General features: G+C 47.1%; 97 protein-coding genes, 4 tRNA genes and 3 pseudogenes (1 of these 104 only partly in view). 63 read left to right on the top strand and 41 right to left on the bottom strand.

All coding sequences use genetic code 11. From position 1 onward, the window contains the following. Window positions 1-114: 114 nt before the first annotated feature. From XMA127_RS07835 to XMA127_RS07825, 3 genes are all read left to right on the top strand, one after another. On the top strand, window positions 115-1,317 hold the full coding sequence (locus XMA127_RS07835) for a hypothetical protein (protein WP_173499084.1): 1,203 nt from the start codon (window positions 115-117) through the stop codon (window positions 1,315-1,317). 72 nt (window positions 1,318-1,389) lie between these two features. Then, window positions 1,390-2,460 carry a hybrid sensor histidine kinase/response regulator gene (locus tag XMA127_RS07830; protein WP_173499083.1) on the top strand — a complete coding sequence of 357 codons (1,071 nt, stop codon included), beginning with the start codon at window positions 1,390-1,392 and terminating at the stop codon, window positions 2,458-2,460. 38 nt (window positions 2,461-2,498) lie between these two features. After that, window positions 2,499-2,762: a GIY-YIG nuclease family protein gene (locus XMA127_RS07825; protein ID WP_173482443.1), complete on the top strand. Its 264-nt coding sequence runs from the start codon at window positions 2,499-2,501 to the stop codon at window positions 2,760-2,762. A 218-nt stretch (window positions 2,763-2,980) separates the two neighbouring features. Here XMA127_RS07825 and nhaD read toward each other — a convergent pair whose 3' ends face one another. The 4 genes from nhaD to XMA127_RS07805 form a co-directional block, all read right to left on the bottom strand. Then, complete coding sequence (gene nhaD / locus XMA127_RS07820; RefSeq protein ID WP_173499082.1) at window positions 2,981-4,225, bottom strand: sodium:proton antiporter NhaD; 1,245 nt, start codon at window positions 4,223-4,225, stop codon at window positions 2,981-2,983. A 181-nt stretch (window positions 4,226-4,406) separates the two neighbouring features. Then, on the bottom strand, window positions 4,407-6,164 hold the full coding sequence (locus XMA127_RS07815) for a DEAD/DEAH box helicase (protein WP_173480864.1): 1,758 nt from the start codon (window positions 6,162-6,164) through the stop codon (window positions 4,407-4,409). A 162-nt stretch (window positions 6,165-6,326) separates the two neighbouring features. After that, complete coding sequence (locus XMA127_RS07810; protein WP_173480865.1) at window positions 6,327-6,947, bottom strand: glutathione S-transferase family protein; 621 nt, start codon at window positions 6,945-6,947, stop codon at window positions 6,327-6,329. Window positions 6,948-6,951: 4 nt separating this feature from the next. Next, window positions 6,952-7,818: a hypothetical protein gene (locus tag XMA127_RS07805; RefSeq protein WP_173499081.1), complete on the bottom strand. Its 867-nt coding sequence runs from the start codon at window positions 7,816-7,818 to the stop codon at window positions 6,952-6,954. Window positions 7,819-7,930: 112 nt separating this feature from the next. Here XMA127_RS07805 and smrA point away from each other — a divergent pair, with 112 nt between their 5' ends. Together smrA and XMA127_RS07795 are read left to right on the top strand one after the other, a co-directional pair. Next, window positions 7,931-8,512 (top strand): DNA endonuclease SmrA, encoded by a 582-nt coding sequence (smrA, locus tag XMA127_RS07800; protein WP_173480867.1) that lies wholly within the window; start codon window positions 7,931-7,933, stop codon window positions 8,510-8,512. Next, entirely contained in the window at window positions 8,512-10,440 is a 1,929-nt protein-coding gene (locus XMA127_RS07795) for a GNAT family N-acetyltransferase (protein ID WP_173484494.1), read from the top strand. The genes smrA and XMA127_RS07795 overlap by 1 nt, the downstream gene beginning before the upstream one ends. On the opposite strand, the gene XMA127_RS07790 is transcribed toward XMA127_RS07795, so the two are convergent. Both XMA127_RS07790 and XMA127_RS07785 read right to left on the bottom strand, forming a co-directional pair. Further along, window positions 10,408-11,211: an MOSC domain-containing protein gene (locus XMA127_RS07790; RefSeq protein WP_173484495.1), complete on the bottom strand. Its 804-nt coding sequence runs from the start codon at window positions 11,209-11,211 to the stop codon at window positions 10,408-10,410. The two genes, XMA127_RS07795 and XMA127_RS07790, sit on opposite strands and share 33 nt — an antisense overlap. Before the next feature lie 6 nt (window positions 11,212-11,217). Next, on the bottom strand, window positions 11,218-11,679 hold the full coding sequence (locus XMA127_RS07785) for a DnaJ domain-containing protein (RefSeq protein ID WP_173480870.1): 462 nt from the start codon (window positions 11,677-11,679) through the stop codon (window positions 11,218-11,220). 105 nt (window positions 11,680-11,784) lie between these two features. Between XMA127_RS07785 and XMA127_RS07780 the strand changes: the two genes are divergently transcribed. After that, on the top strand, window positions 11,785-12,096 hold the full coding sequence (locus XMA127_RS07780; RefSeq protein WP_173480871.1) for a DUF6482 family protein: 312 nt from the start codon (window positions 11,785-11,787) through the stop codon (window positions 12,094-12,096). A 43-nt stretch (window positions 12,097-12,139) separates the two neighbouring features. On the opposite strand, the gene XMA127_RS07775 is transcribed toward XMA127_RS07780, so the two are convergent. From XMA127_RS07775 to metG, 3 genes are all read right to left on the bottom strand, one after another. Next, window positions 12,140-13,534: an NAD(P)(+) transhydrogenase (Re/Si-specific) subunit beta gene (locus XMA127_RS07775; protein ID WP_173480872.1), complete on the bottom strand. Its 1,395-nt coding sequence runs from the start codon at window positions 13,532-13,534 to the stop codon at window positions 12,140-12,142. A gap of 11 nt (window positions 13,535-13,545) precedes the next feature. Then, a complete protein-coding gene (locus XMA127_RS07770) occupies window positions 13,546-15,111 on the bottom strand; it encodes a Re/Si-specific NAD(P)(+) transhydrogenase subunit alpha (RefSeq protein ID WP_173480873.1) in 1,566 nt (521 codons plus the stop codon). 310 nt (window positions 15,112-15,421) lie between these two features. Continuing rightward, window positions 15,422-17,446 carry a methionine--tRNA ligase gene (gene metG, locus XMA127_RS07765; protein ID WP_173482451.1) on the bottom strand — a complete coding sequence of 675 codons (2,025 nt, stop codon included), beginning with the start codon at window positions 17,444-17,446 and terminating at the stop codon, window positions 15,422-15,424. A gap of 151 nt (window positions 17,447-17,597) precedes the next feature. Here metG and trmA point away from each other — a divergent pair, with 151 nt between their 5' ends. The 5 genes from trmA to XMA127_RS07740 all read left to right on the top strand — a co-directional run bounded on the left by trmA (window position 17,598) and on the right by XMA127_RS07740 (window position 21,661). Continuing rightward, window positions 17,598-18,692, top strand: a complete 1,095-nt coding sequence (gene trmA / locus XMA127_RS07760; RefSeq protein ID WP_173480875.1) for a tRNA (uridine(54)-C5)-methyltransferase TrmA — start codon at window positions 17,598-17,600, stop codon at window positions 18,690-18,692. 64 nt (window positions 18,693-18,756) lie between these two features. Then, complete coding sequence (gene apbC / locus XMA127_RS07755) at window positions 18,757-19,584, top strand: iron-sulfur cluster carrier protein ApbC (protein ID WP_371731518.1); 828 nt, start codon at window positions 18,757-18,759, stop codon at window positions 19,582-19,584. Window positions 19,585-19,658: 74 nt separating this feature from the next. After that, window positions 19,659-20,225, top strand: coding sequence for a dCTP deaminase (dcd, locus tag XMA127_RS07750; RefSeq protein WP_173480876.1), 567 nt, complete (start codon window positions 19,659-19,661; stop codon window positions 20,223-20,225). A 1-nt stretch (window position 20,226) separates the two neighbouring features. Next, a complete protein-coding gene (locus tag XMA127_RS07745; RefSeq protein WP_173480877.1) occupies window positions 20,227-20,871 on the top strand; it encodes a hypothetical protein in 645 nt (214 codons plus the stop codon). A 1-nt stretch (window position 20,872) separates the two neighbouring features. Beyond that, window positions 20,873-21,661: a hypothetical protein gene (locus tag XMA127_RS07740; RefSeq protein ID WP_173499080.1), complete on the top strand. Its 789-nt coding sequence runs from the start codon at window positions 20,873-20,875 to the stop codon at window positions 21,659-21,661. A gap of 10 nt (window positions 21,662-21,671) precedes the next feature. Here XMA127_RS07740 and arsJ read toward each other — a convergent pair whose 3' ends face one another. From arsJ to XMA127_RS07725, 3 genes are all read right to left on the bottom strand, one after another. After that, entirely contained in the window at window positions 21,672-22,871 is a 1,200-nt protein-coding gene (arsJ, locus tag XMA127_RS07735) for an organoarsenical effux MFS transporter ArsJ (protein WP_173499079.1), read from the bottom strand. 4 nt (window positions 22,872-22,875) lie between these two features. After that, window positions 22,876-24,159, bottom strand: a complete 1,284-nt coding sequence (locus tag XMA127_RS07730; RefSeq protein WP_173499078.1) for a TolC family outer membrane protein — start codon at window positions 24,157-24,159, stop codon at window positions 22,876-22,878. Between the two features lie 129 nt (window positions 24,160-24,288). Beyond that, the gene (locus tag XMA127_RS07725) at window positions 24,289-25,473 is read right to left on the bottom strand and encodes a pyridoxal phosphate-dependent aminotransferase (protein ID WP_173484498.1); all 1,185 of its coding nucleotides are present in this window, start codon (window positions 25,471-25,473) and stop codon (window positions 24,289-24,291) included. A 134-nt stretch (window positions 25,474-25,607) separates the two neighbouring features. Here XMA127_RS07725 and uvrB point away from each other — a divergent pair, with 134 nt between their 5' ends. Next, window positions 25,608-27,638: an excinuclease ABC subunit UvrB gene (uvrB, locus tag XMA127_RS07720; RefSeq protein ID WP_173482455.1), complete on the top strand. Its 2,031-nt coding sequence runs from the start codon at window positions 25,608-25,610 to the stop codon at window positions 27,636-27,638. A gap of 135 nt (window positions 27,639-27,773) precedes the next feature. On the opposite strand, the gene XMA127_RS07715 is transcribed toward uvrB, so the two are convergent. Beyond that, the gene (locus tag XMA127_RS07715) at window positions 27,774-28,745 is read right to left on the bottom strand and encodes a TauD/TfdA family dioxygenase (RefSeq protein ID WP_173480883.1); all 972 of its coding nucleotides are present in this window, start codon (window positions 28,743-28,745) and stop codon (window positions 27,774-27,776) included. A gap of 245 nt (window positions 28,746-28,990) precedes the next feature. Continuing rightward, window positions 28,991-29,067: transfer RNA gene (locus XMA127_RS07710), tRNA-Val, on the bottom strand. 282 nt (window positions 29,068-29,349) lie between these two features. Here XMA127_RS07710 and XMA127_RS12085 point away from each other — a divergent pair. The 7 genes from XMA127_RS12085 to recD all read left to right on the top strand — a co-directional run bounded on the left by XMA127_RS12085 (window position 29,350) and on the right by recD (window position 43,457). After that, on the top strand, window positions 29,350-32,100 hold the full coding sequence (locus tag XMA127_RS12085; RefSeq protein ID WP_371731519.1) for a CheR family methyltransferase: 2,751 nt from the start codon (window positions 29,350-29,352) through the stop codon (window positions 32,098-32,100). Between the two features lie 88 nt (window positions 32,101-32,188). Further along, window positions 32,189-32,605: a DsrE family protein gene (locus XMA127_RS07700; RefSeq protein ID WP_173484500.1), complete on the top strand. Its 417-nt coding sequence runs from the start codon at window positions 32,189-32,191 to the stop codon at window positions 32,603-32,605. Between the two features lie 36 nt (window positions 32,606-32,641). Next, window positions 32,642-33,778, top strand: coding sequence for a sensor histidine kinase (locus XMA127_RS07695; protein WP_173484501.1), 1,137 nt, complete (start codon window positions 32,642-32,644; stop codon window positions 33,776-33,778). Then, the gene (locus XMA127_RS07690) at window positions 33,768-34,505 is read left to right on the top strand and encodes a spermidine synthase (RefSeq protein WP_173484502.1); all 738 of its coding nucleotides are present in this window, start codon (window positions 33,768-33,770) and stop codon (window positions 34,503-34,505) included. Before XMA127_RS07695 ends, XMA127_RS07690 begins: the two co-directional genes overlap by 11 nt. 57 nt (window positions 34,506-34,562) lie before the next feature. Continuing rightward, window positions 34,563-37,961: an exodeoxyribonuclease V subunit gamma gene (gene recC, locus XMA127_RS07685; RefSeq protein ID WP_173484503.1), complete on the top strand. Its 3,399-nt coding sequence runs from the start codon at window positions 34,563-34,565 to the stop codon at window positions 37,959-37,961. After that, complete coding sequence (gene recB / locus XMA127_RS07680) at window positions 37,958-41,626, top strand: exodeoxyribonuclease V subunit beta (protein ID WP_173499077.1); 3,669 nt, start codon at window positions 37,958-37,960, stop codon at window positions 41,624-41,626. The genes recC and recB overlap by 4 nt, the downstream gene beginning before the upstream one ends. After that, window positions 41,613-43,457, top strand: a complete 1,845-nt coding sequence (gene recD / locus XMA127_RS07675; protein WP_173484505.1) for an exodeoxyribonuclease V subunit alpha — start codon at window positions 41,613-41,615, stop codon at window positions 43,455-43,457. The genes recB and recD overlap by 14 nt, the downstream gene beginning before the upstream one ends. On the opposite strand, the gene XMA127_RS07670 is transcribed toward recD, so the two are convergent. Continuing rightward, window positions 43,454-44,320: a ribokinase gene (locus XMA127_RS07670; protein WP_173484506.1), complete on the bottom strand. Its 867-nt coding sequence runs from the start codon at window positions 44,318-44,320 to the stop codon at window positions 43,454-43,456. The genes recD and XMA127_RS07670 overlap by 4 nt on opposite strands. A gap of 41 nt (window positions 44,321-44,361) precedes the next feature. Continuing rightward, complete coding sequence (locus XMA127_RS07665; protein WP_173480892.1) at window positions 44,362-44,586, bottom strand: DUF2798 domain-containing protein; 225 nt, start codon at window positions 44,584-44,586, stop codon at window positions 44,362-44,364. Between the two features lie 183 nt (window positions 44,587-44,769). On the opposite strand from XMA127_RS07665, the gene XMA127_RS07660 reads away from it, so the two are divergent. Next, window positions 44,770-45,435, top strand: coding sequence for a GntR family transcriptional regulator (locus XMA127_RS07660; protein ID WP_173480893.1), 666 nt, complete (start codon window positions 44,770-44,772; stop codon window positions 45,433-45,435). A 180-nt stretch (window positions 45,436-45,615) separates the two neighbouring features. Here the strand turns inward: XMA127_RS07660 and XMA127_RS07655 are convergent, their stop codons facing one another. The 6 genes from XMA127_RS07655 to XMA127_RS07630 are packed head-to-tail and all read right to left on the bottom strand — an operon-like array spanning window position 45,616 to window position 50,451. Beyond that, entirely contained in the window at window positions 45,616-46,458 is an 843-nt protein-coding gene (locus tag XMA127_RS07655; RefSeq protein WP_173480894.1) for a class III extradiol dioxygenase family protein, read from the bottom strand. Further along, window positions 46,451-46,807: a protocatechuate 3,4-dioxygenase gene (locus XMA127_RS07650; RefSeq protein ID WP_173480895.1), complete on the bottom strand. Its 357-nt coding sequence runs from the start codon at window positions 46,805-46,807 to the stop codon at window positions 46,451-46,453. The genes XMA127_RS07655 and XMA127_RS07650 overlap by 8 nt, the downstream gene beginning before the upstream one ends. Window positions 46,808-46,816: 9 nt before the next feature. Beyond that, complete coding sequence (locus XMA127_RS07645; RefSeq protein WP_173480896.1) at window positions 46,817-47,689, bottom strand: amidohydrolase family protein; 873 nt, start codon at window positions 47,687-47,689, stop codon at window positions 46,817-46,819. A gap of 15 nt (window positions 47,690-47,704) precedes the next feature. Beyond that, window positions 47,705-48,763 (bottom strand): 4-oxalomesaconate tautomerase, encoded by a 1,059-nt coding sequence (locus XMA127_RS07640; protein WP_173480897.1) that lies wholly within the window; start codon window positions 48,761-48,763, stop codon window positions 47,705-47,707. Further along, a complete protein-coding gene (locus XMA127_RS07635) occupies window positions 48,756-49,433 on the bottom strand; it encodes a 4-carboxy-4-hydroxy-2-oxoadipate aldolase/oxaloacetate decarboxylase (protein WP_173480898.1) in 678 nt (225 codons plus the stop codon). Before XMA127_RS07635 ends, XMA127_RS07640 begins: the two co-directional genes overlap by 8 nt. Window positions 49,434-49,443: 10 nt before the next feature. Continuing rightward, window positions 49,444-50,451, bottom strand: coding sequence for an amidohydrolase family protein (locus XMA127_RS07630; RefSeq protein ID WP_173480899.1), 1,008 nt, complete (start codon window positions 50,449-50,451; stop codon window positions 49,444-49,446). Window positions 50,452-50,594: 143 nt separating this feature from the next. Between XMA127_RS07630 and XMA127_RS07625 the strand changes: the two genes are divergently transcribed. Together XMA127_RS07625 and XMA127_RS07620 are read left to right on the top strand one after the other, a co-directional pair. Beyond that, the gene (locus tag XMA127_RS07625) at window positions 50,595-51,806 is read left to right on the top strand and encodes a LysR family transcriptional regulator (protein WP_173480900.1); all 1,212 of its coding nucleotides are present in this window, start codon (window positions 50,595-50,597) and stop codon (window positions 51,804-51,806) included. Between the two features lie 126 nt (window positions 51,807-51,932). Further along, complete coding sequence (locus tag XMA127_RS07620; protein ID WP_173480901.1) at window positions 51,933-52,877, top strand: Gfo/Idh/MocA family oxidoreductase; 945 nt, start codon at window positions 51,933-51,935, stop codon at window positions 52,875-52,877. Window positions 52,878-53,050: 173 nt separating this feature from the next. Here the strand turns inward: XMA127_RS07620 and XMA127_RS07615 are convergent, their stop codons facing one another. Then, a complete protein-coding gene (locus XMA127_RS07615; RefSeq protein ID WP_173480902.1) occupies window positions 53,051-53,986 on the bottom strand; it encodes an AEC family transporter in 936 nt (311 codons plus the stop codon). Between the two features lie 110 nt (window positions 53,987-54,096). On the opposite strand from XMA127_RS07615, the gene XMA127_RS07610 reads away from it, so the two are divergent. Further along, a complete protein-coding gene (locus tag XMA127_RS07610) occupies window positions 54,097-55,902 on the top strand; it encodes an EAL domain-containing protein (protein ID WP_173480903.1) in 1,806 nt (601 codons plus the stop codon). Window positions 55,903-55,982: 80 nt separating this feature from the next. Then, on the top strand, window positions 55,983-57,608 hold the full coding sequence (locus tag XMA127_RS07605) for an alpha-D-glucose phosphate-specific phosphoglucomutase (protein ID WP_173480904.1): 1,626 nt from the start codon (window positions 55,983-55,985) through the stop codon (window positions 57,606-57,608). A gap of 110 nt (window positions 57,609-57,718) precedes the next feature. On the opposite strand, the gene XMA127_RS07600 is transcribed toward XMA127_RS07605, so the two are convergent. Together XMA127_RS07600 and XMA127_RS07595 are read right to left on the bottom strand one after the other, a co-directional pair. Beyond that, window positions 57,719-58,297 carry a 2-hydroxychromene-2-carboxylate isomerase gene (locus XMA127_RS07600; RefSeq protein ID WP_173494427.1) on the bottom strand — a complete coding sequence of 193 codons (579 nt, stop codon included), beginning with the start codon at window positions 58,295-58,297 and terminating at the stop codon, window positions 57,719-57,721. A 63-nt stretch (window positions 58,298-58,360) separates the two neighbouring features. Further along, entirely contained in the window at window positions 58,361-59,569 is a 1,209-nt protein-coding gene (locus XMA127_RS07595) for an MFS transporter (RefSeq protein ID WP_173483946.1), read from the bottom strand. 96 nt (window positions 59,570-59,665) lie between these two features. On the opposite strand from XMA127_RS07595, the gene XMA127_RS07590 reads away from it, so the two are divergent. From XMA127_RS07590 to purK, 3 genes are all read left to right on the top strand, one after another. Next, on the top strand, window positions 59,666-60,559 hold the full coding sequence (locus XMA127_RS07590) for an AEC family transporter (RefSeq protein WP_173480907.1): 894 nt from the start codon (window positions 59,666-59,668) through the stop codon (window positions 60,557-60,559). 103 nt (window positions 60,560-60,662) lie between these two features. Beyond that, window positions 60,663-61,151 (top strand): 5-(carboxyamino)imidazole ribonucleotide mutase, encoded by a 489-nt coding sequence (gene purE / locus XMA127_RS07585; RefSeq protein ID WP_173480908.1) that lies wholly within the window; start codon window positions 60,663-60,665, stop codon window positions 61,149-61,151. 2 nt (window positions 61,152-61,153) lie between these two features. Further along, window positions 61,154-62,224 (top strand): 5-(carboxyamino)imidazole ribonucleotide synthase, encoded by a 1,071-nt coding sequence (gene purK, locus XMA127_RS07580; RefSeq protein WP_217362058.1) that lies wholly within the window; start codon window positions 61,154-61,156, stop codon window positions 62,222-62,224. 75 nt (window positions 62,225-62,299) lie between these two features. Here purK and XMA127_RS07575 read toward each other — a convergent pair whose 3' ends face one another. Continuing rightward, window positions 62,300-62,797, bottom strand: a complete 498-nt coding sequence (locus XMA127_RS07575; protein WP_173480909.1) for a phasin family protein — start codon at window positions 62,795-62,797, stop codon at window positions 62,300-62,302. A gap of 189 nt (window positions 62,798-62,986) precedes the next feature. On the opposite strand from XMA127_RS07575, the gene murI reads away from it, so the two are divergent. Together murI and XMA127_RS07565 are read left to right on the top strand one after the other, a co-directional pair. Further along, the gene (murI, locus tag XMA127_RS07570) at window positions 62,987-63,799 is read left to right on the top strand and encodes a glutamate racemase (RefSeq protein WP_173480910.1); all 813 of its coding nucleotides are present in this window, start codon (window positions 62,987-62,989) and stop codon (window positions 63,797-63,799) included. Continuing rightward, window positions 63,796-64,089, top strand: coding sequence for an HlyU family transcriptional regulator (locus XMA127_RS07565; RefSeq protein ID WP_173480911.1), 294 nt, complete (start codon window positions 63,796-63,798; stop codon window positions 64,087-64,089). The genes murI and XMA127_RS07565 overlap by 4 nt, the downstream gene beginning before the upstream one ends. Here XMA127_RS07565 and XMA127_RS07560 read toward each other — a convergent pair. Further along, window positions 64,067-65,047, bottom strand: coding sequence for a diguanylate cyclase (locus XMA127_RS07560; RefSeq protein WP_173480912.1), 981 nt, complete (start codon window positions 65,045-65,047; stop codon window positions 64,067-64,069). The genes XMA127_RS07565 and XMA127_RS07560 overlap by 23 nt on opposite strands. 142 nt (window positions 65,048-65,189) lie before the next feature. Between XMA127_RS07560 and XMA127_RS07555 the strand changes: the two genes are divergently transcribed. The 6 genes from XMA127_RS07555 (at window position 65,190) to XMA127_RS07530 (ending at window position 75,184) form a co-directional block, all read left to right on the top strand. Continuing rightward, the gene (locus XMA127_RS07555; protein ID WP_173480913.1) at window positions 65,190-66,245 is read left to right on the top strand and encodes an efflux RND transporter periplasmic adaptor subunit; all 1,056 of its coding nucleotides are present in this window, start codon (window positions 65,190-65,192) and stop codon (window positions 66,243-66,245) included. Continuing rightward, on the top strand, window positions 66,235-69,450 hold the full coding sequence (locus XMA127_RS07550; protein WP_173480914.1) for an efflux RND transporter permease subunit: 3,216 nt from the start codon (window positions 66,235-66,237) through the stop codon (window positions 69,448-69,450). The genes XMA127_RS07555 and XMA127_RS07550 overlap by 11 nt, the downstream gene beginning before the upstream one ends. A gap of 110 nt (window positions 69,451-69,560) precedes the next feature. Further along, entirely contained in the window at window positions 69,561-69,809 is a 249-nt protein-coding gene (locus tag XMA127_RS07545; protein WP_173480915.1) for a hypothetical protein, read from the top strand. Between the two features lie 214 nt (window positions 69,810-70,023). Continuing rightward, entirely contained in the window at window positions 70,024-72,276 is a 2,253-nt protein-coding gene (locus XMA127_RS07540) for a HAMP domain-containing sensor histidine kinase (RefSeq protein WP_173483947.1), read from the top strand. Window positions 72,277-72,319: 43 nt separating this feature from the next. Then, window positions 72,320-72,814, top strand: coding sequence for a response regulator (locus tag XMA127_RS07535; protein ID WP_173499076.1), 495 nt, complete (start codon window positions 72,320-72,322; stop codon window positions 72,812-72,814). Between the two features lie 192 nt (window positions 72,815-73,006). Next, entirely contained in the window at window positions 73,007-75,184 is a 2,178-nt protein-coding gene (locus XMA127_RS07530) for a response regulator (RefSeq protein ID WP_173483949.1), read from the top strand. A gap of 103 nt (window positions 75,185-75,287) precedes the next feature. Here the strand turns inward: XMA127_RS07530 and XMA127_RS07525 are convergent, their stop codons facing one another. Continuing rightward, window positions 75,288-75,644, bottom strand: a complete 357-nt coding sequence (locus tag XMA127_RS07525; RefSeq protein WP_173480918.1) for a phasin family protein — start codon at window positions 75,642-75,644, stop codon at window positions 75,288-75,290. 167 nt (window positions 75,645-75,811) lie between these two features. Between XMA127_RS07525 and XMA127_RS07520 the strand changes: the two are divergent. Both XMA127_RS07520 and mtnN read left to right on the top strand, forming a co-directional pair. Next, window positions 75,812-76,543: pseudogene (locus tag XMA127_RS07520) on the top strand (RluA family pseudouridine synthase); the annotation flags it as partial. Between the two features lie 51 nt (window positions 76,544-76,594). Beyond that, window positions 76,595-77,383 carry a 5'-methylthioadenosine/S-adenosylhomocysteine nucleosidase gene (gene mtnN, locus XMA127_RS07515; RefSeq protein WP_173480920.1) on the top strand — a complete coding sequence of 263 codons (789 nt, stop codon included), beginning with the start codon at window positions 76,595-76,597 and terminating at the stop codon, window positions 77,381-77,383. 19 nt (window positions 77,384-77,402) lie between these two features. Here mtnN and XMA127_RS07510 read toward each other — a convergent pair whose 3' ends face one another. Further along, the gene (locus tag XMA127_RS07510) at window positions 77,403-77,894 is read right to left on the bottom strand and encodes a TlpA disulfide reductase family protein (RefSeq protein WP_173480921.1); all 492 of its coding nucleotides are present in this window, start codon (window positions 77,892-77,894) and stop codon (window positions 77,403-77,405) included. A gap of 40 nt (window positions 77,895-77,934) precedes the next feature. Here XMA127_RS07510 and XMA127_RS07505 point away from each other — a divergent pair, with 40 nt between their 5' ends. Together XMA127_RS07505 and XMA127_RS07500 are read left to right on the top strand one after the other, a co-directional pair. Continuing rightward, complete coding sequence (locus XMA127_RS07505; RefSeq protein ID WP_173480922.1) at window positions 77,935-78,810, top strand: NAD(P)-dependent oxidoreductase; 876 nt, start codon at window positions 77,935-77,937, stop codon at window positions 78,808-78,810. Between the two features lie 81 nt (window positions 78,811-78,891). Further along, window positions 78,892-79,032 carry a hypothetical protein gene (locus XMA127_RS07500; RefSeq protein ID WP_173480923.1) on the top strand — a complete coding sequence of 47 codons (141 nt, stop codon included), beginning with the start codon at window positions 78,892-78,894 and terminating at the stop codon, window positions 79,030-79,032. 39 nt (window positions 79,033-79,071) lie between these two features. On the opposite strand, the gene XMA127_RS07495 is transcribed toward XMA127_RS07500, so the two are convergent. After that, window positions 79,072-79,938: a DUF1853 family protein gene (locus tag XMA127_RS07495; RefSeq protein WP_173480924.1), complete on the bottom strand. Its 867-nt coding sequence runs from the start codon at window positions 79,936-79,938 to the stop codon at window positions 79,072-79,074. Between the two features lie 107 nt (window positions 79,939-80,045). Between XMA127_RS07495 and XMA127_RS07490 the strand changes: the two genes are divergently transcribed. The 7 genes from XMA127_RS07490 (at window position 80,046) to XMA127_RS07460 (ending at window position 83,628) form a co-directional block, all read left to right on the top strand. Beyond that, window positions 80,046-80,357 (top strand): excinuclease ABC subunit C, encoded by a 312-nt coding sequence (locus XMA127_RS07490; RefSeq protein ID WP_254449920.1) that lies wholly within the window; start codon window positions 80,046-80,048, stop codon window positions 80,355-80,357. Window positions 80,358-80,361: 4 nt separating this feature from the next. Further along, a complete protein-coding gene (uvrC, locus tag XMA127_RS07485) occupies window positions 80,362-82,185 on the top strand; it encodes an excinuclease ABC subunit UvrC (protein ID WP_173483950.1) in 1,824 nt (607 codons plus the stop codon). A 14-nt stretch (window positions 82,186-82,199) separates the two neighbouring features. Then, window positions 82,200-82,766: a CDP-diacylglycerol--glycerol-3-phosphate 3-phosphatidyltransferase gene (gene pgsA, locus XMA127_RS07480; protein ID WP_173480926.1), complete on the top strand. Its 567-nt coding sequence runs from the start codon at window positions 82,200-82,202 to the stop codon at window positions 82,764-82,766. 109 nt (window positions 82,767-82,875) lie between these two features. Beyond that, window positions 82,876-82,951 (top strand) — tRNA-Gly (locus XMA127_RS07475). Between the two features lie 4 nt (window positions 82,952-82,955). Further along, window positions 82,956-83,030: transfer RNA gene (locus XMA127_RS07470), tRNA-Cys, on the top strand. Between the two features lie 57 nt (window positions 83,031-83,087). Further along, window positions 83,088-83,174 (top strand) — tRNA-Leu (locus tag XMA127_RS07465). A gap of 82 nt (window positions 83,175-83,256) precedes the next feature. Continuing rightward, window positions 83,257-83,628, top strand: a complete 372-nt coding sequence (locus XMA127_RS07460; RefSeq protein WP_173480927.1) for a response regulator — start codon at window positions 83,257-83,259, stop codon at window positions 83,626-83,628. 22 nt (window positions 83,629-83,650) lie between these two features. Here the strand turns inward: XMA127_RS07460 and XMA127_RS07455 are convergent, their stop codons facing one another. The 4 genes and pseudogenes from XMA127_RS07455 to XMA127_RS07435 form a co-directional block, all read right to left on the bottom strand. After that, a complete protein-coding gene (locus tag XMA127_RS07455; protein ID WP_173499075.1) occupies window positions 83,651-85,372 on the bottom strand; it encodes a GGDEF domain-containing phosphodiesterase in 1,722 nt (573 codons plus the stop codon). Between the two features lie 66 nt (window positions 85,373-85,438). Beyond that, window positions 85,439-87,209 (bottom strand): annotated as a pseudogene (locus XMA127_RS07445) (EAL domain-containing protein). Then, window positions 87,210-87,554 (bottom strand): annotated as a pseudogene (locus XMA127_RS07440) (response regulator); the annotation flags it as partial. A 12-nt stretch (window positions 87,555-87,566) separates the two neighbouring features. Continuing rightward, entirely contained in the window at window positions 87,567-89,879 is a 2,313-nt protein-coding gene (locus XMA127_RS07435; RefSeq protein WP_173499072.1) for an ATP-binding protein, read from the bottom strand. Window positions 89,880-89,979: 100 nt separating this feature from the next. Between XMA127_RS07435 and XMA127_RS12080 the strand changes: the two genes are divergently transcribed. The 6 genes from XMA127_RS12080 (at window position 89,980) to XMA127_RS07405 (ending at window position 94,895) form a co-directional block, all read left to right on the top strand. Continuing rightward, window positions 89,980-90,873, top strand: a complete 894-nt coding sequence (locus XMA127_RS12080) for an NAD(P)-dependent oxidoreductase (protein WP_371731517.1) — start codon at window positions 89,980-89,982, stop codon at window positions 90,871-90,873. A gap of 30 nt (window positions 90,874-90,903) precedes the next feature. Continuing rightward, window positions 90,904-91,239: a hypothetical protein gene (locus tag XMA127_RS07425; RefSeq protein WP_173480932.1), complete on the top strand. Its 336-nt coding sequence runs from the start codon at window positions 90,904-90,906 to the stop codon at window positions 91,237-91,239. Between the two features lie 57 nt (window positions 91,240-91,296). Further along, window positions 91,297-92,787: a hybrid sensor histidine kinase/response regulator gene (locus XMA127_RS07420; protein ID WP_173483953.1), complete on the top strand. Its 1,491-nt coding sequence runs from the start codon at window positions 91,297-91,299 to the stop codon at window positions 92,785-92,787. 42 nt (window positions 92,788-92,829) lie between these two features. Further along, window positions 92,830-93,477 carry a DNA-binding protein gene (locus tag XMA127_RS07415; protein ID WP_173495570.1) on the top strand — a complete coding sequence of 216 codons (648 nt, stop codon included), beginning with the start codon at window positions 92,830-92,832 and terminating at the stop codon, window positions 93,475-93,477. Window positions 93,478-93,491: 14 nt separating this feature from the next. Beyond that, window positions 93,492-93,923 carry a response regulator gene (locus XMA127_RS07410; RefSeq protein WP_173480935.1) on the top strand — a complete coding sequence of 144 codons (432 nt, stop codon included), beginning with the start codon at window positions 93,492-93,494 and terminating at the stop codon, window positions 93,921-93,923. A gap of 648 nt (window positions 93,924-94,571) precedes the next feature. Continuing rightward, window positions 94,572-94,895: a zinc ribbon domain-containing protein YjdM gene (locus XMA127_RS07405; RefSeq protein ID WP_173480936.1), complete on the top strand. Its 324-nt coding sequence runs from the start codon at window positions 94,572-94,574 to the stop codon at window positions 94,893-94,895. A 46-nt stretch (window positions 94,896-94,941) separates the two neighbouring features. Here XMA127_RS07405 and XMA127_RS07400 read toward each other — a convergent pair whose 3' ends face one another. Next, window positions 94,942-95,793, bottom strand: a complete 852-nt coding sequence (locus tag XMA127_RS07400) for a sulfurtransferase (protein ID WP_173483954.1) — start codon at window positions 95,791-95,793, stop codon at window positions 94,942-94,944. A gap of 92 nt (window positions 95,794-95,885) precedes the next feature. Between XMA127_RS07400 and XMA127_RS07395 the strand changes: the two genes are divergently transcribed. Next, window positions 95,886-97,412: an FMN-binding glutamate synthase family protein gene (locus tag XMA127_RS07395; protein WP_173482495.1), complete on the top strand. Its 1,527-nt coding sequence runs from the start codon at window positions 95,886-95,888 to the stop codon at window positions 97,410-97,412. Between the two features lie 87 nt (window positions 97,413-97,499). Then, on the top strand, window positions 97,500-98,897 hold the full coding sequence (locus XMA127_RS07390) for a dihydrolipoyl dehydrogenase (protein ID WP_173480939.1): 1,398 nt from the start codon (window positions 97,500-97,502) through the stop codon (window positions 98,895-98,897). On the opposite strand, the gene XMA127_RS07385 is transcribed toward XMA127_RS07390, so the two are convergent. Next, the gene (locus XMA127_RS07385; RefSeq protein WP_173480940.1) at window positions 98,894-99,286 is read right to left on the bottom strand and encodes a hypothetical protein; all 393 of its coding nucleotides are present in this window, start codon (window positions 99,284-99,286) and stop codon (window positions 98,894-98,896) included. The two genes, XMA127_RS07390 and XMA127_RS07385, sit on opposite strands and share 4 nt — an antisense overlap. Before the next feature lie 157 nt (window positions 99,287-99,443). On the opposite strand from XMA127_RS07385, the gene XMA127_RS07380 reads away from it, so the two are divergent. The 5 genes from XMA127_RS07380 (at window position 99,444) to XMA127_RS07360 (ending at window position 102,659) form a co-directional block, all read left to right on the top strand. Further along, window positions 99,444-100,061, top strand: coding sequence for a TetR/AcrR family transcriptional regulator (locus tag XMA127_RS07380; RefSeq protein ID WP_173483957.1), 618 nt, complete (start codon window positions 99,444-99,446; stop codon window positions 100,059-100,061). Beyond that, window positions 100,042-101,019 carry an MDR family oxidoreductase gene (locus tag XMA127_RS07375; RefSeq protein WP_173483958.1) on the top strand — a complete coding sequence of 326 codons (978 nt, stop codon included), beginning with the start codon at window positions 100,042-100,044 and terminating at the stop codon, window positions 101,017-101,019. Before XMA127_RS07380 ends, XMA127_RS07375 begins: the two co-directional genes overlap by 20 nt. Before the next feature lie 3 nt (window positions 101,020-101,022). After that, window positions 101,023-101,637, top strand: coding sequence for a DsbA family protein (locus tag XMA127_RS07370; protein WP_173483959.1), 615 nt, complete (start codon window positions 101,023-101,025; stop codon window positions 101,635-101,637). Window positions 101,638-101,748: 111 nt separating this feature from the next. Beyond that, window positions 101,749-102,189, top strand: a complete 441-nt coding sequence (locus XMA127_RS07365) for a YeeE/YedE family protein (protein WP_173480944.1) — start codon at window positions 101,749-101,751, stop codon at window positions 102,187-102,189. Next, window positions 102,189-102,659: a YeeE/YedE family protein gene (locus XMA127_RS07360; RefSeq protein ID WP_173480945.1), complete on the top strand. Its 471-nt coding sequence runs from the start codon at window positions 102,189-102,191 to the stop codon at window positions 102,657-102,659. Before XMA127_RS07365 ends, XMA127_RS07360 begins: the two co-directional genes overlap by 1 nt. A 7-nt stretch (window positions 102,660-102,666) precedes the next feature. Here the strand turns inward: XMA127_RS07360 and XMA127_RS07355 are convergent, their stop codons facing one another. After that, a complete protein-coding gene (locus XMA127_RS07355) occupies window positions 102,667-104,496 on the bottom strand; it encodes an ABC transporter ATP-binding protein (protein WP_173483960.1) in 1,830 nt (609 codons plus the stop codon). Window positions 104,497-104,618: 122 nt separating this feature from the next. Between XMA127_RS07355 and XMA127_RS07350 the strand changes: the two genes are divergently transcribed. The 3 genes from XMA127_RS07350 (at window position 104,619) to XMA127_RS12075 (ending at window position 107,338) form a co-directional block, all read left to right on the top strand. Further along, window positions 104,619-105,245, top strand: coding sequence for a TetR family transcriptional regulator C-terminal domain-containing protein (locus XMA127_RS07350; protein ID WP_173482499.1), 627 nt, complete (start codon window positions 104,619-104,621; stop codon window positions 105,243-105,245). Between the two features lie 76 nt (window positions 105,246-105,321). Continuing rightward, the gene (locus tag XMA127_RS07345; RefSeq protein WP_173483961.1) at window positions 105,322-105,978 is read left to right on the top strand and encodes a response regulator transcription factor; all 657 of its coding nucleotides are present in this window, start codon (window positions 105,322-105,324) and stop codon (window positions 105,976-105,978) included. 1 nt (window position 105,979) lies between these two features. Continuing rightward, a complete protein-coding gene (locus XMA127_RS12075; RefSeq protein WP_173482500.1) occupies window positions 105,980-107,338 on the top strand; it encodes an ATP-binding protein in 1,359 nt (452 codons plus the stop codon). Between the two features lies 1 nt (window position 107,339). On the opposite strand, the gene guaD is transcribed toward XMA127_RS12075, so the two are convergent. Genes guaD through XMA127_RS07320 form a run of 4 tightly spaced genes read right to left on the bottom strand, consistent with a single transcriptional unit; the run spans window position 107,340 to window position 113,063 of the window. Continuing rightward, window positions 107,340-108,626 (bottom strand): guanine deaminase, encoded by a 1,287-nt coding sequence (gene guaD / locus XMA127_RS07335; protein ID WP_173499071.1) that lies wholly within the window; start codon window positions 108,624-108,626, stop codon window positions 107,340-107,342. Next, window positions 108,623-109,402: a xanthine dehydrogenase accessory protein XdhC gene (xdhC, locus tag XMA127_RS07330; protein ID WP_173483962.1), complete on the bottom strand. Its 780-nt coding sequence runs from the start codon at window positions 109,400-109,402 to the stop codon at window positions 108,623-108,625. The genes guaD and xdhC overlap by 4 nt, the downstream gene beginning before the upstream one ends. Next, window positions 109,399-111,675, bottom strand: a complete 2,277-nt coding sequence (gene xdhB / locus XMA127_RS07325; RefSeq protein ID WP_173483963.1) for a xanthine dehydrogenase molybdopterin binding subunit — start codon at window positions 111,673-111,675, stop codon at window positions 109,399-109,401. Before xdhB ends, xdhC begins: the two co-directional genes overlap by 4 nt. Then, window positions 111,672-113,063, bottom strand: a complete 1,392-nt coding sequence (locus tag XMA127_RS07320) for a xanthine dehydrogenase small subunit (RefSeq protein ID WP_173483964.1) — start codon at window positions 113,061-113,063, stop codon at window positions 111,672-111,674. Before XMA127_RS07320 ends, xdhB begins: the two co-directional genes overlap by 4 nt. A gap of 174 nt (window positions 113,064-113,237) precedes the next feature. Between XMA127_RS07320 and XMA127_RS07315 the strand changes: the two genes are divergently transcribed. Then, window positions 113,238-113,990, top strand: partial view of an 8-oxoguanine deaminase gene (locus XMA127_RS07315; RefSeq protein ID WP_173483965.1) — the 5' portion only. It continues 612 nt past the right edge of the window; the window shows 753 of its 1,365 coding nt (coding positions 1-753); its start codon is at window positions 113,238-113,240; its stop codon lies beyond the right edge, outside the window.

Genomic DNA, 113,990 nt, shown 5'->3' with positions numbered 1-113,990 from the left:
TGAAAGAGCGGTCAGGTTAGAATGAGTCATGGCGTATCACCTTCTGTTGGTTGAGATTCTTGCAGGAATCAATCAACAGGATACGCCATCCTTCTATCTCCCCGTACACCAGAAATGACCATAACTCGTGGTACTGGGTCGGTCTCTGAAGATGGTTTGCCGATACAGCTAACTAAACAGATTGTTGAACTTGATGTGGCCCCTTTTATATCGATGCAGAGCTCAACTCTTAAGGCTGGTGGTTTGGGCGGTTATATGACTCCTTCTAGAGAGTTGGGCCAAAAGATAGCACAGCTGGTTTACGGTCAATCTGAAGGGTTTGAACCACCTCAAAAGCGCTATATTTTGGATTATAACGAGCTAGAGCGTTGGAAGGCTGATACGTCTAATCTTAAGGGGCCAATCTCGATCATCAATGAGCCTCTCTCTATATTTACCGAGAGACAAGTTCAGACATACATCGGCCTACTTTTATTGATGGCTGCACTGTTGTCAGCTCTGTTTGCCTGGTGGAATTGGCATCAGTTAACCCTTCGAAATCGCCAGCTATCGAAGATAGAGTCTCTAGATAGACAGCTCCATTTAGCATTATCAACATCGAAGTTGGTGCTATTTGAGGAGAATGTTACTCATCAGACGGCTGAATGGATAGAAAAAGGTCCAAATGAGCCTGGATTGCCACTTGTAGGTGAGGCTAGATTAAATGCCACTGAACCTAGATATCGCGATCAAATCAGTGATGCGCTTGCTCAAACGGGTGTGGTCGTTGAGTACCCACTCTTTATAGAAGAATTGAATATGGAGAAATGGGTTAGAACTTCTTCAATTTCTGAATATACCAATAGTCAGGGTGAGCTGATTCGGATTCAGCTGTCACAGGATGTAACGGACATTAAAGAGAAAGAGTTGGCGCTTGCAGAGTCGGTAAAACGGACTGAAAAAGTACTGCAGCAGCTTAACGATGTTTCTGAATTTGGTGATATAGGACTCTTTCACAGTGATTTGATCAACGGTGTCGTCACGGCGAATGATGTCTTTAGATCCCTCTATGATCTCCCTAAAGATCAGTATCCGACGATTACTCAAGAGGATATCAGCACACGTATCGCTGCGGACAGTGGAGAGGATCAGCTTAAAAATCAACTCCACAATTGGCAATCAAATAATTTTCAAAAGATTCAGAGAGAGTTGTTACTCCCCTCTGGTGAGAGGCGTTACCTTGAGTTGAATGCTCGTCCTGAAGTGAAAGAGGGTGTATTGCAGGGGTTTAGCGGCGCAGTCATCAATCGTACAGATGATGTTCTGCTCAGGCATTAACTGGAGGTTACGCTTACTGAGCGCAGTCTGGCTGTCAAACGGTTAGAAGAGACGCTGCAAAAACAGAAACAGATGTTTGCTGTGATTGGTCATGAACTTCGAACACCGGCTGCGGCACTGAATATGATGTTGGAAGCGGACGATGCGGCGATTACAGAGTCGTTTGGTGATATTCGCTCAACCAGTCAGCACCTGTTAGCGGTATTGGATGATTTACGATCGGTGGTTGAACCAGAACTGATTCAAGAGAGAGCGCTCTCTAATGCTCGTCCAATAGAGATAATAGAGCGATCACTGACACCACTTAAAACGATGCTCGATAATAAACAGATTCGATGCTCGGTAAAATCGAATGATATGGCAGGTCACCAATTTAATCTCGATCAGCGGGGTATTCGACAGGTTTTAACCAACTTGGTTAAGAATGCCGTTGTGCACGGGCAAGGATCTACGATTCAAGTTCAGGTCGATGTGATGGCTCCTATATCAGCCAATGAGGAGACTATGCATCAGCTTCGTATCTCGGTTGAAGATGATGGTCGTGGAATTCCTACCTCTCAGTATGAGTCGATTTTTGAACCCTTCGAAAGAGGTGACACAGAAGCCGATGGAACCGGATTAGGGCTCTCAATCTGTCGTGAGATCATTCAAGCTAATGGCGGTACGCTCAATGTTAAAGAGAGTGAGGCGCTAGGAGGTGCTTGCTTCACAATCAATATGCCGGTTGAGCTTAAGCAGTCAGCAACCCCGGATGAAACGGCATCGATGGTTTCACTAGAGGGATTGAGTGTTTTGATGGCAGAAGACAATTTGATGCTCAGAAAGCTTAGTGAAAACTTACTGCAAAAATTGGGGGCTAACCCCGTTCTTGTGGAAAATGGCCAGCTGGCTCTAGATCTGTTTAATAAACAGAAATGGGATCTGATCATAACGGATATCTTTATGCCGGAGATGAACGGTTATGAGTTGGTCGAAGCGATACGTGCGACAGGAAGTGATGTGAAGGTGTTAGGAGTAACCGCCGCAACGGTCGGTAACGAACGAGATCTGTTGTTAAAAGCTGGTGCTGATGTCGTTATGGGTAAACCGATCACCTCTGAATCTTTGCAAAACGCTCTGTTGCAGTTGCAGCTAAGGGTGTGATTATATCTAGGCTTTAATCTTTATTAAGAGCGTTTGGCTTGTCTCACTGGTTTGTTTACGTCGTTCGTTGTTCCGATAAAACCCTCTATACAGGCGTTACCACGGATCCCACTAGACGACTCCGTCAACATAATGGTGAACTGGTTGGGGGCGCTAAATACACACGAGCTAGACGACCTGTGGAGCTTATCTGGCATGAGCAACATGCAGATCGTTCAAGTGCCACGCAGCGCGAGTGCGCAATTAAGCGGATGACTTTACAGCAAAAAACTCAATTAATAGGGTCGTGTCAGTTAGGATGATCTTAGCTTACTGAATGGAATTTTTTTCAGTTGAACTCCAGACCCATGGGTCTAAACTGAATAGTGAAAAGTCTGAAGCTGATATCCAGTGGTTGGCTTACCTGGCCCGGGTTTGAAGGGTATTACGAGTCGAAATATTGCTTTCGGCCAAGCGGGCGGCAACTCACTGTTTAGAAGTTATGGTTAACAGTAAGAGTGTCGCCCGTTTTCATTACGCGTTAGACGAAATAGCTACCTAAAAGATAACTGCTAAGGTAACCGACTAAAAACGCAATCGAGAGATAGACGACGTAGCGTGCATAGCTTCCGAAATTTAGGATATCCACTTTAGACATTGCAACGATGCCGGCTGCTGACCCAATTGCCAACAGCGACCCCCCAACACCCACAGAATAAGTTAAGGATAACCACTCGGCTTTAGACATCTCTACTCCAGATTTGAGCAGTGCCGCGGTCAAAGGTACGTTATCGACAAAGGCTGAGAAGACACCCATCGCAAAGTTTGCAACGGTGATGGGTAGGACCTGATAGATGCCTACTAAACTGTCTAGGGTTCCAATCTCTTTGAGCATCCCCACCAATAGCAAAATGCCCAAAAAGAACATCAATGTATCGAACTCGATGCGCCTAACGTAGTCCAATAGATTTTCTCGAGTATCCTCTTCATAGAGAAAACGGCCCAGCAGAAACATGGTGGACAGCCCGAAAAGGAAGGTCAAAACCGGTGGGATACCCGCAACAATATTGAGAATAATGGTCGAAATAATGGTTACAAGAAAAATAACCGCAATGACTTTGCCGACCTTGTCGTCCTTGCGAGGGGAAGGGGTAATAATCACCTGACCAACCAAGGGTCTAGAGAGCATGGCTGCTAACAGCATGGTGCTTACGAAAGCTGGTACTGAAAGTAGCAGTAGGTCAGTAATCTCTACCTTGCCGGCTAGAAATACCATTAATGTGGTGACATCACCGGTAATTAGGGATACACCACCGGAGTTGACTGCAAATACAACCAGTACAGAGAGTCTAAGGGTTTTACGTCTCTCTAAACCAAGCGATAGTACCAAGGCAATGGATACTAGGGTGGCTGTGATGTTGTCACAAAGACTTGAAAAGACAAAGGAGAAGATGCCGACCAGAAAGATGAGTTTTCGTTCACTGATTTGACTGGGTAGTAGACGATATATAAGCGTCTCAATCAGTCCTTGATGGTTTAAAAAGGCGACAAAGGTCATCGCGGACATTAAAAATAGCCAAAGCCCTGCGATATCTAAAAGGTTTTCATTGAGCATATCCCTGAGTTGCTCAGGCGTAACACCTTGTTCAGGAAACAGGAAGATCAATATCCAAGAGAGCGTGCCTAGAAACAGAGTCGATTTCGCTTTGTTCAGATGAATCAGCTCTTCAAACACAATGGCTAACAGTGCAATCAGAGCAAAAGCGATGAGTGTGTAGTGGAGCATAGATAATCCTTATCTGATATTGGCAAAGGTGTGCCTCTAAAGGATCGAAAGTTTACTACTTTAGTTGGATTTGATTATTAATAAATCAACGTATTAGGTGGGTTTTTAAGACTGGTTTTGCATAAGCTTATAGTTGGGTAAAGGAGGATACTCAGCCCCTTAGGCTGAGTATCGGATACCCTTAGGCTTTTTCTGCGCGTGGTTTGCGATTGCCTTTAGGTTTGCTGTTGCGATCGCGCGGTGGACCTTTACGACGCGTTGGTTTACCTGACATCTCATCTTGCCATGGGCGAATCGACAACTGTTTGCCGCAGACACGAGCATCAGCAATTTTCTTCAATTGTGCATGCTTAAGATCATTTGGAAGATCAATCGTTGAGAAGTTCTCACTGATGCTGATTCGTCCAATCAGATCGCTGCTGATATTCGCTTCGTTTGCGATCGCACCGACGATGTTACCCGGCTTAACGCCTTGTTGGTGGCCAACGCCGATCCAGTAACGGGTCTTACCTTCGTCTGCACCAGAGTCACGACGAGGTTTACGATCACCTCTTTCACCGCGCTCGCCACGATCAGAGCGTTCACGACGTGGGCGCTCTTTGAAGCTGGGCTCCTTCTCATCAAGATAGAAGGGCTTATCTTTGTAGATAAGCTGAAGTGCAGCAGCGGCTAGGGCAGAGGCTGTGATACCGCTCTCTGTCACTAGTTCAGTGATCAGGTTATGGAAGTCAGCCGTCTGTGGTTTATCAATCGCATTAACAAGACGCTCTTTTAGGCGCTGTGAACGCAATTGGTTCAGAGCTTTAGCATCGGGAAGTTCCAGTGTTTCAAGTGTTGAACGTGTGTGGCGTTCAATCGACTTAAGCAAACGGCGCTCACGATGAGTCACAAAAAGAACCGCATCACCTTGACGACCTGCACGTCCTGTACGACCAATACGGTGTACGTATGACTCAACATCGTAAGGAATATCGAAGTTAATAACGTGGCTAATACGCTCAACATCCAGACCGCGTGCAACAACATCGGTCGCCACGACAACATCAAGTTTGCCAGACTTTAGACGGCCCACAACGCGTTCACGTTGTGCTTGCTGAATGTCACCGTGCAGTGCAGCTGCATAGAAGCCTGCCTGAATAAGCTGTTCTGATAGCTCTTCAGTCGCTGTCTTAGTTCTAACAAAGATCAGCGCTGCATCGTGCTCGTGCATCTCGAGTAGGCGAGTTAACGCTTGGAACTTAGAGAGGCCACGAACTTCCCAAACGCGCTGGCGAATGGTGCTGGCTGTCTCAGTCTTGCTTTGAATCTTTACGTGCACAGGGTTTTGTAGGTAACGCTCAGTGATCGTTTTGATTTCACGTGGCATCGTCGCCGAGAACAGTGCGATCTGACGAGTAGGTGGCGTGTGCTCAAGCACCCACTCTACATCGTCAATAAAGCCCATGCGTAACATCTCATCCGCCTCATCCAGTACCAAACACTTTAGTTTGTCTAGGCTAAGAGTGCCGCGACGAACATGGTCCATGACACGGCCTGGTGTACCAATAATGACATGCACACCCTTACGTAGAGAGCGAAGTTGTGTGTCGTAACCCTGTCCACCATAGATTGATAGTGTACGTAGACCAGGGATGTACTTAGAGTACTTTTCGCAGGCTTCAGCTACCTGAATGGCGAGTTCGCGAGTTGGAGCAAGTACCAATACCTGTGGGTGGATCTTGCTAGTATCGACGTTCTGTAGAAGCGGCAGAGCGAAGGCGGCTGTTTTACCAGTACCCGTTTGCGCTTGCCCTAGAATATCACGGCCATCAAGAAGGGCTGGAATAGCGCCGGCTTGGATAGGAGAAGGTGTTTCATAGCCTACGTCAGAGAGTGCGTCGAGAATAGGCGTGCTTAAGCCAAGATCACTAAATGTGATCGGCTGATCAGTATCAGACATCAGATTTCCTGCTTTTAGGGGATCCCGTTACCCGCGGCCCATAAGTCAAAAGCAGGTGGAGGATCGTTGAAAGAGGCGCAAATTATACAGACTTTAGGCTAATAAGCCAGCTGTTTATTTTTTAAACAACAAAAAGGCCCGCCATGAAAGCGGGCCTGAACATTATGTGCTAGGCATCTCTAGCCCTTTAGAGACAAAGTCAAAGGACTTCATTCGCTCAATATAAGCGGCCACATTGGGGTATTGATCAGGTTCTATTTTTTGAAATTCAAAGCGATTTGCCCATGGAAAGATTGCGAAGTCAGCAATCGACAGTTGATCACAAACAAAGTCGCGTCCTTCCAATTGTTTATCCAGAACACCCCAAAGACGATGCGCCTCTTTGCAGTAGCGATCAACCGCGTAGGGGATAGGTTCCGGTGCAAATTTATTGAAGTGATGTGCCTGTCCAAGCATAGGTCCAAATCCACCCATCTGCCACATTAGCCACTGCATCACTTGCCAGTAGGCTTTAGGTTCTGTGGGCATAAACTGGCCACTTTTCTCGGCGAGATAGAGCAGGATAGCACCGGTTTCAAATAGGGAGATAGCCTCGCCATTAGGACCATCATGATCAACGATGGCGGGTATCTTATTGTTGGGACTGATGGCTAGAAATTCAGGTTTGAACTGTTCATCGTTAAGAATATCGACTCTATGGAGTTGATATTCGAAACCACAGGCTTCAAGCATGATTCGGATCTTATGGCCGTTTGGTGTGCCCCAGGTGTAGAAATCGATCATCTGATTAGCCTCGTGTGAAGTGTTGGTAAATTTTAATCAGCTCCTCTTCACTATAACTAACAATCACCAACTGTTGACCGGGTTTAATCAGGTCTGGATCCTGACCCAGCATTCCCTGTTGGTAGTTGTAAATGTAGATGTCGTTCACCTTAGAGTAGAGGAACTCGCCTAAGAAAGAGGAGCGTTGATTCTCAAGCACTTCGTCAGCAAGTTCTGGAATCTCTGCGATGAGCGTTTGTCCGTTCTCACCACTGAGCTTGATCCCTTCACGGAAGGTGTTGGTAAGGCCACGCTGCAATATGCCCCAGAGCCCTTGCATGTCGTTGGGGGTTACCGCATGAATGTAGAAGACACTGCCGGCAGCGATGTCGGGATTAGATAGAAGCTCTTTAATACGAATTTTGTCTCCGGGTGACAGTGTTTTGGTATTGATAACATTGTCTTCAGAGATGAGTTTCATCATCTGATCAGGCTTCACCGATTCATTGCTGACGAGTGGCTGCTTCACAACAAGGGTTGAGGTTTGTACACCCTGGGTTTGAGCCTCATCAGCGGCCTCCATAGCTGTCTGAATGGTCTCTACTTGAGCGGCCTCACTCTTCATGTTGGGTAGTTCTAGCAGTTGATCACCGGTAACAAAGTTATTCGCTTGTTTAATATCGAGCGCTTCATCTTTGGTCTCTTCGGTCAGTGTTTTAATGACCTTTTTGGCCGCTTTTTCTGTCTCTGCAAGGGGCTGTTGTGAGGGGGTGCTTTGTGGTTGCACACTTTCGCCGGTTTGGGAGTCAGTGGATATTTCCGGTTTGTTCAGGAAAAGGTAAGTCGATACTGCAATGATAATCAGAATAAGAGCGATAATGACGCGTTGCATTGTGGTGTGTCCTTAACAGGCGACTGATTCGAATCAGGGTTGTTATTCGTTATTACAGCAACAATAATCACTTTATTGACCGGTTTAAAGTCTTTCTGCCGGTTTTGAGGTAATGAGTGTGTCTGATCAAGAGATTACAAACGATTTCACATCGTTAATGCTAGGTGAAGGAGTTAAACCGATTAAGGCAGAGGCTAAGGTCTCTGCGCGCGAGCACTTAAGACGTGGTGATATGCAGGCTCTTGAACAGCGTCGACGTGAGGCCGAAGGGGTTGATGAGCGCTTTCGATTTACTGACAATCAACTGTTGAACCCCTTGGACCCTGTCGAGTGGAAACGCGATGGCGTTCAAGAGGGGGTCTATCGCAATCTCCGTTTGGGTAAATACACTGTCGATGCGCGCCTTGATTTGATTAACAGAACGCTCTCTGAGGCCTGTGAAGAGGTGCCTAATTTTGTAAAGGAGTGTTACCGATTGGGTCTACGCACAGTCATGATTACCCATGGACGTGGCAAGCATCTGCAGGCACCTCAGAACAAGATGAAAAGTGCACTGACACTCTGGCTGCCAAACATTGATGAGGTGTTAGCCTTTCATAGCTGTCAGCCCCAGCATGGGGGGCTTGCAGCGATCTATCTGTTGTTACGTAAGAATGAAGAGCAGCGCCTCGCCAATCTAGAGCGTCATCGATAGTGGCCATCAACGATCGAAAACTGGTTTGGCTTCAGTGTGAGTCAGAAGTAGAGGCAGGTCAGGCGATCAATCAGCTTAAGGATCAACTCCCTCTCAACTCTATGAAAGGGTTGTTAGTCGGTCAGTCGCAAGAGGGTTTTAGTTCGATTAGAGCCGATCGATTAGCGACAGAGCTTGGTCAATCCATTGACTACCTTATCTTCAATGCTTTTGACGGCTTCACACCTAATGCTCTTGCCCAAGGGGCGGGCCTTGTTCGGGCTCCTGGTGTACTGATTTTGATCACTCCTAAAGCGTCTGTTTGGCCCAATTATGCTGATCCGTTTTTACAAGCCTTGGGGCAGTCTGAAAGTTATTATTCAAACTACATACAATTATTAATCAATAGTTTAAATCATAGTAGTAATATTATTTGTGATATTGACGCCGTCGAGCTCAATAGTACTACTAGCACTCAATTATCTGAATCAATAGCCCTAACTGCTGACCAACAGGCTGTGGTGGATAAGCTGCTTGATGACTGGTCTCTATCGACCTCTACCAGAGTTATTACAGCAGACAGAGGTCGCGGCAAATCCTCAGCTTTGGGCCATGCGTTAAAACAGTCTGATTGGGAGTCCAATCAGGTCATTGTGACGGCACCGGATAAGCGCGCCGTTTACTCTCTCTATCAGCAGAGCGATGAGTTTCAGCCGCGCTTCCTCCATCCTGCTGAAGCCTTACAGGAGCTGCGTACCAACCCCGATATTCGACTGTTGGTGATTGATGAAGCCGCCGCGATTGCAACGCCTCTGCTTGATCAACTGGTTGAAAGTGCCAATCATCTAGCAGTCTCGACAACGGTTAATGGCTATGAAGGGTTTGGGCGTGGTTTCTCTCTTCGTTTTCTACAACGTTTGGGTCTACAGCGAGAGGGTGTTAACTACTCCCAGCTGGCTGAACCGGTTCGATGGTCTCAAGGGGATCAGCTTGAAGAGACGATCAATGAACTGCTGTTTCTGACCGAAGGCGAGCCGTCTAAGGCGTTTTTAGGCTTTGATGACGGTGTGCATGGTTTAGAACTTGATGGTCTTGTAAGCCAACCTGATCAATTACAGGCGATCTATCAGCTTCTACACCTAGCTCACTACCGAACCTCACCCAACGACCTTCGAGTTCTGCTCGACTCCCCAGGGCAATCTATTTTCGCTTCAGTGCAGGGCGGAGTGTTGGTTGGTGTTGCGTGGATTTCAGAGGAGGGTGAGCTGTCTGCTGAGCTCTCTGAGGCGATCGCTCTGGGTGTTCGACGGCCTAATGGCAATCTACTTCCGCAAACACTCATATTCTCTGAGGGTATGGTCACACTTGGTACCAAGCGCTTCTGGCGAATCGCACGTATTGCGGTCGCGCCAGATTTCAGAAGATCAGGGATTGCCGCGGCTATGCTCTGTTCTATTGAAGCGAAAGCGATTGCGTCCCAGATCGACTTCATGGGGGCTAGCTTTGCTGGATACCAAGAGGTTTGGCAGTTTTGGAAAGCTTCTGGCTACAGAGCGATTCGTATGGGCGATCGTATCGATCCTGTGGCGGGTGAGCCCGCATTGCTGGTTATGAAAGCGTTAAACGCCTGCGCCACAGACGATATTAAGTTTCTATGCGAGCAGGCGGTTTCTCGTTATCAATTTGAGATTGAGAGAGAGTTGAGGTCGGCAATGCCAGTTGGTTTTGAGGCTCTACCTAAAACGCTTGAGCAGAGAGCTTTATCGTCTCATCAGATTGAGTCTTTAAAGCGCTTTGCTCAGGGCAGTGCGCCACTCACACTAGTAAGACCTTGGATTGAGTTGTTAGATAAGGGGGTTGCGCATAACGAGGTTGGTCACCTTGAACTTAAACCGAACAAGCATCAACTCAAGGCTTTACGACATAGGGTGTCCCAGTTCATCGACTAGGGTCACTTTATCCCCAAGAGAGACCTTTCCAGGCTTTACCAAGCTAATATTTTGGCCAAAGTTGATCTCCCCATTCGGTCCAGAGTGAATTGCCTGCAGTGTGCGGAGCGGTTCCTGATGGCTATCTTTCAATCCAGTGATGGGATCGCGTGTGACTAAAACACAGCGTTCGCATGGCTTGCGACGTTCAAATATGGCCTCTCCGATTTGAAACCGACTCCAGCTATCTTCAATCCAGGGTATTGAACTGTCGATGACAAGGTTAGGTCTAAATCGAGCCATTTCAAACAGCCCGCCTGATGCATGGTTAAGTGCATCCAGTGAGGCGGTATTGGTCAGTAGAATAGGGTAACCATCACTGAGTATTGGGCCCCACTCATAGCGCTTTTCTGCAAGTTCTGTTGCATGACTGTCGTTAAACACTAGGCAGACTTTGCGTTCGAACAGGGAATCCAGCGTCTTATTATTGAGCCTGATTCGTTGTACTGAGGTAATCCGACTCCAAACAGTGACGCTGAGTCTCTCCGATGAGCTGAAATCACCCTTCGCAATCATCTTGTTTTTGTAGAGGATAGAGAGAGTCTGACCGTCTGACTCGATGTTCAGATCCAGCAGAATCGGATCTTTTCTAGCTGTTATAAACCGCCCATCCTCTTCCGCTAGCATGAAACGACGGTCGCCAACGATCCCTTTAGTTTCTATGTTCGCTTGCTCTAAATGCACGGCCTGACCCGACTTGATCGGGTAGCGGATGATGTCGACGAGTTTCATCTCTGGTTAGTCCTTTAGAAGCGTCTCTTTGGCCGAGTTAATGCGAGAGGCAAGCCAATCACTGCCACCGCGATCAGGGTGGGCTTTTTGCATCAATCGCTTATGCGCAGCAAGGATCTCCTCTTTTGATGCTCCCTCTTTAAGACCCAATATTTCATAGGCCTCCTGTTTGCTTGGGTTTCCGGAGGGTTTAGGGCTGTTCTTTTGTTGCTGGCGTCGAGCCCTTAGAAAAGGGAGTAGGCGCAGCAACCAGGGAAACGCACTTTTAACAAAGGGAAGTAGGCCGGCAATCAGAGCGCCTAGCCAGTGCATCCTGCCGGTAATGGCTAAAAAGAGCATCACCAGCGCTAGGGTGATGAGTCCGGCTTGAAGCCAAGCTCTGCGTCGATGCTCTTTGGGTTTAGATCTCACCCAGCCGAGTATCAGCAGAATCAGTATAACGACAGCAATAAAAGAGATTGGATTCACAAGGTCTTGTCTCTGTACTTATATTGGGTTTGAAGGTTTGGCATGAATGCTTGGTCCGAAAGAGTATAGCTGACGTAACCTGAAAAGTAGATTTAAGGAAGCCATATGAAAGTAACTATCGAGCAGCTCAATCGTGAGCGTCCGGTTATATCTGAATTGAGATTGAAGTCCTTTGAATGTGAACACTATCTGGTTCAATTAACGACTGAGACTGGGCAATCAACCCTAGTTGACGACACTGGGCGCCCTCAGGTGTTTCGATCTCAGCTAGCGGCCAAGATTCCGTTCAAAGGATTAAGGGTTGAAAGGGCGGTGCTAGAGCATCAATCCTATTATGACGAAATGATTGGGTTGCAGGGCGACAAGGTTGAACCTCTGCTGGTTGATATCAGCCTTCCTGATAATGATTACTCATAAAAAAAACGGCACCCGAGGGTGCCGTTTTAGTATCAACTCTGGATTAGCTAATCGCTTTAAGGATTTGATCCAAACGCTCTTTAGCATCACCGAATAGCATGCGTGTGTTCTCTTTGTAGAAGAGTGGGTTATCGACACCCGCATAACCAGTACCCATAGAACGTTTCATGACAATGGTCTGTTTACCGTTCCAAGGCTCAAGTACAGGCATACCTGCGATAGGGCTGTCTGGTACTTCCTGTGCTGCAGGGTTGACGATGTCGTTGGCACCGATAACGATAGATACGTCAACGTTAGGGAAGTCTTCGTTGATCTCTTCCATCTCGTAAACGATGTCATAAGGTACTTTCGCTTCAGCAAGCAGTACGTTCATGTGACCAGGCATACGACCCGCTACAGGGTGAATACCAAAGCGAACGTTGATGCCTTTGTCGCGAAGTTTCTTAGTGATCTCGAATACGGTGTGTTGAGCCTGAGCAACCGCCATACCGTAACCTGGTAGGATCATGACCTCTTTAGCGTTAAGAAGCATGTCTGCCGCTTCATCCGATTCAACCGAGCGAATGTCTTCAGCATTACCCGCAGGGCCTGCTGGACCACCGCTTGAAGCTTTCTGACCAATACCACCAAAGATTACGTTTAGGAACTTGCGGTTCATCGCCTTACACATGATGTAAGAGAGGATAGCACCACTTGAACCGACTAGAGCACCGACGACGATGAGTAGATCGTTACCTAGCATGAAGCCCATCGCTGCAGCAGCCCAACCTGAGTAGCTGTTCAGCATTGAGACTACAACAGGCATATCAGCACCACCGATCGCTGCCACCATGTGCACACCAAATACCAGTGCGATGATGGTCATAACCGTCAATTCAAAGACACCGCCAGTTGCCGCTGTATCCATGTACTGAATCATGAAGTATAAAGCGATCACACCGAGTGCAATGTTGAATAGGTGACGACCTGGTAGTTGAAGAGGGCGTCCGCCAATCTTCCCGCTTAGTTTCAAGTAAGCCATGACGGAACCAGAGAAGGTCATCGCACCGATCAGAATGCCAAGGTAGGTTTCAACGGCGTGAATCGACTGAGCAACACCGGTGAGTGGTGCATGCTCTAGAGCATTCGCCCAACCCACAAATACGGCTGCTAGGCCCACAAGGCTGTGAAGAATCGCCACTAGCTCAGGCATAGAGGTCATTTCTACACGTTGCGCCAGAATGTAGCCAATGATACCACCGACAACAATACCACCGACCAGAAGTCCGTAGTTGTTAGAGACTAGGCCAACGATGGTAACACCGACAGCAATCGCCATACCCAGCATGCCATAGAAGTTACCGCGACGTGCAGACTCCTGATGCGCAAGACCGCCTAGTGCCATGATAAACAGGGCGCTGGCTGCAATGTAGGAAGCTGTAATAATTCCTGAAGTCATCGATTATCTCCTTACTTCCTAAACATGCGAAGCATGCGTTGTGTTACGGCGAAACCGCCCACAATGTTGATGCTGGTAATGAACACAGCCAATCCGGCAAGCGCCATCACCACTGGATTGTCACTTGAGATCTGAATTAAAGCGCCAATCACAATAATGGAACTGATTGCGTTGGTGACAGACATCAATGGTGTGTGCAGTGAGTGCGATACGCCCCAGATAACCATGTATCCGATAAAACATGACAATACGAATACGGTTAGGTGGCCAATGAACTCAGGTGGAGCAACAGAACCCAATCCAAATAGAGCGCCACCGGCGATCAGTAGAGGGATCAGGAACGCAAGTGGGTGAGCCGGTTTTTCAACCTCTGGCTCAAGCTCTTGCTTCGCTTTAAGGCCGACGTCCTCTTTAGGTGCAAGCGAGATACGAGGCGCTGGTGGTGGCCAAGTGATGTTGCCCTCTTTGACAACCGTCGCACCACGAATCACCTCGTCTTCCATGTTGATGTCGATTTCGCCGTTTTTCTCTGGGCAAAGTTCAGTCAACAGGTTCAACATGTTAGTTGCATAGAGCTGAGAGGATTGCGCTGCAAGACGGCTCGGTAGGTTGGTGTAGCCGATGATAGTGACATCGTGCTTCTTAACCACTTCGTTAGCGACGGTAAGTTTACAGTTACCACCCGCTTCCGCTGCAAGGTCAACAATGACAGAGCCAGGCTTCATGTTAGCGACCATACGCTCAGTGATCAGCTCAGGTGCCTCTTTGCCAGGGATCAGTGCGGTAGTGATAATGATATCCACTTCTGCAGCCTGAGCCGCGAATAGATCCATCTCTGCTTTGATGAACTCAGGGCTCATGGTCTTAGCGTAACCGCCAGAACCGCTGCCATCTTCGTCATCTTCGAAATCGAGCATCAGGAATTCAGCATCCATCGACTCAACTTGCTCTTTAACCTCAGGGCGAGTATCAAATGCACGAACAATGGCACCCATGCCTTTCGCAGCACCGATAGCGGCAAGACCGGCAACACCGGCACCGATAACCAGTACTTTAGCTGGGTTGATTCGACCTGCTGCGGTGATCTGACCAGTGAAGAAGCGACCGAAATGCTGCGCTGCTTCAACAACAGCACGGTAACCCGCGATGTTAGCCATTGAAGATAGGGCGTCCATCTTCTGTGCACGTGAAATACGTGGTACAGAGTCCATAGCCAGTGCATTGATACCATGATCAGCCATCTCTTTGAGCATCTCAGGGTTCATCGCTGGGTATAGGAAGCTGATGATGGTTTGATCCTTCTTCATCAACTCTACGCCATTGAAACCAAGTTCAGGGTGGGCTTTAGGTGGGCGAACCTTCAGGATAATGTCTGAATTACCCCATAGCTCTTTAGGATCTTTAATGATCTCTACACCAGCTTTCTCATACTCTTCGTCCGCATAGCTAGCATCTGCGCCAGCGCCGCTTTCCATCGAGATGTCGAAACCCAGCTTTTGCATTTTAACTGCAACGTCTGGAGTGAGGGCGACGCGTTTTTCGCCTTCTTCGTTCTCGCGGGGTACACCGATTCTCATCGATTTCACCTCTCTTATAGTATCCACCCGAGGATGGCTGTTGATAACCCTGGCTCAGCATAGAAGCTAAGCCTATATAATATGGCCATTCCATAACTAAATAGAATTAACCTAAAACTAATCTTTATAATCTACTACGAAAGTTATTAATAACCAAACTGAATTAACTTATACGGATTATTAAAATTTTTCAGGATGCTTAAGATTTAGCTTAATTCTCTTCTTATTGGGATGTAATTTAATCAACAAGAGGTAATAAAAAAGGAGCCGAAGCTCCTTTTTAAAAAGACGCACTGTTCGAAAACAGGGCTTACATGATGCGCATTCCTGGCTGAGCGCCGGCATGGGGTTCTAATATCCAAAGATCCTTACCGCCAGGTCCAGCCGCTAGTACCATCCCCTCAGACATTCCAAACTTCATCTTACGCGGTGCAAGGTTAGCGACCATAACGGTCAGTTTGCCTTCCAAGTCTTCTGGAGCATAGGCCGATTTGATACCTGCAAAGACATTGCGTGTCTCATCGCCTAGATCAAGCGTCAATCGAAGGAGTTTGTCAGCACCTTCAACATGCTCAGCTTTAGCGATGCGAGCGACACGAAGATCGACTTTGGCAAAGTCTGGAAACTCGATGGTCTCAGCAATGGGCTCTTTACTAGGCTCAGCCTTTTTAACAGGCGCAGCGGCTTGTAGATTCTGTTTTGAATCTTCGATGACCGCCTCGATCTTTTCAGGCTCTACACGCTGCATAAGCGGCTTGAACTTGTTGATCTTTTGGTCCAGTAGAGGTGTTTGAATCTCATCCCAAGCAAAGCTTTCAATATTAAGGAAGCCTTTAGCTTGTTCAGATACCTCTGGAAGAACTGGAGTTAAGTAACTAATGATCACTCGGAATAGGTTAATGCCCATGGTACAGCAGGCTTGAACCTCAGCCTCTTTACCTTCCTGCTTAGCCAATACCCAAGGCTCAGCTGCATCAATATACTGGTTGGCTTTATCGGCTAATGCCATGATTTCGCGCATCGCTTTGGCGTACTCGCGCTTTTCATAAGCATTTGCAATCGAATCACCAGCGGCAACTGCTTCGTTATAGAGCTCTGGTTGAGCCAGTGTGCTATCCAGTTGGCCATCAAACTTCTTAGTGATAAATCCTGCACAACGGCTCGCAATGTTGATGACTTTGTTAACTAGATCGGCGTTAACACGAAGACGGAAGTCCTCTAAGCTTAAGTCGATGTCATCAATACCTGAGCCCAGTTTCGCTGCAAAGTAGTAGCGTAGATACTCTGGACGTAGGTGTTTCAGGTAGGTCTCGGCCATAATAAAGGTGCCACGAGACTTAGACATCTTCTGTCCATCGACTGTTAGGAAACCGTGACAGAAAACCCCTGTTGGTGTTCTAAATCCTGCACCATGCAGTTCAGCAGGCCAGAATAGGGTGTGGAAGTAGGCGATGTCTTTACCGATGAAGTGATAGAGTTCAGCGCTGCTATCTTCTGACCAGTACTCATTGAAATCGACGCCATTTTTATCCGCCCAATTTTTAAAGCTAGCCATGTAGCCGATGGGAGCGTCCAACCAAACGTAGAAGTATTTGCCAGGGGCGTCAGGAATCTCAAATCCCCAGTAGGGCGCATCACGTGAGATATCCCACTGTTGAAGACCGGATTCGAACCACTCATTCAGCTTGTGTTTCATCTGATCCTGAACGTGTGTGTCTACCCAGCCTTTAAGGAAGGATTCGAAATCTTCAAGCTTAAAGAAGTAGTGCTCAGACTCTTTCTCGATCGGTTTTGCACCTGATACAGCAGAGTAGGCATTTTTCAGTTCAGTCGGGGCATAGGTTGCACCACACTTTTCACACGAGTCGCCGTACTGATCTTCCGCACCACATTTTGGACAGTCACCTTTGATGAAACGATCCGGAAGGAACATCTCCTTTTCAGGATCGTACGCTTGAGTGATGGTGCGACGAGCAATGTGACCTTTATCTCGTAAACGCGTGTAGATCAGTTCAGCAAACTGCTTGTTCTCTTCCGAGTGCGTCGAGTAGTAGTTGTCGAAGTTGACCAAAAAACCTGAGAAGTCACGCTGGTGCTCTTCACTGACTTTGTCGATCAATGCTTGAGGTGAGATACCCATCTGATCCGCTTTCAGCATGATCGGTGTACCGTGAGCATCATCTGCACAGACGTATGTACATTGATGGCCGCGCTGCTTTTGGAAGCGAACCCAAATATCGGTTTGGATGTATTCAACTAGGTGGCCCAGGTGAATAGGTCCATTAGCGTAAGGCAGGGCACTGGTAACAAGAATCTTGCGATTAGAATCAGTCATCTAGGTTAATCACTATCTACTACGAAAAAATTGAGCGTCGATTTTACGCGTTTACTTCGATTGATTAAAGGTCTCAGGTTTGGTCACTACTCAATGCACTGTTACACTGCGCCCCAATTACTCTTTTTAGACGTTTAAAGGCACCCATTGCATGTCATCTTTACCGGTTATTGATCCTGCCCTCTACGAACAGCAACTTGCTGAAAAAGCAGAAACAATGCAGCAGTTATTCTCAGAGTTTGATCTTCCCGAGCTCGAGCTGTTTCGCTCCCCACCAGAGAACTACCGTATGCGAGCAGAGTTTCGAGTTTGGCATGATGGTGATGAGATCGACTACGTGATGTTTGAACCGGGAGATAAGCGCAAACCGGTCAAGGTGACAGAATGCAAAATGGTCGATACGCGCATTGAATCGATGATGTTCGATTTTCTCGAGCGTTTAAAAGGTGACGTTGAGCTGCGTAAACGTCTATTTCAAATAGATTTCCTAGCGACCTTAAAAGGGGAGCTGTTGGTCAGCATGCTCTACCACCGCGCGATCGGAGAAGAGTGGATTGAGGCGGCAAAACCCCTTCGTGAAGAGTTTGGCATTGATATTGTAGGCCGTTCACGTAAAAACAAGATTGTGTTGGATCGTGATTTTGTTATTGAAACGATTCAGATCAATGGTCAGCCCTTCACCTACAAACAGACCGAAAACAGTTTCACCCAACCCAACGCTAAGGTGTGTGAACAGATGATCGAGTGGGCGTTGGATGCAACTCAAGATGCTAGGGGCGACCTGGTGGAGTTCTACTGTGGTAACGGTAACTTCAGTCTGCCGCTAGCGCAGAACTTCGATCGAGTTGTCGGTACTGAGATCTCTAAAGAGTCGGTACGCAGTGCGCAGTACAACATTGAGGTAAATGGTGTTGAGAACGTCTCTATTTTGCGCCTCTCTTCAGAAGAGTTTACTGAGGTACTTCAAGGCACTCGTACTTCTCGTAGAACCGAAGGGTTGGATCTGACCAGCTTTGATTTTCAAACCGTACTGGTTGATCCGCCTCGTGCAGGTTTAGATGCAGAGACCGTTAAGCAAGTGCAGACCTACCCGGCGATTGTCTATATCTCCTGTAACCCTGAAACCTTAAAAGAGAATTTAGAGATACTGTCTCAGACTCACGACGTGCAGCGTTTTGCTCTGTTTGATCAGTTCCCATACACCCATCATGTCGAATGTGGCGTATACCTTACTAAGAAGGTCTAGTTAATCGATCCTCTTTTTGAAATAATCCTACTAAATTACTTGGTTATTATGTTTGGGTGGTACCGTGTCTCAGAAACTTGAAAATCTTGCGGGTGTTAAAAAAATTGTCGCGATCTCCTCTGGTAAAGGCGGAGTGGGTAAGTCGACGGTCACAGCTAACCTGGCAGCTGCTCTATCTGTACAGGGTCTTCGTGTCGGCGTGTTGGATGCTGATATTTACGGTCCCAGCCAAGCAATGATGTTTGGTGTACCTGCAGGTACTCGCCCGAAAACAGCTGAAGAGAAGTACTTTATTCCCGTCGTCGCGCACGACATTCAGACTATGTCGATCAGTTATTTGATCGATGAAGATACACCTATGGTGTGGCGTGGTCCCATGGTAAGTAGTGCGCTTCAGCAGCTGTTGATGCAGACACAATGGGATGATTTGGATCTTCTGCTGATCGATATGCCGCCTGGTACAGGTGACATTCAATTGACGCTGTCGCAAAAGGTACCGGTCGATGGTGCCATCGTCGTAACCACGCCTCAGGATATTGCGCTGCTTGATGCCAAGAAGGGCATTGAGATGTTCCGTAAGGTCGATATTCCAGTGCTAGGCATCATTGAAAACATGAGCGTGCACGTCTGTTCAAACTGCGGTCATGTTGACCCCATTTTTGGGGAAGGTGGCGGTGATAAGATGGCAGAGCAGTATCAAACCAAGCTCTTGGGTCAGTTACCTTTGGCAATGCCAATTCGCGTGCAGGCCGACTCGGGCACACCCATCGTCATTGCCGAACCTGAATCTGAGTATGCCAGCCTCTATCAAAGGGTTGCGGCTTCCGTCAGTGAAGTGCTTGCCAATCACACACAGGCTGAGGCGCCTTTCATCAACATCATGGATGATTGATGTGTAAAGAAAAGGCTCTATTTCTGGAGCCTTTTTTGCTATTATTTCGCGGTTTTCTTTTTAGGTGATAAGTAATGGGTATCAAAGCCGATAAGTGGATCCGTCGCATGGCGGAACAGCAACAGATGATTGATCCGTTTGAGCCGGGTCAGGTTCGTGAAGTGAATGGTGAAAAGATCGTCTCATACGGTACGTCTAGCTACGGCTATGATGTTCGTTGTGCTGACGAGTTTAAAATCTTCACCAACATCAACTCATCGGTTGTCGACCCTAAAGACTTCAACAGCGAGAGCTTTGTTAATGTGAAGTCGGATGTCTGTATCATCCCGCCAAACTCCTTTGCACTGGCTCGCACTGTTGAATACTTCAAGATCCCCCGTGATGTGCTAACAATCTGCTTGGGTAAAAGTACCTACGCACGTTGTGGCATCATTGTGAACGTCACACCGCTCGAACCAGAGTGGGAAGGTCACGTGACACTTGAGTTCTCTAATACCACGCCGCTGCCTGCTAAGATCTATGCTAACGAGGGTGTAGCTCAGATGCTCTTTATTGGCGGTGATGAAGTGTGTGAAGTCTCCTACGGTGATCGTGGTGGTAAATACCAGGGTCAAACGGGTGTGACCTTACCACGCACTTAATATGCAAGAACAAGTCGATAGTATTAAAGCCTTTTGGGATGATCTTGCGATTACCCTAGATGCCCTTCAACACGCCACGCTCGAGCAGCTCGCTGAGCAAGGTGAGCGTGTGCTTATGGATTACAGACCGACACTGAAAGAGATCGACTCTAACCTGACGTTCCATTTTGAGCGTAATCAAGAGGATGGTCCTGTTCAGTTGGTCTTTGGTTGTGATGGCTACCCAGAGTCGATTCACAGTGTGTTAACACTGGTCGGTGCTGCGCCTAAACTGAATGGCTTCCAAGTACGCGCCTTCAATGAGCGTCATGATCCTGTGCCACGCACCGTCGATCTGGGCGGAGAGCTCTGTGAGATCAACGACTACTGGTATTCACTGCGCACCATCAATGGCAAGTTAGAGCTCGCAATCTACATGGAAGATGCACCGACCGTGCTCGATATGGATCCGCGAGTTGAGGCAGTCATGATTCTACTGGATGCGCTGATTGGTGAGTACGAGATTATGGTGCGAATTTGGGCCTTGGATTGGTATGAACTTCCAGCCTGTCCACGTGATTTTGGGCTATCGCCGCTATCCCAGCTCAGATCTGAATTTGATCAGATTAAATCTGACATTAAACCCATTGGTATCAATCTGCACTAATATGAGTGACAAGTTGACCGAACTGCTTGATGACCTTCGCGAAGCCTATCTCAAAGAGATGGAGGCTAACGGCCACAGCTACCCCTTTAAAACGGCTCACCAGCTTGCTCATAGGCGTTTAGCCTTGCCAGCTGACGAGTTAGTAGAGCTCATTCTATCAGCGCCACGCCTGTTGGCTTCACGTGCCGGTGATCTGATCGAGAGTGAAGAGGAGGGTGCAAACCCGACCATCGGAGCGATCATCAGTGCCAATCTTGTGGCGGCGGGTATGGATGGTCTAATGATGGTTGCGACCAAGCGCGACTGGTTAGAGCGTGATGAGCATGGCGATCTGTTGGTTGATGCGCATGAACTGGACCTCTGCAAACCCGTTTTAGGTGTCGATTACACGAAAACCCCTAAAGAGTTCGTTCCGCAAAGTGGACGGAGTCAGCTCTATGATCTGTTCGCTGCGGCTGAAACAGCCTTCGAAAGTGCGCTGAGCAGTGAGACGATGGATGCCTATCAGCTCAGTCTTAAAATTGCGTCGGACTATGCTGTTTTTGCTCCAGATGATTTGGCACCGCTGTTGGCCGAAAACCCTTTAATGTTGGGGTTACGAAACGATGGATTGGTGGATCCCGAGATGTTCAATCAAGATCCACCCGCTGGCATGATTCTTAGTGCACATCTGACTGAGATGATGGTAGCTCAAATGGTGGATCATGCCATTGAAAAGGGCGCCATCGGAATGGATTCAGAAGGTCAGCCTCTATTTGTCGATGATGAAGAGCCACCGACACTGCATTAATAAGGTTGGGTTAGATTGGCAGTTTTCGGCTGAGCAGCGCCGCTGCTAAAACCATAATCGCAGATCCAGCAAGGCAAGCCACTAGCCCCGCAACGCCTAATCCAGTCCACTGAAACAGTGCACCCGATAGCAGGGTGCCGATCAAGCGCCCCATGGCATTAGCCATGTAATAGAACCCCACATCTAACGAGACACCGTCTGCTTTGGCATAGCTAACAATTAAATAGCTGTGAACGGCTGAGTTGAGGGCAAAGATCAGCGCAAACAGCGCTAAACCCACCATTATGACCCAGGTGGGCTCGACCTCTGCGAAGAGTAGAGCAGCAATCGCGGTTGGAACTAGGGTTAACAGGGCTGCTAGTGTGACGGCTCGGTCACGACTGGGTGGGTGCTCTCTGTTATTCAGCAGTTTTGGCGAGGATGCTTGAATAATACCGTAGCCAATAATCCACATTGCCATAAACGCCCCAGTTGCCTCTTCACCCCAGTTAAGGGTATCGGCAAGAAAGACGGGCAGTGCAATCACAAACCAGATATCTCGTGCACCGAATAGAAAGAACCGGGCAGCAGAAAGTCTATTAACGGAGTCACTTTTAGAGAAAATCTCTCTGAATTTAGGTTTGTAGCTCGCTTTACCTAACTCCTTTTTTAGCAGCAGTAGAGAGCTGATCCAGACAATCAGTAAGACCGTGGCCATCGCGGTAACCGCCCCTTGAAACCCTAGCCAGACTAGCAGGGCACCACCCATAAAGAAACCCACACCTTTTAGCGTGTTTTTCGATCCTGTAAGCAGTGCGACCCATTTAAACAGTGAGCTTTCGGCGTTTTCAGGAACCAGTTGCTTGATGGCACTTTTCGCACTCATTTTATTCAGATCTTTAGCAATGCCGGAAAGCGCTTGGGCGGCCATCACCCAGGGAATGGTGAGATAGGCTGAAGGAACTGCTAGCATGGCTAGTGCGCCAATCTGTAAGGCGAGCCCAATGTTCATGGTCCTATTCAGGCCAATACGAGCTCCGAGCCAACCACCAACTATATTGGTGACGACCCCAAAGAGTTCGTAGAAGAGGAATAGAAAGGCGATCTGAAGAGGAGAGTAACCGAGTTGGTGGAAATAGAGCACCACCAACATACGAAGGGCGCCATCCGTGAGGGTGAACGCCCAGTAATTACCCGTAATTAGCAGGTACTGACGGACAGCACCATTCATACACTTAACCTTCTAGCCAGCTATCAAGAGACTCAATGTCTGCAGGGCTAAGTGTACCTAGAGTAGATTTCATTTCTGTGACAAGCGCGATATGATCGATACGCGCTTCAGCGTAGTCTGTTTTAGCAGCGTAGAGTGCGGTTTCAGCGTTAAGTACATCAACGATGTTACGTGTGCCGACTTCAAACCCTTGTGAAGTTGCTTCTAGAGCTTTTTCACGAGATTCCAGTGCGACTTTGCGAGCTTCAACGGTTTTAACAATCGCTTCGATGTCACGCAGTAATTTGCGGGTGTCGGCTTTAACCGTTTTAACTTCACCTTCGTAAGCGAAAAGTGCTTCGGTGTGTTTGTAGGCGTACTTGTCTTGGTTCGCAGTCGTTTCAAAACCGCTAAAGATCGGAATGCTTAGCGTTAGTGATGTGTTGTAATCACCACGTGTTTCATAAGCAGTATCACCGCTCAGTGCGTTGTAACGGAATGATAGAGTTGGCAGGTGAGCAGATGCATAGGCTTCTGCTTCATAGCCGGCTGAAATCTCTGACAATTTCTTCAGACGAAGGGCGATATTACCCGCCAACGCTTTCTCTACCCACTCTGATTCTGACCCTTCAGTAATGCCCTCGATAGGGTAACTCGCTTTAATCTTCTTAAGATCGACACTGCTAACGCCCGTCATCTTCTCCAACGAATCGAGAGCACTTTCGACACCGCTCTGTGCTGTAAACAGGGATGCGCGCGCATCATCATAAGAGGCGCGAGCTTCTAGCACATCGGTAATCGCAATTAAGCCCACTTCGAACTGTGCGTTCACCTGATCTAGACGGCGTTTTAGTGCGCGCTCCTGCGCTTCAGCGACCTCTAGACCGTTTTTGGCTTTAAGAGCACCAAGATAGGTCGAGACAAGGCGGAACATCAAGCCCTGATCAGCAGCCTCTATAGAGAGCTGAGTGATCTCTGGCAGCTGATTGGCTGCTTTATAACCGTACCAAGCGGGCATACTGAAAAGAGTCTGATCGATCGTCAGAGTCATGCCTTTAGTCGTAGAAGAGTTGCCTGAAGGGTTCGATGTAGATCGAGTAGCGGTCATACCAACCGTTGGGTAGAGATTAGACAGTGCGATGTCATACCCAGTCTCTGTTGCTAGTGCAGATGCGCGACTCTCTTGGTAAGAGGCGTCATTTTTAAGGGCGCTGTTGTAAAGATCGGTCAAAACACCAGCCTGTGTTGACGCTGAAATCAGGGTGGCAATCGAAATCGCAAGTGACTGCTTTGCAAAGCGAGCGTTCATAAAAGATCCTGTTAAATTCGTTAAATGGTCATTGAAGGCTATATTAGCAACTTCTAAATTAATAACAAAGGTCTGTACATAAAAAAACCGGATACGAGATCCGGTTTAGTGTAGTTCAGTTAGACCTGATTAGGCGAGTGCTTTCGCGATTCGCTCAATCGCATCGGCCAGTATCTCTTTGCTAGTTGCAAAGGAGAGGCGCATATTGCCCGGCGCGCCGAATGCAGAACCAGGTACCAGTGCGACACCGGCTTCCTGAAGTAGGTATTCAGCCAGTTCAATATCATCGTTGATGTCTGAACGTGCATCGATGACACCTTGGAAGCTTGGGAATGCGTAGAAAGTGCCATCGGCAGGGATGCACTCAACACCCTCGATTTTGTTCAGTTCTGAAACGACAAATTCATGGCGCTCTTTGAAAGCAACAACCATCTCAGCAACACAACCCTGATCGCCTTCCAGTGCAGCACGGGCCGCTTCCTGTGCAATCGAACAAGGGTTAGATGTCGATTGCGACTGCACCTTTTTCATTGCACCGATAAGTTTAGCGGGACCTGCGGCATAACCGATACGCCAGCCAGTCATTGAGTAGGCCTTAGAGACACCGTTTAATACGATGGTGCGATCGTAAAGCTCTGGTGCTGCATTAAGAATGTTCACAAAAGGTTGGTCATTAAAACGAATGTGCTCATACATATCATCCGTCGCAATCAGAACCTCTGGGTACTCTTTCAGTACGTCAGCTAGTGCTTTCAGCTCATCAAGCGTGTAAGCAACGCCTGTTGGGTTTGAAGGGCTGTTAATAACAACAAGACGAGTTTTGTCCGTTAGAGCCGCTTTTAACTGCTCAGCAGTCATTTTAAAACGCTGTTCCTGAGTCGTTGGAACAATGACCGGCACACCGTCAGAGACCAGAACCATATCAGGGTAAGAGACCCAGTAGGGTGCTGGGATAACCACTTCATCACCTTCATTGATCAGTGCCAGTGATAGGTTGAAAAAGCTCTGTTTACCGCCTGATGAGACTAGAATCTGGTTTGGCTCGTAAGAGAGACCGTTGTCTTTTGAGAACTTCTCAATAATCGCTTTTTTAAGCGCTGGTGTACCATCGACAGCGGTGTATTTGGTCATACCCTTGTTAATGGCTGCAATAGCAGCGGCTTTGATGTGTTCAGGAGTATCAAAGTCAGGTTCACCTGCACCTAGGCCAATAATGTTTTGACCAGCAGCACGAAGCTCAGCAGCACGGTTAGTGACAGCCAGAGTAGGTGACGGCTTAATGTTGTTGACGCGGTTAGAGAGTCGAACGTCCAATCGAAATATCCTCAAAAAACGAAATGTTCGTGTGGCTTTTATAAAGCGTTGCACATTATATAGGAGTTTGAGTTCCGTTATAATCCCCTGAAACCCTTATAACTCCGCGTTTTTTAATATTTTAGGTCTGATGAATGAAAACTCCGTTTAAAGTCTCATCCAAATTTGAACCTGCAGGGGATCAGCCAACGGCGATTGCTGGCCTAGTGGATGGTTTGGAGTCGGGTCTTGCGTCGCAGACTCTATTGGGTGTGACCGGTTCGGGTAAGACCTTTACCGTTGCCAACGTCATTGCTGAAGTTCAACGACCTACGATCATATTGGCGCACAACAAAACCCTAGCGGCCCAGCTATACGGTGAATTTAAGGAGTTTTTTCCAAATAATTCGGTAGAGTATTTTGTCTCCTACTACGACTACTACCAACCTGAGGCCTATGTTCCATCGTCGGACACCTTCATCGAGAAAGATGCGTCGGTTAACGATCACATTGAGCAGATGCGACTCTCTGCAACCAAGGCTCTGTTAGAGCGAGACGATGCCATCATCGTGGCCACCGTCTCAGCCATTTACGGTTTGGGTGACCCTAAATCCTATTTGGCGATGATGCTCCATTTAGACCGGGGCGATCGAATTGATCAGCGCGGGTTACTGCGTCGACTGGCGGAGCTCCAATACACACGAAACGATATTGATTTGCACCGTGGTACCTATCGCGTCCGAGGGGATGTGATCGATATCTACCCAGCAGAATCGGATCGTGATGCGCTTCGCATTGAACTGTTTGACGATGAGATTGAGGAGCTCGCCTGGTTTGATCCGTTAACCGGTGAAGTATTGCGTCGCGTGCCGCGTGCAACGGTCTACCCTAAAACCCACTATGTTACTCCGCGCGAGACACTGCTTGAGGCGGTCGAGCATATCAAAGAGGAGTTGCGAGAGAGGCTCAAGCAGCTTCGCGACAACAACAAGTTGGTGGAGGCGCAGCGGTTAGAGCAACGCACGCTCTATGATATTGAGATGATCCTCGAGCTAGGTTACTGCTCAGGTATTGAAAACTACTCGCGTTACCTGTCAGGCAAGCCTGCCGGTGCACCGCCACCGACACTGTTCGAGTACCTTCCAGATAATGCGTTGTTGGTGATCGATGAGTCTCATGTCACCGTTCCGCAGTTGGGTGCTATGTATCGTGGTGACCGTTCACGAAAAGAGACGCTGGTTGAGTACGGTTTCCGCTTACCCTCAGCGCTAGATAACCGACCGCTTAAGTTTGAAGAGTGGGAGCATCTAGCGCCCCAAATGATTTTTGTCTCTGCCACGCCCAGCAAATATGAAGCGGCTAATGCTCAAGCGATTGTTGAGCAGGTGGTTAGACCGACGGGCTTAGTCGATCCAGTGGTTGAAGTGAGGCCGGCTCAAACGCAGGTCGATGACTTGCTTGGGGAGGTACGGAAAACCGTCGCTAAAGGTGAGCGAGTTATTGTAACTGTGCTGACTAAGCGGATGGCCGAGGATTTAACAGAGTATCTAGCGGAACATGATGTCAAAGTGCGCTATTTACACTCTGATATCGATACCGTGGAGCGTGTTGAGATCATACGAGATCTTCGAATAGGGGAGTTTGATGTACTTGTTGGTATCAACCTGCTGCGTGAGGGTATCGACATGCCGGAGGTCTCTCTAGTGACGATTCTTGATGCCGATAAAGAGGGCTTCTTACGATCGGATACCTCTATGATTCAGACCATTGGGCGGGCCGCGCGTAATGTAAATGGTCGTGCGATTCTCTATGCCGACCGAATTACCGGATCTATGCAGCGCGCGATGGATGAAACCGCACGCCGTCGTGAAAAGCAGATCGCATTCAACGAAGAGCACGGCATTACGCCAAAAGGTATTCAGAAGTCCGTTGCTGACATCATGGAAGGGGCAACCATTCCTGGTAAGAAGGTGGGTAAACAGTCAGCTCGTAAAGCGGCTGAACCAACGCCAGAGTACCAACTCTCTGCCAAAGCGATGTCGCCTAAAGAGCTCTCTAAAGCGTTGTCGACATTGGAAGATAAAATGTATGAAGCCGCTAAGAACTTGGAGTTTGAGAAGGCGGCTCAGTTGCGCGATCAGCTAGAGCAGTTGAAGCACTCGGCAATCGATACCGGACAAGACTAGCCTCTAAAATATTGGATCGGTCTGTTGGAGCGGTCTTGCAAAGGCCGCGATGGGTTAATCATCTCATCTTCGACAAGACTCCAACAACCAATAAAAAACCCCGCAAAAGCGAGGTTTTTATAACACAGAGACCGACTATCGCTTAGCGATACCCTCTTTACCAGGGAAGTCAGGTGCACACTCTCGTGCGTTCGGCATCTTCAGCCAAAGTCGTAGGAGATGACGCTTCTTATCTTCCTCTTCGTAATCTTCAAAGCCAGTACGAGAGTGGAAAATTGTATAGTTATTAGCAAACTGAATATCACCCGGTTCCATCATCATATCCAAGCGGATATCGGGGTCATTCAAGATCGAATCAACCAGATCAAAGGCTTCTACCTCTACTGGTGACAGTGGCAGTCCAGCTTTCTCTTGTGCAATTTCAATGTACTGGCGCAGATGCATCGCACTCAGTTTGCCTTTGTAGTAACTGAAAATTGGTACCGGGCCGGCATCACCATTATTGATGTGCTCCATTAGGAAATGGCGGTGCAACAGGCCAAGGTACTCGGTATGGTTTTCTTGAATCTCATTGAAAAGAGTAATGGCGCTAGACAAGCTGCTCATGCCGCCGGATTTGGCTTTGCGAAGACTTAATAGTCCGACAACGTCAGAGAGGTCTGCGTGGTAGGGTAGATACTCATTGGTTTCATAAACACGGACCGATTTAGGATCTTTTGCACCGATATCTTTCACGTGGCCGATCATATCGCCTTTGATGTTCTGTGATACAGGGATACCCATATGAAGGCCAAGGCCGTAGTAGATAATTGCGGTCTCTTCGTCAGTGTAACGCTCAATAGGTAGGCCGCGGATAAGTATGAAGCCTTTGCCATCCTCAAGCTCGGTATTGAAGTAGTTGATCTCTTCCGCAAGCTCGGTGATCGGGAAATCTTCTTTAGTGAAGTTAGGTGTAGTTAGGCCTTTCGCTTTGACTGCGGCAAGTCCTTTTTCAAGAATGGCGATTGACTCATCGGACCAGTGGTAGATCCAAGATCCATCATCTTTTATATCTTTGCCTTTCCAAGCTGATGGGCCTTCGAATTTCTCTTTAAGAATGACTGACACTCTAAATTCCTCTGTACGAAATAGTATTAATTATTGTGATAAAGCTAAGGCCAATAGATTAGGCCAAGTATTAGAAATAACTGCTGTTACAATTATGATTGTTTAAGTCTATAACAATATTCAACTTTTGTATGGGGTATAAGTTGGAGCGGTCTTGAAAAGGCCGCGATAGGGTATCGTCTCATCTTCGATAAGACTCCAACAGAAGAGCACAAAAAAGCCCCGCTGATGCGAGGCTTAATGTCTGGTACGACCGGGCAGATTCGAACTGCCGACCCCTACCATGTCAAGGTAGTGCTCTAACCAACTGAGCTACGGTCGTATTTGGCTGCGTATTTTATGGTGTGAAATTTATTCTGCAAGTAGTAAAGTGATGGATGCAGATTATTTTTTTATAACTTTCCCTTTTTTACATGATTCAACTATTCTGAATCTATAAACACTGATACTAGAGGTCTGTTTTGGATAATGTGAATGATTCTCGGCGACCTGCCGAGTTGTCTGATGGTTTAATTGTTGTAGCTTTGGGGGCATCTGCTGGTGGCCTTGAGGCGATTACAGCCCTTCTAAGAAGCTCCCAACCCAATAACATTTAGCCTTTGTTATTGCCCAGCATATGGCGCCTCAGCATCGCAGTCTGTTGGTTGAGTTGCTCTCTAAAAACTGTGATTACGAAGTGGTTGGCGCTGAAGATGGGGTCGAGATTAAACCCAGCACTGTCTACGTTAATACTCCCAATACCGATATCTCAGTGGTTGATGGTCGATTACATATCTCGTTACCTTCTGATGATGTGGGTGCTAAGCCCTCTATCGATAAGCTATTTAAATCGCTAGCTATCAACTACGGAAGCCGATCCATTGCCGTGGTTCTCTCGGGTACCGGCTCTGATGGTACGCAGGGATTCCGTGAAGTGCGTGATGCAGGTGGTATTACGATTGCTCAACAACCGGATACGGCTAAGTACAATGGCATGCCAAATTCAGCGATCCGTGCGCGTTTGGCTGATCTAATCCTTTCCCCAGAAGAGATTGCTAATTACCTATCCGACAGTCACCACCGTCCTGAGGTGTTGAAGTCTGTTGGTAAAGATGAAGAGACGGTTGTCTCAGTCGACACTCTTATTGAGCGTATTTTGACAGAGACTGGCCTGGATTTCCGTCAATACAAACGCGCAACGCTTGAGCGCCAACTTCAGCGCCGTATGTCAGCGTTAAGGCTCAACTCTATCGATGATTATTTTGCGCATGTAGACAAAGACCCTGATGAGTTGGAGGTAGTTCAGCGTAGCTTTCTGATCTCTGTCACCAGCTTCTTTCGTGATGAAGAGGCGTTTGAAGCACTTGGTAAAGTTCTTGATAACATCATTAAACAAGCAGAACAGAGTGGTTCCATTCGTATTTGGGTTCCTGCTTGTGCTACCGGTGAAGAGGTCTACACCATCGCCATTATGTTGGCGGAGCGTCTAGGGGCAACTCTAAGAGGATTTAACGTTAAAATCTTTGCTACTGATATCAACGAGCTCAATCTAGATGTCGCTAGGCAGGGTGTCTATGTCGATGCTGCGGTAGAAAACCTTACACCTGAAGTGTTAAGTACCTATTTTGATCTAGAGGCTAATAAGTATCGGATTAAAAAGTGGGTTAGAGACATGTGTATGTTTGCTAGGCATGATCTAGTAAAAGACCCCTCTTTCCTCAGAATGAATCTTGTAAGTTGCCGTAACTTAATGATTTATTTGAATAACCCTCTGCAGGATCAGTTGGTCAATAATTTCCACTACGCTCTTAACCCTGGTGGCTACCTATTCTTAGGAAAGTCTGAATCCATAGGTTCAACGGGTGACAAACTGTTCGATTTTGTAGATAAATCGAACAAGCTCTACAAGCGTAAACCAGGTGCCGTCTCTTATGGTCGCTTCTCTGGTGCATTGGTGAAAGGTATTAACAATACGGTTCAGTCATTAAAAAACACCAATAATCCAACGCCAGCTCACCGGATAGAGGAGAAGGTCTTTTCAGCACTGATCGACAGTTTTGCCCCTCCTAGTATCCAGTTGAGTGATCAGTTCCAACCAATTAAGTACTTTGGGGATATCTCTCCCTACCTAAAAATCAATCCAGGTAAAGCTAACTTTGACATAGTCAGTCTGTCACATCCTCAGATACAGACCGAGGTTCGCGCTTTGATCAATAGGGTCTCCCGTGGCGAGCAGGACAAAATTGATCACATCGTGCGATTTAAGTTTCCTGATGATGTTACCTCTACCGTTAATATTTCGGTTCAACGCGTGGTTGATAACATCAGTGAAACTCAGGCCTACCTCATGAGTTTCAACCGTATTGTAGAGACTCCTGCCGTCAGCACCGATAATCCACCTAAGGCTTCTGCGGATGCGGGAGTGGTTGAAGAGTTAGAAGAGGAGTTACAACGTACTCGCGATCACCTTCAGGCTGTTGTTGAAGAGCTTGAGACATCAAATGAAGAGCTTCAGGCTCTAAATGAAGAGCTGCAAGCGTCGACCGAGGAGCTGCAGGCTTCTAATGAAGAGTTGGAAACGACTAACGAGGAGTTGCAAGCCACCAACGAAGAGTTAACTACCGTTAACGACGAGTTACAGGCTAAATCGATTCTGTTGACTGACAGTAATGAAACCCTAGTGAATATTCAGCGTTCATTGGATATGGGTTTGATCGTGGTGGATACTGATCATCGCGTCGCTCGATTCACACCGCAAGCCGTTCGACTCTTCGGTATTTTGCCGGACGATGTAGGCCATAAGTTGACTAAGCTGCCTCGTCACATTGATGTTCCAGATTTTGAAAAGCTTCTGGATAATGTCATCCAGACAGGCTCTCCTGTGCGCCGGGAGTTGGAAAGTAAGGGTGAAAAATACCTTATGAACATCAGCCCATATCGCCGTGATCAAGGAATTATTTCGGGTGCTGTACTGACCTTTACCGAAACCACCAAATTGAGTGAATCGATTGATCATGCCTCTCTCGTAGATGCCATGTTAAATGAGGTCGGTAAAGTTATTTCAGAAGGCGTTATGATCCTAGCACCAGGCTTTGCAAAGATCCTGCATGTATCTCAGCGCTTAGAGCAGATCACAATGCGTAACTCTGATGTTCTCTTAAGAGATTCTGAAACCTTCCTAGATATCGTTGATCATGGTGATAGGGAGCGTGTCGCTAATCACTACAAGGACAGTGAGACGCAAGGCTGGGACATGACCTACAAGATCAAACGTCGAGATGGCTCAATCGTCAAAGTTCATGACGTTGCTAAACGTGAAGAGGTTGATGCCCATGAGCACGATATCATCACTTCAATCATTAGGGTTATTGACTAGTGCTTGACTAATTAACCCTATGATTCTAAAAATGAAAGCCTCGGCAGTGCCGGGGCTTTTTTATAACTAAAAAAAACAGGGTTTTACCATGAAAAAAACACTTCTACTCGCTGCAGCTTTAGTTTCAACTTCAGCGTTCGCTGACACTCAACGTCTCGCAATTCATGTTGATGAAAACGATCCTAAAGTAATGAACTTAGCACTAAACAATGCGCAAAATGTTAAAGCTTACTATTCAGCGAAAGGTGATGATGTGATTGTTGAACTGGTTGCCTATGGCCCTGGTTTAAACATGTATCTTGAAAATTCGCCGGTAAAAGAGCGTCTGGAAACTCTAGGTATGGATGAGAGTTTCAAGTTTTCGGCGTGTAATAACACTTATACAAAAATGAGCAAGAAAGCTGGCAAGGATTTGGTGTTGCTGAGTGAAGCCAAAAAAGTACCCTCTGGCGTCGTGCGTTTGATGGAGCTTCAGAAAGAGGGTTATGCTTACTTACGCCCTTAACGCTAAGGGGCTTCGGCCCCTCTATTGAGATTTCACATGCAGCTTCTGATTGCTGATGACAGCCCAACGTTTAGGGCGCAGCTTGAATTTGTAGCCAGACAAATTGGCCATAACCCTAGTGTTTTTGAAACCGGTGACCAGTTGTGGGAGCACATTCAATCACATGGGCTCACTCCCTCTCTACTACTACTCGATTGGGAGATGCCAGGTCTGTCAGGCCCAGACCTCTGTGAAAAGATACGCTTAGCTTATCCCCATCTAGCAAATCACATCATTCTTGTAACCAGTCGAGACGAGACAACCAGTCTTGTTGATGGTCTCTCTTCAGGGGCCGATGATTACGTAACCAAACCGATTAATCGTGATGAGCTAGCGGCTCGCTTGTCCGTTGGGCAGCGAAATATTCTGCTTAGACAGCAGTTGCTAACCATTAATGAGCAACGCATTGCCGCTGAAAAGCTTTCCTCTGTAGCACAGCTAGCCAGCGGGGCGGCACATGAGATCAATAACCCCTTAGCGTTTGTGCGATCTAATTTGGATTATGTTTCGAGTCAAACATCACTACTATCAACACTGAATGAGCTGCTTAACTCCTCTGAGACCAGCTTGCCTCAGTTAAGAGATTGGTTTAACAGGCACCACTTCTCTGAATTGATTGATGAACTCGAAGAGGTTTCCCGTGAGTCACTGCAGGGGGTAACCAGAATACAATCGATAGTCGAGGGGTTACTCAGATTCAACTCCGAACAGGGTTTGCAGCGACAGTCTGTTGATCTGAATAGTTTGCTGACTCAGCTTCTACCTAAAGGAGCTACATTGTCGCTTCCTGAAGCCTTGTTTGTTGTGGCCGATCCAAAACAGTTAGAGAAGATGTTTGCCGCTGTAATAGAGAATGCTGTGTTGGCGTCTCAAGAGGTGAGCACGATCAGGATACAAGGTCGCTTAGTGGGTGGTGAGATAGAGATATCGGTTAAAGACAGCGGTGTTGGCATGAGTGATGAGCAGAGAGCGAGAGCCTTTGATCCCTTCTATACCACGCGATCTATTGGATCTGGATTAGGGTTGGGGTTGAGTTTGGCGCAGGGTATTGCACGACAACACAATGCTGAATTAACGCTAGACAGTCAGTTGGGCATAGGTACTACCGTGATCTATCGTTGTCATGCTGCCTAAAGAGATCTATCGCGGCCATGATGAGTTTGGCACTGTCATTGTTTTGGATGATGGAAACTGTCGCTATTTGAGCTTTGGTGAAACCGATGAGCAGAGCTGTATCCTTAAACAGTCTCCAGAAGTGCCTCAATATGCCTTTATAAGGGCGATGATCTATCCTCTTCTATATCTTTCTCCTAACCGTGCTCTCTCGCTAGGTTTGGGAGCTGGCTCTCTGAATGGGGCGCTTCACTCCATTTTGCCAAATGTGAAACAGGAGATTGTTGAGATCAGTCCTGAGGTGGTTGAGGTTGCTCACAGCTACTTCTATCTGCCTCGGTCTAAACGAATCAACATTGAGGTGTCTGATGCCTATGAATATCTGCAAAGACCAGTAAAACGTAAGTTTGATCTGATCACTGCGGATTTATACACCTCTGAGGGATTAAATGAGATTCAAGTTGAAGCGGTGTTTATCGATGCGGCAGTGGCACGATTAAGTCAAAAGGGTTGGTTGGTGCTTAACTGTTGGAGTGATCATCGTGAAGTGGAGATTTTAGACAGGCTGCGTGAACGATTCGATACTCTTTTTAGTTGTACTACGGGCGATGGTAACTGGGTTCTTTTTGCGACGAACGGGCCCGTTGATGTTAGCAGCTCTCAGATGAAGAGTCGGATTAAAGAGCTGAGTTCACGTGCTGGCTTTGCTGTAAACACCATCGCTAAACGAGTCAGACAAATCGTCTAAATGCTTGTTTTTTCTATCCTGATTGAGACAATGGGAGATCTTAATCAGGGAGAGTGAATGGATCAGTCATACGCCAGTCAAAACCGACCAGAACCGGGTTTGGTTATGCTTCACTCAAACCGTCAAGAGACTCTGAAATCAGTCTTGGTTGAGTGGCTTGCCAATCATCCTCTGGATCTTTTCGATAAAGAGGAGATGCTGGTTCAAAGCAACGGTATTGGACAGTGGATTAAGTTTGCCCTAGCTGAAGATAGAGAGCAGGGCGGTGTGGGTATTGCCGCTAACATCCAATTCTCTCTACCCTCTATGTTTATCTGGCGCGCTTATCGAGCGGTACTGGGTGAAGAAGCCGTTCCTAAAGTCTCTCCATTTGATAAACCACGCTTAAGCTGGCGTCTATTCAGATTACTCAATCGCTTACCTCAAACCGCACCTTTCGAACCTCTCCTTCAGTTTCTGAAGGACGACTCTGATCAACAGAGGCGTTGGCAGTTGGCACAGCAGTTGGCGGATCTTTACGATCAATATCAGATCTATCGTGGCGATTGGCTGAACCATTGGGCAGAGGGTGGTGAGCAGGTTACTGACGCCCAAAATCGTTCATTACCCCTTGCGGCGGATGATTGCTGGCAGTCGCTTTTATGGCAATTCATCTGTGACGATTTGGGTTTAGAACAATCACTCTCTCGTCCTGTTGTACACCAACGCTTTTTGCAAATCTGCTCAGAAGGTCATGTTGATCGGACAAAACTGCCTAAACGATTGATCATATTTGGCGTCTCGTCGCTGCCTAAACAAGCCCTAGAGGCGATTGATGCCTTATCACAGCATATCCAGATTCTTTTCTGTGTTCTTAATCCTTGTAAGCACTACTGGGCCGATATCATTGATGGTCGCGACCTGTTAACGGCTAAGAATCGAAGACAGTTAGAAAAACCTGCAGAGGATCTATTCGCCATTGAGCATCCATCCCAGCCACTGCTAGCGGCCTGGGGTAAACAGGGGCGCGATTTTGTTCGTCTGTTGGATCTCTATGATGAGAGTCACTCTTTCCAGAGTCAGTTTGGTTTAAATCGAATCGATCTATTTGAAGATGAAGCCACACCTAACAGTTTGTTGCACCAAATACAGCATGACATACTCGAGCTAGAGTCACCTCAGTTCGAACCTAGGGTATTAGCCAGTGGTGATCAGAGTTTGCGTTTTTTTGAAGCTTACAGCGCACAACGTGAGGTAGATATCCTGCAAAATCAATTGATCGGCGCGTTGAGGGATGATCCAAGCTTGCGACCACGCGATATCTTGGTGATGGTACCGAATGTCGATGATTATCGTGCTCAGATCGAAAGCGTGTTTGGCCGACTTTCAACCAGTGATGAACGCTTCATCCCCTTTAGCATTAGTGATCAAAGTCGCTCTTCAACCCACTCCATGATTGGTGCGCTCGAGCGTCTATTGACACTAAACACCCAACGCATGGGCGTTACGGTCCTATTTGAGTTGTTAGATGTGCCCGCAATACGGCGTAAGTTCCAATTTGACACTGAGTCTTTAGCGACACTTCAAGAGTGGATCAATGATGCGGGTGTTCGATGGGGATTAAATGCACAACATCGATCCCTATTGGGTGTCACTACTGGAATAGAGCAGAACTCTTGGTTGTTTGGCCTGCGCCGATTGCTGACCGGTTACGCACTAGGCGAATCTGATGGGGTCAAAGGCGTGGTGCCTCTGACGTCAGTTAAAGGGGTCAGTGCCAATGCCGTAGGATCGCTGGCGCAACTCTTAAGGGTGTTCTCTGAGTGGGCCAGTTTTATCGAGAATCACCACACACTTGATCTGTGGGTGGAGCGAATCGAGCACCTGATGACGCAGATATTCGATTGCATCGAACCTGATGAGCAGATGATTGAGTCGTCGCTGTTGACTGAACTTAAGGCGATACAGGAGCGATCCGCCTCAGCTGAGGTTTCAGAACCTGTCCCGCTCCATCTGTTCAGTCAGCTTCTGCTTGATGCTTTGGATGCCCCCGATCTTAACCGTCGGTTTATGTCCGGCGGCGTCACTTTTGCGACCCTCATGCCAATGCGTGCGATTCCCTTTAAACGGATCTATCTACTGGGTATGCAGGACGGCGCTTACCCTCGACCCCAGGTTAGAAACGACTTTGATTTAATGGCTCGCTCGTCACTCTTTAGACCGGGTGATCGTTCTCGCAGGGACGATGATCGATACCTCTTTCTTGAAGCCTTGCTATCAGCGAGGGAGTCGCTTTCAATCAGTTGGGTAGGGCGCAGTGCGGTGGACAATAGTGAACGCCCCCCCTCGGTCTTGGTGGCTCAGCTACGTGATTTTATTGATGCGCATTGGGTCAATCCTGACAAGGCACTACCGGTATTAGACCTGTTAACCGACAAGCACCCTCTGCAGCCATTCGCACAGGACTATTTTGATCAAAACTCTGCCTTAAACACCTTTGCCCATGAGTGGCAGGCAGTGCATCAGCCTGATTCAGAGCTGAGCTCGGTTGCAGCATCGGTTGAGCTAGATCCGCAGCTGTCCATTGACGAGCTCAATCGTTTTTACAAAGCGCCTGCTCGATACTACTATCAATCACTGATTGGAACCTCACTGCCACTCCCGAAAGAGCAGTCACAGGAGAGTGAACCCTTCGTGATCTCTAAGCTTGATGATCATCTGCTCAAGTCGGCGGCATTAGAACTGCTCGGATACCCCAACAAAGAGGATCGTGAGGTCAAGATAGCATCTGTTGTCGATCGGTTAAAAGATCTGGGCACCTTGCCCTGGGGTGGTTACGCGGAAAAACCCGTTAGGGCCATAAAGAGCCACCTTGGATCGATCTGTCGACATCTTGATTGGCTCATCGATCGATACGACTGGCAGCAGCAGGACAGTCTTAAGCTTCATCTTGCGTTGAGTGGTGCGACTATTACCGGTGAAACTGGTGCTCTTTACCAGCTAGAAAAGCAGTGGGCCACTGTGGTTGAGCTTAGCGGAGCAGCCATTGAGAAAGGAGCGGTCAAACAGGATCGCATGTTGGGCAGTTGGCCAAAACACCTTCTCTTAAATGCCTGCTTAGGGCCTACGACCACTTATTTCATTGGTCCTGATGCTGTGACCTACCTTAGAGTAGTTGAGTCTCATGAAGCGATCCGGTTGCTTGAAGCCTTAGATCAAGCGCGTCGAGAGATGCTTGAAAGCCCCAAACCGATCGCGGCTAGAACCTCGCTGGCTCTGTTAAATAAGGGCGAGTCACAGGCTGCCACTCAGTTTGAGGGTGAGTTCACCTTTAATGAACGGCAACGTGAGCCTGAATTGGCTCAACTCTGGGAGAGTTTTGAACAGATCAAAGAGGCTGGATTAGCGGATTTTGCGGCGCGCCTCTACTCGCCACTGATTGATTACAGTGATATTTGGCGCGAGGGTAGCCGATGATTCCTATGCCACTGAACCCACTAGAGTTCCCATTCTCAGGCGCATCCTTGATCGAAGCGAGTGCGGGTACTGGTAAAACCTATACCTTGGCGGCCCTCTATGTTCGCTTGGTGCTTGGTCATGGCGGCGATCAGGCTTTCACAAGAGAGCTACTACCACCCGAAATTTTGGTCGTAACCTTTACCAATGCCGCGACTCTCGAATTGCGAGACCGTATTCGCAGTAACTTAAGCACGACAGCACGGGTGTTTAGGGAACTAGAGCAGAGTGACGATCACTTTACCTCTGCATTGATGCAGAGTTATCCCCCTGAGGAGTGGGAAGGCTGCGCATTGAAATTGGAACGCGCCGCTGACTGGATGGATGAAGCGGCAATTTTCACCATTCATGGTTGGGCGCAGCGCATGCTGACAGCACATGCGTTCGACTCTAATACTCTGTTTGATCTCCAACTGGGTGATGATGGCTTGTCCCAACTCGAAGAGGCGTGTCGAGATTACTGGCGTATTCACTGTTCAGTGTTAGAGCCCAGAGTGGCTGAACAGATAGGGATGCTCTTGAAGTCACCAGAGGCTCTCTACAGTTGGATCTATCGATCACTGTCAAGCGATGCCAAACTGCACTGGAAAGGGGAGCCTATTGATAAGAGTGTTGATCCTCGCACTGTCGCTCAGTCCATCAATGAGTGGCTTAACGACTTAGAGAGCTGTAGCACTAAACTGCTGACTATTTGGCGCGACAATATTGATCAGATTGAAGCATCACTGAGAGGCCAGTTTGAGGCTAAACACTTTAATGCTGGGCGAGTTAAAGAGCCTGGTTTCAGTGATCAGCTTCTGGCGATGCGACAGTGGGCCGTTGATGGAGAGGTGCCTGACAGTCCGGATTCATTGATTCAATATTTGACCTTTGAAGGCAAACTAAACAAAGGCAAGCCTCTGCCTGATCACCCAGCAGTGGATCTACTTTCTGCCTATACAGACCGTCTTCAGTGTCGCCCAAAACTCGAACCCATTTTACTGCACGCCTTAGACTGGGTATCAGAGCGTTTTACAACCCTCAAGGAGAGCACAGGTGCCCTCGATTTTGATGATCTTTTAGTCCTTCTAGAGAGGGGGCTTAAAGGGCCACTAGGGAGTAACTTAGCTTCCAGAGTGCGTGCACAGTATCCAGTTGCGTTGATTGATGAGTTTCAAGATACCGACCCATTGCAGTTCAGTATATTCAGTACGCTTTATCGAAATGTCGATGGTTGCGCGTGGATCATGATTGGAGATCCAAAACAGGCCATTTACAGTTTTAGGGGGGCTGATATTCATACCTATCTCGAGGCGAGAGAGGAGAGCCAAGATAAACTCTATACCCTTGGCACCAACTATCGTTCGAGTGAATCGGTCATTTCTGCGGTTAATGGACTCTTTGTCGATGCTGATCTCAAAGAGAAGGGGGCTTTTCTCTTCAGAGACGTCCATGGTGTGAATCATCTGCCGTTTTATCCGGTTAACGCCAACGGCTTAAAGAGCAGCCTAACCTCAAATAATCAGAGGCTCGATGGTCTACATCTGTTCTGCTTGGACGATGGCGAGTGCATTAATAAGCCTCGTTATCATCAAGCGCTGGCCACTCATACCGCAAGCAAAATCGCCTCGTTACTGAACCGGTCAGATGCTGGCGAACTATCAATGGGTGATGAGCCTATACAGCATGACGATATTGCCGTGCTAGTGAGAAATTTCACTGAAGCTAAAGTGGTAAGAACAGCACTCGATCAATCAGGTATCTCTTCAGTCTATCTGTCTGATAAAGAGAGTGTGTTTGAGTCACAAGAGGCGGAAGATCTTTGGCGAATTCTAAATGCTATAGCTCATCCACGGTCAAAATCGTTAATCATGGCTGCGTTAGCCTCGCCGGTTCTCTGCTTAACACGTGACCAACTCTTGCATCTGAATCAATCTGAGTCTGAGTGGGTCGATATTAGTCAGATCTTTGTTGAGCTCAATCAGATCTGGAAGCGAACTAATATTGCGGCCGTCATTCGAGCTCTGATCACCGAGTTTGATCTACCTCGTAAATTGAGAGCGACTCGAGGCAATAGGGTAGAGAGAAGTTTAACGAATCTATTGCACCTGGCTGAATTGCTTCAGAAACAGGTATCGGTTGTGGATGGTGAGCTGGGTATTATTCGTTACCTAGGCGAGCAGATCGTCAATCCGAGCGGTACAGGTGAGGAGCAGCTCATTCGCATGGAATCGGACTCCGGGCGAGTTCAAGTCATCACCATGCACAAATCCAAAGGGCTAGAGTATCCGATTGTATTTATCCCCTTTGGTGTCAGCAGCCAGTCCATAAAGGTGAGTGATAAGGGCTTAACCTATCGTCTTAATGGGCAAAAAGTTCAAGAACTGAATAAAGATACTCAGAAACACGAGAAGCCATTCAGTGAACGGGAGATGCTTGAAGAGGAGGTGCGGCTAATGTACGTCGCACTCACTCGAGCAAAATATGCCTGTTGGATAGGCTTGGGTGCCGTTGACGGTTTTGAGAAATCCGCAATGGCAAGCCTTCTTGGAATCAACGAGGCACTTCCTAAAAAACCGTCCAAAGAGGATCTCTACGACGCACTCAGTCAGGCCATTCTCAATGTGACCCAGCGAGATGGGGTTTTTCTGGAATCGGTCTCTGATCAAGTTGAACAAAGAGAGGTTAAAACGGATCGTCTGTTCTCACCCGAATGCCAACATTTATCTCTACCCGTTAATCGTGAATCTTGGTGGATGACCAGTTACTCTGCCATCGCAAGTCGCACTCAATCTCATGCAGTCGACTCTAAGATCGAAGAGAATTTGTTGGATCAATCGATTGCTGAAATGGAGCCGTTCGATCATTTAATTCGCTTTGATCAAGCCAAGACCGGAACCATTCACGCCTTTGAGCGTGGTGCGATTCCAGGTAATTTTTTGCATGAAGTATTAGAGCGAGCAGCAGAGCAGAGTTTTTCTCAAACCGCGACCCATTCCGAACTCATAAAGAGTGCCGTATGCATTGAGCAACAGCCAAGTCGATGGCATCAGAGTGGATTGATGATAGAGCAATGGCTTGAATCGATGCTAACCACACCCATTGTTCTTGGCTTTGAGCTGACACTTGCAGGCTTATCTCACTACCAAGCTGAGATGGAGTTTATCTTCAGTGCCCATCATCTCTCTGTCGCGGAACTGGATCAGCTCTGTATTGAGTCAATCTATCCTGAGTTAGAGCGGCCGAGATTGGAACAGCAGACGATCAATGGCCTGTTAAAAGGGTTCATTGATCTTACATTTGAAGTGAATGGGCAGTACTGGGTATGTGATTATAAATCCAACTGGCTAGGACCTGATGCCTCCTATTACACTGAGTCCAAGATGCAAGAGGCGTTGGTGGAGCATCGTTATGATCTGCAGTTGATGATCTACCTGCTCGCCCTGCATCGACAGCTGTTGGCCCGCGATGTTGAATATAGAGAGAATCCAGTCAAAGGATTTAATGAGAAAGTGGGCGGGGCACTCTACCTCTATCTTCGTGGCGTGCCAGAGGGAGAGGGGTGTTTAGTAATCAAGCCAAGCTATGAACAGATCGAGCGTTTGGATCAGTTGTTTAAACAGGGAGCAGACAGTGCAGCAAGTTGAATTATGGTCTGACTCAAACACTGATTTGAATCTAAATCAGATCTTAGAGCTTTGGTTGGAAGCAGGTTGGATTCGTTCTATTGATATGGAACTCGCACTTCACCTATCGGAACTGTATGACAATCAATCGGCATGGGCGGGTTTAGCCTTAGTCTTAGTCAGTCATCAGCTAGGGCGTGGGCACAGTTGTGTCGATGTTCACTCCCTCTATAAGGATCCTGATCGTTACCTGGCACTTCCACCGGAGTTTGCAAAATTAGCCGGTATACCTTTACCCAGTGAGCTGTTTAAGCAATTAACAAAGAGTGAGTGGCTTGACGCAGTTCATCAGAGTCCGTTGATGGGCCTGCCCGATGAGAATACCCCCCTAATATTTGATCATGAGCGTCTCTACTTAAGGCGCATGTGGCAGGTAGAGTCTCGCGTTGCAGAGCGGTTAAAACAGCGTCTATCGAAACCCTCCAGCAACACGGACTCGTTAGAAAAGTATCTGAACCAACTGTTTCCGAACGATGACGCCAGCATTGATTGGCAGCGAGAGGCCTGTGCAAAGTCTGCAATTAAGCGTTTTTCAGTTATTACCGGTGGTCCAGGTACCGGTAAAACGACGACAGTGGTTAAATTGCTGGCGCTACTTAAACGTCTAGCGGATGACCATGGTGATACCTTTGACATTGCACTTGCAGCGCCAACTGGCAAAGCGGCGGCACGTTTGTCATCCTCAATTGGGAGTGCACTTGAGCGCCTTCCAGAAGGTTTTGGAGAGGGGTTACACGCTCAAGTTGATACGGTCCACCGACTCATTGGTGTCTCTTCGGCTGGTCGAAGAAATCGTTATCATAAGGGGCATACTTTGGCGGTTGATCTGTTGATTGTAGATGAAGCATCCATGTTGGATATTGAGCTATTCGATGCGCTGCTTGATGCATTGAGTGATCGCACACAGCTTATTCTATTAGGCGATAAGGATCAGTTAGCCTCAGTTGAGGCAGGCTCTGTCTTGGCAGACCTCTGCCGTGTTGAGAGTGATACAAACCCAGAAGGCTTTGTTAGCCAACTTAAAATCAGTCACCGCTTCAACAGTGAGTCTGGCATTGGTCAGCTAGCCAAGGCCGTCAACCAGGGGTCTTTAACTGACTACCAAGCTGTTTGGCGACAGACCTACAGCGATATTCACTATCAAACGGGAGCTGACCTGCGTCAGCAGATCGCTGATCGAGTCTTAAGTAGCGATCCACAGATACCGGGTTATACGAGCTACTTAGGAAAACTCACTCAGCCATGTTGCGACCCACTTGAGGTGCTTAGGCTGTTTGACCACTTTAGGTTATTGACCCCTCTGCGTCGCGGACCAGAGGGTGTTGAATCGCTTAACCATATTTGTGAGACCCTATTAGCCAGAAAAGGGCTAATCGATCTGAGTCAAGAGTGGTATATCGGCCGTCCAGTAATGGTTACTGCCAATGATTACGCGGTAGGTCTAGCGAACGGAGATGTGGGTGTCTGTTTAGAGCGAGAGGGCAAGCCTAGTGTGGCGTTTATCAACGAATGCGGAGATGCGGTACGATGGATCGACCCCCTTCGTTTAGAGTCGGTAGAGACGGCTTACGCCATGACGGTGCACAAATCACAAGGCTCGGAGTTCAAGCACGTTGCGTATCTGTCACCTAGTCGAGCGAATCCTGTACTGAGTAGAGAGCTTCTCTACACCGCCATTACACGTGCCAGTTCACAATTTACTCTTATCGAGATGAACAGCAGTGTGACACAGCAGACAATCAGTACGCAGACCGATAGAGCCAGTGGGCTTTATCATCGCTTAACCGATTAAAGGGCTAATTCAATCTCTTCTAAAGAGGGAATAGCATCCGCTGTCCCTGGGCGTGTCACCTGTATCGCCGCACCGGTAACCGCAAAGTGAAGTGATGCTTTAAGATCCCCGGTTTGGTCATAGCGCGCGAGGAAAAGCCCCAGAAATGTGTCACCGGCCCCGGTCGTATCAACGGCGTCGACAGTGGGTGAGGGCAGTATAAACTCATCCTCTGAGCCTATATATCGAACACCACGACTACCCAGTGTCACTAGAATATGATCAACGCCGCACTCTTTAATCGGGCGGTTCAATGCGCGCTCTAAATCCTTGGCCTCAATCTCATTGACGACCAACATATTGATTAACGGGAGCATCACTAGGGTCTTATCTGCGTCGAAGGGGGCTGCTGAATAGCAGAGCTTCATCCCTTTAGCCTTTGCGCATTTCATGAAGTGTTCAGTTTGCGAGGTCTCGTTTTGACAGAGCGCCCAATCAGACGCGGTTGCATCCTTTAAGCCCTCATCTACCATCTGTTCGGTAATAGCAAAGTTAGCACCTGGGTAGACAAGGATTTGATTCTCAGCCGACTCTTCATCGACCATAACAATGCCATGACCTGTTGGCGTTTCCGACATAAATAGGTGGGTCGTATCGATATTTAACGCTTCTAATTGGTCGAAGTATCGTTTATCTGCAGGGTGCATCGCACCTATATGCTTAACGCGACCACCCGCTTTAGCAATGGCAACACTCTGGTTTGCACCCTTGCCACCCAACCCCTGTGTAAAGTTATTGGCTGCGAGTGTTTCACCCGGCCTAACTAGGTGGGGCAGTGAGTAGAAGTAATCTATGTTGACTGAGCCTAGGTTGTAAATGGCCATTCACGAATCCTTATTGAGTTCAGCCAACGATATCTAAAAACCTACTTAGTGCAAAGCTTTTGCGTCAGTGCAGCCACTCGGCGACCAAAAATTAGGATCACAGAGAAGGCAATCGGCCAAGCAACCAGATAAGCGTAGCCCCAACGAGCCATAAAACCTTCACCTAAACCGGTATTCACCGTGGTAATCACAAAGGTCATGATCGTTACCATCACCAGAGACATTAACACTGATTGAATAAGAGGAGCGCGTTTTTTAGGAAACATAGATAAGCCTATTAATTAGTAAATTCTAATATTGGCAATGATACGGGATTAGCTTGTAAATATTAAGAGCAGAATTCTACATATCTAAGAGATTAAGACCTACTTAAACAGTTAAATGCTCAATAGCTTTAATTTTCAAGATAAGAGAAAATATAGGCTAATAGATACAAATGGAGCCTAAGGGTGGAAAACCAAGAAACCCCGTCAACCTACCAACAACTGCGTACAGATATTTTAGAGGGCAATATAGAGCCTGAATCGAAGTTATCGATTGCTGTCTTAGCTAACCGTTATGGATCCAGTGCGGCTCCGGTTCGTGAGGCACTCTCAAGGCTCGCCGCAGAGGGGTTGGTAACTCGTCGTGGTCAGCGTGGTTATTGGGCTGCACCTATTTCAGCGGATGAGTTTGTTGAGGTGAGTCGTCTGCGGGAAATGCTTGAAGTGGATGCTTTTAAGCAGTCGATCAAGCTAGGTGATCTCGATTGGGAGGCGGCCATTGCAGGAGCACGCCACCGCGAATTAGCGGTTAAGTCACAGTCTGCTGGGCAAGAAGATGATCAGGTACTTGCGCGTACTCGTGAGAATCGCCGTTTTCACATGGCACTCATTAGCGCCTGTCCCTCTGAGTGGCAGTTACGCTTCATATCGACGCTGTATGATCAGGGTGAACGCTTTCGCCGTTTGGCATTAACCAGCCAGCCATTGAATAAACCATCAGGTAAAGATGAACACGAAGAGCTTATGAATGCCGCATTTGCGCGAGATATTAAAACGGCTACAGAACTGCTTAGACTGCACATCCGTTCATCCAATGAGAAGGTGATGAATACGCTCTTTCCAGAGCGGTAAAAGCAAGTCGCGGTTTGTCGCTTCGCTCCAATTCGCTTCTACAGAAGAGCTACGTAGATAATTTTTTCCGAAGTCCTACTGTAGGAGCGATCTCAGCCCAGCTGAGACCGCGAAAATAATCCGAATCATTTCGGCAAGAAAAAAGCGCCAACAGGCGCTTTTTTAGACCATCACGCAGAATCAATCTTTAGGCACAAGAAGCTGTACACCAGCCGCAGTGTTTGATATTGGAGCGATCAAGACGTTAACCAACTCATCAACAGGGCCAGAACAAGCACCGCGCATTGCTAACCACATGGCGAGCTCGACACCCTGTGCACCGGCAATTTCCGTGAGTTCATCATTGGTGTAGTGGGTCAGTGACTCTGGATCAGTGACCAGTTTATCCATACACATCTGGTCGAACTCAGTATTTAGGTAGCCTGCACGCTCGCCATCTAGCTGGTGCGATAGACCGCCAGTACCCAGAACAACAACTGTCTGGTCACTATCCCAAGAGCGAATGGCATCACCTATCGCTTTACCAAAAGCATATGAGCGTGATGGTTTAGGCATAGGGTGACGTTCACAGTTAATGGCGATGGGAATCACCTTAGTGCCTTTGTAGGTATGGCCTGGGTAGAGGACAGACATAGGAACTGTCGCGCCGTGATCCACTTTGATGTCCTGACAGACAGTTGGATCAAAGTCGTTTTCGATCAGGTGGTTAACGATGTGCCAAGATAGATCTGTTTCACCCGTTAGAGGTGGAATTGGTTTGATACCCCAGCCCTCATCAGCGTTGCAGTACTCGTCTGCACAGCCGATAGAGAAGGTTGGTTTCTTATCCAAGAACATCTCAAGACCGTGATCGTTGTAGAACAGTACAGCGATGTCTGGCTTGTTCTCGTTGATCCATTCGCGAACTGGTACATAAGCAGCGAATAGGTCTTTCCAGTAAGGGGTGTCCTCAATGCCGCGATCAACTGCTACACCAATAGCAGGAACGTGTGATGTGCCGATAGCACCTAAGATTTTAGCCATTCGTTTTGCCCACTCCCTGACTGTCTAAATATGCTTGGAACTCTTCAGTCGTTTGGCCGGTCATGATGCCGCCAACGTCCTGTACGTTAAGCCCAAGCGTGCCTGCAAATTTTGCAAGGTAGTAGATACTGCCGCCATTACGAAGTAGAGCGATGATGTCGCGTTTTAGGATCGCCTCTTTCTGTGCAGGGTTCAGCTTAAACTTATCGCAGTAAGCCGCTTCGTCTTGACGAAACTCTTCGCGACAGCTCTCCTCGTTGAAAGAGAAACACATCTTATTGAGGTTGTAGCCGAGTTTTGCTGCTACGCCATCAAATTTGTATGTTCCTTCAATGATCGGTTCAATCATAAGAACTCCTTATCGTTCCCAGTACAAACGCATTGGGTTGTCGATCAATAGTTTACGCTGTAGCTCTTCAGTTACGGCAATCTGTGGAATCACGTCAACCAGTGCACCATCATCAGGTGTGTGTGATTTCATGTTCGGGTGCGGCCAGTCTGTACCCCAAAGTACGCGATCTGGGAAAGCTTCAACGAGTGCACGCATGAACGGCACAACGTCAGAGTAGTCCGGTGCCTGTAGCGTCAAACGCTCAGGACAGCTGACTTTCGTCCACACCTTATCGTTGTTACGCATAAGATTCATGAAACGCTGGAAGTCAGGGTGATCAACACCATTAGCCACGTCTGGACGACCCATGTGGTCAACCACGATGGTTGTGTTTAGCTCGTTAAGGAACGGGATTAGATCTTCTAGATCTGGCGCTTCAAAGTAGACAACGATGTGCCAGCCTAGTGGTTTGATCTTCTCAGCGATCGATAGGAATACCTCTTTAGGGGTTGTATCGACTAGACGTTTAACGAAGTTAAATCGAACACCGCGGACACCCGCTTTATCCATCGCTTCAAGTTCTTCTACCGTGATCGCTGGGTCAACGACCGCTACACCGCGTGCTAGATCGCCTGCAGTCTCAAGTGCGTCAACCAGTGCTGCATTGTCTGTGCCGTGACAAGAAGCCTGAACGATCACGTTACGACTGAAACCAAGGTAATCACGCAGAGCAAAGAGTTGATCTTTAGATGCATCGCAAGGTGTGTATTTACGCTTGGGGTGGTATGGGAATTTATCCGCAGGACCAAATACGTGGCAGTGTGCATCCACTGCACCAGCAGGCGCTACAAAGTCAGGCTTTTTAGGGTTGTCGTGAAACGGGCGGTAATCTGCATCCATGTTCTTTATTCCTAATTATTCAGCGAAAACTTCGCCATCAAATAGTTTTCGCGCTGTGCGTAATAGTGCAGCGCTTTTCGGTTGGCCATCCTGATCGATATCAATAACGACCGTCATTTCTCCGATCGGGTGCTCAACGGCTAAGGTTTTTCTAGTGCCTTCAGGTAGAGTGGCCACTGAAGCGGCAGGTGAGTTCGGCAAAATAGCTGCCGTAGCAACGCTGACTGCACCCAATACACCGATAGAGGCGTGGCAGCGATGAGGGATGAATGTACGTGTAGATAGCGCACCACCATCGGTTGCTTCGCTCACCATACTCATCTTAGGTACAGACTTCTCAGTCACATCGCCGAGATTCATCATTGGACCCGCTTGTAAGCGAATGGCTTCAAGCTTGGCGCGAAGGTCGCTATTAGCTTCTAACTCTTCACGAGACTCACTGCCTGTAATACCCATATCCGATGCCCGCATTACGACTACTGGCATGCCGTTATCGATCAGGGTGCATTCAACACCGTCGATCAGATCAACTGCGTTACCGGTAGGAAGAAGGGCGCCACAAGATGAACCCGCTGTATCAAGGAACTCTAGAGGGACCGCAGCCGAAGTGCCTGGTACGCCATCAATCTTTGAGTCGCCTTTATAGGAAACCTGGCCGTTTGGTGTAGCTACTGTCGCGATAGCGATCTGGCCCGTGTTCTCCATAAAGATACGAACCTGAGTCTCATTGCCCGTTGCTTGAACTAGGCCACGCTCAATGGCGAAGGGACCGATACCTGCCAAGATATTGCCACAGTTCTGCGCATCGGTAACGATTGCTTGATCAACAAATGCCTGTAAAAAGAGGTAATCGACATCGGCGTCGTCACGATCAGAAGCGCTAACAACGGCAACTTTCGAGGTCAGTGGGTCAGCACCACCGAGACCATCAATCTGGCGTGGATCTGGAGAACCCATCATGCCAAGAAGAAAAGCGTCTCGTGCGGTAGTATCTGAAGGTAGGTCGCTCTTTAGGAAGTAACCGCCTTTAGATGTACCGCCGCGCATCCACATGCAGCGAATGCCATTAGACATACTTAAGGCCTTTCTCTTCAAGGCGAGGGCGCATGTTGTAGATATCAAGACCTAGCTCACCATTCGCCATGCGAACACGCTTCTCCTCTTCACGAGCTTCACGCGCTAGCGCCTCTTTAAGAACCTCTTCGGCTTCATCGCGGCGAACAACACAGACGCCATCATCGTCAGCAACAATGATATCGCCTGGGTAGATCAATGCTTCAGCACAGACCAGAGGGATGTTCACTGAGCCCAGAGTCTCTTTGATGGTGCCCTTGGCGTAAACAGCTTTAGACCAGACTGGGAAATCCATCTCTTTAAGGATAGCAGTATCACGAACACCGCCATCAATGATTAGGCCCTGTACGCCACGCGATTTAGCTGAGGTCGCCAGTAGATCACCAAAGAAGCCATCTACAGAAGGTGAAGTTGGCGCAAACACCATGATGTCGCCGGGTTTACACTGCTCAATAGCAACATGCATCATCCAGTTATCACCGGCAGCACCAGAGATTGTCACTGCACTGCCTGCAATAGAGCGACCTGAGTAGATTGGGCGCATGTAGTGTGCTAATAGACCGCGACGACCCTGAGCTTCATGAACGGTTGCAACGCCCAATTTAGCTAGACCTGCGATTACTTCTGAATCAGCACGTTCAATATGTTGAACAACTACGTTCTCTGCCATAATCCTCTCCTTAAACCTTCAAACGACTGAATACACGTTGAGCATTGCCAGAGAAGATCATCTCTTTCTGCTCAGCATTCACTTTAGTTGTCGCGTCGATGTATTGTTTAGTGTCATCAAAGTAGTGACCTGTCTCTGGATCGATACCACGAACCGCGCCGATCATCTCTGATGCGAAAAGGATGTTTTCAGTTGGGATGACATCTAGAAGGCAGTCGATACCTTTCTGGTGGTAGACACAGGTATCGAAGAAGACGTTATTCAATACGCGCTCTTCAAGTTCGAAACCTTTATCCAATGCCATTCCGCGGAAACGACCCCAGTGGTAAGGAACTGCACCGCCACCATGAGGGATGATGATCTTAAGTGTTGGGAAGTCTTTAAATACATCAGACATCATCAACTGCTGGAATGCCGTGGTATCAGCACCTAGGTAGTGTGAACCTGTCGTATCGAAGTTGTGGTTGCAGGCAGCTGATACGTGGATCATTGCTGGAATGTCGTATTCACACATCTTCTCGTAGATAGGGTAGAACTCTCGAGCCGAAAGGCGGCTGCCATTCCAGTGGCCACCTGATGGATCTGGGTTAAGGTTAATACCAATAAAACCCATCTCTTCAACGGTACGAACGATCTCTGGTACAGATTTAGCTGGATCAACACCTGGAGATTGAGGCAGCTGAGCAACAGGAACAAAGTTCTCTGGGAATAGGTCACAGACACGACGAATGAGATCGTTTTGGTTTTCAGTCCAGAATTTAGAGGTGTGTTCATTACCCACATGGTGAGCCATCCAGCTAGCACGAGGTGAGAAGATAGTAAGATCAGTGCCACGCTCTTGCTGAAGTTTTAACTGATTGTTGATGATCGACTCGCGGATCTCATCATCAGTAACACCAAAGTCGCCTTTTTCACCAACAAAATCTGGATTCTTTTCTACTTCTGCTTTTTGAGCTTCACGCCAAGCGCCAACACCAGGAGGTGTGGTTGTGTAGTGACCATGGCAATCGATAATCATGTCTCAAACGTCCTTTTATAATGAATTGGATTTCTATTTTTCTATCCTCTCTATATCGCCTTTTTTAAGCTATTTAGTTTTTACTTTTTAGGTATTTGTTTTTGATATAGGTATTTAAATCACATCAGGTTACAATGACCCTTATGTTCAAGAATCTTCCTAACATACGACATCTTCGGGTATTCATTGAGGTCTCCAATGCAGGAGGTATAAGTCAGGCTGCAGAGCGTGTCTTTCTCTCTCAACCTGCGATGACTCAAGCCATTGCGAAGTTAGAACGCTTGCTGGGTGTAAAGCTGTTTGAACGCCAGTCCAGCGGGATGTATCTGACTGAAGCTGGTGGCGTCTGGGAAGCGAGGGTCAACAGCGCCTTTGCTATTCTAAGATTAGGTCTGGCCGATGCACTGTCGTCCATGTCGAATCGTCGTATGGAGACGATTGAGCGCATCATGACGCAGCTGACGACGACCCAATTAAAAGCACTAGTAGCGGTTACCGATGCGCAAAACTACAGCGTTGCAGGTCGTAATCTGGGTGTATCACAATCTTCACTGCATCGATCAGCTCGTGAGCTCGAGTCACTCATGGGGCTGTCGCTGTTCGAAAAGACCAGTACTGGCATTGCGGCAACACGAGCGGCCAAAGTGTTCTCCAAATCAACCAAGTTGGCCATTTCAGAGATTCATCAGGGGCTTCAAGAGTTGTCAGGCCTTGGTGATGGTCGTGAAGTGGGACGGATGCGCATCGGCAGCATGCCACTAGCACGCACCTCTCTGTTGCCCAAAGCGATTAATGAATTTACCAAAGCTTATCCTGGTATCACTTTAGAGTTGGTTGATGGGCCCTATGAAGATCTTTTAGCCCATATCCTTCAGGGGGATGTGGATCTCTTGGTCGGTGCGTTGCGTTTCCCGATCCCAACCAGTGATATTGTTCAAGAAGAACTCATAGCGCCTCCATTAGCAATTGTGGCACGCAAAGGGCATCCCGCTCTCAATATAGATCAGATTACTCGAGAGGACCTTCTTAACTACGGTTGGGTTATCCCAAGAAGTGGGGCGCCAACCCGCAACCTATTTGAAGAACTGATTCTGCAAGGTGAGGAGAGGGAAGGTCTATCCATCGTCGAAACCAGTTCCCATGTGCTGATTCGAGAGCTGTTACTTGGCGGTGATCGACTCACATTAATCTCTCAGCATCAGTTGGAATTTGAGTTATCCAAAGGGGATTTGGCGGTGCTTCCTTTTGAGATGTCAGGCACTAAACGCCCAATCGGCATTACCCGTCGCAGCTCATGGAACCCCACTAATGCCCAGCAAAAATTTATTGATCTACTGCGGCTGGCCGTATCTTAGAAGCGGTTTTGTCTAAGCTTACATTCACATTTTTGAATGACGTCTAGAATTTTTAACGGTTCTATGAAAGATCCATTTTGATAATCTTAGGGACAATATTTATCCATTCGAATTAGGGAGACACTAATGAGAGTTTGTGTTGCAGGCGCTATGGGCGCATTTGGTCTAAAACACTTAGATGCATTGAGTAACATTGAGGATGTTGTTGTGACGTCAGTCGTTGGTACTAAACCTGATGCCATTGCTGAGTTTGCTAAAGAGCGTGGTATCGCTCACGCAACAACAGATCTTGCTGAATCGCTTGCGCGCGATGATGTGGATGCGGTCATTCTTGCAACACCGACTCAAATGCACGCCTCTCAGTCTATTCAGTGTCTTGAAGCAGGCAAGCACGTCATGGTTGAGATTCCGATGGCGGATAACATTGAAGACTCAATCAAACTGGTGGAGGCACAAAAGCGCACGGGTTTGGTAGCCATGTCGGGTCAGACTCGCCGCTTCAACCCAAGCCACCAGTGGATTCATAACAAAATCCAAGCGGGTGAGCTTAAGATTCAACAGATGGATGTTCAAACTTACTTCTTCCGTCGTTCTAACAAGAACGCTCTGGGTAAGGCGCGCTCATGGACGGATCACCTGCTTTGGCACCACGCTTGTCACACCGTGGATCTATTCCAGTACCAGACTGGCGAGAAGTGTACAAAAGTACAAGCGATGCAGGGTCCGATTCACCCAGAACTTAACATTGCAATGGACATGTCGATTGGTATGAAATCAGAGAGCGGTGCACTGTGTACACTCTCTTTATCTTTCAATAACGACGGTCCATTTGGTACTTTCTTCCGTTACATCTGTGACAAGGGTACCTACATCGCCCGTTACGATGATTTGGTTGATGGTAACGAGAACCCAATTGATCTCTCTGGCGTTGCTGTTTCTAACAACGGCATCGAGCTTCAGGATCGTGAGTTCATTTCTGCAATTCGCGAAGGCCGCGAGCCAAACTCAAGCGTTCAGCAAGTATTGCCTGCGATGGAGACACTACACCAGCTAGAACAGCTTTTGGATTAAGTGTTGGCTTGTCGTTAAAAAGGCCGCTGTAGCGGCCTTTTTGTTGTCTTCTTCACTGGAAGACGCTGAGAGAGCAGGTGACAGGCTGAAGGCCAGTCACTGGCACGAAGATGTCAAGGCAAGCACCGGTGACTGGCTTCAGCCTGTCATCCGCCCTCAAATTACGCTCCAACCTACAACACAAACGCCAAAACAGTGTTTAGCGTCGCGTAAGACGCGACCGTAGTCAGCAGCAATGAGCTGGAAGCCGTCTTTGCTGCGCCATAAGGTGCAGCGAGAATAGGGTAGATGGTGAACATGGGTGAAGCGGTGATGACAATTAGAGCTATCTGCCATTGTCGATCAAAGTCCCACCAGAGGGTAATCAGCAGAAGGGCTAGAGCAGGTTGAATCAACAGTTTTGCCCCTGCAATCATTCCTAAAGTACTCAAATCATCGCGAATAGAGTTTCCTACTAAAGATCCTCCAATAACGATCAGTGCTGCGCCACCAGCCGCTTTTGCGAGCACCCCTAAGCTTTCGTCGATGAACAACGGCAGTTGAAAGCCGCTCAACGATAAAATTAAGCCAACCGCTATTGCGATGAGTATCGGGTTGTTGATCAGGCGTTTAAAAATTGAGCTTAGTGAGCCTAACAGCGTTTTGTCTTTATGATCAGCTGAGAAGTACTCAGTAGTCAGGAGCGCTAACGGAAGCACCACTAGGTTTTCGACCAGTATACAGACAACTAATACTTGAGCGGCCATATCGGGCATGACCTGCAGCAGAATAGGGTAGCCAACAAAAATACTGTTGGGCATAGCGGCCCCAATGGCTAATGCTGATGACTGTTTAGCATCACCTTGTCTGACGCTCCGAATCAGACCCAACGAAATGAAGAAGGTAGCGACTGCGGCAATAGCATAAATCGATACGTAATCGCTATTAAAGATATCAGCAGGGCTATTCTTAGATAGATTGCCGACAATGATCGCCGGTATGCAAAAAACCAAAACAAAGCGGGCTATCCCAGGGATAGCCTCCTTAGACAGTGCGTTATATTTAACGGCTAAAAACCCAAGAGCCATTAACGTAAAGAGCGGTGCGGTAATCCCGAGAACGTTCATCATCTAAACCTGTCATCAAAGAGGTTCTATCTTATCGAGCCCTGAGACTTGGTGGTAGCGATTCGCCCCTGATTACCATAAAATCAATAATCTATTCGAAAAAGTGATGGCTAATGCAAGTTCGAGATTACAACCGCAGTAACTGGTTCAAGAACCGTCGAAGCCTGTTTAGGTTGCTGATTAATGCGTTGCTGTTGATATCATTAGCACTTTCACTTTTATCTCTGCTTCAGCAGCTTTTCACAGATTCATTGACGGGCTCCTACTTTTACCCGCTCACTCTCTCTTTGTTAGTCATCCAATATTTTGTGCACCGTATTCATTTAAGCTGGGGTGGAGCTGTAGCTTTCCTTACTATGGGAGCTGGTTCAATATCGCTAGCCTTAGTGTCGGATGATATAGCATTAGCCTATTTGTCAGGTGCGCTTTTGCCAGTATTGCTTCGCTTTGTATTGGCTCAAAAATGGGTATTACTCTTCATACCTATCTGGCTCTCTCTCCTCTTATTTATTCACTCCTATCGAGTACAAGAGGAGCTGATTTCTGAGCTCTATACCCATCTAATAACGCTCTCTTACTCCTTGCTGGTCTATGGTTCAGTAGCGGTGCTGTTTAATCGTATCTACTCTCTTGTTTTTTATAAAGAGTGTAAAGAAAACAGCGACTTAACGTCTGAATTTATAGACAATTATCAAATTCATCAGCATTTTGATTGGCTCAAAAATAAGAATCCTGACGGTGTTGTAAGAGTCTATGGTGTCTACATTAAAAATATCTTGGATAGTGTAGGAAAAAGTTCAGAAAGTTCGATTGAATTTAAAGAGAGCGTTACTCAATTTAATCAGTTGTTAAGGGAAGTTTGTCCTGCAGGTGCATCCATTGGCAGGCTTGATAATGGGGTTTACGTTCTGATGTCAGAGCGACGGTTTTGGAACGCATTTGAGCGTGGACTTCGTCAGTTAAAAAAAGAGGCAACGGATCTCTCGCCGATTGTTGTTTCAACCGATACCCCTAATGACTCAACTGATCTGGATAGTGCACTGCATAACTTGGATACAGTATTTGTGCGTGCCACCAAAGAGAAAACAGATTTTGCTCGATTCAATTTGAAAGATCGTGATCATCTTAACGGCCAAACAGATATTCAATCTTATGAAGTCTCTCAGGCATTTGCTAACCATGAGATACAGATGTTCTTTCAGCCTAAGGTCGATATTAAAGATAACAATAGACTGGTAGGTGCGGAGGCACTGGTCCGCTGGATTCACCCTGAGAAAGGTTTGCTAACACCAAAAGATTTTGTCGATCTTCTTGAGTCCTCCCCATACAGGCTTACATTTATAAACAGTGTCGTTGAGCAATCCGCACATTTTTGTGAAACAATGAAACAGTCGGGTCTACCGATCTCGGTTTCATTTAACTTAAGCGCTAATGATCTTCAGGATTTGCGTGTCACCTACGAGTTGAGTCAGGTCCAAGAAAAGTACGGTTTTAGTGCCGGAGAGTTACAGATTGAGCTATCTGAACAGGAGACAGACGTCTCTTTGGATAACTTAAAGCGCTCCTTAGATGCCGTGAAAGAGCTAGGTTATTCAATCGCTTTGGATGATTTCGGTACCGGTATGAGCTCACTCGCCTATTTTCAAAACCTACCCGCCGATACCATCAAACTAGATAGAGCCTTTATCAAAGACATTCATCTAAACCCCTCGTCTGAGCATTTAACGAAAATGGTCGTATATTTGTCCAAAGCGGAGGGGCTGACAGTCGTAGCAGAAGGGGTTGAGAACGCCTCGGAGGCAGATAGACTGCTTAAATTAGGTGTTGATCAGGTGCAGGGGTTCCTATTTGGTAAACCGATGCCGGCTACTGAGTTTCTTCAATATTACGGCTTAGAATTAGTTGAAGATGATGTTTAAAAAGCGGCATATATCTTGCTAGTTTTTATCTAACTCTTTCCAATCGTTAATGGTTTAAACCTAATCTATATGTGGTCTTAATGAATAGAAAAGTCATCACAACAACACCTTACTCTGGTCAGAAACCAGGTACGTCTGGCCTTCGAAAAAAGGTTAAAGTATTTCAACAACCTAACTACTTAGAGAATTTTGTTCAGGCTGTTTTTGACTCTTTAGAGAGCTGCCAAGGCCAATCACTCGTGATCGGTGGTGACGGTCGTTATTTTAACCGTGAGGCAATTCAAACCATTATTAAAATGGCGATCGCCAATGGCTTTGAAACCTTAATCGTGGGTCAAGCAGGAATTCTTTCAACGCCAGCAGCCAGCTGTGTGATCCGTAAATATGGTGCAGTCGGTGGACTGGTGTTGTCAGCCAGTCACAACCCAGGTGGCCCTGATGAAGACTTTGGCATTAAATTTAATCGTGCCAACGGTGGCCCTGCAAGTGAGACCCAGACGGACAGTATTCACCAAACGACGGAAACCATTACTCGATACTTTACGATTGATGCTGAACCTGTAGATCTTGATAGTGTTGGAGAGGTTAGCATTGGAAATGCGCTGATTAAGGTGATTGATCCTGTCACAGATTATGCCGATCTGATGGAGGAGTTGTTTGATTTTAAAATCATGAAACAGCTCTTGAGCGGTTCAAATTTCACATTTCGTTTCGATGCCATGCATGCCGTGACTGGGCCTTATGCACAAGAGATATTCATCAACCGGTTGGGCGCACCAAAAGAGAGCGTTATCAACGCGATTCCAAAAGAGGATTTTGGTGGTCATCACCCCGACCCCAATCTTGTACATGCAGCCGAATTGGTCAAACAAGTCAATGAACAAGGGTTAGATTTCGGTGCCGCTTCGGACGGGGACGGCGATAGAAATATGATCATTGGCAACCATTTTTATGTAAACCCTTGTGACAGTTTGGCTGTATTAGCCGCGAACGCACAAAAGATTCCCGCCTATGAAGATGGATTGAAGGGTGTCGCTCGCTCAATGCCAACCAGTCGTGCAGTTGACCGTGTGGCTGAAAAACTCGGTATCAACTGTTATGAGACTCCTACCGGTTGGAAATTTTTTGGCAACCTGATGGATGATGGCCGTATCAGCTTCTGTGGTGAGGAGAGTTTTGGTACCAGTTCAGATCATGTTCGCGAGAAAGATGGACTTTGGGCTGTTCTATGCTGGATCAATATTCTGGCCGCGACCGGTCAATCGGTCTCTGATCTGGTTAAAGATCATTGGTCTCTATTCGGAAGGGATCTATTTACCCGCCATGACTATGAATCAATCGATTCAGACAGTGCAGCCAATATGATGCAGCAGCTAACAGCCTCTTTGGATAGTCTTGCAGGAGAGACCTTTGATGGCGTTACCCTGACTCTGGCCGATCAATTCAGCTACTCAGACCCTGTTGATGGCTCCGTCAGTCATAATCAAGGAGTTAGAATGCTGTTCGATAACGGAGGTCGTATCGTTGTTCGGCTATCTGGAACCGGTACGGCCGGTGCTACGCTGCGTGTCTATCTAGATCAGTTTACTCAGGATGAGTCGATTACTGACACACAAGCAGCTTTGAAACCTTTAATCGAGTTGGCGAATCAGTTGATCGGTATTAAGCAATTTACAGGACGCACAGAACCTGACGTTATTACTTGATAGAAGGTGTGGCCCTATGGATCGCGGTTTGTCGCTGCGCTCCAATTCGCTCCTACAATTTAACGCTCCGTTTGTAGGAGCGAATTGCCCGAAGGGCAAACCGCGACAATTTAACTTTTGGCTCTTTCGATCGCCTGTTCTAGACGATCCTGTCCCCAGAAGGGTTCTCCATCAACGATGTAGAAGGGGCTGCCAAAGACACCAGCCTCAATGGCTTCGTCAGTCTCTTTGTCCAACTGATCATCTAAGCCTTTTGATTGCTCTAATAGAGCTGAATCAATACCCAGTTCATCGAGAAGTCGAGCTAACACAGCGTCCTCTGCAATATTCAGATCTCTCTGCCATACGGCACTCAAGAGTGCTCGGGCTAAACCTGGCACATCCGACCCTGCGTCTCTAACCGCAAGTAGTAGTTTAGAGGCAGGGCGACCATCCACGGGGAAGTTCTTTGGCTTAAGATTAATGGTGATTCCGCGTTGTTTTTGAATTCGGCCAAGTTCAGCTAAACGATAAGCTTGACGCTGTGGCGAACGCTGAGGAACAGGTACACCGCCTGTCGCAGCAAACAGGCGACCAATATCGAATGGGTGATAGACCACCTCGGCAGGAGCCTCTCTCTCTAATAGATTGCCTGCTAGACAGGTAAACGGCGAGATTGGTGATAGGTAATAATGAATGGTATGACTCATAAACGAATCCTTTTGTTTTACTGAGTTACGAATAGCAAGTCGTTGCGGATCTTAATTTAACCCTTAGCTCTTTTTAGCCACAAATGCAGGGTGTGGTTTTTCATCAATCGGCCAGTGAAGAATAACCGCCATCAAACCAAAGAAGATACCGGCCCACCAGATGTACTCATAATGACCATAAGTTTCGTAGAGATAGCCGCCTAACCAGACTCCAGAGAAACTCCCGACCTGATGACTAAAGAAGACGAAACCATACAGGGTGGCCATGTATCGTGTACCAAACATGTTCATAACGATACCGGACGTAGGTGGAACGGTTGCTAGCCACAGCAGCCCCATGACTGCACTGAAGATAAGCACCGATGTCAGCGTGATAGGGAATATCAAGAAGAGGGCGATCGCAATCGTTCTTCCTCCGTAGATTGCCACCAGTAGCTTCGATCGTGAGTGCTTGCGACAGATATTGCCGGCCCAGAACGCCCCAGCGATATTGAACAGACCAATCAATGAGAGAGACCAAGCACCGACCTGATGCGCGAAGCCTAAATCTGATAAATAGGCTGGCATGTGCGCTGTAATAAATGCGACGTGAAAGCCACAGACAAAGAAGCCAAATACCAGAAGCCAGTAGGATTTGTGACCAGCGGCTAATCGCACTGTTTCAGCAAATCCTTGATCCGTCTCTTTAATGACAGAACTTTTTTTAGCATTCAGAGGAATGGCTAACAACATCATCAATAGTGCGATAGCCGTTAGAATATGCAGTGAGTTGATCCAGCCAAAATCAGAGATAAACATCTGAACCAATGGAACAAGCGCAAATTGACCAGCAGAGCCACAAGCGGTGCCCAAACCGAGTACCCAGTCACGTCGTTCTGGTGGAACGGATTGAACTAAAGCAGGAAGAACGATGCCAAACGAAGTGCCGGCGACGCCAGCACCCACGAGAAACCCTAATCCTGCATTAAGCGTGAAAAGATCCGACACACCAGCTGTTAGATAAACACCTAGGGCATAGACCAGTGCGCCACCAAACAGGACGTTGCGATTTCCGAAACGGTCGGCAAGCCCGCCAGTGAAAACCGACATAATTCCCCAGCTCAGGTTTTGCAAGGCTAGGGCAAAGCCTATGATGTCACGCCCCCAGTCGGTTGAAGCCTCAATAGGACGCATGTACAAACCATAACTCGACCGTATACCAAAGGAGATCATCAATAATAGGCAGCCACTGGCGATCAGGAAAATCGTTGAAGGGGAGAGTCTCTGAGTCATGTTTGATCCAGCTTAAAGAAGAATCGCTCAATGATAGTTGCCTATCTATTTGCGGACAACTGTATAATCATCATCCAACATTAAGATAGTGACTCCATGTTTACAGCTTTTATCTCTGCTATTACTCCGGTTTTTTTGATCGCCGTCCTTGGTTTCTTTCTGGCACGAAAAACGGACTACCTAGAACACCCTGGTTTGGCCATGCTCTCCAGCCAGATCGCCTTGCCCGCTCTGGTGTTTACCTCGGTGACTCAGATGAAAGTTCCCGTCACAGAGATGGGGTATTTGATGGGAGTGACCGCTCTCTGCTTAGCGGTCGGTGCTACTCTGATAGCCATTTTTTGCAAGCTGCTTAACACCTCACCGCGCTTCTATCTCTCGACACTGGTCAACCCCAATACGGGCAATTTAGGTATTCCACTGGTCTTTGCACTGTTGGGGCCTGAGGCTCTGGCATCTGCGGTCATCATTTCAACAACTGTGACGCTTAGTCACTGGACATTAGGAACCACCGCCATGTCAGGCCAATACAATTGGCGCTCACTGGTCACCAATATGCCTCTGTTAGCACTCTTGTCAGGTGCAATCGTGGTATCGATGGATTTGACGATTCCTGTGCCTATCAGTCGTGCTTTAGATTCTATCTCCGGTATAGCCATACCGATTATGGTCATGTTGTTAGGCCGCTCATTAGCCCGTTTAAAGATAGGGGGTGCCCGTCAGGTTGGCATCATTGCAGGTTTATCCATCTACCGACCCTTGTCGGGTTTTTTGATTGCCTGGCTGGTTGTATCCCTAATTACTATCGATACCACTGCAGCGCTCTCACTGCTTATTCAGATGTCGATGCCGGTTGCTGTGATGAGTTATGTTCTAACGGTTCGATATGGCGGTCCTGTCGATCGTATTGCCGCTCTTACCATTACCAGTATTCCTGTTAGCCTTGTAATACTGGTGTTGATCTTCAACTTTCAGTCAGCACTGGTTTAAAAGGGTAGGTCTGGCTGACTCTTTCTTGCTATAATTTCACGCTTATTTTTTTGTCGATACCGACTGCCTATTTTTCGAGATCAAACTCGATATGGAGAAATGAATGAGCGCCCGCGTTGCAATAGTTATGGGGTCTAAATCAGACTGGCCAACCATGGAAGAAGCCGCCAAGATGCTAGATGTACTGGGTGTCGAGTACACCGCTGAAGTGGTATCGGCACATCGCACCCCAGATAAGATGTTCCGCTTTGCTGAACAAGCTGCCGACAATGGCATCAAAGTTATTATTGCCGGTGCTGGTGGTGCGGCTCACCTCCCAGGTATGATTGCTGCTAAAACCATTGTGCCTGTGCTGGGTGTGCCTGTGCAGAGCAAGGCATTGAGCGGCCAAGACAGTCTTCTATCCATTGTTCAGATGCCACGTGGTATTCCTGTTGGAACCCTGGCTATCGGTGGAGCAGGTGCATTTAATGCCGCGCTACTGGCCTCTCAGATGCTAGCAACAACCGATGCAGAGCTCGCCGTTCGTCTGCAAAATTGGCGTAATGAACAGAGCCAAACGGTTCTAGATAATCCAGATCCACGAGGTTAAGCATGCAGTTGCCACGTATTGTCATTGCCGGTAATGGTCAACTAGGTCAAATGCTTCAGCAAGCAGGTGCACCCCTGCAGCTTGAAGTACAACCTATTCACCCGATAGGTGATCAACTGGTCGAGTTGAATGACGACGACGTTATCTCGGTAGAGATTGAGCACTGGCCTGAGAACCCGGTCGGTAATCAGCTTAAATCCCACCCAAACTTTCGAAACGATGCGGCTCTATATCAGGTCATTGATCGTTTTCGTCAGAAATCGACCTTAGATCGCCTTAATGTCCCAACGGCCCCTTGGGTTGATTTAAACAGTGCCGATGCATCCATTGCCGAGTCTCTATCCTCTCTGGGTGAGCGTGCCGTCGTAAAGGCGCGTATGGGTGGTTACGATGGGCGTGGTCAATGGCGCTGGACGCAGGGTGATGAGATTCTTGCTGAATGGGATGGCATTGCCATCGCTGAAGCGATGATCCCGTTCTCACATGAGGTGTCGTTGGTTGGCGCACGAAATGCGCAGGGTGAGAAAGTCTTCTACCCATTGACACGTAACTGGCATCAAGATGGCATTTTGCGTGCGAGTATTCCTGGGTTGGATAATGACCCTGCGATGCAAGCGAGTGCTGAACGTTGGCTGGGATCGATCATGGATGACTTTAACTACATCGGCGTCATGGCGATGGAGTGTTTTGTTGTCGATGGTGAATTATTGGTTAATGAGTTAGCGCCACGTGTCCATAACTCCGGACACTGGAGCCAAGAGGGTGCTAGTGTCAGTCAGTTTGAATTGCACCTAAGAGCGCTTGCTGGTTTACCTTTGATCACCCCTGAGTTTCGTGGTGTCTCTATGATGTATAACTTGCTTGGACGAGACTGGAAAGCAGAGTGGCTGGCGGTACAGGGCGCTCATGTGCACTGGTATGGTAAAGAGATCCGTCCTGGTCGTAAGGTAGGTCATCTCAACATCGTTAGACCGACTGTTTCCGCACTAGTTGAAAGCTTGTCCGAACTCGAGCCTCACTTGGATGAGGGTGAAGCAGTGGTGGTTGAGTGGGCAAAAGCTCAGCTTAGCTAATTTAACAAGCTAATCTCTAAAACTAAAAAAGCCGCTTGAGGTATCTCAAGCGGCTTTTTTGTATCGACTGATCGATTAAGCAGTTGCTTTTGGAGCAGCCGCTTTACGAGTTGTTTTTGCAGCTGGTTTAGCCGCTTCAACTGAAGGCATGAAGTTTGAAAGATCAAAGTTTTTCATGTCGAATTTAGAAAGGTCGAACTGTGCTAGATCGAATTTCGCTAGGTCGAACTTAGAGAACTGAGCCATCGCTTCTTCTGTCATCTCTTGAGTAGACTTTTCGAAGATTTCAGTCAGTTCAGCTTTTGCAGCCATTAGAGCAGAGATCTCTTCTTCAGCAACAGTGTTTAGTTTTGCTTCCATCTCTTTAAAGAAAGCAACCTGAAGTTCTAGAGCAGCTTTTGGCTCTTTTGATTCAGTCAATGCTTTAACATGCTCAAGACCACGGTTTAGCATCTCTGTAGCAACAGTTTGCTGCATGCCGAATAGTTTTTCAGCAGTTTGTTTGTTGATTTCAGCTGCTTTAGTGAAAGGAGCCATCTGTGCTTTGAACTGGTTCATCATTTCGTTGTACATGGTGACCTCCGAGGTCTTTAAGTTTCTATCTAAAAAGTTTGTTGCACTGCAACATTTGACGCCATATTAGACATTGACTAAAAAACAATCAACACTTTTTTGTGCATTGCACAAAAATAATTATTCTGACCATCTCATATCATTCTGCGTTAAACTTATTCGTAACTTTAGATCTGTATTTGACGATTAATGAATCCATATGAACACGCTCCGATTGGAGTCTTTGATTCAGGAGTGGGCGGGTTAAGTATCTTATCCGCTTGCCTTAACAACCTACCCAATGAGTCCTACCTGTATATCGCTGACAGTGGCTATGCACCCTATGGTGATAAGAGCGATGCAGTGATCCGTGAGAGGGTGGTTCAGATCGTCTCTTACCTCATTGAGAAGGGCGCCAAGGCGATTGTGATCGCGTGTAATACAGCAACCGCTGCTGCTGTTCACGAGTGCAGAGAGCTATTCTCCTTACCGATCATTGGTGTTGAACCCGGACTAAAGCCTGCCATTAAGATGAGTCAGTCAAAACGCGTTGGCGTTCTGGCAACTCAATACACGGTAGAGAGTCAGAAGTTCCAACGATTGGTCTCCCAGCTTAAACAGCAAGCAGAGTCGATTACAGCACTTGGCTGCCCTGGATTGGTCGAATTAATTGAAAACCCAAACACCACCAATCAACAACTCAGCACACTACTAACCACTTATATTGATCAGTTTGAAGCAGCCGATATTGATACCTTAGCGCTTGGATGTACGCATTATGGATTTGTTGAGAAAGAGATCAGCGAGTTGTTCAGTCATCCAGTTAAGGTGATCGACACATCGGAATCGATCGCGCTCGAAGTTAAACGTCGTTTAACTGAACAGAAATTACTCTCTCTCTCCAATCAAGCGGGTAAATTAGAGATACTGACCACAGGACGAGACAGAGAGGCTCTCTCTGAGTTATCTAAACGTTTAATCCAATTTGAGGGGGTCGTCACCCCTGTAGAGGTATCCAAGTGATTGAGTTTATAAAAAAACTTCTCCGTTCAGACCCTGTTGAAGAGCCGGTGGCTTCGGAGTTTGAATACAAAGGGTTCAAGGTTTCAGTCAAACCGAGAAAAGTGGATGGCGGCTATGGTGTGGGTGGCATGATCTCCAAGGAGATTGATGGCCAATGGTTGGAACAGCCGTTTATTCGTGCTGACAGCATGGCATCAAAAGAGATCTGTGTAGAGGTCACCATGAACAAAGCAAAAATGACGATTGATCAGATGGGGGATGCACTGTTTAGCAAATCTGGCCATCGGTAAGGGCTTCTTCAGATTTTTCAGAGTCAGAGTGTATTACAGAATCATACATCACGACCTGATTTCGGCCTGAGTGTTTGGCTGCGTAAAGTGCTTTGTCACTATCGCTGATCAGCCCCAGCATGATCTCTTTTGTTGTCATTGTGCTGATGCCATCAAAGGTCGCAATTCCGACACTGACGGTTACTCCTAAAGAAAGATCGCTCTCTAAGAAGGGCGTTGATTCAATCACCTCTCTGAATCGCTCGAAAATCGCTTTAGGATCTGATTCAAGCGCCGTACAGCAGACAACAAACTCTTCACCGCCGTATCGTGACACTAGATCATAGGGTCTAAATGTCTCTTTCATTCGATCAGCAAACTCTTTAAGCACTCTGTCGCCAACGGGGTGTCCATAGGTATCGTTTACCCGTTTAAAAAAGTCGATATCGCAAATGGCCAGTGCTAATGGCTCACCGGTTCGTTTAGTTCGTTCAATTTCATTATCAAGATGCTCGATCAGAGAGGCGCGATTTTGCAAACCGGTCAGCTCATCATGCTCTGCCTTGTAGGCGAGCATCTCATTGGCAATATTGAGTCGATTTTGCAGCTCTAAAGTTCGTAAACCAACGCCCAGTCGTGCGCGCAACTCAACGGGTTTAGTAGGTTTGCTGATGTAGTCGTTAGCTCCGGCTTGCAGTGCAGTTGCCAAGTGCTCTTGATCGGAGTGTGCAGTGACCAACACAATGTAGGGTGGGTCATTACTCTCAAGCGCTCTGATTTTACGACAAAGCTCTATGCCATCCAGATTGGGCATCTCCCAATCAAGAACGAGCATACGTGGAGGTTCTGCTTCTGTTGTCAGAATTTCAAATGCCTCTTCACCATCCTGCGCGGTCATTACGTCAAAGCCCCAACCCTCAAGTTGGCGCTCCATCAGCATTCTTAAGACTTTATCGTCGTCGGCAATCAGTACTTTCATAATCTCTGTTAATAGATTGAATTTCATTCAGTGTAGCAGGGCATTCAGAAAGTACAGAAAATATTAAAAAATCTTTTATATTAGTTTTGCCTAATATATTATTACCGGAACTTAACCCTTATAAACGAATAGAGTGTTTGATATGCAGATCAGAAAGGCCGTTAACCTAGCAGTGACCGCGTGCACCCTAGTGACAACCATTTCACTAACGCAACTGGCTTCAGCCCAAGAGCTAGCGTTTACTGAGACCAAAATTATTCAGCAACCGATCAAGGTCGAATTCGACGGGACTGTGGAAGCGGTTAATCGAGCTATTGTTGCCGCACAAACTTCTGGTCGAATTCTAGAATTACCTTTTGATTATGGCGATTTTGTTGAGCAGGGCAGTGTGATAGCTCGCCTAACACAGAGTGAACAGCGCGCAGGGCTGGATGCTGCAAGAGCTTCTCTCAATGAAGCACAAACCGCTTTTGATGAAGCTACTCGTCAATTGGATCGTTTAACCGCACTGTTTGAGCGCAAATTGGTCGCGATCGCGCCTGTAGACAGCGCTCGCCAACAACGTGATGCAGCCAAAGCAAGACTCGATGCAGCAAAAGCTCAGGTTTCTAATGCCCGTGCTCGTTTTGATTACACTGAGGTAATCGCGCCCTATTCAGGTGTAGTGGTTAACAAGCTAGTTTCTGAAGGGGAGACGGTACAACCAGGTACACCATTGATAGAGGGGATTGCACTGGATAGATTACGTGTTCGAGTTCAAATCCCGCAAGCCAACCTGGTCGATGCCAAACAGAGTCAGTTTGTTAATGTTGTGTTGGGTGATCAGGTTGTAGAACCTGTCGATCAACGCTTAATTCCGACAGCCGATCCACTAAGTCATACCTTTACACTGCTTCTAACGTTACCAGCGGGTGACCCTGCTCAAATGCCGCTTCCAGGTGAGTTAGCACGTGTTCAATTTACCATTGATGAAGAGCCTGTGCTGACTCTGCCTAAGTCATCTATAGCGACTCGTGGTGAAGTGGAAGGTGTTTATGTGGCTTCAGGCGATTCAGCCCTCCAATTTAGATACATCAGAACCGGTCAAACTGCTGGTGAACAGGTAGAAATTATCTCTGGTCTCGCAGAGGGCGAAACCGTAGCACTTGATCCTATTAAAGCGGCCTCAATTTATAAGGAGGCGAATCGTGCAGAGTAATGACACTCAAACACTGGGCATATCGGGACGAATTGCCAAGAGTTTTTTAACGACTGAAATTACCCCGCTACTGGCGATCGTGGGTCTTCTGCTAGGTCTTTTTGCCGCGCTGGTGACACCGCGTGAGGAGGAACCACAGATCAACGTCACCTTTGCCAACGTGATGATTCCTTTTCCAGGCGCAAGTGTTGCTGAAGTAGAGTCGCTTATCACCACATCTGCAGAGCAGGTGGTGTCAGAGATCAGTGGCGTCAAAAACATCTACTCTGTTTCCAGCCCAGGCATGGCGCTGTTGACGGTTCGTTTTGAGGTCGGCGAGCCAAGAACCGATGCGATTGTCCGTCTCTATAACGCCTTCTACTCGAACAGAGATATCTTCCCGCCGAATATGGGTATTGGTGAACCGGTCATCAAACCTAAGGGCATTGATGATGTACCAGTTCTAGCTGCGACCTTATGGAGTCGTGATGAATCAGTTAGCAGTGCCGATCTATTGAACGTCGCTCATACGATTCAGTCTGAGCTTCAGCGAGTTGAAGGAACCCGCGATATCACTGTGATTGGCGGCGCTAACCGTGCCATTCAGATCGACTTCGATCCAGTCAAGATGGCGGCACTCTCGGTTACTTTGGATGATGTTCGCGCTAAGTTGCAATACGCTAATGTGACAGCCGATACTGGTGATCGCGTCAAAGCGAACAGCGCCATTCGAGTTCAAGCAGGTCAACTACTTCAGGATGTCTCAGAGGTTAAAAACCTAGTGATAAACGTTCGAAATGGCGCACCGGTTTACCTTCGCGACATTGCTAATATCTACGATGCTCCAGAACAACCGAATCAATACGTCTCTTTTGGTACTGGTCAAGCGGCTGCAGAGCAAACTGCTGTTACACCTGCGATCACCATAGCAGTTGCCAAGAAACCGGGTGAAAACGCGGTTGAAGTCGCGGATGCATTGATCAAACGATTTGATGCGATTCAAGGCATCTATGTACCAGATAATATTGATACAACCATTACACGTAACTATGGTGAGACAGCTGATGATAAGGCGCAAACCCTAATCAAAAAGCTGATTTTCGCTACGCTGTCGGTCATCGTCCTAGTGCTATTTGCACTGGGTGTTCGTGAAGCTATTGTGGTGGGCATTGCCGTTATCGTCACCTTGGCTATTACACTCTTTGCCTCATGGGCATGGGGCTTTACCCTTAACCGAGTGTCGCTATTTGCGTTGATCTTCTCGATCGGCATTTTGGTTGACGATGCCATTGTCGTTGTAGAAAACATACACCGTCATATGTCGATGGGTGTTAAATCACTACGTGAAGCGATTCCCCTTGCAGTCGATGAAGTGGGTGGCCCAACAATATTGGCAACCTTTACTGTCATTGCAGCCCTACTGCCTATGGCCTTTGTCAGCGGCTTGATGGGCCCTTACATGTTGCCGATTCCGATCAACGCCTCAACAGGTATGCTGATCTCACTAGCCGTCGCCTTCATCTTGACCCCTTGGCTCTTTTTGAAGCTGTTTAGACGTCATGTTGAAACAGGTCATTCAGCGGACCATGGCCACTCTGAATCTCGCTTCAAAGGTCTATTTGTTAAGCTACTGACACCGATGCTGCGTCAGGGTAAAGGGGCGTTAAACCGCTACCTATTGCTGGTATCGATTCTGGCGATGATCGGTGGATCCGTCTACTTGGTTGTTAATCAGTCGGTCATTCTTAAGATGCTGCCCTTCGATAACAAGAGTGAGTTCCAGGTCATCGTTGATATGCCAGAGGGAACTTCTCTAGAGCAGACGCAGCGTGTCTTAACTGAGTTGGCAGATGATCTACAGGCACTTCCTGAACTGAAAGATTTCCAAATCTACTCAGGGTCTGCCTCGCCGATTAACTTCAATGGCTTAGTTCGTCAGTACTACCTGCGTTCAGCACCTCATATGGGTGACATTCAAGTGAACCTCAGTGATAAGGCGTTACGTGATCGTAAGAGTCACGAAATAGCGCTTGAAGCACGTGCTCTGCTTGCCGACACGGCTAAGCAATTCAACGCCAACGTGAAGGTCGTTGAGATGCCGCCAGGGCCTCCGGTTATGGCACCTCTAGTGGCAGAGATCTATGGTCTGGATAAGCAGGGTCAAATTGACCTAGCCAAACAAGTTCGCGCGCAATTTGAGTCTACCGAAGGGGTAGTCGATGTCGATGACAGCATTGAAGCCCAACAGACTAAAGAGATCTTCACGATTGATCGCGTTCGTGCCGCGCACTTTGGTGTAGCAGATGCGACCATTGTTGCGGCACTAAACAGTGCGATCCGCGGTGAAAGCCTGGGATACCTGCATGATGACCACTCACGCGTTCCCGTGCCATTAACGCTTAAGCTGGGTGACCAAGATAAGGCAAACATCGCTAAGATTGAGTCTATTCAAGTTCGATCAGATAAAGGCACCTTGGTCTCTTTAGCTGATGTTACTCAGCGTATCGATACGCAAGTAGAGCAGAGTGTTTACCATAAAGATCTACTGCCTGTTGTTTATGTCACCGGTGATGTGGCAGGTGATACTGATAGCCCGCTCTATGGTCTGTTTGAGATTGAATCGAAGCTGGATGACGTCGCACCCAGTGGTAATCCTATTGATCGTTTCTTCTTCTCAGAACCTTCTGATCCCTATGAGTGGAGCTTGAAGTGGGATGGCGAATGGCAGATCACTTTTGAGACCTTCCGTGACATGGGTATTGCCTACTCAGTCGGTCTGATCATGATCTACCTACTGGTCGTTGCTCAGTTCCGTTCATACGGTATTCCATTGATCATTATGGCTCCGATTCCTTTAACGATTATCGGAATCATGCCTGGTCATGCGATATTGGGACAGCAGTTCACAGCGCCCTCTATGATCGGAATGATCGCACTCGCTGGCATCATTGTCCGCAACTCCATACTCCTGGTGGATTTCATTCAGCAACAAGTGAAAGAGGGCATGAGCTTCCAAGAAGCAACGATTAATGCGGCTGCAGTTCGCTCGTTACCCATTGCACTGACCGCAGTCGCTGCGATGATGGGTGGCTTCTTTATCATTGACGATCCAATCTTCGGTGGTCTTGCAGTTTCATTGATCTTCGGTTTGATGGTATCAACCATACTGACCTTAGTCGTAATTCCGGTGGTCTACTACCACTACCATTGGAAGAAACATGCTTAATTGATGTTTGATTTGAAAACCCGGCTTTTGCCGGGTTTTTTATTTTGCAAAAGTTGGCACGCCATTTGCTTAACCTAATCAATCGCACCAACAATAATAAGGGGATTGATATGCAACTTTCACAAAACGATTCAAATTACTTAGCAAGCTTCGAACTAGAAACGCTGATGATGGACGCTAAGGATCTTAAAGAGGCAATGTCTAAAGAGATCGCCATTCTTAGTGATAAGGGTAACTACTCGTTAAGAGCCATTAAACGAAGCTCACTGCGCCTATTAGCTTACCAAACAGCTTTGCACAGCCAACAAAATTCGATAGAACGATATGCACGCGTTCATGCACCACTATTGGTGCATTAAGTCTGGCTGGCAATTAACGACCCTTCTCGGTCATTTCCAATCCACTCCGAGGCCTCTGTGTAGTCTTGTTTATGGGCTAACGTGGGGGTTAGTACACTTAGATTCACCACATGGAGTGCTTGATTGTCTGCAAGCAGTTCGGGGGCTCATTCCTGCTTCGGTCTTTTCAGAGTTAGCCAGCCATTGATCAGGCCAAGCTACATATGTGACATTAATGTCTAAAGGTGGCCCAATTCTTGCTTGTCACTGTGGCGTACAAGCGTCAGCCATATTTCTAAGAAAACTCGTGCTGAGCGCTAATTTATTGAAATATGCAATGCAATATGCGTTGCGTTTTGCTAATGAGTTTGCGGGTTTAACATTGCTTATGAGTTCACCAAAGTTTTTTCTGAGTGCTATTTGGGCCACATTTCTATGGTTGTTTTCGGCAGCCTCACTGGCTAACGCAGGAGAGAAACCATCCGGCATTCTGTTGGTGAATACGCTTGGGCCTGATCCGTTCACAACGCAGTTAATTAGCGGTGTAGAGCGTTCGATTGCGACCGAAAACAAGGGGCGGCAATTGTACGTGGAGAACTTGGATGCCTTGCGTCATACATCTTTTCCATTGGAAGAGACCGCTGAGTATCTACAGAGCAAATATCGTGATACGGATCTTCAGGGTGTCATCTTTTTTGGTCATATCGCTCGGCAGTTGGCTGAAATGCATCCCAATCTGCTCAAGAATGTGACCAAAGTCACCGACAACCTAGCTGGGCGCGCCACAGAGGTTCAGTCTGACCTAGTTTATGTCGATTACCTATTTTCCCCATCGTCATTCGTTGACGAAGCTCTTCGTCTGACTAAACCAGAAACTGTATATTTGCTGGGAAGTTCCAGAGATCCGGTGGGTGCTGCCGGATTTGACGCTCTAAAAGCAGTCCTAGCAAGCAGATCTCTTAATGTTGAGATACTGCATGATCAAAATGGTAAGCAGTTGGAGCAGCGGCTTAACTCGATTGGATCTGACAGTATCGTTATTGCAGTCCCCAGATTCTCTCCAATTGAATGGGGTCTTCAGCCTATTGGTGAGATGCAGCGGTTAGTCGCACAGCTTAGCGTTCCGGTCCTCTCTACAGTTTCGGTATTGATGGGTACTGGCATTTTAGGCGGAAAGCTCTTCTCGGTTCTTGGCTTGGGAGAGACGCTCGGGACTGCTGCCCTGGGCGGAGATCCCAGTCTCCTCAATCACCCAGCCCTTTATGATGGCGAAGCGCTATCAAGGCACGGTTTCACAAAGGGCGACCTGCCATCGGATGTTGAGCTCAGTCGACCGTTGACGCCAACATTATGGGAGGCGTACCGGTACGAGGCAGCTACAGTGTTCGGAATGCTTGTAGGGCTAGGCGCTTACTCGCTCTATTTACGTCGACGCGTTGCTGCGGGCTATCGGGAAAAGCTTAATTACCTTGTAGCACGTAGCGCACTGGTCAGCGATCTGGAGGCAAAGAACTCGCGGATTGAGGCGGCACAGCGTGAGACGGATCTGTTGCTAGCGACCGCTGAAATTGTGCTGTTTGAGCTGGATATCGAATCGGGCACTGCCCAATTGGTAGCTGGCCAGCACAAATTGATTCCAAGGAATCAGCCATTTGATCATGTTCAGATGATTCATCGTCTCTCTGCCTCGACCGAGGTTAGGCAGGCTTTGAAGAATACCTTTGCAAGCGATAATGCCAGTTACACCGCGCGTGTACAGTTCGAAACTGGTGATAAGCCGGTATGGGGTCAGGTGGTTACGGGGAGCCAATATAAACGCGAGGGTAGAGCTAAGCGGTTGTTTGCGCGGCTCGATGTGACTGAGCTTCAAGAGAAAAACGAACAGTTGCGCTCGGCTACTGAGAAACAAAAAGAGCTATTTGCCGTGATCGGTTATGAGCTGCGAACCCCCGTAGCTGCGATTGACATGGTGCTAAATGATACCGACCTAGACCTCGCTGAGCGTCTGACTAGTATTCGCGAGATATCACGCAGCCTGCTTCACATTCTGGAGGATTTGCGCACAGTTGTAGCCCCTGAGCGCGCTATTGAGGCTAAGGCGGTGATTGCCAATCCTGTTGATATAGTACAGCGCGCACTTGCGCCTCTGGCACCGTTGCTGAAAGAGAATCAAATTCAGCTTAATTTGCAGGCACCAGTTGGCGTTGAACCGGTATGGCTGAAGGACCAGGCGCTACGCCAATTGGTAACAAACCTAGTCAAAAATGCAGCCCTCCATTCGGGAGGCTCCAAGGTTTGGGTTTCCCTTGAGGCTGCGTCTTGCGGCGAACATTTAGAAATCCAGTTAGCGGTTGCTGATAACGGGATTGGTATTCCAAGTAATCAAGTTGCTAAGGTGTTCTCGGCCTTTGGGCGTGGCGACACCAGCAAGGATGGTTCGGGTTTAGGCTTATATAGCGAAGCAGCTGGCAGCGCAGTTGGGCGGTGAACTAGAGTATCGAGAAAGGGCATCGAGTGGTGCTCAATTCAGTATGCAATTTAAGGCCGAGGCCGCAAATACTGAGGCACAGGCACAGGCACAGGCACAGGCACAGGCACAGGCACAGGCACAGGCACAGGCACAGGTTAACCTTTCTGGGATGAGTATTCTATTGGCTGAGGATGATCGTGTTTTGAGAATGCTTACTGAGAAAACGATCACCAAACAGGGAGCTACCATCAGAAGTTACGAGAACGGGAGACTGGCTCTAGATAGCTTCCTAGCACAACCCGTTGATCTAGTATTAACGGACTTAATGATGCCCGAAATGAACGGTTTGGAGTTAATTAGAGGTATCCGGCAGGTCGATCATACAGTCCCCATCGTTGCTATAACGGCCGCCGTTGTTGGTGACGAGACTGACGAACTGCTTGAGGCTGGTGCCAACGCTGTTATCTCAAAGCCTATAAGCAGCGAAAAGCTAATAGATACATTGACCTCGATTCACTTGCAGAGCTCAGGTGTAGAACAGGCGAGCGTTGATTGATTTACGACGGGTTGAGCCGAGTGTGTGGCAGGGTGTGAAAATGAATGAGGTGGCGTTCCCGACCCTTCTCGGTCATTTATGACCACTGCACGCGTTGAAAAATCATTCCTAAATGTCAGGTTTGGGTCTATAGTTACTGGAAGCTAGAATTTTGGCGGATGTGCATTGTTGATTAGGTTCTTGATAGTTGGTTTGCTTCAAATATTTGTAGCACTTCCCGTATGGGCGCAAGAAGCGATCTGGGTATTCGAAGACACAACGGCTTCGCGAAGTATTGAAGACGTTGTTGGAAGTCCTGCTTCTTTTGTAAAGACCACCGATACCCATAAAGGGTTTAGTCAGTCGGTATTTTGGCTCCGTGTCGATCTGACAAACGAGACCGCGCAGAGGCAGACGCAGGTGGTGCAGTTCGAGTCACATCTGCTGCCCAAAATAGAGCTCTACGGTGTCCTAGAGAACGCCGCTGTAAGTGGTCTTTCTATCGATAGGGCTGAGCGCCCGCTCCCCACTCTGCTTCCCAGTTTTCCGATTGAGTTAGAGGCGGGCCGCTCTGCAACTCTACATTTTAAAATCACATCGTCCTTCGAAATTGAGCTGGCTTATGGGGTTAAAACCCTTAATGTAGCCCTAGCGGACAACGGAAGGTTTGAAAATCTTCGCTATGCACTAACGCTGGGACTTTTGATCTTGCTGGCTTACAACATAGCCTCAGCGATTATCATTAGACAGGCGTTACATTGGTTGTATGTAGTGTTTGTCTCGTTCATGCTCTGCACGCAGGCCATAGAGATTCAATTAATTCCTTTAGGCAGGCACTTCGCCGCAGTTAGCGGCGCTTTAGGTTTGATTTGCGGAACGCTTTTTCTCGCCTCTCTTTTCAATCAGCTACGAGATAAGTTTGTCCGCTCGGGCATAGCTATTTGCACCATTGCAAGCCTAATCCCCCTTGTGCTCTACGGACCCGCGGCTGCCTATCAGTCGTTGATGAGTTTGTCCGTTCCACTCAACTTATTGCTACTCAGCGCACAAGTGATTGTTTCGCTGGTTAAACGTAAACCTTACAGTAAGTTGGTTTTCGCGGGTTGGACGGCCTTTGTGGGTGGAACGGTTCTGGCCTTGATGGGCGGAAACGGAGTCCTACCGTTCGAATTTCAATCAGCCTACGCTGTTGGAAGCTTGCTTGAGGCCACCTTGTTCTCCGTTCTCCTTGCCTATCGTCTGCATGACCGTGACCAGACTGTCGACTTGTTAGCGCATCAGCGAGCGAACAATGAGCGCCAAAAAGAGATGTTTGCCATAATTGGCCACGAGCTGCGCACACCGGTATCGATAATATCTATGGTTGCTGATAACGCCGACATGCAACCAAACGATAAAGTCGCCCAGATAAAAAGTATCGCTGAAAATCTTTTGAATGTTCTTGAGGATCTGCGAATTGTGGTGGCGCCCGAACGTGCTTTGGTTGCCAAATTAGAGTTAGCAGACCCAGTCGAAATTCTGAAGCGTGCGCTCTCACCGATGAGTTCTATGCTCGCCGCAAATGGCTTCTCCCTGCATATCGAGTCCGCGCAATCCAAAGGTCAATTATTCGAGATCCGGTCACAGCAGTTTCGACAGTGTGTTACCAACCTAGTTAAAAACGCCGCATTACACTCTGGTGGATCTGAGGTTCACGTTAAGTACGAGCATCAGGTCAACAAAAATAACGAGGTAATCTGTCGCGTCAGGGTCGAGGATAACGGCACGGGCATCCCAGATACACTGAAAAATAAAGTGTTCGATGCTTTCAGGCGAGGCGGTACGAATCAAGAGGGTTCAGGGTTAGGCTTGTTTATCGTCAAGAATTTCGCAGAGCAGATGGGTGGTACGCTCGCTTATTCGGCGAGCGAGTACGGTGGCGCTTGTTTTGAGCTCACGTTCCCCGTCAAGGCAGTTAACTCTGAGGCACAGGCACAGGCACAGGCACAGACACAGACACAGCGTGCAGGCCTCTCCAATATGCGTATCCTACTTGCTGAAGATGATCGAATGCTTCGAATGCTTACGATAAATATGCTGACTAAAGAGGGAGCAGAGGTTAGTGCCTACGAAAATGGAAGGCTTGCCCTCGCTGCATACTCACCAGAAAAGTTTGATCTCGTAATCACTGACTTGATGATGCCCGAGATGAACGGTCACGAGCTAACTAGAAAGATTCGATCATGGTCATCGGAGACTCCTATCATCGCTGTCACAGCTGCCGTTGTTGGAATTGAAACCGATCAATTTCTAGCTGAGGGAGCGGATTATGTCATTCCCAAGCCAGTATCTAAATCCGCTCTACTAGATGCACTTCATGAGATAAACAGTCGCCGTGCAGCTGGATCTTAGATGTCGCCTAAGTGCCGTTAAGAGACAAAAAAGAGAGCCGTAGCTCTCTTTTTTAAAATCACAGCATTCTGCTATGCAAAGTGCAGTGATGTTTAGTTGCTCATTATGCTTTAGCAGACATGAACTTTTTTAGTTCTTCGAACATTGGAGCTGAAGCGTAATCTTCTACACTCTGTTCCATCAGTTCAGTCAATTCAGCTTTAGCGGCTGCAAGTGCTGCGATCTCTTTCTCAGCAACTTCAGTCATTTTAGCTTCAGCTTCTTTCAAGTATTTAACTTGAAGTTCTAGAGCTGCTTTTGGATCTTTAACTTCAGTTAGAGATTTCATCTGTGAAAGAGATGCGTTAACAACCTCTGTTACATAAGATGATTGAAGACCAATTAGGGCTTCAGCAGTCTTCTTGTTGATCTCAGCAATCGCCATCATTGGCTTCATGCTATCTTTTAGTTCGTTCATCATGAGTCATACTCCTAATTTAATTTATTGTGCACTGCACCATAGGGTCAATATATTGTGGTTTTTGCTAACTGTCAAACCTTTTTGTGCACCGCAACAAAAATATATTTAGAAACTCCCACTGTGGTTTTTTTCACGAATAGGTATCATGGCGGCAACACAAGGAAACCGACATGCAACTCTCTATACTCTTCGAAGATGACTATCTTATAGCAGTAGATAAACCCTCGGGTTTATTGGTTCATCCGAGTTGGATTACAAAGCCTGATGAACCCACCTTAATGGGCCTGCTGAAAGAGCACTTTAATGCTGAAAAGCTGCATACTATCCACCGACTTGATAGGGCAACTAGTGGGGTTATGTTGGTTGGTAAAGAGCTTGAGTCATCGAAAACAATGCAAGAGCAGTTTCAGGCCAGAGGTGTAAAAAAAGAGTACGAGTGTCTTGTAAGAGGGTGGTTTAGTGAACCCCAGGGCAGAATTGATCATGCATTGGTGCCCAAATACGATAAATATGCAGATCCCCTAGCAAGCCAGGATAAAGAGGCCAAAGAGGCGGTAACCGACTTTGAAGTCATCGCGCAAACTGAGCTGGATATTCCGGTTGGGCGCTACTCAACATCCCGCTACAGCCTTGTAGCCTGTTTCCCGCACACAGGGCGTAAGCACCAAATTCGCCGTCACATGAAGCACCATCTTCACCCCATTATTGGCGATACCAAATACGGAGAGGGGCGTCATAATCGTATGTTTCGAGACCATTTCAACCTTCATCGATTGGTATTAATGGCGAGATCGATTCAGTTTTCCCATCCAGTGACTGATGAACTGATGACAATTCATGCCGATCTACCTGTTGATATAGAGCGGTTATACGAAGCGATAGGGCTGAATAAGTCCTAATAAATCGTGTTAGAATTTACACCTTATTAGTCCAAACCTTAAGAGTTTCAGATGAGCCGTCCTGACGATATCAATGCCAAGATCCAAACTGACAATGCCACTTCATCCAGTTTAGAGAGCGCACTTAAAAATAGCCCCGTCATCGCACTGATTGGTGCCATGGATCAGGAGATTGAACGCCTAAAAAACAGTATTCAATCTTTACAAGTAAGTGAAATCGCAGGCTTTACTTTTTTTTCAGGGCAGATCGACGGTGTCGACGTGGTGCTGCTTAAATCGGGCATCGGTAAGGTCAATGCTGCAGTGGGTACCACCTTGCTGTTAGATCACTTTAAACCAAGCTGTGTGATTAACACAGGTTCTGCTGGTGGCTTTGATCCAACGTTGAAAGTAGGGGATGTGGTGATCTCTGATGAGGTTCGTCACCACGATGTTGACCTAACCGTATTTGGCTACGAGATCGGTCAAATGGCTAGAATGCCAGCCGCTTACTTAGCGGATGAACTGCTACTTAAGGTGGCTGAAGAGTCTATAGCTCAGTTTGAAAACACCGCATGTCAGCGTGGTTTAATCGCGACCGGTGATGCCTTTATGAGCGATCCAGAGCATGTTGAGAAGGTTAGAGCCAACTTTCCTACGATGAAAGCTGCAGAGATGGAAGCGGCTGCCATTGCACAGACCTGTTACCGCTTTGAGGTTCCGTTTCTAGTTATTCGGGCGTTGTCGGATATCGCAGGCCAAGAATCTAATGTCAGCTTTGATCAGTTCATCGAAACGGCATCAGAAAATTCGGCTCAGATGGTTTTAGCAATTGTTGCCAGACTTGCAAAACTAAGCTGATCCGAAGAGTCGCTGGTTGCTATTCAGCAGCCAGCTCTTTCAGATAGTTGACGACCGATTCACTGTCCCATTCGCGCTCACCGATCACCTTATCAATCACTTCGCCCTCTTTATCGAGCACCAATGTCATGGGTAATCCCTCAAGACGCAGAGTCATAAAGGCCGCTCCCGGCTCGTCCAGCCAGATTTCGGGTTCTGCGCCATCAAAGTTCTCCAATACGAAGGCCTCCACCTGATCACTCATATCACCTACATTGATAGCTACCACTCGCGCGTGACCTTCAACAGCCTCCTCTAAACGCCCTAATGCAGGCATCTCACGAATGCAGGGCGGGCACCAGGTTGCCCAGAAGTTAATCAAGCGTACTTCACCTTGGTACGCATCAAGCGTGATAGGGTCACCCTCTAGGGTTTTGAAATCCAGCGGTGGAAGTTGCGCGGCCTGTGAAGTGATCGAACAAATCGATAAAAACATTCCTAGCGTATAGGACTTAATAGTGTGTAAGCTCATAGTTATTAATACGAATCATATAGAGAATAAGGATCATATCATGGCAAACGTTGCTTTTATTGGCTTAGGTACAATGGGTTACCCAATGGCAGGGCATCTTACTAAGGCGGGACATGAAGTCACTGTATACAACCGAACCTTTGCTAAAGCAGAAGCCTGGGTCAGCGAATACGCAGGTAAAGCAGCTAAAACCCCACAAGCAGCCGCTGAAGGCTGTGACATTGTATTTGTGTGTGTCGGTAATGATGATGACCTATACCAGGTTACAACGGGCGACGAGGGTGCCATTAAAGGCATGAAGACTGGTGCAATTCTTGTTGATCACACCACGGCATCCGCTGAAGCGGCTAGAACACTCAATACGGTCTGCCGTGAACAGGGATTGGGATTCATTGATGCTCCTGTGTCTGGCGGACAGGCGGGCGCTGAAAATGGCGTGCTTAGTGTGATGTGTGGTGGTGATTCAGAGGTCTACAAACAGGTTGAACCAGTTATTGATGCTTATGCTAAATCACAAAGCTTGTTGGGTGATGCTGGAGCAGGGCAGTTGGCTAAGATGATGAACCAGATCTGTATTGCAGGTTTGGTGCAGGGGTTAGCTGAAGCGATCCACTTCGGCCAGAAGAGTGGCCTTGATGTTGCCGCCGTTATTGATGTTATACAGCACGGGGCAGCCGGTTCTTGGCAGATGGTTAATCGTCACCAAACAATGATCGATGAAAAGTATGACTACGGTTTCGCTGTTGATTGGATGCGTAAAGACTTAGGTATTGTCCTTAATGAAGCGCGCAGCAATGGCGCACGCCTTCCTGTGACAGCGATTGTGGATCAATTCTATTCGGAAGTTCAGGCGCTGGGAGGCAATCGTTGGGATACCAGCAGTCTGCTGAAGCGACTGCAGTCGATGGATAAATAGTTGTATATATCTTGCAGGAATTGATTTAGATCAATAAAATGCACTCTGTCTTAAACAAACAAATTAATGAGGTTTAGTCAGATGGGCTCAATCGATAAATACAACATGATTTCTCTAGCTCCAAGCCTAGTGATCATCGGTGCAATGCTTGTTATGACAGTTGTCGGCATTAAGCTTCTAAAAGGTGCAATTGCTAAAGATGCGGCGAAAGCTGGCGAATAAGCGACCTTGTTAAAAAAACCGCCTTCATTGGCGGTTTTTTTATCTCTGATTGATCATCGACTCTGCATTATCCACCCAGGCCTCTGGCACAACAAACAGCCTTTCCACTAACTGTCTTGAACAGCCTTTGCCCAACACCACGAACAGTTGTTGTGGTCGGTCGATCACACTCTTTGCTCTCTTTAACAGGTTGCTTTTACTCACTGCGATGTCATGGATATGTGAAGGGGAGGTCAACCATTCAGATCTCGATGGCATTAAAAAACGAACTGCGTCTGGGTATTCATCTAAAAAGCCTTCCAATTCGTTGATGCAAAGCCAGCGGCCACGAGAATGCTGCGGGTGAATGTTATCCGGTATCTTCGATTGGTTATCGCTGACATGGTAGAAGAGCCAGCCAAATATTTGTGCATAGCTCTCAACCGCCGAATCGACCCCTAACGATTGCAGAGTGCGTTTTGCTGGCTCAGACTCAAGAAGTTTTAACTGCTTGTTTTCTATATGTGTGATTTTTCTATCCAGAGAGTCCGTCAGACTAGGACCTAAATAGTCACTCATCTGACCGCTACTCCCAACACGAAGATAAAATTTTATGGCGACCTCTATATGCTGCCAAGCGCCATCTTTGCAGACTAGAAAATCTGCTTCGCCTAAGGTTTTCTTATCCTCAATTATTTGAATATGACTTTTTAAATCAGTTATTTGAGAAAATGTTTTAAGATGAAGCTCGAATAGGTCCTCAAAGTGAACACCTAGCCTGTGATGATGTTTAAGCTTCGAAATCAAGGAAGCGTTAATAGCGAGAGGGTCACGTCTAAACTTGTTTTCACCCACCAGTGTTTGGGCTTGGCTTAACCAGGCAAGTTCACTCGCTGTCTGCTCTGTTGTGTAGACGATCTTTTTCATAAAACACGCTGGCTGAATTTTAAATTCAAATTAACATTCTAGCGGCCAATACGGTACTCTATAGTCTCAATTTTAGTGAGCGAGTTAAGGAGCAGGGAATGGCTTTAATGACTAAACGTCAAGCTCTAGAAGCTGAAGCGGAAGCACGAATGGAGAAAACCACTCGTAGTCCACGTCTCTCTGATACGGATATTAATTACATCCTCATCAACGGTGCACAAATTGCACTGAGCAAAATGAAACGTGCCGATGCCTATGATGATCGTCTCTACTATCATGCGCAAATCAGTGCTTACCTTGAGGTGTCACTTTCACGTGGCGCAGGGATCACAGATGACACACGTGATGATCTAAACAACCTCTATAAAGAGGCTACTTACATCTACATGGAATCTAAGCGACACAGCACTAAGGATTAATTGATTGACGCCCTTTGATCCTAAAGCCTTCTTAGCAACACTCCCTAACAAACCTGGCTGTTATCAGATGTACGACAGTTCTGGTGAGCTGTTGTATGTCGGTAAAGCAAAGAACTTAAAGAACCGTGTCTCAAGCTATTTCAGAGAGACTGGACTCTCTATTAAGACCCAAGCATTAGTCAGCAAAATTCAATCCATTGAGATTACGTCAACCGGTTCTGAGACAGAAGCACTGCTGCTAGAGCAGAATTTAATTAAGCAGTATCGACCGCCTTACAACATATTGTTGCGTGATGATAAGTCTTACCCCTACATATTGATCACCGATAAAGACGAATTTCCAGCCGTTAGATATCAACGCGGAAAACGTTCTCCCAACGGCACTCTATTTGGCCCTTTTCCTAGCGGTGGGGCGGTAAAAGAGAGTCTGAACCTTCTACAAAAGCTGTTTAAAGTACGTCAGTGTGACGACAGTTTTTTCCGTAACCGCTCTAGACCCTGCCTGCAGTACCAAATAGAGCGCTGCAGCGCTCCTTGTGTGGGTTTAGTTGACGATGCGGATTATCAGCGTGACGTGCGTCATACCAAGCTTTTTTTGCAGGGTAAAAACCCAAAAGTGATGAGTGAGCTCGCATCCGAAATGGAGGCTGCCTCTCGTCAATTAGCGTTCGAAAAAGCCGCTCAGCTTCGGGATCAATTGGCTCGCTTGCAGCACGTACAAGAGCAGCAGACCGTTATCGGTCAAAAAGGTGAGGCGGATGTCTTTGGCGTAGCCGTTCAACCTGGCGGCGTTTGCGTACACGTTCTTTTTGTCCGTCAGGGGCGAGTTATTGGCTCCAAAGTGTATTATCCCCGAATTGCTATCGAAGACAGTGCAGAGGATGTCTTAAGCGCTTTTATTGCTCAGTTTTACTTGGCTGGCGGGCGCGAGATACCAGAGTCTATTATTACGGCGATTGAACTGCCCGAGTCTAACCTTCTCAGTGAAGCTCTTAGTCAAATGCGCGAACGTAAAGTCTCTATTACTAGTAAAGTGCGTTCTGATCGCAACAGTTGGCTTAAGTTAGCTCAGCAAAATGCCGAACAGAATTTACAGTCACAGCTGGCCAATAAACAAAATATCTATAACCGATTCCTAGATCTTCAGTCAGCGCTAGGCATGGAGGAGATCCCCTCAAGACTTGAGTGTTTCGACATCAGCCACTCCAGTGGAGAGGCTACTGTGGCCTCTTGTGTAGTGTTTGATCGCAATGGCCCGCTGAAACGTGACTATCGTAAATATAATATCGAAGGTATTACTGGGGGTGATGACTACGCCGCCATGAACCAAGCCTTGCACCGTCGTTTTGAAAAGGCGACCAGTGCGGATGCAATACTCCCTGATATCCTGGTTATTGACGGGGGTAAAGGACAGGTAGCTCAGGCTGTTGAGGTGCTTAATGAGCTCAATATTCAAGGGATCAAGGTAATTGGTATCGCGAAAGGCCCAACACGTAAAGCGGGCTTTGAAATTCTGATTGATGCCGAAACAGGCAGCGAGAATATATTGCAGTCTGACTCTCTTGCGCTTCATTTGTTGCAACACATCCGTGACGAATCCCACCGATTTGCCATCACGGGTCACCGTGCGCGTCGTGCTAAAGCGAGAAAGCAGTCACTACTCGAAGGCATTGATGGCGTCGGCCCTAAACGCCGTAGAGAGCTACTGAAACATTTCGGAAGTGCGAAAGCGGTTGAGTCAGCAAGTGTTGAAGAAATCGCAAAAGTCTCTAGTATTAGTAATAGTCTTGCAGAGACGATCTATCTCGCTCTGCACCCCGATAGCTAAAGGTGCTTCTCTGCATGAATCTACCCAACGTATTAACTCTGTTACGTATTGTTTTAATTCCATTTTTCATCATTGCATACTACTGGCCGACACCTTTTGCCGGTTGGATATCAGCAGGAATCTTTGCCTTAGCGGCCGTTACTGATTGGTTGGATGGTTATCTCGCTCGCAAATGGCAGCAAGAGAGCAGCTTTGGGGCATTCCTTGACCCTGTGGCCGATAAGTTAATGGTCGCTGCGGCTTTGATTTTACTGGTCGATACCTATGGACGTCTCTTTTCTGATTGGCCTGCCATTCTCTCGATTCCAGCCATCATCATAGTCGGTCGTGAAATCGTGATCTCTGCATTGCGTGAATGGATGGCTGAAATAGGGGAGCGCGCTCAGGTTGCCGTCTCTATGATTGGTAAAGCTAAAACAGCCCTTCAAATGCTAGCCATCTTTATCATGATTGGTGCTGCGCCCGGAACGACTCTGGCCTGGATCGGGGTCGGTATTCTCTATGCTGCTGCGCTACTAACGCTATGGTCTATGTTTGTCTACCTGCGTGCTGCTTGGCCACACCTTAAACCTAATCAGTGATAGGCCTTAAAGTCGAGTAAGTGGTTATTTTTTAAGCAGATCTAATTTCAATCTAGCGATTGACAGGGTGGGTGAAGCGTCTATAATACGCGCCACTTGTTCAGCAAGTGCGGGAATAGCTCAGTTGGTAGAGCGCAACCTTGCCAAGGTTGAGGTCGCGAGTTCGAGCCTCGTTTCCCGCTCCAATATGGCGAGTTGGCAGAGCGGTGATGCAAATGATTGCAAATCATTACTAGGCCGGTTCGACTCCGGTGCTCGCCTCCATATTCTCTTCCTAAAGATCTCTCTTTAGGGATGTATCAAACGATACACATCATCAATGCCCTGGTGGTGGAATTGGTAGACACAGCAGACTTAAAATCTGCCGGCCGTTAGGCTGTACCGGTTCAAGTCCGGTCCGGGGCACCATTTTTATCTACTTTTTCTTGTCTACTTTCATCTTCTTGCTAAACTAAATTTACGTTTAACATTCTTATTAAGTAGTTGAGATATGTCTAAAAAAACCATCCTTTGCATTGACGATGACTCGTTTACCCTTGCCCAGATCCGTGATGCTTTGGAGTCTGATTATAAATTGGTCTGTGCAGTTGACCCTGAAGTGGGACTTTCATTAGCGGTCAAACGCCAACCCGATCTGATTCTACTTGATGTCAATATGCCGGGAATGAATGGATTAGAGTTGGCTGATCTGCTCGACAAAATCACCATGACCAGCAATATACCTGTGATTTTCCTGAGTGCATTTGCCACCCCTGAGATACAGGAGCGTGCAGAACAGTTAGAAGCAAAGGCGTTTTTAACTAAGCCATGTAACGGTCGTTACATTAAAGAGATGGTCGCTAAGTTTTTAGAGACTGAGTAGATACTTTGTTAGATCGCACTCTCTAAGCTGAGTAGCGATCTAACATCACCTGCGAACTTAACGGTTTGCTGAAATAGTAGCCTTGAATGTAATCGCAACCCAGCTCTTTCAGAGCAAGCAGTTGCTCCTCTTGTTCCACACCCTCAGCGATCACTTTGATTCCTAGCGATTTTGACATCTGAATAATCGCTTTACAGACGGATAGGTTTCGACTGTTTTCGGGTAGTCCGTCGATGAATACTTTATCGATTTTCAAATAATCAATTTTAAAGTCCAGTAGATAAGATAAGGCAGAGTAACCGGTTCCGAAGTCATCCAACGCCAGCTCAATCTGATTTTGTGAACAGTATCCCATTAAATCATTGAGCTTTTCAGACGGAAGAAAGAGCGAGCCTTCCGTCAATTCAAGCCGTAACTTGAGCAGTTTTCCATGGTTTAAGTTAGAGAGGAGATTGATGATATCTGAACTACTATTTTCACCAGTATTAAGGCTTCGCGCAGAGACGTTCACAGAGAAAACGGGCAAAGGGTCGATAACGGTTTGCCACCGCTGAGCGGCCTCAATCGTCTTATGAAAAACTCGCTCATCCAATTGCGCAATAATGCCTATCTCTTCTGCAATTTGGATAAATTCATCTGGTGAAATCTGGCCATAGTAGGGGTGTTGCCACCGCGCTAGGGCTTCAACACTGTATAACTGCTCCGTATCACAACTAATAATTGGCTGAAACATCACCTCGATTTGATCGTCTGCAACCGCCTGTTTTAGATCTGCGATGAGTGTTTGACGCCTAATCGAAGCGGTCGTCATTTCAGGTGAATAGAAAACAAATTGATTGTCTCCGAGCTGTTTTGCTCGATAGAGCGCCTGCTCAGTAAACTTCAGCAGGTCGGTTGCATCAAGCGCATCTGATGGAAATTCAGCCGCACCAATACAGCAGGAGATATCGTATTGCTGATTTTGATAGAAAAATGGTGCTTGAATGTTGGATCGAATTTTAATCGCTAAATCGACTATGTTGGTTTTATTCTTTTGATTATCGATGAGCAACAGGAACTCATCACTACCGACTCGCGCCACTATGTCATGGTCAGACACATTATTATGAATGCATTCAGCAACATGAATCAGTATCGCATCGCCGCAACCATGACCGTAACTGTCATTAAACGATTTAAACCGATCTATATCCAGTGCAAGTAGTGTGTAGCGGTGCCCAGTATTAGCCTCGTGAATAGATGAATTCAAACAACCCACAAAGTAATTACGATTAGGTAGTCCAGTCAGGGCATCATAGTTTGTGTGTTGCCAGATGAGCTTTTCACGACGCTTATCTTTGGTGATGTCTCGACCAAAACCAATCAACCCGACAATTTTTCCATCACTGTTCCTAAGGGGTAACTTTGAACAAAGATTAAATGTCTCACCGCCCTTAGGCCAGGTTTCAGTATAGAGTTTGGCAAGCAGTGGCTCACCAGTCTGCATAAGGTCCAACTCTTCCTGTCTCATCGCTTCTGCATGTTCAGCAGTGTAAAAGTCAAAATCACTCTTGCCCAGTATTTGGTCAACCTCTTTTAGCCCATAATGTAGGGCTAGGTTCCTATTTGCGTAAATCAAGGTTGACGAGAGATCTTTAATAAATACCTGATCGAAACAGTTTTCTAGTATCACGTTCAACAGTGGCTGATCCCTGAACCACTCAGTCGTTAGGGAATCCACAATTTGTGTTGTGTAGCGCGACATATAATCAGCCTTGATGGTTAACTACCTTAAGCATAGTCGATTATTAGAAAGTTGCTTACCTCTTTGCTAAGAGAAAGAGTATTGTCTATTCGCGCTGGTCACTAATGGCTGCGGTGGGAACTCATTTGGTAGTAGGGGTGCATCAAATAGATAACCTTGTCCCTCTTCACACCCCATATTTACGAGCATTCTGTACTGCTCTTTAGTCTCTATACCCTCAGCGACTACCACCAGATCAAAGGTATGCGCTAAAGCAATGATTGCTTGAACTAAGCGTCGCGATTTTTCAGAAAAAGTCATCTGATCGATAAAGCATCGATCAATTTTTAACGTATCCAAAGGTAAATTTTGAAGATAAGAGAGAAGAGAAACCTGTCCCAAAATCATCCATCGCAATGGATATGCCTAATTGACGAATCTCATTAAGAACTGAGATTGCATAGTCGACATTAGAGATGAACATAGACTCTGTAATCTCAATTTGAATTTGAGAGGGTGAGACGCCATGTTTGACCAATGTTGATTGCACAAATGATATAAAGTTTGGGTTGAATAGCTGAATAGGCGATGCGTTTATCGCCAATGTAAAGTCCATGCCGACTCGTCCCGATTTAAGCCAGCTGTTAAGTTGTTTGACTGACTCATCAAACGCCCATTCACCAATTTCATTGATCATGCCAATTCGCTCCGCAATGGGAATGAACAGCTCTGGTGAAATTTTGCCAAGGTTGCTATTTTCCCATCTTAATAACGCCTCAGCGCCGATGACAGATCCTTTGCTGATCGAAACCTTAGGTTGGTAAGTTAGATAGAGCTCTTTATTGATGATGGCACGTCTCAATTCAGATTCAATCTTTGCTTCGTGATTGTTCGAGTCATCCATCTGTTGGTCGTAGGCATCATAATCTAGGCCGCTATTAAGACAGGGAACAGCCAGTACCGCTCTCCGGATTAATTCACCGGGTTGTTTAATCAGTCCTTTAGATACAGCGAATCCAATTCGGACAGAAAGTTTATAGTGCAGTGTGCCGATTTCATGAATACCGGTTAACAATCGATGCATGCGTCTTGCGAATTGCTCTTCGAAAGCAGGGTCAATTTCAGTCTCTTTAATCGCGATAAATTGATTGGCATTCCAAGCACCGATCATTGCGACCTGATTAGCAGCTGACTCCGATATAAGCTTGGCGAGCGTTTGCATGGCTCGATCGTATATCTCATAGCCGTACGTTTTTGCTAAAGCATCCGCTCCATCTATTTCAATAAAGTAGGCCGTTAAGTCCTTCTCTAGCGCAAACTCTTCAAAGATATGTTTCTGAATTGCTCTTCGGTTAGGCAATCCAGTGGTTTCATCGGTGTAACCCAGGGCTTTCAGAGAGGCAATATCATCATCCGCTATGTAAGCATTGACATAAGTTGAGTCAGAGGCTGTTCTAACCGAACCCAATGTCGTTTTTAGAATATTGCTGATGCGTTCAATAATCAGCTGATGATCAAAGGGTTTATTTAAAAACTCGACCGCCCCTAATGCCAGCGCTTTTGTGCGGGTCTCCATATCAGTTTGCGCGGTTAGCACTATGATGGGAGGCCGTTTGTTGGGCATTGCTTCGTCCAATTGTTGCATGACTTCAAAGCCATTCATGCCAGGCATTCGAATATCTAGAAGTATCAGGTCTGGCAGGCTCTGTTTTGTCTCTTGAAGAACCTGTAAGGGGTCTGTTAAAGACCTTAGGTGGGTAAAACCCTGATCCTCTAATAGATCTTCTAAAAGAAGTACGTTCGCTTCGTTGTCATCAACTATGAGGATATTGGCGTCAAGAATGTTTTCGCGGCTCATTTAATTTACCTCCTCAAAGTAGTCATCAATTAGGTCGTAAAATTTAGGTATATCGATCGGCTTGGTTAGGTAGTGATCAAATCCCTCGTTTAAGCCTCGTTTAACATCGTTTGGCATAGCATTGGCCGATAGCGCGATGCAGGGAGTGCCCTCCAAACTTGGCTCCTGTTTGAGGCGTTTTAATAACTGAAATCCATCCATTCCCGGCATATTGATATCAAGAATAATAAGATCAGGCCGATGGGTTTTAGCCATCTCTAAACCCAGGAAGGGCTCATGAGCAACGACAAGATTTATGCTTTCAAAATCTTCAAAAATATCCTGCATGAGTCGCTGATTGGCTGGATTATCTTCAACTTAAAGAACAACCTTTTCTGATTGGCTCGCTAGATCAGTATTGAGTTGATCATTTTGTACCTTGCCGGATGTGAATGAGTCACTCTTAACCTGGCAGTTAGCCAGTGGTAGCGTTACAGTGAAGGTACTTCCGGTGTGATCGCTTTTCACATCGATCGTACCATTCATATATTCGACAACCTTTCTTGTTAGCGCTAGCCCGACACCGGTTCCCTCTATGCCAGAGTTTTCTGCATTGCTTCGATTGAATGGCTCAAATATATGATCAATCTGATCATCGCTGATACCGATCCCGGTATCCTGAACATGCACGAGTACTGATTGGTCAACCACCTCCCAAGACAACTCAACTGAACCTTGTTGGCGGTTGTATTTAATGGCGTTGGAGAGCAGGTTGATCAGTACCTGTTTGAGTCTGGTGTAGTCTGCCATCGCCTCAATATGCTGTGCGTTAGCTTTAACCAGAATAGAGATACCACTCTTGTCCGCTAGTGGCTGCAGCACCTCTAGGGTTTCATTGGCAACGCTATCGACCAGCGTAGGTTCTAGTGAAATTGAGAGCTTACCCGCTTCAATTTTGGCAAGATCTAAAATGTCATTGATCAGTGTCAGAAGATGCTTACCACTCGAGTTGATTTGGTGCACCTGTTTTGACTGCTTCTCATTGAGAGGGGTCTTTCTATTAGCTTGGAGCAGTTCTGAGAAGCCAATGATTGAGTTCAGTGGTGTTCTTAACTCATGGCTCATAGAGCTTAAGAATTCACTCTTAGCACGGCTTGCATCTTCGATTAGATCCTTCGCTGCTTCAAGCTCCGCTGTGAAACGTTCCCGCTCATTCATCTGACGGTAGAGCTGAATCAGTAAAGAGCAGGTGGCAACAAAGGGTTCTAACCAATTGACCAGCTCATCATTCAGCTCTGATTCTGAGTTGGCAATGGCGATCATGCCTAGCGTTTTATCACCTTGTTTAATAGGCATTCCTAGCAAATTATGCAGAGGAGGGTGTCCATCAGGAAGACCGCGTCGACCCGGTGCTGTGGCGGGTGATTCTGTTAAGACCACCTCGCCTTGAGCAAACACACGACCTAACAGGGATTTCGTGTTGGTTACCCGACTCGAACCTGCCAAGAATTTTTGCATCAAACTTTTCGAATCTTTATCCCAAGAGAGATCAGTTAAAGAGTGAACGATCAGTTCAGGTTCTGACTTGCTTGGATCCACCTCACCAATCAGCGCATATTCGCTATTGGTTAACTCGCGTAATGACTCCTGCAGAAAAGACCATATAGAGTTGCCACTGATCAGCGCTTCATAATCAGTTAGACCTTTGTGAAGTTTATCCAGCAGCATACTTTGTCGCTCTAACTCACGCTCTTTGCGCTTGGTTTCACGAAGATCCGTCACTATCCCAATGAACTCATTTTGAGATTGGTCATCAATAACCACTTCAATGACGGCCAGATGTATGGGTATCAGCTCGCCACTTTTACTGATGGCTGATACTTCACGACCTTCACCGATCACCGAACTGTTGTGAGTGGCATTTTGGCGCTTATCACGGTCGTAATGTTTTAGGTATCCATCATGGTGTTTAGCAATATCCTTAGGCATCAACATTGATATGTTTTGACCTACAAGCTCGTCGATAGAGTAGCCAAATAGAGATTCAGCTTTTTTGTTAGCATCCTCGATAATGCCGCGGTGACTGATCCGAATAACGGCAGCGGCTGCATTCGATACAAGGCTTGATTGCCTAGCCAATTCACGGCGAAGAAGATCACGTGAACTAATAATCTCTCTGTTTTTCTCTTCGTTATCTTTTTGTCGCACATGTAAGGCGATGAGAGCCTCAGCCTGCAGGGCAAAAGAGTTTAGAAGCTCCTTCTGCTCCTCAGTAAACTGGCGTGGCTTTGTATCAATGACACAGAACGAACCTAGACAGAAACCATTAGTGTCGTGTATTGGGGTGCCGCAATAGAAGCGTATGTTTGGCGCTCCGATCACCAGTGGATTATCATGAAAGTCAGGATGTTCAAGGGCATTACGCACCTCGAGTAGTTTGTGATCGTGAACCACATGGGAACAAAAAGCTTCATCACGACCGGTTTCACAAACATCTAATCCGTAAATGGATTTAAACCACTGTCGCTTACTATCTATTATTGAGACAGCGCAGATAGGGGTATTAAAAATATGAGCCGCCTGAGCTGTAAGCTGATCGAAATAGAGGTCACTGGGCGTATCGAGTAGACCAATGGATTTTAAGCTAGCAATGCGTTGAGTTTCATCTTCAGGGTGAGCGGCGATTCTCATAAAACACCTTTTATCAATCGGTTTAAAGTTCACCCAAACTGCATGTGTCGTAAATTCACATATAAGGTGTTTATTAACAAATTAGTACAAAAATAAAAAAGTGCTAAAAAATTTTGAGGTAATTATGTCTAAGATCTCTCTTCTTGGGATTGGCCTAATGGGCTTGCCTATGGCAAAGCGCTTGTTGAGTGAGGGTGTAGAGTTAACCGTCTGGAACAGAACGCAAGAGAAATGCTTGTCCTTAAAAGAGGATGGCGCCGCTGTTGCCGAAGACCTTAGCGAAGTCGCACAGAGCGATATCATTATTACCATGCTAGCTGATGGCCAGGTCGTCGAAGAGGTTATCTCTATGCTACTGCCTCAACTCACGAAACAGCATCTGGTGATCGATATGAGCTCAACATCGCAAAAAGAGGTCATCAGCATCGCTGACAAAGTTGAATCAACCGGTGCACGTTTCATAGACGCACCTGTGTCAGGAGGAGTGAAAGGCGCCGAAGAGGGTACACTGGCCATTATGGCAGGAAGTCGTGATGAGCGAACATTCGAAGAGGCCAATGTCGTTTTTTCATCAATGGGGCGAGCCACAAGAGTAGGGGATGTAGGATCTGGTCAGCTATCTAAACTGGCCAATCAGGCTATAGTAGGCGGTACCATCGCTATTGTATCGGAGGCTGTATTGCTGCTGGAACGAGCAGGCGTTGATTCTGAAGCCTTTAGACGCGCACTGTCAGGCGGGTTTGCTGATAGCACCATCCTTCAGTTACACGGTAAGCGTATGAGCGAACGAACATTTGAACCGGGCGGCAAAGTCACAACTCAACTCAAAGATGAGAAAAATGTTCTCGAAGCTGCGCAATCATTGAACTTAGAGCTGCCTGTTACAAAAGCCATTTATGAGCGGTATCAAGATCTTTCTGAGAATATGGGTAAAGGTGACTTAGATCACTCTGCGCTTTTCCTACAGTTACTCAAAATTAATAATTTAGGCTAGAATGCAATAAAACACTCTAGGGGAAATAGCATGCAGGGCAGTAAAGTCGTAAGTAAAAGCGCTTTGAAAGTGTATGTCCGTATGCATGATGGGGCCCGTCTAGTCGGAGCATTCTATCTAGCCCCAGGGGAGCGACTTCAAGATATTATGAATGATGACCGCTCCTTCATCCCACTCTACCTAGACGACACCAAAGAGAACAACCCGGTTGTGATGATATCTAAACGTTATGTCTCTCAAGTTGAAGAGATAAAGGACAGTAGAGACAATTCATCAACAACCACGAACACCAATCGTCCGATGAACTTTACCCTAGCGGATGAGCAAAACTCGCCTGACTCATTAAAAAAATTAGAGCTCGAGTAGCGATTGGCATAATTCCTGCTATGTTTTAACTAAAGTTATTAGTTAAAGCAGTGACCATTGAAGCAGAATCGATCAAACAATCATCAAATCGAGTCAGACACGCAATATACAAAGTTGTGTAAAGCCTTTGATTCACTCGATGAATCTCAATTTGATATTGTCATAGACTCTAGTACTGAGAAGGTTCATTTAGATGCCAGGGCTCAGCAGTTTTTTGTCTTATCAACACCTCTACCTCTGAATCAGTTCGACGCTTATTTCACCCCAGCTAATAAACTCATTGAAACGGCACCAATACGGTCTGGCACCAACTTTCGATACAGAGGAATTGATAAAGAGGTGCATCATCTGTCAGCCTATGAAACGAGAACAGAAACTGCGCCTCATTTAAAACATATTCGCTTTAAGCGTATCGATCTCTTTGATCCATCAAAACTGACCGAAATCGAAGAGAAATTGATCAATCAGAGACAATTGTTCGCCATCATCTCTCACGAGATGAGAACGCCTGTCGCTACCCTGCAAATGCTTATTGAAGATCTAGAGCAGGGTGCTCCTAGTCCAAAACATACAGAACAGATGAAAAATACCGTTGATCATCTGATGTCTGTACTGCAGGACATGACGCAAGCCGTTAATCCTGAAAGGGCGCTGCCAATAAGCAAGACAGCATTCCATCCTAATCAGCTATTAATCGATGCTCACTCACAGTTGACAAGGTTAGCTGAGCTCAACGGCATGGTTGTGAAATTAGAGCTCATAGATAACGAAAATATAAGGCTTGAGTCAGATAAACAACGCATAAAAATCATAGCGTTAAATCTGATAAAGAATGCAATACATCACTCTAAAGGCAGCACAATTAATGTGAAGGTTGAGTGGATACAAAGAGTAGATAAGGGTTACTTGGTGCTCACTGTATCTGACGATGGCCAAGGAATACCGAAAGAGGCAACCAATAAGATATTTGAGCCGTTTGAAAGGCTGGGCACAAAGGTTGATGGCAGTGGCCTTGGTTTGTTTATTGTAAGGCAATCACTCAACGAGCTGCATGGCGACGTTGATGTCGATCGAAATGAGCAGGGTGGCGCTCGTTTTGTTGTCAAGATACCTATGGTTGATCTTAATGCAAAGCAGTCTGAGCCAGTGTTTAGACAAGAATCTAAAGATACTGGAGATCTGCTTAAGCGCCTTAACCTACTGGTCGTTGAGGACGACCCCATCATAAGAATGGTCTCTAAAAACCTACTGGGTAAATTAGTAAACCAGGTGGATGTCGCGGAAAATGGCCATCTAGGATACGAAATGGCGACTCGCAAAGAGTATGACCTCATTCTAAGTGATTTCTTTATGCCGGTACTGGATGGCCGGCAAATGATCCAAAAGCTAAGAAAAGAGGGTGTGTCTGTACCCATAGTGGCAGTGACTGCCGCCGTCATGGGGCAGGAGTCTGAGGCACTACTCGATGCCGGTGCGAATAAAGTCATCGCAAAACCCATATCAATGAATACCTTTCTGGAAGTTGTTGAGCAGTGTGTTGCTAGATAACAGCTCGTCTTATCTATATAGTACGTATTTTAAATATGTATTATGTATCAAATGACCAGTATAAAACGCGAACAAGTCTACGAAATTGCCGACGAACTGCTAAGGCAGGGCATCAAACCCACCCAACAAAATGTCAGAGACAGACTCGGGTCTGGCTCATTAACCACAATTAACAAAGCACTCAATGAGTGGTGGAGCGGGTTAGGGCAGAGATTAGACGCGCAAGCCAGTGGCTACGATCTTCCAGAGCCTGTTATTAAGCTCGCCAGCAAGATCTGGACGGATGCGATTGCCTACGCAAACCGAGCCAGTGAAAGCAAGCACAAAGAGGCTGACGAAGAGCGCAAGAAACTCACAGAAGAGCTGTCAACAATTGACAGTAAATATACCCAACAAATAGTTGATTTAAATACTATTATTAGCGAAAGAAATAACGAGATCAGCAAGCTTAAAATGGAATTGAACCAGGCTGTAACCAATCTTGGTAATGAGCGAGATCAGTCATACAGGGCAGCCAAAGCCTTAATGGATGCTGAGACCAAGCTAAAGCAATCCGAAGCGGGCGTACACAACAATGAGGGCTTGCTTGAAGCACAAGTACGGTTGAAAATACAGGCCGAAGAGATTGCGCGCCTTAATGCTGAAGTGTTGAGATTATCGACAGAAAACGCGCAGCTGAAGCTTAAATAGAGACCGGAAATAGCATGCTCATTCACGTTAAACCCTGTGCGGACACCGATAAGCTCAAGAAAATTGTTACGAACAGCAATCCTGGAGACAATATCAATGTCTCTAGCTTGCAGCAATTTGAGCAGCTCAAAGGTCTAATCATTGATGCAAGGGCGATAGATCTTAAGCTATCACTGATTGATGATGATGGTTATGTGCTAAAACAGATCTCCACTAAGCGTCGAGATATCCAGAGTAGCGCCGCAAAGAGCCCAGGCTTCACAGCACGCCAAATGTCCGTTATCTCTGCGCTAGAGCGCGTCATGACGCTTCTCGACAAGGAGGGGATCAACCTAATCGGCTACAGTGACGAGCTGGTCGCAACCATTGCAGATGACTCATCATTGCAAACTGGTGAGCTTGCTATCGACATAGACACCAAGGGCATCTACAAAGGCGCTTTGTAAGGTTCTTATTCGCTTTGTGGCAAAAGATAGAGGTAGGGATCTCCTGCCTTTTATTTATAATACTATATTTAACATAATATATATTATACGTATCTTTATATATGGTTATTGCAGTAGCTATGTTTAGGTAATTATTCGCTAACCTAATACTGAAAGACCGATAAAAACCATCAGATCAACACATCTAATAGCGCCTAAAAAGAATCAATCACCACCCTTAAGGCTTAATAAGCACTGAAAACCGATTGACCCCAACCAAACCATTGGCTGTTGATAGTTGTGTTAATCAATCTGAGGATCACTTGTGTGCAAACAATCACATTCAGAGCTTGTAGCGCCTTCCGTCATATATTTGCGTAAGGGTTAAAAACAGTTGAGCTTATCTAACCTTTAACGAAAATTGCCTTATCTCCTTTATTTAAATATTTAAAAACAGCTGTTTACCGAACAAAACAATAATCAACCTTATTTTTATACCCCTTTATCTTCGCGCGTATCTAAGCCTGCTAACCGCCGTTATTTGGCTCTATTAAAATGATTCATGATGCTTTTAGGTGAGGATTGATGCGGTTTTTCAGTGTGGATAACTTTTATGAACTGCTTTAAATCAGGTATGATTAATCCCTTATTTTTATTAAGGAATTTCCGATGTCAGACTCATACCCAGCTTGCCCTGAATGCTCCTCTCCATATGCCTATGAAGATCAAGGACAACTTGTCTGCCCTGAATGCGGATATGAGTGGGATCCCAATGCAGCGGCTGAGTCTGAAGACCTGCTGATTGTTAAAGATGCAAACGGTAATCAGCTGCAAGAAGGTGATTCTGTAACCTTGATTAAAGATCTTAAAGTCAAAGGTGGTGGTACAGAGAAAGTTGGCACTAAATTCCAAGTTCGACGTTTAGTAGACGGGGATCACAATATCGATTGTGGCAAATTGATGCTGAAATCAGAGTTCGTTAAAAAGGCCTAAAGTATTAAGGTGTCAGGCTTTTGGCCTGACACCCTGCCCTGACTGTTTAGTTCCCAGTTTCAACACCCCTATTGGGATCTCTAATCCACTCAGACCAGGATCCTGGGTAGACACTGACTGGTGGCAATCCCGCCAACTCAATGCAGAAACGACTTAAACAAGCGGTTACACCAGAACCACACATCAGGATTGGGTCCTGCGCTTTATAGTCACCCAGCTTGTGGCGATAGATCTGTTGTAGTTGGTCTGCAGATAGAAATTGTCCTTCAGCGTCGTAGTTATCAGACAGTGGAATGTTCTTTGCGTTTGGAACATGCCCTGCGACCGGATCAATGGGTTCTACCTCACCTCTGAAGCGCTCGGCTGCACGTACATCCGCAATAATACGATCCTTCAGTTTAGAAGCCTTAATAACATCATCAACATCAACAACGGATTCCAAACTCTCCTTAACCGTCAAATCACCCTTTTGATTTATATTAGGCGCTTCTGTTGTGACCTTTCCGCCCTGCTGTTTCCAAGCGTTAATGCCACCCTCAAGAATAGCCACTGATTCATGGCCTATCCATCGACACATCCACCAGAAACGAGCCGCAAACAGACCAGCCGAATTATCATAGGCAACCAGCTGTGTATTCTCAGAAACACCGCAGGACCTTAGAAACTGTGCGAACGACTCCTTTGATGGCAATGGGTGTCTTCCGCTTGTGGATGTGATTGGAGAGGACATAACCTCATCTAAGTTAACGTAAATAGCATCTTCAATATGCCCTTCATCGTACTCTTGCTGCCCTGTTTCTGGAGTCATCAGATCAAAACGGCAATCAAAAATAACCGTTTCACAATCCAATGAAATCAACTCTTTCGTACTCATTAACGTCGTCAAAGGGTTAGTCACTTTCTGTTCCCTGCTCTATGATAAATGGATAAGAAATTTAACATTTGATTAATCTCTTCGTGTTAAGTTAAAGCAAATAGATTGAGGTGTATATGGGTATTATTACTGGTTTTTTTGATTTCATTCTGAGCTATCTACCGGGCGTTATCCTTCTGATTTTTGTCTCTGGCCTTATCTTGCTTTATGTCAGTGATCGTCATCAGGTTGACCACACCATTCGTCGTAACTACCCCGTTGTTGGGCGACTACGTTACATGTTTGAGGAGATGGGCGTCTTTTTCAGGCAGTATTTCTTTGCTCAAGATCGTGAGGAGATGCCCTTTAACCGTGCCGATAGAACTTGGGTTTATCAGGCGGCTAAGCAGGAATCTACTCTTCAAGCCTTTGGTTCTACGCGCCTTCAACATGAAGGGGATGTTCTCTTTGCGAACTCGGTCTTTCCCTACACGGGCAATGAAGAGCCTCAACAACAGGTATTTGGCCCCTACTGTCCCAACCCCTACGCCACAGACAAGGTGTTTCATATTTCAGGTATGAGCTTTGGTGCTATTTCAAAACCCGCTGTCAAAGCGCTCGTTGCAGGCGCACGTGAAGCCGGTATTTGGATTAACACGGGTGAAGGAGGAGCTTCCACAGAGCATCTTCAAGGTGGAGCGGATGTGGTCTACCAAATTGGTACCGCAAAGTATGGCGTACGTAACTCAGATGGCTCATTAAGTGAAGAGAAGCTGAAGGTCGTTGCAGAAAACTCAAATGTGAAAATGTTTGAGATTAAGCTCTCTCAGGGCGCCAAGCCCGGTAAAGGCGGCATACTCCCGGCTGACAAAGTGACTGCTGAGATTGCTGCACAGCGAGGCATTCCTGAGGGTAAAGCCAGCATTTCCCCGCCTACCCATCAAGAAATTCAGAATTATGACGACCTTTACAATTTCATTAGGCACGTCAGATTAGTGACCGAAAAACCCGTAGGCATCAAACTCTGTGTGGGTAATATTTCAGAGTTCAGGGAGATGCTTACCGCCTTAACGAGTAGAGCTTCGGCGGCTGCCGCAGATATAGCTGATAGCCAATCAAAGCAAAGCGCGTTTGATGATGTGATTAACGCCTATGCCCCTGATTTTATCACTCTAGATGGGGGTAACGGCGGTACAGGGGCAGCGCCCATGTCTCTTATCGATGCCGCGGGTATGAACTTGCAAGAATCACTCCCCTTAGTCTCTAACATTCTGACTGAGTTAAACCTAAAAGAACGGATAAAATTGGTCGCCTCAGGCAAGTTGATTACTCCTGTTGATGTAGCTTGGGCCCTTTGTGCCGGTGCAGATGCTGTCACAACAGCCCGAGGCTTCATGTTCTCGTTGGGATGTATACAAGCTTTGCAGTGTCATAAAAACTCCTGTCCAACCGGAATCACGACGCATGATAAGCGACTTCAAGCGGGTCTAGATCCCGTCAACAAATCAGTTCGTGTTGCTGCTTATGCTAAAGAGATGCACAAAGAGCTTGAGACCATCGCTAAGAGCTGTGGGGTCTCTTCCCCCTCTAAACTGAGCCGAAAAAATGCTCTGATCTACACCTCTAATCAACACGCTAAGCCAATGGATGAAGTGTATCGATAGTTTTTGACCTGATATTGATTTTGATCATACATCTAATCCTTGATACACATTAGAATTATCTAATATTAATCAATTAAAGGGATTTTTATGTCGAATCGCAAAGTCGATACCGTCATCATTGGTGCTGGAACGGCTGGTTTATACGCTCTTTCAGAAGTCAAAAAGAGCGGTCGTTCCTGGCTGTTGATTCAGGGTGGTGAAGATGGAACCACTTGCGCTCGCGTTGGCTGCATGCCTTCGAAAGTACTGTTAAAAACCGCTGAGTTATTCAGTAGTAGAGATCAGTTTGAAAGCCAAGGTATTTTAGGCAGCTCGCATCTTGAGTTGGATCCTGTCGCTGTAATGACGCACCTTAGGAAGATGCGCGACATGTTCACAAATGGTGTACGCGGACGCACCACTGAGAGAATGGATGATAACCATTTAATCCGTGGTTATGCTGAATTCACAGGTAAAAATAGCCTTAGGGCTAACGGCCAAGATATCACGTTTAATAATGCTATCGTCGCTACTGGGTCATCCCCTGTTATACCTAAACCTTGGCAGGACTTTGCTAACCTATACACGACAGACACTTTTTTTGAGATCGAGAAACTCCCCTCATCAATTGCCATCATAGGGATGGGTGCTATAGGCCTAGAAATGGGTCAAGCTTTAAGTCAATTGGGTGTTCGTGTTGCAGGTTTTGATCAAGCTCAAACGGTTGCCGGAATTCAAGATAATGAACTACTCGAGGATGCACTAGAATCACTATCCACGTATTTCCCAATCCACCTTGGGGAGCCCGTGACCCTTAATCAAAATGATTCTGGCGGTGTCAATGTTATATGCAACGGCATTGAAGAGTCGTTTGATGCGGTCTTGCTCGCACTGGGTCGACGCTCAAACAGTTTGAAAATGAACCTTGAAGCAGCGGGAGCAGCTATCTTAGATGGACAGGTGAGCTTTAATGAGCAGACAATGGGCGTCGAGGGTACATCACTTTATATTGCAGGTGATGCAACCTCAGAACGCGCGGTTATGCATGAAGCTGCTGATGAAGGTCTGATTGCAGGCTATAACGCTAATCAAACAACCGCTAAAAGGTTTAAACGCAAAACAGCGCTTGGCATTGTCTTTACACAGCCAAACATTGCACGTGTCGGCAATTTAGTCGAGGATGAAACGACTCTCTCTTCTCTCGTTAAACTGACAGCTAACGGGCGAGCAAAGGTTAAACACGCCACTGTTGGCGGTATAAAGATAATCGCAGATAGAGAGACAGGGACTATTAGAGGGGCCGAGATTGTCTCGGTTGATGGTGAGCATCTGGCCCATTTAATGGCCTGGGCGATTGAGCAAAAACAGACAGCAATGCAGCTATCCAAAATGCCGACATACCATCCTGTGGTCGAAGAGGCTCTATCAGCCTGTATCGACTCACTCACTCATCAATTAAATCCTAACAAGAGCATAGCCGAGCAAAAATTAAGCATTTTGGATTAATGGGTTGTTCTATGCAGTTCAGATACCCTCTCCTCTAAGGTTTGGGTATCTATCTGCATCAACAGATCCCAGCTTAAGCGGCGGTACTTGTAAGTCGGTAGTTTAAAGCCATATTCATCAAGAATGTGCCCATTCATAATCGATGGCTGTGAGCGGTAGTCGGCCCATATTTTACCGGGGCAGTTTGGATCAAAACGAAAATTGATCTGAAGTGCGAATTTCGCTCCCTCGCCATTCACCCATGAAGATATAGTCGTCAGGATATCTTTACCATCTTCATCGATCTGCTCCGTGATCCATACATCGTTCAGGTTACATTGGCTGTTAGTTAAGCTATCAACATTAAAAACCGCTTGATCCGTTAGCGACTCACAGATTTGTCTATTCATAATGCACCCTTAAATTCGTCCAATATCTCTGTTGATCTATACAACCCATCAACTAGCAATCAGCGTGCCAACTTTAATTATTTAAAGAGGACTAGAACTGATTGACGCTCTAGACCGTTCGGTCTAGTATGGCTAAAAATTGGCTATACACTTTGCTATGAATGACTTAAGCGCTAAAGAGAAGCTGTTACGAATAGGCACCGAGTTAATGACCTCACAGGGTTTTGCCTCAACGCCGCTCGACAAGTTACTTAAACAGTCCGGGGTACCAAAGGGCTCTTTCTATCACCACTTTGGTTCTAAAACTGGCTTTGGGTTAGCGGTAATCGAAAGTTACAACGAATTCTTTAAGCATCAACTGAATAAGCAGTTTCTAAATGCCGATCTATCCCCTATTGAGCGATTAAAAGCCTTTGTTACCTCCGCCGCTAATGGAATGCAGAAGTACAACTTTCAACGCGGCTGTTTGATTGGCAATTTAGGGCAAGAGATTAGCGCGTTGGATAATGATTTTCGTAATGCGATTGAATCGATTTTTAATCAATGGGCTGATTTAACAAGTGATCTATTTGAGCTAGGTAAACACGCGGGCCAAGTTGATCGAAGTGCCGATTCTTCTCAACTCGCTCAAGCGTTTTGGATCGGTTGGGAAGGTGCTGTGTTGCGAGCAAAACTTCAGCAGTCAGCCACCCCGCTCTACCTGTTTTTTAATCAATTTATATCCAGTCGAACCTTTCTAGAGGAGTATCCATTCGATGAAAGCCATTCTCATTAACAAAGACGAAACAGCTGGTTACACCTGCAAACTCTCTGAGGTAAATGAAGCGCAGCTTCCAGAGGGTGATGTTCTGGTGCAAGTTGAGTACTCAACCCTTAACTATAAAGATGGTTTAGCCATTACGGGTAAAGCGCCTGTAGTCCGCCGCTTTCCAATGGTTGCCGGAATTGATTTTGCAGGCACCGTTATCGAAAGCACAAACAGTCGTTTCCAAGCCGGCGATCAAGTCATTTTGAATGGCTGGGGTGTTGGCGAAACCCACTGGGGTGGTCTAGCAGAGAAAGCGCGAGTGAAAGCCGATTGGCTAATCAAGAAACCTGAAGCACTCAGCGCAGCCCAAACAATGGCCATTGGCACGGCAGGTTACACTGCAATGCTCTGTGTACAAGCGATTCAATCAGCAGGTATTACACCCGAGTCGGGTACGGTGCTGGTGACGGGTGCCAATGGCGGTGTCGGTAGCTTTGCGCTTCGCATTTTGAAACAACTTGGGTACACCACCTGTGCATCAACAGGACGCCCTGAAGAGGCTGAGTATCTTAAATCATTGGGCGCATCTGAAATTATTGATCGTGCCGAGCTCTCTGAGCCGGGCAAACCTCTGCAAGCTGAACGCTGGGCAGCGGTTATCGATAGCGTGGGTAGTCATACTTTGGCGAATGCCTGTGCTCAAACCCAGTGGGGTGGCGCTGTGGCTGCCTGTGGCCTGGCACAGGGCATGGATCTGAAAATGACCGTTGCTCCGTTCATCTTGCGCGGGGTATCGCTTTTGGGTGTCGACAGTGTGATGCAACCTATCGCTCAACGTGAATTCGCTTGGGCGGCTCTTGCAGAGATTATCAATCAAGATGATCTTAACACCATGACCAACGAGATCACTCTAGATCAGGTCATCGAAACAGGGGCTGCTCTACTGGAAGGTAAAGTGCGTGGCCGCGTTGCAGTGAAGATTTAAAACATGGAAAACAGATCACTCATCTATGTTATGGACCCGATGTGCTCCTGGTGCTGGGCCTTTTCAAAGACGTTAGATAACTGGCTGCAACAGCATCCCGATCTCGACGTACTTTGGGTGATGGGTGGTCTGGCACCAGACTCTGATGAGCCTATGCCGCAATCGATGCGTGAGGCGATCGCATCGACCTGGCAACGGATTGAGTCTCAAACAGGTACTCGCTTCAACTACGATTTTTGGACTCGCAATACACCAAGACGTTCAACCTACCCTAGCTGTCGAGCCGTCATAGCGGCAGGTGAGCTTCATCCAGAGGGTCGGCAATTGATGAGCCAAGCCATTCAAAAGGCCTACTATTTGGATGCTAAAAACCCCTCTGAAACAAGCACCCTGCTTGAGTGCGCAGAATCGATTGGGCTTGATGCTAGCCAGTTCGCTGAATTACTCAGCAGCGATAGGATAGAATCAAAACTGAACAGTGAACTGGAGTTTTGTAGAACCCTTGGCATTCAAGGATTTCCTGCCCTACTTCTGGTCAACGACGAGGCGGTAATACCCTTAGCCTTAGGTTATTCAACCCTCGATAAAATCGAGAAGCGTTTCCGAGAGACGCAATAAGCGTTCAATATCATCTAAGACTCTAACCCTTTAATCTACCAAACTTCTAGCTATAACGACTCATCTCCATTAGCATTATCGATCGCGAAATTTCAGACTCTTTTATTACCCATGGAAATTATTAATTTCACACCTTACAGTGCACTCCTTGGTGGTGCCTTAATTGGCCTGTCGGCTGCCGTTCTTCTGCTTTTTAAAGGGAGGATAGCGGGTATTTCAGGGATAGCCGGTGGTGTTATTCTTCCCGAAAAAGGTGATATCCCATGGCGTATTCTATTTTTAGTCGGCTTAGTTGTAGGCGGTGTGCTTTACCAATTATTTGGCATCTCACCTGGTGTAGAGAGCATTCAGCCCGTTACTGGAAAAGTGGGTTTGATCCTTGCCGGTCTTTTGGTCGGCATCGGCTCAGCACTTGGCACTGGCTGTACCAGCGGCCATGGCATATGTGGTTTGGCTCGTAGAAGCTTTAGATCTCTTGTAGCAACGCTGATCTTTATGCTGACAGCGATGATAACAGTGTTCATTGTTCGCCATCTTGTAGGGGGCGCTTAATGAACATTAAATCCTTACTAGTCGCTTTGATATCAGGCACCCTATTTGGTCTTGGTCTCTCTGTAGCCCAGATGATCGATCCCGCCAAGGTGGTCAACTTTCTTGACGTTACAGGGCAATGGGACCCCTCATTAGCCTTTGTCATGGCAGGAGCCTTAGCTGTAAACATAGTGGCTACACCCTTGATTCTAAAGCGAAATAAACCGGTCTGCGACACACTATTCAGAACACCACTTAAGGAACAGATTGATCGCCGCCTGATACTTGGCGCGGCTCTGTTTGGCGTGGGTTGGGGAATCGCTGGCTACTGCCCAGGCCCAATGATCACCGCGGTCAGCTTTGTTAACAGTGATATTTTGATCGTGTTAACAGCTTACGTTATCGGCACACTGTTAACACGCCTGTGGATGCGCAAACGAGAATCACACCTGTCTGAGCAAGAGCGACAAGCTCAATCCTGTATTGAGTAGCAGATATTTACTCTAAACCCAGGAAACCGCCGGTTTGATGGGCCCAGAGTTGCGCATAGATCCCACCGGAATTGAGTAGCTCTTGGTGTGTCCCCTGCTCCACAATTTGCCCTTCATCGATCACAATCAGTCGATCCATTGCTGCAATGGTTGATAGACGGTGCGCAATGGCGATGACGGTCTTACCTTGCATCAATTGGTAAAGACTCTCTTGAATAGCGGCCTCCACTTCAGAGTCCAAGGCGGACGTTGCTTCGTCTAGGACCAAAATAGGCGCATCTTTAAGCAGCACACGCGCGATGGCGATGCGCTGACGCTGCCCGCCGGACAGTTTGACGCCACGTTCACCCACTTGCGCATCCAAACCACGATTACCCTCAGGGTCTGTTAGGTCATTAATGAACAGATCCGCTTGAGCCTGCTTTAAGGCTTTCAACAGCTCCTCCTCACTGGCATCAGGGCGTCCATAGAGAATGTTCTCGCGAATCGTTCGGTGCAGTAGAGATGTATCTTGAGTGACCATGCCAATCTGCGCTCGAAGCGAGTCTTGCGTCACATCGGTAATGTCGACACCGTCAATTTTAATCTGACCAGAATGCAGGTCGTAAAACCTCAACAGGAGATTAACCAGCGTTGATTTACCGGCACCTGAGCGCCCCACAATACCGACTTTCTCTCCCGGATTGATGTGTAAGCTCAATTTATTCAGCACAGGCTTTTCGACATCATAGTTGAACTGAATCGCATCAAACTCAATCTCGCCATTCACGAGCGCCAATTCAGACGCGTCAGGCTTGTCAATGATATCGATCGGTTTAGAGAGCGTTCTCATGCCGTCAACTGAGCTTCCGATATTCTCAAACAGCATGCTGATCTCCCACATAATCCAGTGAGAGATGCCACTTAATCGCAGAGAGAGACTCACCGCGATCGCTATCGCACCCACTGTAACAATTGAGTCTGACCAGAGATAAATGGAAACGCCGGCAACACTAAAGGTCAGAAGGTAATTGATGAGGTTAACCAGCACGTTAAACCCGGTCCCTAAGCGCATTTGGCTGTAGACCGTTTTTAGGAAGCCATCCATGCTCTCTTTGGCATAATCTGACTCACGCTGAGTGTGGGCAAACAGCTTTACCGTGCTTATGTTGGTGTAGCTGTCGACAATACGGCCTGTCATCACTGAACGAGCATCGGCCTGCTCAGTCGCAACCCGCTTTAACTTAGGAATAAAAAAGAGTTGAATGCCGATGTAGCAGATCAACCAAACCAGCATGGGAATCATTAGGCGCCAGTCTGATTGAGCCACCAGCACCAACATACTGATAAAGTAGACCAGCACATAGACCATCACATCCAAGAGTTTCATCACTGCTTCCCTAACGGAGAGCGCTGTCTGCATCACTTTGGTCGCTATACGACCCGCAAAGTCATTCTGATAGAAGCTGACACTCTGTTTAAGCAGGTATCGGTGAGACAGCCAGCGAATCGCCATTGGATAATTACCCAACAGTGATTGGTGCATCACCAAAGAGTGGATTAGCGTTAGCAACGGGAACAGGATCAATAGCACAGCTGCCATCATCCAGAGTTCTGAGCTCTTTTCAGAGAGCAACTCAGCTGGTGTCATGGTCGAAATCCAGTCAACCAAATCACCCATAAAACTGAATAGAACCGCCTCTAGAATCGCAATGGAAGCGGTACTTAACGACAGGATTAACAGCGGAATCTCAAACCCTTTGGTATAAAAACGCATGAACGCAAACAGCGTTGAAGGGGGCTGTAATTCACCCTGTTCTGGGTAGGGCTGAGTAAAACGCTCAAAGAGTCGAAACACAGTAAAAACCTTAAGCTAACAGATTGAGATCGGTAAAAACTTGACCCACAAGATCAAGTCGTTAGAGTAACAGAACAGCCCATCAAACGGGTGGTATTTATACCCTTCAGTAGAGATCTACTATGAACCAAGATTCAAACACCGGCGCCATTCGTCAACGTAACCGCCAACTCATTATTAACGCTGCGGTACGTGAATTTGCCCAAAAAGGATTTTCAGGCACCACCGTTCAATCCATAGCGGATAGAGCCGAGCTTCCAAAGCCCAATGTACACTACTACTTTGGCTCTAAAGAGGCTCTCTACCAAGAGGTGTTAACACACATTCTTTCACTTTGGGATGGATCCCTCGATCTACTGGTCGCCGAAGATGATCCTAAAGCCTTCATCACGGAATATATCTCTAAAAAGATCACCTTTTCACGCGAAAACCCAGAAGCTTCGCGTATCTTTGCAGCGGAAGTGATCAACGGCGCACCGCATATGAAAAAACGCTTCGGTAAGCAGTACCATGAGTGGTTTACCGGCCGTTGTGACATCATCAAACAGTGGCAATCAACAGGCAAGGTTAATCCTGACCTCTCTGCAGAGCATCTACTCTTTATCATCTGGGCATCTACCCAACACTACGCCGATTACGAACTTCAAGTGAAGGCCGCTCTGGGGCAAAGACGACTCAATTTAGAGGTCTATGATCAGGCTGAGAAAACGCTAACGGCATTGGTTCTTGCAGGTATGCAGATCAGCTAAACGCCTTAGTTAAGGTTGTTTTCATTCTCTTTTGGCCCAATAACCAAATTGAGCATTCACTACCAGGGAGCTGGCCATGCGCGTACTACTCGTCGAAGATGAATTGGCATTAGCTAACGCTTTAACAGAGCATCTGGAGCTGTCAGGCAAGGCAGTTGATGGTTTCGATCATTTGCGCCAAGCCGAAACCGCTCTACTAACAACAGAGTACGATATTGTTCTTCTCGATCTACAGCTGGTAGACGGCGATGCCATCCCATGGCTTAAAAAGCGTCGCCAAGCAGGCCTTACAACCCCTGTCATCATCCTGACAGCGCGTGATCAAATCAGCGATCGAATTGCCGGTCTTGATGCCGGTGCCGATGACTATGTGATCAAGCCTTACGATTTGGATGAGGTCAATGCCAGAATTCAGGCGGTAACACGCCGAGGAGCCGGATTAGCGACCAATGCGGTCACCTTTGGTCGAATCACAGCCGACCTTCAAAAACACTCACTGCAGGTCGACGAGCAAGATGTCGAGCTGACGGCTCGTGAGTGGAGTATCTTAGAAACACTGATTAAACGACCCGGACACATTGTCAGCAAAGAGCAGATCGAAGATCGTCTCTACGCCTTTGGACATGAGGTAGAGAGTAATACCGTCGAGGTCTACATCAGTCGTTTACGCAAGAAACTGGGTAAAGAGCTGATTAAAACGGCACGTGGCCTTGGCTACCGTTTAGAGGCCTAGCGTGTTTCTAAAACCCAAAACCTTAGCCGCTCAGCTCGGCGTACAAATTGCACTGAGCTTGGTGCTGGTTTGGTTATTGGCAACGGTGGTCGCGCTATGGGTACTCGTTAAGGAGCTCAATTCAACCTACGATCAAAGCCTAAAAGAGACCGCACAACGTGTTTTGCCTCTCGCTATATCCGACTACCGACTTAACCAATTCGGCCTGCTTGATCTAAGACCTGAGCTAAGCTTACTGGGCACGCTCAATCTAAGCGTTGGTCCAAGAATTTTGGGCGATCAACCCGAATACCTGATGTATCAACTGCGTGACTTTAAGGGGCGAATACTGGTGCGTTCGAATAATGCGCCCATGACGCCAATGCTTGATAGTTTGCAGACAGGCTTTACCCATGGCAAAAATTTCAGCATTTATACAGCTTCATCGCTAGATGGTCGCTACCATCTTCAGGTCGCGGAGACCGTCGATCACCGCTACGGCGTCCTATTTGATACCGCCCTGCTCTTTTTACTGGTCTTTACCATTGCGCTACCATTGAGCGTTTTGCTGGTCTACATCGCAGTGAGACGACGTTTAGTGCCCGTTCAACAGTTTGCTGAGAATATGGCGACACGTAGCGGCAGTAATTTAGAGCCAATCGCACAAGCTGAGCTACCACAGGACTTTTTAGAGGTTCAAAGGGCCACTAATGCCCTACTTGATCGACTTAGAACCGCTCTGGTAGCGGAGCGTGAGTTTGCGGCCAACAGTGCACATGAGTTAAGAACCCCACTGGCTGTAGCGTCCGTTCAACTGCAGAGACTCTCTGATGAGCTTGGTTCGACGGATCAAGCTGAGCGACTCAAGATTGTTCAATCCAGCTTAGCACGCCTAACTCGTCTGATTGATAAGCTGCTTCAATTAGCGCGCGCTGAATCGGTAACCCTATACAAGGGTGAGCCAACCAATCTTGAGCTCATCGTTAAGATGATTGCCCGTGAGCTAGACCCTCGTAATGATCGAGTCGAAATCATCAGCGAATCACCGCCACTGTTAGATATCGATCCTGACGCCTTAGCCGTCATACTCAGTAACCTAGTCGAAAACGGCTTGAAGTATGCGCCCAATGAGAGCCCTGTCATCATCCGATTAGAGTCGAACGGTGCCTTTAGTGTTGAGAATTTGGCACCCGATTTAGCGCCAGAAGATCTAAACGGATTGAAGCAGAGGTTTGTTCGCGGTAATCAGAGATCTCAACCAGGCAGCGGCTTAGGCTTGGCCATAGTCGGTGCTATGGTTGATCAGTTAAATGGCGATCTGGATTTAAAAATCGCTGGAGAAGGTCGCGGCAAGCGGTTGATAGTAAAAGTAAAGATATAACCTAAAGGGCAGGCTCGCCCATCACACAGGTCTGTGCGATTGATCGATCATCCCCCAGAATAGAGAGTGCAAATAAGACATCTTCAATCTGATCAGCCCGTTTCATCCGCTCTTCGATCACCGGTGTAGAGGCCAAGTCGAGCAACACCATATCGGCCTCAAACCCTTCTGCTAAAGCGCCAATTCGATCATCCAGCCCCAATGCCTTAGCACCGGCCAGAGTGGCCATATAGAAGGCTTCTAAAGGTTTAAGAAGATGTCCCGCCATCTGCTGAATTTTATAGGCGTCACCTTGGGTGCTCAGCATAGAGAGCGACGTACCACCCCCAACATCAGTACCCATAGTCACATTAACGCCAGCCTGTTGCAGACGCTTCAAAGGAAATAACCCCGATCCTAAGAAAAGATTGGAGGATGGGCAGTGACAAATAGCGGAGCCACAGTCATGAAGACGTTGCATCTCAGCGTCATTGAGGTGAATGCCGTGAGCAAACACCGAACGATCGGTCACGAGTCCAAAGTGATCATAGGTATCTAAATAGCCCTGGCGATCAGGAAATAACTCCCCTACCCATGCGATCTCATCGACATTCTCAGAGAGATGGGTGTGTAGGTAGACATCACTATTCTCTTTCATTAGAGCACCAGCGACCTCTAATTGCGCGTCGGTCGATGTGGGTGCAAAGCGAGGTGTTACCGCGTAACCCAACCGTCCACTACCACGCCATTTGTCAATTAACGAACAGGAGTCGTCATAGGCCGATTGAGGGGTATCACACAGATCATCTGGTGCATGCCGATCCATTAAAACCTTGCCGCTGACCATACGTAGATTACGACGCAGGGATTCTGCAAAAAAGGCATCCACTGAGTTAACCGAAGAGGTCGCAAACACCAGTGCGGTTGTCGTGCCGTTCGCCAATAACTGATCGAGAAACCGTCCAGCCTGCTCAGTCGCGTAATCGATATCGCGATACTTTAATTCAACAGGGAAGGTGTATCGATTCAACCAATCCAAGAGTTGAGTCCCGTAAGCACCGATCATTTCAAGTTGTGGGTAGTGAACATGGGTATCGATAAAGCCAGGAATCAGCAGATGCCCAGGACGATGCTCGATTTGAAGATCAGAGGGGATATGCGCTCTTAGATCAGTGTAACAGCCTACCCGTTTAATCAACCCATCGACTATCCAGATAAGCCCATCTGAGTGATAGAACCACCCTTCATCCTCTTTAGGTTGAGAAGTACAACTCAGGATCTGACAACGTAAGGCCCAGGATTGACTCATAATTCACCCCGCTGTTGCTGCAGCCGAGTCATGACATCAGCCGCAACTGAAATCGCAATCTCTACCGGCAATTTAGTATGCAAATTGTGCAAGCCTATAGGCGAGTGAATGGAGTCAATGACTTCCTGAGCAATACCCCGCTGAGCAAGACGCTGTCTGAATTTCAATGCCTTAGTTTCTGAGCCTATCATGCCAGTATAGGTCGGCAGACCTCCATCGATAGCTGCCAGTAGAAGATCCAGATCCAGTTGATGATCATGGGTCATAATCAACATCCACGCATCATTCGGAATATCTCGCGCCACATCAATTGGATCTCGTTCAATGCGGGTCACACCATCAGGAATAGGCTGAACAAAGAGTTCATCTCGGTCATCGACCCAGTTAACGGCAAAATGCAGCTGCGCGAGCAAGGGCACTAACGCTTGAGCTATGTGACCGGCACCAAATAGGTAAAGAGGCTGTAGAGAGGTATTAAAAACCTCAAACAGCACCCTAACCTCTCCACCGCAGCACTGCCCAAGATTACCGGCCAGAGTGTACTCAAGTTCGTGCAGACCATCTTTCTGCTCTGTCAGTAGCTGTCGTGCGAATTCAATCGCCTGATGCTCAAGATTACCACCACCGAGTGAATCCACAGTGGCGTTACTGGTGACCAACATCTTGGCACCTGACGAACGTGGACTGGAGCCTCTCTCACCGACCTGTGTGATTAAAACAACCGGTTGCCCCCGCTTTAACAGCTCAGCAAGTTTGTAGCTCCAACGTTGAATCACAGAGAGTCCTCAAGGGTAGTAATGGCGTTTAAAATGGCCTCAGGGGTTGCCGGTGCATCTAAGGTAGGCGATATACCATAGCCGGAAATACTCGAAATTGCATCGCGAATTGCACACCAGACAGAGATGCCAAGCATAAAGGGTGGCTCACCGACTGCTTTAGATCTTGCTATGGTTGCCGCACTGTTCGGTTTATCCAGCAGTTCGATACTTAGCTTAGTGGGTCGATCACTAATCGCTGGGATCTTATAAGTAGCTGGGGAGTTTGTCAGTAGACGCCCTTCGTCATCCCACTTAAGCTCCTCACTGGTTAACCAACCCGCTCCCTGAATAAACCCTCCCTCTATCTGACCCTTGTCCAAGGCTGGATTCAATGAGTTACCCGTATCGTGCAATATATCGACACGCTCGATATGAGTGGCGCCCGTTAATCGGTCAATAATGACCTCCGAACAGGCGGCCCCATTAGCGTAGTAGAGAAATGGGTTGCCTTGTGCAGAAGCTCTGTCATACCAGATATTGGGCGTTTTGTAGAAGCCTGTGGCAGAGAGCTGAACACGATCCATATAGGCCGCTTTTACAGCCTCGGCAAACGTGATTGAACTGGCACCCCAGCTCAACAGCCCCTGTTTGAATTCAATCTCTTCGGCATTAATCGATTCGCGATTGGCAATGAATTCTGCAATCCGACTTTTCAGTGTGGTCGCTGCGTCATGGGCTGCCATACCATTCATGTCGCTACCGCTTGAAGCAGCCGTCGGTGACGTGTTGGGAACCTTGTCAGTTCGAGTGCTGCTCATCTTCACTCGATCGATCTCAATGCCCAATACTGAGGCAACCACTTGAGCCACTTTAGTGTAAAGTCCCTGCCCCATCTCAGTACCCGCCTGACTGACCAGAACGGAACCGTCTGTATAGATGTGAACAAGCACGCCCGCTTGATTGAGATGCTTAACGGTAAAGGAGATACCAAACTTGACCGGGGTTAACGCCAGCCCTTTAAGATAACGAGATGAGGCTAAGTTATGTTTAGCAATTTTCTGTCGACGACGGTCATAGTCAGCACTCTCTCTAAGGCGGGTCATGATCTCCCGCAGCGTTGTTCCGTCGACGGTTTGACCATAGTGTGTCTGCTGACCTGAATAGAGGTTCTTAAGCCGTGTATCTAAAGGATCCTGTTTACAGGCGCGTGCAATATCATCCAACATCGCTTCAGCCGTGATGACCCCCTGAGGCCCACCAAAGCCACGAAACGCCGTGTTAGAAACCTTATCGGTTCGCCAACGCTCACCACTGATTTTAGCAGCTGGGTAATAGTAGGCGTTGTCACTGTGGAACATCGCGCGATCCACAATGGCATCACTTAGATCTGGAGAGCAGCCACAGTCGCCATTAATGTCGATCTGTACCGCTTCGATTTGACCATCACTACGGAATCCCACTTGATATTGGTTGATAAAGGGGTGACGTTTCCCCGTTACCGTCATATCCGTTGATCTAGGTAGACGAAGCTTTACCGGTTTACCTAGCTTGTGCGCCGCCAGTGACGCTAAACAAGCCCAAGGAGCTGCTTGCGTCTCTTTACCTCCAAAGGCGCCTCCCATGCGTCGTACTTCAACGACAACCTCGTGGAATGGAAGGCCCAACACTTCAGAGACAAGGGTTTGCACCTCAGTCGGGTGCTGCGTAGAGCAGAGAAGATGCATACCCCCCTCCTCTGTTGGCACTGCTAAAGAGGCCTGCCCTTCAAGATAGAGATGTTCTTGGCCACCAATTCGCAATTCGCCAGAGACCTGATGTTCAGATGTGTCCATTGTGGACAGATCGCCTCTCTGCATCACATGAGGAGGACGTACTCGATACGCGTGGGACTTTGCATCTTCAATAGAGAGGATTGGCTTAGACTCTTCGTATTGAACCTCAGCCAATAATGCCGCAGAGCGTGCTTGCTTCTCATCAGTAGCTACTACGAGAAAGATCGGTTGACCATGAAAAAGCACATCGCCATCTACTAAAAGCGGGTCACCCGGAAAGACAGGACCAATATCTTTTATTCCAGGAATATCCCTGGACGTCAGCACGGTAATAACACCTGGAGCCTCTTGCACTGCACTCAGATCCATCGATAACAGACGGCCTCGGGAGATAGATGCTTGCCCGATGGCAGCAAACAGGGTGCCTTCAGGTAAGGGAGTATCATCTACGTATCGTGCTCTACCCGTCACATGCAACAACGCACTGTCGTGAGTGACTGAAACGCCTACAGGTTTCATACTGACTCCTTCGCACTGATTAGATGGAAGTGAATGACACGGGCACAGGCTTTGAGGCGATAATCAGCGCTGGCCCTGAGGTCTGATAGAGGCGTTAACTCGCCTAACGCATCAGTGACCTGATCAAGGGTAATGGATGAGGGGGCTGTACCTTCAAAAGCGGCCATAACACCCAGTGCCAAAACCGGAGTGGCTGCCATACCCCCTAACCCTATGCGCAATGAGGTTAACCGTCCCTCATGCATCCTGTAATGAGTCGCTACAGCGACGGCAGAGATATCATCATCCAGGCGCTTGGACACCTTCTCAAAATGCACTTGGGCCTGATCAGCAAGGTTGAAGTTAATCTGACTGATCACCTCATCCGAACTCAACGCGGTCTGCTTATAGCCTAAGAAGAAATGTTTTAGCGCAACCCTTCGCTCTTGTTGAACAGAGCTCAAAACCAACTCTGCATCTAAAGCGAGCATCAACGGAGCTAAATCGCCAATTGGAGAGGCATTTCCGATAGAACCACCCAAGGTCGCGCGATTACGGATCTGTTGTGATGCAAATCGACTGAGCAGCTGATCAAGAGCATTAAAATCAGACGCTTTTGCATGATCTTTAATTCGACTCAAAGTGACCGCTGCACCGACTGACCAGTGGCCACCCACAATAGTTAATTGATGTAAGGCGGCAACTCTGTCAGTACTAATAAGCGTCTCGACCTGTTCAAGCCCCTGAGTCGCCCGCAGCATACAATCAGTACCACCGGATAACAAAATGGCCTCTGGATGTTCCGATTTTAATTCACAAAGCGCCTCTAATGTTCGAGGTTGATGGAAACCGGCAACGGATGCCGTTGAGTGTTGTAACTGCTTTAGGGAATGGATTAACTCAACTTCACATTGAGCAAATCGATCATGGCTGCAATCGGCCAATTGAACCGCTTTAACAATGGGTGAATAGCCGGTGCATCGACAAAGATTGCCGCCTAGGGCTTCATCGATCGCCTCCACATCAGGATTGGATTCGTGCTTTTTCAATGCAAGTGCAGAAAGAATGAACCCTGGGGTGCAAAATCCACACTGCGATGCGTGCTGCTCTATAAATGCCTGTTGCAGTGGGTGTAGATCATCGCCTTGCGCTAGATCTTCAATCGTAATCAGCGCTTTACCAGCCAACTCAGCAGCCGGCATCAAACAGCTATTGACCGCCTCATACTTAAGCCTTTTATTATCATCTAAAGAGACAAGCACAACCGTACAGGCACCGCAGTCACCAGAGGCACACCCCTCTTTGGTCCCTGTGAGACGTTTAGATTCACGCAGGAATTCCAATAGAGTCTCGGTATTGGAAAGCGGACTATCCTGCTCAATGGAACCATTTTTCCAGTAACTGATCATATGAATGCTGCCTGAAGGGTCATATATAATAGACTTATTGTGCTAAAACCTAACCAAGTGGTCAAATAAATAAACTGACCTTGAAGTTAATTTTTATTTGATTTTTGAGTCAAATATTGGGTTCAATAGACGACTATTTTTCAATTATTAACAAGCTTTGAGATCCGCCAAAGTATGACAGACAATCTTCGCATCTGGTTATCCAATCCATTAGCCATCTACACGGGAAACGATGAGGATGCTTCTGGCGGTATTGTTGTCAGTGGCAAGACGATCGTAGAGCTGGTTGCCAAGGGTGAAACACCCGTTAATATTGATCAAACGATTGATGTCAGTGATCAGGTTCTGATTCCCGGTCTGATTAACACCCACCACCATTTCTATCAGACACTGACTCGCGCACTGCCCGCAGTGCTCAATAAAGAGCTTTTTCCTTGGCTTCAGACGCTCTACCCTGTCTGGGCCAATTTAGATCCTGAGGTTCATCGTGCCGCCACAAAACTGGCACTGGCCGAGTTACTGTTGTCCGGCTGCACAACCGCTTCTGATCACCACTATCTGTTCCCAGCCAATCTTACTGATGCCATTGATCATCAAGTTGAAATCGGCCGTGAGATGGGTGTGCGTATGGCGATGACCCGAGGCTCTATGAGTTTGGGCCAAGATCAAGGTGGATTACCGCCTAATACCGTGGTTCAAACAGAAGATGAGATCTTGCAGGATTCTGAACGCCTAGTCTCTCGCTATCACGACAGCGAACCCTATTCGATGTCACAAATCGCCTTAGCACCCTGTTCTCCCTTCTCTGTGACGACCGAGTTGATGCGTGACACGGCCAGTCTGGCCAAACAACTCAATGTACGACTCCATACGCACCTAGCAGAGACCATCGACGAGGAGAACTTCTGTGAACGCTCTTTAGGAATG

It is taken from the genome of Marinobacterium sp. xm-a-127 (genome assembly GCF_013283425.1).
In the GTDB taxonomy this organism is placed as follows: Bacteria; Pseudomonadota; Gammaproteobacteria; order Pseudomonadales; family Balneatricaceae; genus Marinobacterium_E.
This window is presented reverse-complemented; position numbering and strand designations above follow the sequence as displayed.

Bases quoted from the DNA above. Each gene is read 5' to 3' on its own strand.
- XMA127_RS07835 (WP_173499084.1), top strand. From the start codon at position 115: ATGACCATAACTCGTGGTACTGGGTCGGTCTCTGAAGATGGTTTGCCG.
- XMA127_RS07830 (WP_173499083.1), top strand. From the start codon at position 1,390: ATGTTTGCTGTGATTGGTCATGAACTTCGAACACCGGCTGCGGCACTG.
- nhaD (WP_173499082.1), bottom strand. From the start codon at position 4,225: ATGCTCCACTACACACTCATCGCTTTTGCTCTGATTGCACTGTTAGCC.
- XMA127_RS07815 (WP_173480864.1), bottom strand. From the start codon at position 6,164: ATGTCTGATACTGATCAGCCGATCACATTTAGTGATCTTGGCTTAAGC.
- XMA127_RS07810 (WP_173480865.1), bottom strand. From the start codon at position 6,947: ATGATCGATTTCTACACCTGGGGCACACCAAACGGCCATAAGATCCGA.
- XMA127_RS07805 (WP_173499081.1), bottom strand. From the start codon at position 7,818: ATGCAACGCGTCATTATCGCTCTTATTCTGATTATCATTGCAGTATCG.
- smrA (WP_173480867.1), top strand. From the start codon at position 7,931: ATGAGTGTGTCTGATCAAGAGATTACAAACGATTTCACATCGTTAATG.
- XMA127_RS07790 (WP_173484495.1), bottom strand. From the start codon at position 11,211: ATGAAACTCGTCGACATCATCCGCTACCCGATCAAGTCGGGTCAGGCC.
- XMA127_RS07780 (WP_173480871.1), top strand. From the start codon at position 11,785: ATGAAAGTAACTATCGAGCAGCTCAATCGTGAGCGTCCGGTTATATCT.
- XMA127_RS07775 (WP_173480872.1), bottom strand. From the start codon at position 13,534: ATGACTTCAGGAATTATTACAGCTTCCTACATTGCAGCCAGCGCCCTG.
- XMA127_RS07770 (WP_173480873.1), bottom strand. From the start codon at position 15,111: ATGAGAATCGGTGTACCCCGCGAGAACGAAGAAGGCGAAAAACGCGTC.
- metG (WP_173482451.1), bottom strand. From the start codon at position 17,446: ATGACTGATTCTAATCGCAAGATTCTTGTTACCAGTGCCCTGCCTTAC.
- trmA (WP_173480875.1), top strand. From the start codon at position 17,598: ATGTCATCTTTACCGGTTATTGATCCTGCCCTCTACGAACAGCAACTT.
- dcd (WP_173480876.1), top strand. From the start codon at position 19,659: ATGGGTATCAAAGCCGATAAGTGGATCCGTCGCATGGCGGAACAGCAA.
- XMA127_RS07745 (WP_173480877.1), top strand. From the start codon at position 20,227: ATGCAAGAACAAGTCGATAGTATTAAAGCCTTTTGGGATGATCTTGCG.
- XMA127_RS07740 (WP_173499080.1), top strand. From the start codon at position 20,873: ATGAGTGACAAGTTGACCGAACTGCTTGATGACCTTCGCGAAGCCTAT.
- arsJ (WP_173499079.1), bottom strand. From the start codon at position 22,871: ATGAATGGTGCTGTCCGTCAGTACCTGCTAATTACGGGTAATTACTGG.
- XMA127_RS07730 (WP_173499078.1), bottom strand. From the start codon at position 24,159: ATGAACGCTCGCTTTGCAAAGCAGTCACTTGCGATTTCGATTGCCACC.
- uvrB (WP_173482455.1), top strand. From the start codon at position 25,608: ATGAAAACTCCGTTTAAAGTCTCATCCAAATTTGAACCTGCAGGGGAT.
- XMA127_RS07700 (WP_173484500.1), top strand. From the start codon at position 32,189: ATGAAAAAAACACTTCTACTCGCTGCAGCTTTAGTTTCAACTTCAGCG.
- XMA127_RS07695 (WP_173484501.1), top strand. From the start codon at position 32,642: ATGCAGCTTCTGATTGCTGATGACAGCCCAACGTTTAGGGCGCAGCTT.
- XMA127_RS07690 (WP_173484502.1), top strand. From the start codon at position 33,768: ATGCTGCCTAAAGAGATCTATCGCGGCCATGATGAGTTTGGCACTGTC.
- recC (WP_173484503.1), top strand. From the start codon at position 34,563: ATGGATCAGTCATACGCCAGTCAAAACCGACCAGAACCGGGTTTGGTT.
- recB (WP_173499077.1), top strand. From the start codon at position 37,958: ATGATTCCTATGCCACTGAACCCACTAGAGTTCCCATTCTCAGGCGCA.
- XMA127_RS07670 (WP_173484506.1), bottom strand. From the start codon at position 44,320: ATGGCCATTTACAACCTAGGCTCAGTCAACATAGATTACTTCTACTCA.
- XMA127_RS07665 (WP_173480892.1), bottom strand. From the start codon at position 44,586: ATGTTTCCTAAAAAACGCGCTCCTCTTATTCAATCAGTGTTAATGTCT.
- XMA127_RS07655 (WP_173480894.1), bottom strand. From the start codon at position 46,458: ATGGCTAAAATCTTAGGTGCTATCGGCACATCACACGTTCCTGCTATT.
- XMA127_RS07650 (WP_173480895.1), bottom strand. From the start codon at position 46,807: ATGATTGAACCGATCATTGAAGGAACATACAAATTTGATGGCGTAGCA.
- XMA127_RS07645 (WP_173480896.1), bottom strand. From the start codon at position 47,689: ATGGATGCAGATTACCGCCCGTTTCACGACAACCCTAAAAAGCCTGAC.
- XMA127_RS07640 (WP_173480897.1), bottom strand. From the start codon at position 48,763: ATGTCTAATGGCATTCGCTGCATGTGGATGCGCGGCGGTACATCTAAA.
- XMA127_RS07635 (WP_173480898.1), bottom strand. From the start codon at position 49,433: ATGGCAGAGAACGTAGTTGTTCAACATATTGAACGTGCTGATTCAGAA.
- XMA127_RS07630 (WP_173480899.1), bottom strand. From the start codon at position 50,451: ATGATTATCGATTGCCATGGTCACTACACAACCACACCTCCTGGTGTT.
- XMA127_RS07625 (WP_173480900.1), top strand. From the start codon at position 50,595: ATGTTCAAGAATCTTCCTAACATACGACATCTTCGGGTATTCATTGAG.
- XMA127_RS07620 (WP_173480901.1), top strand. From the start codon at position 51,933: ATGAGAGTTTGTGTTGCAGGCGCTATGGGCGCATTTGGTCTAAAACAC.
- XMA127_RS07615 (WP_173480902.1), bottom strand. From the start codon at position 53,986: ATGATGAACGTTCTCGGGATTACCGCACCGCTCTTTACGTTAATGGCT.
- XMA127_RS07610 (WP_173480903.1), top strand. From the start codon at position 54,097: ATGCAAGTTCGAGATTACAACCGCAGTAACTGGTTCAAGAACCGTCGA.
- XMA127_RS07605 (WP_173480904.1), top strand. From the start codon at position 55,983: ATGAATAGAAAAGTCATCACAACAACACCTTACTCTGGTCAGAAACCA.
- XMA127_RS07600 (WP_173494427.1), bottom strand. From the start codon at position 58,297: ATGAGTCATACCATTCATTATTACCTATCACCAATCTCGCCGTTTACC.
- XMA127_RS07595 (WP_173483946.1), bottom strand. From the start codon at position 59,569: ATGACTCAGAGACTCTCCCCTTCAACGATTTTCCTGATCGCCAGTGGC.
- XMA127_RS07590 (WP_173480907.1), top strand. From the start codon at position 59,666: ATGTTTACAGCTTTTATCTCTGCTATTACTCCGGTTTTTTTGATCGCC.
- purE (WP_173480908.1), top strand. From the start codon at position 60,663: ATGAGCGCCCGCGTTGCAATAGTTATGGGGTCTAAATCAGACTGGCCA.
- purK (WP_217362058.1), top strand. From the start codon at position 61,154: ATGCAGTTGCCACGTATTGTCATTGCCGGTAATGGTCAACTAGGTCAA.
- XMA127_RS07575 (WP_173480909.1), bottom strand. From the start codon at position 62,797: ATGTACAACGAAATGATGAACCAGTTCAAAGCACAGATGGCTCCTTTC.
- murI (WP_173480910.1), top strand. From the start codon at position 62,987: ATGAATCCATATGAACACGCTCCGATTGGAGTCTTTGATTCAGGAGTG.
- XMA127_RS07560 (WP_173480912.1), bottom strand. From the start codon at position 65,047: ATGAAAGTACTGATTGCCGACGACGATAAAGTCTTAAGAATGCTGATG.
- XMA127_RS07555 (WP_173480913.1), top strand. From the start codon at position 65,190: ATGCAGATCAGAAAGGCCGTTAACCTAGCAGTGACCGCGTGCACCCTA.
- XMA127_RS07545 (WP_173480915.1), top strand. From the start codon at position 69,561: ATGCAACTTTCACAAAACGATTCAAATTACTTAGCAAGCTTCGAACTA.
- XMA127_RS07540 (WP_173483947.1), top strand. From the start codon at position 70,024: ATGTCTAAAGGTGGCCCAATTCTTGCTTGTCACTGTGGCGTACAAGCG.
- XMA127_RS07535 (WP_173499076.1), top strand. From the start codon at position 72,320: ATGCAATTTAAGGCCGAGGCCGCAAATACTGAGGCACAGGCACAGGCA.
- XMA127_RS07525 (WP_173480918.1), bottom strand. From the start codon at position 75,644: ATGATGAACGAACTAAAAGATAGCATGAAGCCAATGATGGCGATTGCT.
- mtnN (WP_173480920.1), top strand. From the start codon at position 76,595: ATGAGCCGTCCTGACGATATCAATGCCAAGATCCAAACTGACAATGCC.
- XMA127_RS07510 (WP_173480921.1), bottom strand. From the start codon at position 77,894: ATGAGCTTACACACTATTAAGTCCTATACGCTAGGAATGTTTTTATCG.
- XMA127_RS07505 (WP_173480922.1), top strand. From the start codon at position 77,935: ATGGCAAACGTTGCTTTTATTGGCTTAGGTACAATGGGTTACCCAATG.
- XMA127_RS07500 (WP_173480923.1), top strand. From the start codon at position 78,892: ATGGGCTCAATCGATAAATACAACATGATTTCTCTAGCTCCAAGCCTA.
- XMA127_RS07495 (WP_173480924.1), bottom strand. From the start codon at position 79,938: ATGAAAAAGATCGTCTACACAACAGAGCAGACAGCGAGTGAACTTGCC.
- XMA127_RS07490 (WP_254449920.1), top strand. From the start codon at position 80,046: ATGACTAAACGTCAAGCTCTAGAAGCTGAAGCGGAAGCACGAATGGAG.
- pgsA (WP_173480926.1), top strand. From the start codon at position 82,200: ATGAATCTACCCAACGTATTAACTCTGTTACGTATTGTTTTAATTCCA.
- XMA127_RS07460 (WP_173480927.1), top strand. From the start codon at position 83,257: ATGTCTAAAAAAACCATCCTTTGCATTGACGATGACTCGTTTACCCTT.
- XMA127_RS07455 (WP_173499075.1), bottom strand. From the start codon at position 85,372: ATGTCGCGCTACACAACACAAATTGTGGATTCCCTAACGACTGAGTGG.
- XMA127_RS07435 (WP_173499072.1), bottom strand. From the start codon at position 89,879: ATGAGAATCGCCGCTCACCCTGAAGATGAAACTCAACGCATTGCTAGC.
- XMA127_RS07425 (WP_173480932.1), top strand. From the start codon at position 90,904: ATGCAGGGCAGTAAAGTCGTAAGTAAAAGCGCTTTGAAAGTGTATGTC.
- XMA127_RS07415 (WP_173495570.1), top strand. From the start codon at position 92,830: ATGTATCAAATGACCAGTATAAAACGCGAACAAGTCTACGAAATTGCC.
- XMA127_RS07410 (WP_173480935.1), top strand. From the start codon at position 93,492: ATGCTCATTCACGTTAAACCCTGTGCGGACACCGATAAGCTCAAGAAA.
- XMA127_RS07405 (WP_173480936.1), top strand. From the start codon at position 94,572: ATGTCAGACTCATACCCAGCTTGCCCTGAATGCTCCTCTCCATATGCC.
- XMA127_RS07395 (WP_173482495.1), top strand. From the start codon at position 95,886: ATGGGTATTATTACTGGTTTTTTTGATTTCATTCTGAGCTATCTACCG.
- XMA127_RS07390 (WP_173480939.1), top strand. From the start codon at position 97,500: ATGTCGAATCGCAAAGTCGATACCGTCATCATTGGTGCTGGAACGGCT.
- XMA127_RS07385 (WP_173480940.1), bottom strand. From the start codon at position 99,286: ATGAATAGACAAATCTGTGAGTCGCTAACGGATCAAGCGGTTTTTAAT.
- XMA127_RS07380 (WP_173483957.1), top strand. From the start codon at position 99,444: ATGAATGACTTAAGCGCTAAAGAGAAGCTGTTACGAATAGGCACCGAG.
- XMA127_RS07375 (WP_173483958.1), top strand. From the start codon at position 100,042: ATGAAAGCCATTCTCATTAACAAAGACGAAACAGCTGGTTACACCTGC.
- XMA127_RS07370 (WP_173483959.1), top strand. From the start codon at position 101,023: ATGGAAAACAGATCACTCATCTATGTTATGGACCCGATGTGCTCCTGG.
- XMA127_RS07365 (WP_173480944.1), top strand. From the start codon at position 101,749: ATGGAAATTATTAATTTCACACCTTACAGTGCACTCCTTGGTGGTGCC.
- XMA127_RS07360 (WP_173480945.1), top strand. From the start codon at position 102,189: ATGAACATTAAATCCTTACTAGTCGCTTTGATATCAGGCACCCTATTT.
- XMA127_RS07350 (WP_173482499.1), top strand. From the start codon at position 104,619: ATGAACCAAGATTCAAACACCGGCGCCATTCGTCAACGTAACCGCCAA.
- XMA127_RS07345 (WP_173483961.1), top strand. From the start codon at position 105,322: ATGCGCGTACTACTCGTCGAAGATGAATTGGCATTAGCTAACGCTTTA.
- guaD (WP_173499071.1), bottom strand. From the start codon at position 108,626: ATGAGTCAATCCTGGGCCTTACGTTGTCAGATCCTGAGTTGTACTTCT.
- xdhB (WP_173483963.1), bottom strand. From the start codon at position 111,675: ATGAAACCTGTAGGCGTTTCAGTCACTCACGACAGTGCGTTGTTGCAT.
- XMA127_RS07320 (WP_173483964.1), bottom strand. From the start codon at position 113,063: ATGATCAGTTACTGGAAAAATGGTTCCATTGAGCAGGATAGTCCGCTT.